The 115343-nt window shown below is 47.0% G+C and carries 107 protein-coding genes; 56 read left to right on the top strand and 51 right to left on the bottom strand.

What is annotated here, in order from left to right:
- The first annotated feature begins 8 nt into the window (after window positions 1-8).
- Complete coding sequence (locus U2F10_RS09545) at window positions 9-641, top strand: hypothetical protein (RefSeq protein ID WP_163696158.1); 633 nt, start codon at window positions 9-11, stop codon at window positions 639-641.
- A gap of 28 nt (window positions 642-669) precedes the next feature.
- Here U2F10_RS09545 and U2F10_RS09540 read toward each other — a convergent pair whose 3' ends face one another.
- Entirely contained in the window at window positions 670-1293 is a 624-nt protein-coding gene (locus U2F10_RS09540) for a dioxygenase family protein (RefSeq protein WP_499871851.1), read from the bottom strand.
- Between the two features lie 174 nt (window positions 1294-1467).
- Window positions 1468-2097, bottom strand: coding sequence for a hypothetical protein (locus U2F10_RS09535; protein WP_163669461.1), 630 nt, complete (start codon window positions 2095-2097; stop codon window positions 1468-1470).
- 678 nt (window positions 2098-2775) lie between these two features.
- Here U2F10_RS09535 and U2F10_RS09530 point away from each other — a divergent pair.
- Window positions 2776-4626, top strand: coding sequence for a metallophosphoesterase family protein (locus tag U2F10_RS09530; RefSeq protein WP_499871850.1), 1851 nt, complete (start codon window positions 2776-2778; stop codon window positions 4624-4626).
- A gap of 271 nt (window positions 4627-4897) precedes the next feature.
- Here U2F10_RS09530 and U2F10_RS09525 read toward each other — a convergent pair whose 3' ends face one another.
- The 3 genes from U2F10_RS09525 to U2F10_RS09515 are packed head-to-tail and all read right to left on the bottom strand — an operon-like array spanning window position 4898 to window position 5584.
- The gene (locus tag U2F10_RS09525; RefSeq protein WP_499871848.1) at window positions 4898-5161 is read right to left on the bottom strand and encodes a HepT-like ribonuclease domain-containing protein; all 264 of its coding nucleotides are present in this window, start codon (window positions 5159-5161) and stop codon (window positions 4898-4900) included.
- Window positions 5155-5286 (bottom strand): hypothetical protein, encoded by a 132-nt coding sequence (locus U2F10_RS09520; RefSeq protein ID WP_499871847.1) that lies wholly within the window; start codon window positions 5284-5286, stop codon window positions 5155-5157. Before U2F10_RS09520 ends, U2F10_RS09525 begins: the two co-directional genes overlap by 7 nt.
- Window positions 5279-5584 carry a nucleotidyltransferase family protein gene (locus U2F10_RS09515; RefSeq protein ID WP_163669468.1) on the bottom strand — a complete coding sequence of 102 codons (306 nt, stop codon included), beginning with the start codon at window positions 5582-5584 and terminating at the stop codon, window positions 5279-5281. The genes U2F10_RS09520 and U2F10_RS09515 overlap by 8 nt, the downstream gene beginning before the upstream one ends.
- Before the next feature lie 206 nt (window positions 5585-5790).
- On the opposite strand from U2F10_RS09515, the gene U2F10_RS09510 reads away from it, so the two are divergent.
- From U2F10_RS09510 to U2F10_RS09500, 3 genes are all read left to right on the top strand, one after another.
- The gene (locus tag U2F10_RS09510) at window positions 5791-5940 is read left to right on the top strand and encodes a hypothetical protein (protein ID WP_163669470.1); all 150 of its coding nucleotides are present in this window, start codon (window positions 5791-5793) and stop codon (window positions 5938-5940) included.
- The gene (locus U2F10_RS09505) at window positions 5937-6437 is read left to right on the top strand and encodes a helix-turn-helix domain-containing protein (RefSeq protein ID WP_163669472.1); all 501 of its coding nucleotides are present in this window, start codon (window positions 5937-5939) and stop codon (window positions 6435-6437) included. The genes U2F10_RS09510 and U2F10_RS09505 overlap by 4 nt, the downstream gene beginning before the upstream one ends.
- Window positions 6438-6537: 100 nt before the next feature.
- The gene (locus U2F10_RS09500) at window positions 6538-6783 is read left to right on the top strand and encodes a hypothetical protein (RefSeq protein WP_163669474.1); all 246 of its coding nucleotides are present in this window, start codon (window positions 6538-6540) and stop codon (window positions 6781-6783) included.
- A gap of 105 nt (window positions 6784-6888) precedes the next feature.
- Here U2F10_RS09500 and U2F10_RS09495 read toward each other — a convergent pair whose 3' ends face one another.
- A complete protein-coding gene (locus U2F10_RS09495) occupies window positions 6889-8916 on the bottom strand; it encodes a S41 family peptidase (protein WP_163669476.1) in 2028 nt (675 codons plus the stop codon).
- A gap of 443 nt (window positions 8917-9359) precedes the next feature.
- Window positions 9360-9506 carry a hypothetical protein gene (locus U2F10_RS09490; RefSeq protein ID WP_163669478.1) on the bottom strand — a complete coding sequence of 49 codons (147 nt, stop codon included), beginning with the start codon at window positions 9504-9506 and terminating at the stop codon, window positions 9360-9362.
- A 92-nt stretch (window positions 9507-9598) separates the two neighbouring features.
- Between U2F10_RS09490 and U2F10_RS09485 the strand changes: the two genes are divergently transcribed.
- The gene (locus U2F10_RS09485; protein ID WP_163669480.1) at window positions 9599-11311 is read left to right on the top strand and encodes a TAXI family TRAP transporter solute-binding subunit; all 1713 of its coding nucleotides are present in this window, start codon (window positions 9599-9601) and stop codon (window positions 11309-11311) included.
- Between the two features lie 47 nt (window positions 11312-11358).
- On the opposite strand, the gene U2F10_RS09480 is transcribed toward U2F10_RS09485, so the two are convergent.
- The 6 genes from U2F10_RS09480 to U2F10_RS09455 all read right to left on the bottom strand — a co-directional run bounded on the left by U2F10_RS09480 (window position 11359) and on the right by U2F10_RS09455 (window position 16942).
- Complete coding sequence (locus U2F10_RS09480; RefSeq protein ID WP_163669482.1) at window positions 11359-12264, bottom strand: hypothetical protein; 906 nt, start codon at window positions 12262-12264, stop codon at window positions 11359-11361.
- Between the two features lie 260 nt (window positions 12265-12524).
- Complete coding sequence (gene phnE, locus U2F10_RS09475) at window positions 12525-13349, bottom strand: phosphonate ABC transporter, permease protein PhnE (RefSeq protein WP_163696177.1); 825 nt, start codon at window positions 13347-13349, stop codon at window positions 12525-12527.
- Window positions 13350-13460: 111 nt separating this feature from the next.
- Window positions 13461-14354, bottom strand: coding sequence for a phosphate/phosphite/phosphonate ABC transporter substrate-binding protein (phnD, locus tag U2F10_RS09470; protein ID WP_163669486.1), 894 nt, complete (start codon window positions 14352-14354; stop codon window positions 13461-13463).
- A gap of 78 nt (window positions 14355-14432) precedes the next feature.
- Window positions 14433-15197, bottom strand: a complete 765-nt coding sequence (gene phnC, locus U2F10_RS09465; RefSeq protein ID WP_499871843.1) for a phosphonate ABC transporter ATP-binding protein — start codon at window positions 15195-15197, stop codon at window positions 14433-14435.
- 254 nt (window positions 15198-15451) lie between these two features.
- Window positions 15452-16300 carry a YwiC-like family protein gene (locus U2F10_RS09460; RefSeq protein WP_490793069.1) on the bottom strand — a complete coding sequence of 283 codons (849 nt, stop codon included), beginning with the start codon at window positions 16298-16300 and terminating at the stop codon, window positions 15452-15454.
- A gap of 132 nt (window positions 16301-16432) precedes the next feature.
- Window positions 16433-16942 carry a globin family protein gene (locus U2F10_RS09455; RefSeq protein ID WP_499866461.1) on the bottom strand — a complete coding sequence of 170 codons (510 nt, stop codon included), beginning with the start codon at window positions 16940-16942 and terminating at the stop codon, window positions 16433-16435.
- 142 nt (window positions 16943-17084) lie between these two features.
- Here U2F10_RS09455 and U2F10_RS09450 point away from each other — a divergent pair, with 142 nt between their 5' ends.
- Entirely contained in the window at window positions 17085-19580 is a 2496-nt protein-coding gene (locus tag U2F10_RS09450) for a VIT domain-containing protein (RefSeq protein WP_499871842.1), read from the top strand.
- 54 nt (window positions 19581-19634) lie between these two features.
- Here the strand turns inward: U2F10_RS09450 and U2F10_RS09445 are convergent, their stop codons facing one another.
- On the bottom strand, window positions 19635-20528 hold the full coding sequence (locus tag U2F10_RS09445) for a cytochrome b N-terminal domain-containing protein (RefSeq protein WP_490796175.1): 894 nt from the start codon (window positions 20526-20528) through the stop codon (window positions 19635-19637).
- A 1-nt stretch (window position 20529) separates the two neighbouring features.
- Window positions 20530-20859: a PadR family transcriptional regulator gene (locus U2F10_RS09440; RefSeq protein ID WP_163669492.1), complete on the bottom strand. Its 330-nt coding sequence runs from the start codon at window positions 20857-20859 to the stop codon at window positions 20530-20532.
- A 680-nt stretch (window positions 20860-21539) separates the two neighbouring features.
- On the opposite strand from U2F10_RS09440, the gene U2F10_RS09435 reads away from it, so the two are divergent.
- Complete coding sequence (locus U2F10_RS09435) at window positions 21540-23495, top strand: S9 family peptidase (protein ID WP_499871840.1); 1956 nt, start codon at window positions 21540-21542, stop codon at window positions 23493-23495.
- A 104-nt stretch (window positions 23496-23599) separates the two neighbouring features.
- The gene (locus U2F10_RS09430; protein WP_499866457.1) at window positions 23600-24190 is read left to right on the top strand and encodes a glutathione S-transferase family protein; all 591 of its coding nucleotides are present in this window, start codon (window positions 23600-23602) and stop codon (window positions 24188-24190) included.
- Between the two features lie 43 nt (window positions 24191-24233).
- Here U2F10_RS09430 and U2F10_RS09425 read toward each other — a convergent pair whose 3' ends face one another.
- Entirely contained in the window at window positions 24234-25418 is a 1185-nt protein-coding gene (locus U2F10_RS09425) for a WD40 repeat domain-containing protein (protein WP_499871838.1), read from the bottom strand.
- Between the two features lie 672 nt (window positions 25419-26090).
- On the opposite strand from U2F10_RS09425, the gene U2F10_RS09420 reads away from it, so the two are divergent.
- Both U2F10_RS09420 and U2F10_RS09415 read left to right on the top strand, forming a co-directional pair.
- The gene (locus U2F10_RS09420; RefSeq protein WP_499871836.1) at window positions 26091-28835 is read left to right on the top strand and encodes a cation-transporting P-type ATPase; all 2745 of its coding nucleotides are present in this window, start codon (window positions 26091-26093) and stop codon (window positions 28833-28835) included.
- A gap of 224 nt (window positions 28836-29059) precedes the next feature.
- Complete coding sequence (locus U2F10_RS09415; protein ID WP_499871834.1) at window positions 29060-29896, top strand: hypothetical protein; 837 nt, start codon at window positions 29060-29062, stop codon at window positions 29894-29896.
- 129 nt (window positions 29897-30025) lie between these two features.
- Here the strand turns inward: U2F10_RS09415 and U2F10_RS09410 are convergent, their stop codons facing one another.
- The 3 genes from U2F10_RS09410 to U2F10_RS09400 all read right to left on the bottom strand — a co-directional run bounded on the left by U2F10_RS09410 (window position 30026) and on the right by U2F10_RS09400 (window position 33342).
- Window positions 30026-31186, bottom strand: coding sequence for a methyltransferase domain-containing protein (locus U2F10_RS09410; RefSeq protein WP_499871832.1), 1161 nt, complete (start codon window positions 31184-31186; stop codon window positions 30026-30028).
- A gap of 134 nt (window positions 31187-31320) precedes the next feature.
- Complete coding sequence (comJ, locus tag U2F10_RS09405) at window positions 31321-31923, bottom strand: competence protein ComJ (RefSeq protein WP_499871831.1); 603 nt, start codon at window positions 31921-31923, stop codon at window positions 31321-31323.
- A gap of 285 nt (window positions 31924-32208) precedes the next feature.
- A complete protein-coding gene (locus U2F10_RS09400) occupies window positions 32209-33342 on the bottom strand; it encodes a saccharopine dehydrogenase NADP-binding domain-containing protein (RefSeq protein WP_499871829.1) in 1134 nt (377 codons plus the stop codon).
- 375 nt (window positions 33343-33717) lie between these two features.
- Between U2F10_RS09400 and U2F10_RS09395 the strand changes: the two genes are divergently transcribed.
- Window positions 33718-35139: an NAD(P)/FAD-dependent oxidoreductase gene (locus U2F10_RS09395; RefSeq protein WP_499871827.1), complete on the top strand. Its 1422-nt coding sequence runs from the start codon at window positions 33718-33720 to the stop codon at window positions 35137-35139.
- Window positions 35140-35540: 401 nt separating this feature from the next.
- On the opposite strand, the gene U2F10_RS09390 is transcribed toward U2F10_RS09395, so the two are convergent.
- Window positions 35541-35897: an urease accessory protein UreE gene (locus U2F10_RS09390; RefSeq protein WP_250564923.1), complete on the bottom strand. Its 357-nt coding sequence runs from the start codon at window positions 35895-35897 to the stop codon at window positions 35541-35543.
- A 239-nt stretch (window positions 35898-36136) separates the two neighbouring features.
- On the opposite strand from U2F10_RS09390, the gene U2F10_RS09385 reads away from it, so the two are divergent.
- Window positions 36137-36550 carry an ArsR/SmtB family transcription factor gene (locus U2F10_RS09385; protein ID WP_250564922.1) on the top strand — a complete coding sequence of 138 codons (414 nt, stop codon included), beginning with the start codon at window positions 36137-36139 and terminating at the stop codon, window positions 36548-36550.
- 101 nt (window positions 36551-36651) lie between these two features.
- On the opposite strand, the gene abc-f is transcribed toward U2F10_RS09385, so the two are convergent.
- Window positions 36652-38259 carry a ribosomal protection-like ABC-F family protein gene (gene abc-f / locus U2F10_RS09380; RefSeq protein ID WP_499871826.1) on the bottom strand — a complete coding sequence of 536 codons (1608 nt, stop codon included), beginning with the start codon at window positions 38257-38259 and terminating at the stop codon, window positions 36652-36654.
- 289 nt (window positions 38260-38548) lie between these two features.
- Window positions 38549-40891, bottom strand: coding sequence for an ATP-binding protein (locus U2F10_RS09375; RefSeq protein ID WP_499866449.1), 2343 nt, complete (start codon window positions 40889-40891; stop codon window positions 38549-38551).
- A gap of 249 nt (window positions 40892-41140) precedes the next feature.
- Between U2F10_RS09375 and U2F10_RS09370 the strand changes: the two genes are divergently transcribed.
- Window positions 41141-41599, top strand: a complete 459-nt coding sequence (locus tag U2F10_RS09370; RefSeq protein WP_499871824.1) for a carboxymuconolactone decarboxylase family protein — start codon at window positions 41141-41143, stop codon at window positions 41597-41599.
- Between the two features lie 12 nt (window positions 41600-41611).
- Window positions 41612-42553, top strand: coding sequence for an RNA polymerase sigma-70 factor (locus tag U2F10_RS09365; protein WP_163698541.1), 942 nt, complete (start codon window positions 41612-41614; stop codon window positions 42551-42553).
- Between the two features lie 120 nt (window positions 42554-42673).
- Here the strand turns inward: U2F10_RS09365 and U2F10_RS09360 are convergent, their stop codons facing one another.
- A complete protein-coding gene (locus U2F10_RS09360) occupies window positions 42674-43462 on the bottom strand; it encodes an inositol monophosphatase family protein (RefSeq protein ID WP_163698544.1) in 789 nt (262 codons plus the stop codon).
- 532 nt (window positions 43463-43994) lie between these two features.
- Here U2F10_RS09360 and sir point away from each other — a divergent pair.
- Window positions 43995-45746, top strand: a complete 1752-nt coding sequence (gene sir, locus U2F10_RS09355) for a sulfite reductase, ferredoxin dependent (RefSeq protein ID WP_499058459.1) — start codon at window positions 43995-43997, stop codon at window positions 45744-45746.
- 25 nt (window positions 45747-45771) lie between these two features.
- Here sir and U2F10_RS09350 read toward each other — a convergent pair whose 3' ends face one another.
- The gene (locus U2F10_RS09350; protein ID WP_163664183.1) at window positions 45772-47190 is read right to left on the bottom strand and encodes a LuxR C-terminal-related transcriptional regulator; all 1419 of its coding nucleotides are present in this window, start codon (window positions 47188-47190) and stop codon (window positions 45772-45774) included.
- A gap of 149 nt (window positions 47191-47339) precedes the next feature.
- Here U2F10_RS09350 and U2F10_RS09345 point away from each other — a divergent pair, with 149 nt between their 5' ends.
- Both U2F10_RS09345 and U2F10_RS09340 read left to right on the top strand, forming a co-directional pair.
- Window positions 47340-48290: a bifunctional helix-turn-helix transcriptional regulator/GNAT family N-acetyltransferase gene (locus U2F10_RS09345; RefSeq protein WP_163664181.1), complete on the top strand. Its 951-nt coding sequence runs from the start codon at window positions 47340-47342 to the stop codon at window positions 48288-48290.
- Between the two features lie 433 nt (window positions 48291-48723).
- Entirely contained in the window at window positions 48724-48969 is a 246-nt protein-coding gene (locus tag U2F10_RS09340; RefSeq protein ID WP_163664179.1) for a hypothetical protein, read from the top strand.
- Between the two features lie 379 nt (window positions 48970-49348).
- Here the strand turns inward: U2F10_RS09340 and U2F10_RS09335 are convergent, their stop codons facing one another.
- From U2F10_RS09335 to U2F10_RS09325, 3 genes are all read right to left on the bottom strand, one after another.
- The gene (locus U2F10_RS09335) at window positions 49349-51031 is read right to left on the bottom strand and encodes an ATP-binding protein (RefSeq protein WP_499871822.1); all 1683 of its coding nucleotides are present in this window, start codon (window positions 51029-51031) and stop codon (window positions 49349-49351) included.
- A gap of 178 nt (window positions 51032-51209) precedes the next feature.
- On the bottom strand, window positions 51210-51425 hold the full coding sequence (locus U2F10_RS09330; protein WP_499871820.1) for a hypothetical protein: 216 nt from the start codon (window positions 51423-51425) through the stop codon (window positions 51210-51212).
- Window positions 51426-51863: 438 nt separating this feature from the next.
- Window positions 51864-52343 (bottom strand): host attachment protein, encoded by a 480-nt coding sequence (locus U2F10_RS09325; RefSeq protein WP_163664175.1) that lies wholly within the window; start codon window positions 52341-52343, stop codon window positions 51864-51866.
- A 300-nt stretch (window positions 52344-52643) separates the two neighbouring features.
- On the opposite strand from U2F10_RS09325, the gene U2F10_RS09320 reads away from it, so the two are divergent.
- The 7 genes from U2F10_RS09320 (at window position 52644) to U2F10_RS09290 (ending at window position 59016) form a co-directional block, all read left to right on the top strand.
- Complete coding sequence (locus tag U2F10_RS09320) at window positions 52644-52880, top strand: SH3 domain-containing protein (RefSeq protein ID WP_163664173.1); 237 nt, start codon at window positions 52644-52646, stop codon at window positions 52878-52880.
- Window positions 52881-52985: 105 nt separating this feature from the next.
- On the top strand, window positions 52986-53378 hold the full coding sequence (locus U2F10_RS09315; protein WP_163664171.1) for a hypothetical protein: 393 nt from the start codon (window positions 52986-52988) through the stop codon (window positions 53376-53378).
- Between the two features lie 238 nt (window positions 53379-53616).
- Window positions 53617-54297: a hypothetical protein gene (locus U2F10_RS09310; RefSeq protein ID WP_006514074.1), complete on the top strand. Its 681-nt coding sequence runs from the start codon at window positions 53617-53619 to the stop codon at window positions 54295-54297.
- A 40-nt stretch (window positions 54298-54337) separates the two neighbouring features.
- Window positions 54338-55036 carry a hypothetical protein gene (locus tag U2F10_RS09305; protein ID WP_163698556.1) on the top strand — a complete coding sequence of 233 codons (699 nt, stop codon included), beginning with the start codon at window positions 54338-54340 and terminating at the stop codon, window positions 55034-55036.
- Window positions 55037-55276: 240 nt separating this feature from the next.
- A complete protein-coding gene (locus U2F10_RS09300; RefSeq protein WP_163664166.1) occupies window positions 55277-56602 on the top strand; it encodes a PhoH family protein in 1326 nt (441 codons plus the stop codon).
- A gap of 98 nt (window positions 56603-56700) precedes the next feature.
- On the top strand, window positions 56701-57366 hold the full coding sequence (locus tag U2F10_RS09295) for a hypothetical protein (RefSeq protein WP_163664164.1): 666 nt from the start codon (window positions 56701-56703) through the stop codon (window positions 57364-57366).
- An 84-nt stretch (window positions 57367-57450) separates the two neighbouring features.
- On the top strand, window positions 57451-59016 hold the full coding sequence (locus U2F10_RS09290) for an ArnT family glycosyltransferase (RefSeq protein WP_499871819.1): 1566 nt from the start codon (window positions 57451-57453) through the stop codon (window positions 59014-59016).
- Between the two features lie 88 nt (window positions 59017-59104).
- On the opposite strand, the gene U2F10_RS09285 is transcribed toward U2F10_RS09290, so the two are convergent.
- Window positions 59105-59770 (bottom strand): YdcF family protein, encoded by a 666-nt coding sequence (locus U2F10_RS09285; RefSeq protein WP_163664162.1) that lies wholly within the window; start codon window positions 59768-59770, stop codon window positions 59105-59107.
- A 447-nt stretch (window positions 59771-60217) separates the two neighbouring features.
- On the opposite strand from U2F10_RS09285, the gene U2F10_RS09280 reads away from it, so the two are divergent.
- The gene (locus U2F10_RS09280; RefSeq protein WP_163664161.1) at window positions 60218-61543 is read left to right on the top strand and encodes a S41 family peptidase; all 1326 of its coding nucleotides are present in this window, start codon (window positions 60218-60220) and stop codon (window positions 61541-61543) included.
- Between the two features lie 93 nt (window positions 61544-61636).
- Here U2F10_RS09280 and ribBA read toward each other — a convergent pair whose 3' ends face one another.
- The 3 genes from ribBA to psaM all read right to left on the bottom strand — a co-directional run bounded on the left by ribBA (window position 61637) and on the right by psaM (window position 64213).
- Window positions 61637-63385 (bottom strand): bifunctional 3,4-dihydroxy-2-butanone-4-phosphate synthase/GTP cyclohydrolase II, encoded by a 1749-nt coding sequence (gene ribBA, locus U2F10_RS09275; protein ID WP_431732021.1) that lies wholly within the window; start codon window positions 63383-63385, stop codon window positions 61637-61639.
- A 76-nt stretch (window positions 63386-63461) separates the two neighbouring features.
- On the bottom strand, window positions 63462-63812 hold the full coding sequence (locus tag U2F10_RS09270) for a slr1601 family putative cell division protein (RefSeq protein ID WP_163664158.1): 351 nt from the start codon (window positions 63810-63812) through the stop codon (window positions 63462-63464).
- 305 nt (window positions 63813-64117) lie between these two features.
- Complete coding sequence (gene psaM, locus U2F10_RS09265; RefSeq protein ID WP_006514064.1) at window positions 64118-64213, bottom strand: photosystem I reaction center subunit XII; 96 nt, start codon at window positions 64211-64213, stop codon at window positions 64118-64120.
- 469 nt (window positions 64214-64682) lie between these two features.
- Here psaM and phoU point away from each other — a divergent pair, with 469 nt between their 5' ends.
- From phoU to U2F10_RS09240, 5 genes are all read left to right on the top strand, one after another.
- Window positions 64683-65405, top strand: a complete 723-nt coding sequence (phoU, locus tag U2F10_RS09260) for a phosphate signaling complex protein PhoU (RefSeq protein ID WP_163664156.1) — start codon at window positions 64683-64685, stop codon at window positions 65403-65405.
- 583 nt (window positions 65406-65988) lie between these two features.
- Window positions 65989-68388, top strand: coding sequence for a ribonuclease R family protein (locus U2F10_RS09255; RefSeq protein WP_163664154.1), 2400 nt, complete (start codon window positions 65989-65991; stop codon window positions 68386-68388).
- Window positions 68389-68395: 7 nt separating this feature from the next.
- A complete protein-coding gene (locus tag U2F10_RS09250; protein ID WP_163664152.1) occupies window positions 68396-69064 on the top strand; it encodes a flavin prenyltransferase UbiX in 669 nt (222 codons plus the stop codon).
- Window positions 69065-69135: 71 nt separating this feature from the next.
- Window positions 69136-69942 (top strand): hypothetical protein, encoded by an 807-nt coding sequence (locus tag U2F10_RS09245; RefSeq protein WP_499871817.1) that lies wholly within the window; start codon window positions 69136-69138, stop codon window positions 69940-69942.
- Between the two features lie 125 nt (window positions 69943-70067).
- A complete protein-coding gene (locus U2F10_RS09240; protein WP_499871816.1) occupies window positions 70068-71336 on the top strand; it encodes a DUF4335 domain-containing protein in 1269 nt (422 codons plus the stop codon).
- Window positions 71337-71357: 21 nt separating this feature from the next.
- Here U2F10_RS09240 and U2F10_RS09235 read toward each other — a convergent pair whose 3' ends face one another.
- From U2F10_RS09235 to U2F10_RS09225, 3 genes are all read right to left on the bottom strand, one after another.
- Entirely contained in the window at window positions 71358-71810 is a 453-nt protein-coding gene (locus U2F10_RS09235; protein ID WP_499871814.1) for a ferredoxin, read from the bottom strand.
- A 101-nt stretch (window positions 71811-71911) separates the two neighbouring features.
- On the bottom strand, window positions 71912-72307 hold the full coding sequence (locus U2F10_RS09230; RefSeq protein ID WP_163664144.1) for a DUF1257 domain-containing protein: 396 nt from the start codon (window positions 72305-72307) through the stop codon (window positions 71912-71914).
- 73 nt (window positions 72308-72380) lie between these two features.
- A complete protein-coding gene (locus U2F10_RS09225) occupies window positions 72381-72593 on the bottom strand; it encodes a DUF2997 domain-containing protein (protein WP_006514055.1) in 213 nt (70 codons plus the stop codon).
- A 363-nt stretch (window positions 72594-72956) separates the two neighbouring features.
- Between U2F10_RS09225 and U2F10_RS09220 the strand changes: the two genes are divergently transcribed.
- From U2F10_RS09220 to U2F10_RS09210, 3 genes are all read left to right on the top strand, one after another.
- Window positions 72957-73412: a nitrate reductase associated protein gene (locus U2F10_RS09220; protein WP_499871813.1), complete on the top strand. Its 456-nt coding sequence runs from the start codon at window positions 72957-72959 to the stop codon at window positions 73410-73412.
- A gap of 143 nt (window positions 73413-73555) precedes the next feature.
- Window positions 73556-74113: a hypothetical protein gene (locus U2F10_RS09215; protein WP_163664140.1), complete on the top strand. Its 558-nt coding sequence runs from the start codon at window positions 73556-73558 to the stop codon at window positions 74111-74113.
- 12 nt (window positions 74114-74125) lie between these two features.
- Window positions 74126-75694, top strand: a complete 1569-nt coding sequence (locus U2F10_RS09210) for an Hsp70 family protein (RefSeq protein ID WP_163697312.1) — start codon at window positions 74126-74128, stop codon at window positions 75692-75694.
- A 24-nt stretch (window positions 75695-75718) separates the two neighbouring features.
- Here the strand turns inward: U2F10_RS09210 and U2F10_RS09205 are convergent, their stop codons facing one another.
- On the bottom strand, window positions 75719-76318 hold the full coding sequence (locus U2F10_RS09205; RefSeq protein WP_163664136.1) for a hypothetical protein: 600 nt from the start codon (window positions 76316-76318) through the stop codon (window positions 75719-75721).
- Between the two features lie 191 nt (window positions 76319-76509).
- Here U2F10_RS09205 and speA point away from each other — a divergent pair, with 191 nt between their 5' ends.
- Window positions 76510-78489 (top strand): biosynthetic arginine decarboxylase, encoded by a 1980-nt coding sequence (gene speA / locus U2F10_RS09200; RefSeq protein ID WP_163664134.1) that lies wholly within the window; start codon window positions 76510-76512, stop codon window positions 78487-78489.
- A gap of 71 nt (window positions 78490-78560) precedes the next feature.
- Here the strand turns inward: speA and U2F10_RS09195 are convergent, their stop codons facing one another.
- Entirely contained in the window at window positions 78561-80462 is a 1902-nt protein-coding gene (locus U2F10_RS09195; protein ID WP_163664132.1) for a serine/threonine phosphatase, read from the bottom strand.
- 354 nt (window positions 80463-80816) lie between these two features.
- A complete protein-coding gene (locus U2F10_RS09190) occupies window positions 80817-81464 on the bottom strand; it encodes a pseudouridine synthase (protein ID WP_163664130.1) in 648 nt (215 codons plus the stop codon).
- 108 nt (window positions 81465-81572) lie between these two features.
- On the opposite strand from U2F10_RS09190, the gene U2F10_RS09185 reads away from it, so the two are divergent.
- A complete protein-coding gene (locus tag U2F10_RS09185) occupies window positions 81573-81887 on the top strand; it encodes a hypothetical protein (RefSeq protein ID WP_163703425.1) in 315 nt (104 codons plus the stop codon).
- A gap of 21 nt (window positions 81888-81908) precedes the next feature.
- Here U2F10_RS09185 and U2F10_RS09180 read toward each other — a convergent pair whose 3' ends face one another.
- Complete coding sequence (locus tag U2F10_RS09180; protein ID WP_499871812.1) at window positions 81909-82868, bottom strand: tetratricopeptide repeat protein; 960 nt, start codon at window positions 82866-82868, stop codon at window positions 81909-81911.
- Window positions 82869-83429: 561 nt separating this feature from the next.
- On the opposite strand from U2F10_RS09180, the gene patR reads away from it, so the two are divergent.
- The gene (gene patR / locus U2F10_RS09175) at window positions 83430-84533 is read left to right on the top strand and encodes a heterocyst master regulator PatR (RefSeq protein WP_499871811.1); all 1104 of its coding nucleotides are present in this window, start codon (window positions 83430-83432) and stop codon (window positions 84531-84533) included.
- Between the two features lie 59 nt (window positions 84534-84592).
- On the opposite strand, the gene U2F10_RS09170 is transcribed toward patR, so the two are convergent.
- The 5 genes from U2F10_RS09170 to hemW all read right to left on the bottom strand — a co-directional run bounded on the left by U2F10_RS09170 (window position 84593) and on the right by hemW (window position 89920).
- Window positions 84593-85771: a homocysteine biosynthesis protein gene (locus U2F10_RS09170; protein ID WP_163703424.1), complete on the bottom strand. Its 1179-nt coding sequence runs from the start codon at window positions 85769-85771 to the stop codon at window positions 84593-84595.
- A gap of 17 nt (window positions 85772-85788) precedes the next feature.
- Window positions 85789-85959, bottom strand: a complete 171-nt coding sequence (locus tag U2F10_RS09165; RefSeq protein ID WP_163664124.1) for a hypothetical protein — start codon at window positions 85957-85959, stop codon at window positions 85789-85791.
- Between the two features lie 17 nt (window positions 85960-85976).
- Window positions 85977-86861 (bottom strand): 50S ribosomal protein L11 methyltransferase, encoded by an 885-nt coding sequence (gene prmA, locus U2F10_RS09160; RefSeq protein ID WP_163697301.1) that lies wholly within the window; start codon window positions 86859-86861, stop codon window positions 85977-85979.
- A gap of 82 nt (window positions 86862-86943) precedes the next feature.
- Window positions 86944-88524, bottom strand: coding sequence for a phosphoglycerate dehydrogenase (gene serA, locus U2F10_RS09155; RefSeq protein WP_163697299.1), 1581 nt, complete (start codon window positions 88522-88524; stop codon window positions 86944-86946).
- Window positions 88525-88726: 202 nt separating this feature from the next.
- Window positions 88727-89920 carry a radical SAM family heme chaperone HemW gene (gene hemW / locus U2F10_RS09150; protein ID WP_163664118.1) on the bottom strand — a complete coding sequence of 398 codons (1194 nt, stop codon included), beginning with the start codon at window positions 89918-89920 and terminating at the stop codon, window positions 88727-88729.
- A 152-nt stretch (window positions 89921-90072) separates the two neighbouring features.
- On the opposite strand from hemW, the gene U2F10_RS09145 reads away from it, so the two are divergent.
- Window positions 90073-91152, top strand: a complete 1080-nt coding sequence (locus tag U2F10_RS09145; protein WP_163664116.1) for a PIN/TRAM domain-containing protein — start codon at window positions 90073-90075, stop codon at window positions 91150-91152.
- 69 nt (window positions 91153-91221) lie between these two features.
- On the opposite strand, the gene guaA is transcribed toward U2F10_RS09145, so the two are convergent.
- Window positions 91222-92769: a glutamine-hydrolyzing GMP synthase gene (gene guaA / locus U2F10_RS09140; RefSeq protein ID WP_499872346.1), complete on the bottom strand. Its 1548-nt coding sequence runs from the start codon at window positions 92767-92769 to the stop codon at window positions 91222-91224.
- Between the two features lie 410 nt (window positions 92770-93179).
- On the opposite strand from guaA, the gene moaA reads away from it, so the two are divergent.
- The 6 genes from moaA to U2F10_RS09110 all read left to right on the top strand — a co-directional run bounded on the left by moaA (window position 93180) and on the right by U2F10_RS09110 (window position 101250).
- Window positions 93180-94199, top strand: coding sequence for a GTP 3',8-cyclase MoaA (gene moaA / locus U2F10_RS09135; RefSeq protein ID WP_163697297.1), 1020 nt, complete (start codon window positions 93180-93182; stop codon window positions 94197-94199).
- A 449-nt stretch (window positions 94200-94648) separates the two neighbouring features.
- Window positions 94649-95296: a PTPA-CTERM sorting domain-containing protein gene (locus U2F10_RS09130; protein ID WP_499871809.1), complete on the top strand. Its 648-nt coding sequence runs from the start codon at window positions 94649-94651 to the stop codon at window positions 95294-95296.
- Between the two features lie 429 nt (window positions 95297-95725).
- Window positions 95726-96610: a PhnD/SsuA/transferrin family substrate-binding protein gene (locus U2F10_RS09125; protein ID WP_499871808.1), complete on the top strand. Its 885-nt coding sequence runs from the start codon at window positions 95726-95728 to the stop codon at window positions 96608-96610.
- 20 nt (window positions 96611-96630) lie between these two features.
- Complete coding sequence (locus U2F10_RS09120) at window positions 96631-98475, top strand: sensor histidine kinase (RefSeq protein ID WP_499871807.1); 1845 nt, start codon at window positions 96631-96633, stop codon at window positions 98473-98475.
- A 177-nt stretch (window positions 98476-98652) separates the two neighbouring features.
- Window positions 98653-99930 (top strand): rhodanese-like domain-containing protein, encoded by a 1278-nt coding sequence (locus U2F10_RS09115; RefSeq protein WP_499871805.1) that lies wholly within the window; start codon window positions 98653-98655, stop codon window positions 99928-99930.
- A gap of 24 nt (window positions 99931-99954) precedes the next feature.
- Window positions 99955-101250, top strand: a complete 1296-nt coding sequence (locus U2F10_RS09110) for a methylglyoxal synthase (protein WP_499871804.1) — start codon at window positions 99955-99957, stop codon at window positions 101248-101250.
- On the opposite strand, the gene U2F10_RS09105 is transcribed toward U2F10_RS09110, so the two are convergent.
- From U2F10_RS09105 to U2F10_RS09090, 4 genes are all read right to left on the bottom strand, one after another.
- Window positions 101215-101661, bottom strand: a complete 447-nt coding sequence (locus U2F10_RS09105) for a hypothetical protein (protein ID WP_163664103.1) — start codon at window positions 101659-101661, stop codon at window positions 101215-101217. The genes U2F10_RS09110 and U2F10_RS09105 overlap by 36 nt on opposite strands.
- 36 nt (window positions 101662-101697) lie before the next feature.
- Window positions 101698-102933, bottom strand: a complete 1236-nt coding sequence (locus tag U2F10_RS09100) for a Hint domain-containing protein (protein WP_499871802.1) — start codon at window positions 102931-102933, stop codon at window positions 101698-101700.
- Between the two features lie 506 nt (window positions 102934-103439).
- Window positions 103440-103847 (bottom strand): DUF1499 domain-containing protein, encoded by a 408-nt coding sequence (locus U2F10_RS09095; RefSeq protein ID WP_499866430.1) that lies wholly within the window; start codon window positions 103845-103847, stop codon window positions 103440-103442.
- A 75-nt stretch (window positions 103848-103922) separates the two neighbouring features.
- On the bottom strand, window positions 103923-104222 hold the full coding sequence (locus U2F10_RS09090; RefSeq protein ID WP_006514030.1) for a hypothetical protein: 300 nt from the start codon (window positions 104220-104222) through the stop codon (window positions 103923-103925).
- 435 nt (window positions 104223-104657) lie between these two features.
- Between U2F10_RS09090 and U2F10_RS09085 the strand changes: the two genes are divergently transcribed.
- Together U2F10_RS09085 and U2F10_RS09080 are read left to right on the top strand one after the other, a co-directional pair.
- A complete protein-coding gene (locus U2F10_RS09085) occupies window positions 104658-104915 on the top strand; it encodes a DUF4160 domain-containing protein (RefSeq protein WP_163703371.1) in 258 nt (85 codons plus the stop codon).
- Entirely contained in the window at window positions 104875-105201 is a 327-nt protein-coding gene (locus U2F10_RS09080; RefSeq protein WP_499058505.1) for a DUF2442 domain-containing protein, read from the top strand. Before U2F10_RS09085 ends, U2F10_RS09080 begins: the two co-directional genes overlap by 41 nt.
- Window positions 105202-105230: 29 nt before the next feature.
- On the opposite strand, the gene U2F10_RS09075 is transcribed toward U2F10_RS09080, so the two are convergent.
- Window positions 105231-105632: a hypothetical protein gene (locus tag U2F10_RS09075; protein ID WP_499871800.1), complete on the bottom strand. Its 402-nt coding sequence runs from the start codon at window positions 105630-105632 to the stop codon at window positions 105231-105233.
- A gap of 82 nt (window positions 105633-105714) precedes the next feature.
- Here U2F10_RS09075 and U2F10_RS09070 point away from each other — a divergent pair, with 82 nt between their 5' ends.
- The 8 genes from U2F10_RS09070 (at window position 105715) to U2F10_RS09035 (ending at window position 112540) form a co-directional block, all read left to right on the top strand.
- Window positions 105715-105987, top strand: a complete 273-nt coding sequence (locus U2F10_RS09070; RefSeq protein ID WP_499871798.1) for a helix-turn-helix domain-containing protein — start codon at window positions 105715-105717, stop codon at window positions 105985-105987.
- A complete protein-coding gene (locus tag U2F10_RS09065) occupies window positions 105956-106120 on the top strand; it encodes a helix-turn-helix domain-containing protein (protein ID WP_499871797.1) in 165 nt (54 codons plus the stop codon). Before U2F10_RS09070 ends, U2F10_RS09065 begins: the two co-directional genes overlap by 32 nt.
- A gap of 44 nt (window positions 106121-106164) precedes the next feature.
- Window positions 106165-108990 (top strand): tetratricopeptide repeat protein, encoded by a 2826-nt coding sequence (locus U2F10_RS09060; RefSeq protein ID WP_499871795.1) that lies wholly within the window; start codon window positions 106165-106167, stop codon window positions 108988-108990.
- 522 nt (window positions 108991-109512) lie between these two features.
- On the top strand, window positions 109513-109647 hold the full coding sequence (locus U2F10_RS09055) for a hypothetical protein (RefSeq protein ID WP_284681982.1): 135 nt from the start codon (window positions 109513-109515) through the stop codon (window positions 109645-109647).
- Window positions 109648-109970: 323 nt separating this feature from the next.
- Complete coding sequence (locus U2F10_RS09050) at window positions 109971-110375, top strand: DUF8631 domain-containing protein (protein ID WP_163664092.1); 405 nt, start codon at window positions 109971-109973, stop codon at window positions 110373-110375.
- A gap of 333 nt (window positions 110376-110708) precedes the next feature.
- Window positions 110709-110894: a TLTLP motif-containing protein gene (locus U2F10_RS09045; RefSeq protein ID WP_006514021.1), complete on the top strand. Its 186-nt coding sequence runs from the start codon at window positions 110709-110711 to the stop codon at window positions 110892-110894.
- A 104-nt stretch (window positions 110895-110998) separates the two neighbouring features.
- Complete coding sequence (locus U2F10_RS09040) at window positions 110999-111508, top strand: inorganic diphosphatase (RefSeq protein ID WP_163664090.1); 510 nt, start codon at window positions 110999-111001, stop codon at window positions 111506-111508.
- Between the two features lie 156 nt (window positions 111509-111664).
- Window positions 111665-112540 (top strand): MBL fold metallo-hydrolase, encoded by an 876-nt coding sequence (locus U2F10_RS09035; protein ID WP_348917943.1) that lies wholly within the window; start codon window positions 111665-111667, stop codon window positions 112538-112540.
- 3 nt (window positions 112541-112543) lie between these two features.
- Here the strand turns inward: U2F10_RS09035 and rbp are convergent, their stop codons facing one another.
- Window positions 112544-112840 carry an RNA-binding regulator gene (rbp, locus tag U2F10_RS09030; protein WP_006514018.1) on the bottom strand — a complete coding sequence of 99 codons (297 nt, stop codon included), beginning with the start codon at window positions 112838-112840 and terminating at the stop codon, window positions 112544-112546.
- Window positions 112841-113143: 303 nt separating this feature from the next.
- On the opposite strand from rbp, the gene U2F10_RS09025 reads away from it, so the two are divergent.
- Complete coding sequence (locus U2F10_RS09025; protein ID WP_006514017.1) at window positions 113144-113341, top strand: hypothetical protein; 198 nt, start codon at window positions 113144-113146, stop codon at window positions 113339-113341.
- A gap of 239 nt (window positions 113342-113580) precedes the next feature.
- The gene (gene cas6 / locus U2F10_RS09020; protein ID WP_499871794.1) at window positions 113581-114447 is read left to right on the top strand and encodes a CRISPR-associated endoribonuclease Cas6; all 867 of its coding nucleotides are present in this window, start codon (window positions 113581-113583) and stop codon (window positions 114445-114447) included.
- On the opposite strand, the gene U2F10_RS09015 is transcribed toward cas6, so the two are convergent.
- On the bottom strand, window positions 114431-115114 hold the full coding sequence (locus U2F10_RS09015; protein WP_499058546.1) for a hypothetical protein: 684 nt from the start codon (window positions 115112-115114) through the stop codon (window positions 114431-114433). The two genes, cas6 and U2F10_RS09015, sit on opposite strands and share 17 nt — an antisense overlap.
- Between the last annotated feature and the right edge of the window lie 229 nt (window positions 115115-115343).

Raw genomic sequence — 115343 nt, 5'->3', positions numbered from 1 at the left:
ATAGGCGTATGGCGCACTTCCCAAGGTTTAAGTACGGTGTGTTTTTACTCGGTGCAATAACATTCTTGGGCAGCTGCGCAGCCGCCTCTGGGCCAGCTGATCGTCAAGACAGTGTTGATCGTGTCGCTGATGACGTACAAGTGCAAGATGAATTGGTTCAAGAGGATATAGCTGCTGAGGGTGCGATCGCACTAAACCCCGACTCTAATCCTGACAAACTCAATCCAGTAACAAAAGCCCCCTCAGTTGCTAGCCAACCCGTTTCTACCGATAGTGGCCAGGTCTTATTTTCCTGTCATACCGCTGAGGATAAGCTGATTGCCCTATATGACCGGGATACCGTCATCAAGTATGTGTTTGGCCCGGAAGAGCAGCCCGAACTTGTACTCGACGTGCCTCGCGAGGAAGCATCCACATTTCAGTGGCAGGGGATTGGCCGGTATGAAAATTATTCCATCAGCATTCCTAATAAAGACACGGTTTATATAGTGTCTTGGGCACGGGATCGTTTAGACATTAATCAACCGGCTGAGGCTGGCGTAAGTGTCGAAATTGATGGCGAATATATCACCACCGTAGACTGCGTTTCGGATATTATTCACAACATGATCGGCGTGGATTTATCGCCGACACAGCTTTAATCAAACCAGCTAAACTTAATTACAGTATCTAAATTGTTTCCAGGACAAAGTTAAAGGCAGCTTTTTTACGACCATCGCTATCATCTACAGCCATTAAAAGAGCTGGGTTAAAGAGAAAATCTCCCTGATTGGCAGGCTCCCCTGGAAAGTAAAGCTGAGTGGTAAGAATAGGTTGATTGGGAGCTTGTACCTTGATATGGAAATGACGGGTGCGCCCAGGGTAAATACCGGGCACGATGGTTTCAATGCGGTAGCGTCCATCTGTGTCTGTAAACTGATGACCGCGAAAGGTGTAGCCACGATTGTCGTATTCACCTTGGTTATTGGTGTGCCAGCAGTCTACTAAAGCACCAGCAACGGGCAAACACTGCGACGAGAGCACCTGACCTGTAATTAACACGGGCGTGCCCGGCAACCCTGGCTCTAATAAAGATTGGCGTTCTGGGGAATCAGGGGTATAAAAAGGACCTGCGGTTTGGGATGGTGTGGTTGCATCATGACCGCAGGCGGGGGTGGGTGACAGAGCCTGGGCCGTCTGATGTGTAGTGTTTTTGGTCAATAGTGAGCGGCTACAGGTGGCTGATAGAAATGAAACGAGGGTGGCAGGGCCGATTTTCAGAAGCGTGCGACGATTTAACCGTGTATTAGGCATGAGGGACCACCATGGTTTCGGTATTTGATTTTATGGTAAACCTGGATTTTCCAAATCGACTGCCTGTAGCCATAGTTAATCCTTCTAACCATTAAAAGCATTGGTTAGAGGGACATGGGTAGGTGCGATCGCACCTTATATTCGATCAACTGTCACTTTTCGCGAGCAGTGTCTCTACGATGCTGGCTGTTCTCCTAACTCTTCAGCATCTCCAGCCGCTTCTGTGGAACTTTCCGTTAGATTGGTGCCTTCATTGGTATCCAATAGCATCTCAGCTGTTGGAACTCCTGTTTTTTCCTTTTGGAACAAGGCTTCTACGCCATCTTTCCAGTTTTGATATAGGTTACTGATCCGGGTTCTCCATTTCTCACGATTCTGTTCTGCTTTTTGTGGAAACCAGGAGAAGATTAGCAGGTCAAGTACAAGCTCTATACTTCTGACTACGGTCAATATAAAACCTGTTAGGAGTTTGTAATGGATTAAATAGTAAGGTGTAAAAAGAACTGCGGAGAACCAGAGAAGATTATCAAAGACTTCTTTATCTAGATTAAAAGAGATGCTGACGTGAACACGTAAAAGGGTGTACCACAAGGAAATAACAACCAGAGTGCTGACGGTAAACCCTATAAATCCTTCGGTTTTCTGCCATAGGAACTGAACTAAACTCTTTGCTGTTGTCCAAACGACACCTGCCAGTGCCAAGGCTAATACACCGTAGGTAGCAATATTTGTCCAGTCAAATTCACTAAGGTCACCGAACATTGAGATGTCGATCTGCTGCAGCCAATCAATTAGAGATTCCATAATTTTTCGTTCCTTGGCAAGGATGCTTCACGTTGCAAGATAAGGAATTTTCAGCGTTGCCTTTCATCGATAGCGTAACGTCTACATATCGTTCTGTAACGTACGGTTTTCACCATCTATCTGGCCTTTACCTACAGCATCATCTGAGTAGATTCCTGCTTGATTTATGATGTTTCTGACTAAGACTTGTTTGAACGTTTGCCAATCAGTGGAGTGTGTTTCATTCCGATGTCCACCTCCATCATGCAGAAAAATTTTCTAAATGGTTCCCTTCGACTCCGCTCAGGGAACGGCGACTGACTCTCCTCAGGGAGTAGAAATCTACTTGGAACTAACTATTCGCTCCCCTCGACTCCGCTCGGGGAGCACCACCAAACTTTTTGTGAAGGCAAGCCAACAGACAGGCTAACCGCGTAAAGTTTCCTTGAAGATAAGCTTCTCTTAAAAGAGAAAGACCAAGTTAATCAACTTCAGTTAATCTTTTATTAAAGTTCTTCTCATTTGATCTTCATTACTGGCGTATTTTTCGCCCGCTGAGAAGCCTCCTTCCAGCCTTTACCGCTGCTGGGATGAACCGATCTGGAAGATGCGCTATTTAGCCATGTCTTTCAGCTGAAATCATAGTTCGGATCAGCAATGCCCCTGATTTAAAGAACATCACATCTATCGCTTGAGCTTATGCCCTCAAATCGTTTTAAGCTGTTTAGCCATGCTCTGTTAGCAACGCTAAGCACGAGCCTAATGGCTGTCTTGCCCGCCCAGGCAGCCACCTTTCGTGTAAACCCCTATTTGCAACAGCCGTCTTCCGACGGCATGTACTTCACCTGGTTCACTGAAGCAGACATTGCGGGTACCCTCACGATTACTGGGGCTGATCTCACTACACCCCTCACATTCACTAGCAATCCTTCCTTAGAACCCGTTTTGGCTTACACCAATGCCGAAAAGGGTCAGGAAATTGGTGATCTGGGGCAAGGTTCCTGGTTACTGGGTGATAATAACTACAAGCACACGATTGATGTACGTGGCTTAGCACCCAACGCCACTTACGATTACACCGTTGCTCTGGGTGACAATATATTCAACTCTACCTTCAAAACAGCCCCCACTGCAGATGATTGGGATAGCATTCGCTTTATTACCTTTGCCGATAGTGAAACTCAACCGGCAGGTCGTCTCATTGGTCGTGATTGGCAGCAGGGGGCTTTAGCACCAGGGTCAGCAGCTCGTCCCGATCCAGAGAGCAGCCTGTGGGCTGAGACCTTTGGCACAACCGGTACTCGCCTCCGCTATGCCCTGACTGAAACAGAAGGGTATGCGGCTAACCTCGCTATTGTCAACAGTCGTCAGCCCGACTTCTTGATGATGCCTGGAGACCTGATGCAGGGTGGCGGCTATCAGCCTGGCTGGGATGAGTTCTTCCGTCACAATGCGGGTGAGGTTGATAGTGGTTTATCTGAGTATCCATTGCTGCCTGCCCTAGGCAATTGGGAGAACTTTGGTGCTCTCAATGGTGGCTATGGTATTGATGCCGATGGTCGCTTTGGGCCTAAGTTTGGCCGTGATAAGTTCCACACGTACTTTGATGCGCCTGACAATGGCACACCTGAGCATCAAGACAACTACTACCGCATTGACTACGGCCCGATTACTATTCTCACTTTAGATAGTTCTAACGGTGAGCCTGACGATACCCGCGATAACTATGGTGGCGAAGGCCAGCCCCCGAAAATCAGCGGTCTGGAATTTACTGGCCCCGGTACTGATACTCAGCAAAATTATACTCGTGAACAGTATGAAGCGGCGGGTGGCACCGACTTGGCTGACTTTAATCCTGGTAGCCCCCAGTGGAATTGGGTGATTGAGCAGCTTGAAGATGCCCGTGCCCAGGGTCAAATCATCTTTGCACAGTTCCACCATGCCCCTTACTCTAGCGGTACCCATGGTTTTGCGATGAATCATGAGCTTTCCAGTGGCCAGGGGGGAACGCCCTTGCGTCAGTACCATCCCCTATTTGAAGAGTATGGTGTTGTTGCTGTTTTCTCAGGCCATAGCGAGATGTTTGAGCGCAGCTTTGTTGATGAAGATGGCGATGGCGTTGGCGTGCAATACTACGATGTGGGTGTTGCAGGCGACGGTCTGCGTGGCGAAGTTCGCACAGAGGATGGCCAACCCTTAGGGTATAACGCTTTTAGCCAATGGACGGCTGACCAGGATGAACCCGAGCTATGGCAAGAGGTTGATGGTGTTTTACAGATCATTGAAGGGGGTAAGCACTACGGCCATCTCGAAGTTAATCTTGAGCGTCAAGGAGAGAATACGACAGTCACCTTTACTCCGGTGTATAGCTTTCCGCTGCTTGACAGTGACTACAGTTTGCTAGGCACTGAGCGGCGTGTGTACAGTGATGAGATTTCACTGTTGATTACCTCAGAAGGGACTATTGCTCCGGTGCCTGAGCCGGGTATAGTGTCTGCGCTGGCACTATTTGGTCTGTCTGCCCTAGGCATTAGGAAGCGTCTTCACTAGGGCTTAGCATCAGCAAATAAATCATAGTAAAAACCAAGCAATGGTATGGCTGAAAGCCTTCTTTTGCTTGGTTTTGTGTTAGTTTTACCAACCATCATTGTCAAATCACATCTGGACCATCGCAGGGAGTTTTCACAAAATCGTGTCGAATAGGCCTGCAACCCCTGATTTCTCATTGAAAATCAGTGATTTACACAAAAATCCAAAGACTCTCGGATTTACCCAGGGAACCATTTTAATGTACGTCCTAGATACCAATCAAATTAGACATTTAGCCTGAGGAACCTGCGTCTTTATACTCTTCAATCATCTCCTTGATCACCAAAGCAAGGTTAGGAATATCATTCTGACAGATATCAAAAATCTCGTCTGCATCTAGATCAAAATAATGGTGTGACAAAATATCTCGCACACCCTTAGCACCTCTCCAATTTACAGAGTCATAACGCTCTAAAAAAGCACCTTGTGTTTTGGCATCGATATTCTTCAGATTTTCTCCAATCGCAATTAACATCATGCTAATGCCATCTAGCATATCCAAACCATGATCGCTATCAAAAAATCAGCGGCAGAGCCAATACCTGAAAATCTTCGCCTAATGCGCCCCAGAGCCATATCAATCTGGAGTAGCTTTTCATAAATCAATACTCGATCAGACATAAATTACATCCTGATCGATTCTACGTTTGAGATAAGGATTCATTCGTTCCCGATAACGCACCACATCTACGGGCCTATCCAAAAACTTTTCTAGTTCTTCCTTGATGTTGACCCTTATAAAAAGGTTAGGACGCTTCATTTCCAGGACAATATCCACATCACTACTCTCAGTCGCCTCACCTCTGGCAACCGAGCCAAAAATACCCAGCTTCGTCACACCGTATTTTTCCTTCAAAGTCGGCTGTATACGGCGTAGAAGGTCTAAAACCTGACTACGTTCAATTACCTCTGTCTTCATTCCATCACCTCCATAACTTTTATTGTATCGTTCTCGGCATCCCCTATCCCTTACTGCCCATGCATTACAACGCTAATAGCTTTTTAGCTTGATCGCTTACTTGATTACCTACTTAATCGACACCTTACTATGAGCCGTCCCAAGCCTCTAACTATGCACTGCCAAAGCATCGCTTATCATAGAGGCTAAGCTGCTTATCCTTCTCTATGGTTCAATCCGACATCAGAAGCAAGCTCCATCCCCTAGAAAATGGCGATCATCTCAATCGCTACGAATGTGAGCATCACTACAATGCCACCCTACACCTCCAGAAAGCAGAACTGATCGAAGGCCAACTCCATGGGCAGCTCAAATGACTGTCAAGCCTGGTAGCAAATACTATCCGCTGTTTGAGCATTTGCAAAAATGCAACGAGGATGCAATTACGCTTACATTTGCCAAAATCGAAGCGGTGTTGGATAACACCTTGCCCACTTCAGCATTTAACAAAAAAAATTGGTGGAGCAATCGTGATAGTTCCAGCGCCCTTCAGGCCAAAGCCTGGGTTCATGCTGGCTATCACATCGAAACTGTTGATCTAGCGCAACAAACAGTTACCTTTCGTAAATTTCAGGCAGAATACAACATTCAGAAAAAGGATGGGGCTGTTGTTTGGCAACAGGATGCCATTAAGGCCCTGCGTAAGCACATGAGCCTGACCCAAGCCCAATTTGCCCAAGAGTTAGGTGTGCGTCGACAAACGGTTAGCGAATGGGAAAACGGCGTCTATGATCCCGATCGCTCAAAAACAAAATTTCTAGAACTGATTGCTAAACAATCCAATTTCCAGAAAATGTTGTCAGAACAACAATAATTGTTTGACTTGTGTCCGGTTAGCGGTCAAAATGAGTTATGCGATCAGGTGTACTCCTGGCGCAAGTTTTTGATCATTACTATTTCGGAGATTACAGCTGATGCTGACCGATCCAACCAAAGGGGCAACTGCGCCCACAGTTCCGCCTGCTCCAGAACCGCTAGCTGAACATCAGTTTGAGATTGTTCGCCATATGCTCTTTGGTAGCCTTACCAGTGTGCACCGGACTATCCAAGAGCTGCATAGTAAGCATTATGCTGAACCCAATGATTGGAGTAAGCCTATGTCTACTGGACGGCCTAATGAGGTGATGGCGATTTTGACGAAGAAGGTGAGAGTGGCTTAAAAGAGCAGCTTTTGGTATAGCTCGATGGGGAGCTATCTACAAAGGAGTATGCTACTGACAATAGAGCATACTCCTCTGGCTTATACAGTCTCTAAACAACAGAGACTAAAGGTCTAACATCCTGGATGCCACGTATTCATTCGCGTTGAAACCTGCCAACTCTAATAGCATTGCTCCAGCTGGCAGAGAGACTTCAATGGACTGAATACCGTCTGTAACTTCGAAACTCTCAATCGGACGACCATCAACATAGATGTCAACACGGGTAAGCCCCAGGGTTTCTACTTGAAGGGTAAGCGTGTTTTGATTCAACGTAGTTGTCACATTCAACCTACGCACAGACATCCTTGAGAGAATCTCTCCAGCCTTGTTAAGGAGATCGATATTGCCTAATAGCAAATCATTCTTTGTCATGTGGTAGCGGGAATCTGGTGTGATCCCTAAATCTTCCACCGGGGTACCTGCTTGTTTGCCAACCCGGAGGGTACGGCGGATAGCAACCCGCATATTAGCCCCGCCGGGTAAGTCCTCATAGGGTGTTCCATCATCCGGTGGACTAGGAAAGCGTAATAATGCTTGCAACAGACCATGGGTCCAAACATTGGCACCGCCCGCTCCCGTATTATCATCGATGCCAAGTACATGGCCAATGTCATGATCTTGGAAGCCTGCTGCAAAAATATCGGTTGCACTGTAACAACGGGCATCGGTGATCAGTACTACGGGGCCGTGATATCTCTGGCCGATTTGATTGGCAAAATCAATGGGCGTAATGGGAAAACCACCTGAGTAGACAGCACCCGTTTTTACTGAACGACGAATTGAAGGTACCCAAGCTCCAAGGTCAATTTGACCAGTGGGATTGGTTTCATGTCGCTGACAAATACGTAGGTTGAGAGACGTATTAACAAACTGAGTAGGCTGTGGTGCTATATCGACAGGCGTTAGCACCTGTAGCAGGCCTTCACTGGCCCAAATGTGCCCCCCCCCATTGCCCCGAACATCCAGAATTAAACCATTCTGCGGTAGTAATTCAACTAACCGAATAAACTCGTGAATAAATGCCCCTGGATCATTCACACTAAACGTAAAGATCCGAATGTGTCCAAACTCTCCAAAGGTTGTGTTCACACTTTTTGCGTGGAAAACACTACCCATGGTGGTTGGCACTGTCTGCCCGGCAACCGCTTTTTGGGTGGATAGTTTGGTTTCTTTCGTTTCTGCTGCCAGTACTTCTGGCGCAAACAGCATTTTCTTGGTTTCTTGAGTGATATGAGCTTCTAAATCAATCCCCTGAGAAGCTGCGCTTGTACTCAATGAATCTGCATTAGCCTCAACAAACGTTGGTGGGGAGGACGTCACAATCCAATCTTGCTTAATTTCGCGATCAACACCGTCAAGATCGGTGTAACCAATCACAACCCACAACGCGTCTGGTGGTAATGAACGTACTAAAGGACGAATAGTGAGTCCATCAATTCCACGAACATGGCGGGCTGCTAAATTACTGCCTGCATGTAAATCTCCAGATAATGCAATGGCGCGACCAATCGGCACCCCATTCCAAAGCTTGATTTCTACACCCGTCTTAAAGTGTGGATGCGAGAATCCCTGAACAAAGTGAGTGGCAATATAATGTGGCTCACCGTTTTCAAAATATTCTTCAATCTGGAAGGGTAAGAAAGCAATCTTGCCTGCAAATGGAAAAGGTAAAAGATAGTTTGTATGTAGATCCCGAACAGAGTTGAAAATATCCAATATTTCACTGTGAAATGTCAGTTCACTCTCTAATTCGGCATCCGTTTCTTGTTCAAGGCGATGTTTGATTAGACGCAGTTTTTGAATAGGATTGACCCCATGCATCGATTCCTTTAAAGGCAAATGAACAAAATTATCCTCAAAAAGAATGAGAGCTTGTTCAACGATTTGTTTACGTTTGTCGAGACTTAAGACACCAGCAGCCGTCTCAAGAAAAGTTTTTAGGTCAGTTGCATCAGCTAACTGTTGTTTAATAGCAGGATGAACGCTATTTAAAAAAGTAAGACCAATCTTTTCCTTATCATGACCATTCAACTTGGAGCTTCTTGTCGCTGACGTGATTCTTTTTGCTCGTTTTGTATCTAGTCGCACCATGGTTTTTCTCCCACGACATTATATATTACGGTTGACAGACATCTTTTGGCAGAGTGTCTGCGCAGAGTGTCTGCGTAGAGTGTCTGCAGAGTGTCTACAATTCGCGCAATCGTTGACTATTCGGCTTCTGAAAAACACTTTCTATTGGCTTATTTGCTTGTCTAAACCCCTTAGCATAAGCTTGAAAACTTACTAGAAATTGGGCTAGCTAGTTAGCTCTTAGAGAAAAAGATCATCTATGTTCCCAGCATGATACCCTAGGCGGAAAAACCTCTGCCTAAGCTCCAAAATCGTGACGATTAGGTCGTAAAGTTGACAATTCAATCTAAGAACTTAAGTATAGTCACCATTTTTAAGTTCGCTTTGATCTATTTAAAGTTTATTCATCATTCCGTCTTAAATTTTGATGCTTTAGTGTTGGTTGCGATCGCTAATAATGGCCTTTAATCCATGCGTACTACAGCCTTTGAATCGATTACTAACATTCCCGGACAGGGAATACTCTTTTTGCCATTCCGTATATAGGCCATCGTTTCTTCACTACACACGACAGCATCAAATTGCTCTGCTTCAAATGTTTTTGGGGCCATAAGATTTTCTACTGTATACCTTACCTTAGGCCAGACTCGCCGATTGCTGGCCAAATAGCCATAATAGACCCAATGTACAGCAGGTATTCTTGATGTCTCAGCCTGAAACACCTGAAAAGCAAAACTGGATTGATCGCCAGCTAGATCAGTTGCTCAAGCTGTTAAACGATCGCCTGTTTAAGCCCCTGGATCAACTGACGATTTTGCTGCGGCTATTTCTGGTGATGGCTCTGACAGTATGGTTTGGTTTTACGGCTGTCGACCTGTGGCATTCGGTCAGTTTTAATGTCACCCATCGGCCAATTTATCATGTCAATTTTGCTGTGGGTGGCTCTGGGGGAGAAAGCTATATCCTGGGTAAGGCCATCAAACAGGTGGTTGAAAATTATCATCCCAATATTCGTCTGGATTTATTAGAAACCGTAGGCTCTGTCGATAATATCAACCGGTTAGACGCCGGAGAAGCTGAGCTGATTACGGTACAATCTGACATTACCCCTGGTCCCAAAGCCCAAGCTGTTGCCACGCTTTATCGGGATTTATTCCAGCTACTGGTACAGGATAAAAGCAGTATCGACGAGTTTACAGACCTCAGAGGGCAACGTATTGGTGTACAGCGAGAGAGTGGGCAGTTTCTATCATTTTTAGAAGTTGCCAACCATTTTGATCTGACGGCTGAAGACTTTGATTTTGTTGGGGTGGATGATGACGAAGCGGCCTTTGCCTTTGAGACGGATCGGGTGGATGCAATTTTTCGGGTGCGGGCTCCTGGTAACTGGATTATTCAGGATATGGTGCAATATCACCGGGGACGCTTATTGCCCATTGAACAAGTCTCAGCCATGAAGATTAAGCACCCGGCATTTAAGGCGGCGACCATCCCTAAGGGGACCTATCACGGTAGTTTCCCCATCGTACCCCCCAAGGATATTCCCACCGTGGGTGTGTATAAGATGTTGTATGCCAGTAAGCAGACGAATAAGCGGGTGGTGCAAGCGATCGCAACCATTCTGAAGGATCATCATCAAGAGATTTCGAACGCTATTTCACGGGATACGGTTGAGGTGAAACCATTGGTGGCGAACATTGGTCGGCCTAGCAGCAGTTTTGGCATTCCTATTCACCCTGGAGCCGTTGCAGCCTATAAGCAAACCAAAACAAATCCGTCTTTTGTTGCAAGGAACTTTGATTTTTTGGCATTGTTGTTATCTATTGTTGTACCCATTGCATCCTGGATTTGGGAGTTGCGATCGCGAGCTGAAAAACGTGGTAAAAGCCTCTGTGAAGGCTACATCAACGATGTGATCAAAGTTATGGATGACGATGACGACGCTGCTCCTGAGCAAACCCTGGAAGAACGGCAGAGGATGCTGTATCAAATTTTTGACCGGGCTGCAAAACGGTTAGTGGATGAAGATATCTCCCAAGAAGCATTTCGTACATTTAACGAAGCCTATAAAACAGCCTGTGAGAAAATTGAACGGGATATAGAAGCCAAAGCACAGCACCATCAGTCTATCCAGCAACATCTAACGGCCCAGTATATTCAGGACCTGGTGGTGATTCATCAGGCCGATACCCTATCTCACCAAGACAGTTCGCAGCAAATGGAACGGGTACTGCAGCGTGTGCTGGATGATTTGGCATGCGATCGCATCTCCCAAGAATCTTTTCGTACGTTTATAGAAGTCTATAACACGACAAAAGAGTCTCTTCAGCAGAATGGTAGAGAAGGCTTAGAGGAGTTAGACGCAACAGGAGAAATCAAAAATATTTCCCTACAATCAACAAAGATAATCTCGTAGGGGCTGCGCCTCGTGCCAGCCCTGCAAAGCCTACCCAGGCTAACCCATTATCTTGTCCAGACGCTGCCACCAAATCCCCCAGTTTTACGAGTGGCGCTCAATCGTCCAGCTGAGTCAATCTGCAATTCCATGTCACCGGACTGGTTAATGCGGCCCTTGGGCACATCCGACCATTCTCCAACCACCCGATTTCCCTGAATTGTACCGTGGAAGACATTGGTCCAGGTTGAGCCACCATCACCACTTTCGCCGTACCACCAAAGAGTGTTACCGATCTGGTTGAGGTAATAGGTACCCCCATCATTTCCTCGCCACTGCCCAGATAGGTTTTGGGTTGTCTGAGGTGAGTCTACCTGGGGTGAGTCTGTTAACCCTTGACTAAAGCGAAAATCATCTACATTGATGTGCCCCCAACCACTAGACGATTCATCCACAATGCGAATCACGCCAGCTCTGCCAGCATAGGGGGTTAAATCCCAGGTGACGCGCTGCATAGTCTCACTATTCTGGCCAGAGGCCATTAACTGGGGCTGACCGTTGACCACCAGTTCAACACGGGTTTGAGGGCTGCTGCCACCTCCGACCAAAAAGCTTAAGGTCCCCGAGGGAATCCTAAATCTGGCTGAGGTCAATGTGCCTTGAGGCCTATCTCCCTGCACTGCTCCCGGACGTTGCCCTGGTCGTCCTTGATAGTTTTCATAACCGCCAATCCAATATTGCCCCTGGTGTTGAGAAGCTTGGCCCCGATTGCGAGCAGTCGGATTGTCGCCCAGGGTGGGCTGGTTAGCAAAGGCTGTTCCCGTTTGCTGCCAGCCCTGTAGGTTGCCCTCCTCAAAGTTGAGGGTAAATGGCAAACTTGGATTCGCCTGAACCCGCCCTTGCATAAGCAAAGAGGCGCTAGCGGTTGCAATCATCAAGCCAATGCCAAATTTACGACGCCATTGAGCGGTCATAGGTATAATCTCCTCGATTACGGTTAGGTGTGTTACGTCATTCGTCTCTAATGCTGCCTTTCCTTGAAGCTGCAATATCACTACATAAAGCAGCATCAGAAAACGTGCGTTATCCGTAACTCAGGGGAGAATGAGCCAAATTATGCAAAAGGGTAGAAATTTATAGCAGTGTTCGATTGGGATGGGTGTATTTCGATGGTGTTAGGGAGCGGGGAATAGAGAATTGGGGGTGTTTTGGGGCGTTTGCAGAACTATAGCGCTTACTCAATAAAGCCTTTGCGTAGATAATTGCTGAAGCCATCCACCAGGGTGACCATCGCTAACACCACGATCAGTAATGCTGAGACCTGTTGATACTTGAGAATACGTAAAGCGCTGATAATTTCTAACCCAATTCCACCTGCGCCAACGGCTCCTAAAACCATGGATGCTCGGAAGTTATATTCCCAGCGATAAAAGGTGACATCGGTCATCTGGGGAAAGACCTGGGGCAAAATGCTATGGACAATGACCTGGGGGGCAGTTGCACCTACGGCGCGGGCGGCTTCGACTGGGGCCTGGTCGCTAAGTTCAATGGCTTCAGCAAAGAATTTACCCACCATACCAACCGAATGTAAGCCTAAAGCCAAGGTGCCTGGGAGCTTACCAAAGCCGACTGCTGCCACTAAAATCATGCCTAAAATCAGCTCTGGGATGGCACGGGTAATATTCAAAATGGTGCGAGCACTGTGCAAGGCAATGGGATGGGGGGTAGTATTTCTGGCGGCGAGTAACCCCAGGGGTAAGGAGAGGCCAAGGGCAAGGGCAGTGCCAGCAATGCTCATGGCCAATGTGTCAAAGATCGGCTCAATCCACTGGGGAAAACGGCTAAAGTCAGGTGGCAACATCTCCCCCATCAGCTTGAAGATAGCTGGAATGCCGTCAGCCATGCGTTCGATGTTGAACAGTTCGACACTGATAAAGCTGATGATGATGAGACCGAGGAGGAGTAAGACTCGTATAGTGTGTCGGAGCCATCTGCGTTGGTGTTGTCGCAGGATGCTATTGAGTGGAGAAGAGTCAGGGGGTTGACTGTTGGTGGTCATAGGGGAGAACTTCCTGTGATGGAATTGTGTTTAGAACTGTCCTCCCCTTTAGGGGAGGTGCTGCAAGCAGAGGGATTCTAACCGCTAATGCCAACACCTAACGTTAAAGACTCACTGCACAAACTCTCCTAAATCCAAGTTCAAAATATCGCCTGCCTTGCGAATGCCGTTGTAATCTTTGTCTTCCATCGCCGCAAATCCATCGGCCTTAAATGGTCCCAATACGGATTCATCATTCAGCTCCAAAAATGCTGTGCGAATGTTTTCCTTCAGGGCTGGATCTAAATCAGAGCGCATGGTCCAGGGATACTGAGGTATGGGTTCCGACTCGGCAATAATGGTTACTTTCTCAGGGTCAATAGTGCCCTCCTCTACTAAAGACTCAAAAATGGGACGGCTCAGGCCCCCTGCTTGGGCATTGCCATTCTGTACAGCCAGGGCAACGGCATCGTGGGCACCTAAGAAAACGGCCTCATAATTCTCTCCTGACTTGAGACCCGCTTCAGCTAAGGTCAACTCAGGAAATAAGCGGCTGGAGGTGGAAGCTGGATCGCCTAAAGCAACGGTTTGGCCCTCAATATCAGTAAACTCATCTACTCCAGCCGCTACATTGCCAATAATGATGGATGTATACATTGTTGAGCCACCTTTTAGGCGGGCGGCAAAGGGCTCTAGATCACTCTTGGTTTTGGCTAAAACATAGGATAGGGGACCAAAATAGGCCAGGTCTAACCGCCCATTACTGGCGGCTTCGATCATGGATGAATAGTCTGTGGTAACAACTAGCTCAATCTCTTTGTCTAGGGCTGCTTCTAAATGCTGGACCAGACCCTGGTTGTCTTGGATGATCGTAGCGGCGTCTTCGTCTGGCAATAAGGCAACAACTAATTGAGATGGATTCGCTTTCTCGGCGGTTGATGAGTTTGAACCAGTGCATCCAGCTAAGGTAATCACTCCTATTAAGCCAATACTGGTCATTCCTTGTTTCAACTTGATGCTAACCATGATGTTTTTCTCCAACAGATAACAACTTATAAATGTTTGCGATTACATGCTTGCGATCGCACCCCTCGCCAATCGCCCCTACGATACAACCGCCATTGTCTGGTCAGTATAGATTTCGTCCAACGTGTGGTGCTCTAGCACAGACGGCGGGCCATCAAATATAACGCGACCATGGGCTAAGCCAATAATGCGATCGCCATACTGTTTGGCAAAATCCACCTGATGCAGGCTCAGTAACGTGGCAATCCCATCGGTTTTACAAATGGTGCGCAGTAAAGACAGCACCTTATGGGCACTCGTTGGATCTAAGCTGGCAATCGGCTCGTCTGCCAACATGAGCTGGGGCCGTTGTGCCAAAGCACGGGCGATACCAACACGCTGTTTTTGACCGCCACTCAGAGCCTTGACCGGTGTAAGCGCCTTATTCATTAACCCCACTCGCTTCAAACAATCTACGGCAAGTCGTTGATCTGTCTGGGGTAGAGGAAATAAGCTACGCCAAAATGAATGGTAAGCCAATCGCCCCATTAGGACATTCTGTAGAGCAGAATGCCGCTCAATCAGCTGATGCTGTTGAAAAATCATACCGGTACGCTGACGATGCAACCGTAATGCTTGGGGCGTGGACAGTTCTCCAATCCCATCAACCATTACCCGTCCTTGGGTTGGGGGCGTTAAATGGTTAAGCGTTCGCAAGAGTGTTGATTTTCCAGCGCCGGACAAGCCCAGTACCACTACAAACTCACCACGATTGAGCTGTAATGATACAGATTTCAGCGCAGTGACACCGTTCCCATAGGTAACACCCACATTCTCAAGACCAACAATTGCAGCTCCTTGCATTGACACGCCCCTTCTGGCTATAAGCCCATTGCTGAATTAGCGATGGACCATTGCTGAATTAGCGATGGACCATTGCTGAATTAGCGATGGACCATTGCTGAATTAGCGATGGACTGACGCCCATGTGGGTGAACCAATAGCATATAACTACAGAGGTAGGGTTGATTATTTTGCAGAGAAAAATCCCATCAGCCAGTTTTTGTAGAGGCGATTAAAGGGACGCTAGGTCCCCCTTTTCTCTTACTGAATAGATTTCACATTGATGCAGGAAGATGGGCTGGTAGGAGAGAGATCGCCGTAATCGCGAGAAAAAGAATAGATGAGAGAGTTTCCAGGCCCGCTACATACTGAATTTGAGCTGCTTTATACCAGTCTTGCCAGCCGATAACCAAACAAAATCTGAGTAACGCTATGCTAAATGCTGACGCTGTAACGGGAGCCAGCCAATTGCAATAACAAAGTGTTGCAAGCGATAGAATAGCGATCGCATGGTACACAATGCCTGGCATTAATGCTGCTGTCCGGGTTTTACGCAGTTTGACCGTGAAGATAGCACTGCCAAAAAAGCAGGTGTTTAACAGCCATAGGCCAACAATGGCAGCGGTGACAGTACCCGTTGTGGCGATATAGGCAAACGGTGCCGTCAGGCACACAGCAGCAAAGGTGAGGAGTTCATTGGCAATGGACCGGTGTTGCCGCTGGAAAACTGCGATCGCATCTAAAATTAACGTTGCGATCGCAGCCCCATATAGCCACCAAAGCATGGGGGATTTCAGCGCCAGATAAATCGCAATACCCAAGGCAAGGCTGCCATATAGCCCACCCCAAACCAGAAAACGAGGCTTCCAACTACGCCGTTGCCGGATTTGTAACACCAGTGGATGTTCTGCCTGAAAGCCAGCAAAGGCACTGATCAGCACCAGGGTTGTCGTCCAAGTCCACTGCTGTGCTGCCGCTGCTCCCGTCAGAAATGACACCAAAAGCACGACATACACCCCATGCTCTGGCGAAAGAATTGGATGGTGCCAGGCTGGAACGTGGGAGCCAGCCTTAGGAGCTTGGGACGTATCAATAGTGGGGTTACTGGAATCAGAAAACGTCATAGCCTTATCCCCTGAAATGGTTCACTTAAAACGGCTCACTGCCCTTAAGACGAGGATAGTCTCGTAAACATCAACGTAGCTGAAGCCCACGGCAGGTGCAAGCTCACTGCCCTGCCAGGGACACGATCTAAATTAAACCGAGACTGTGTTTTTAGGATTGAGAATTTCCGCAGGATAATCCGCACCTTCTAACATAATTTCAGTAATCGCTGCATAGGCTTCCGCCCAGGCAGCTGAAATCTCGGGTGTCCAATTATCTTGCAAGATAGTCTCCATGGACTTCAGTAATGTACCACCGACCATCGGGTAGTGCTCCGGCAGTACTCCATACTTAATATGACGAGTGCCCAAGCCTTGCAGTGCTGCTGTTAATACATCAGGTTTAACAAGATTCTCCACCACCAATACCAGAGAAGCAAACAACTTTTTAGGTTGCTCCTCCATATTCGTATGGGCAAACAGAGGCTTTACCTGGGGATAGTCCGAAAAGAGTGTGCTGTAGAAAAGGTCGCTAAACGCAGATTGATCTTCCTTTAGGAGAGTAAAGCTAGTCTTTAGCAAATCAGGGTTTAAGGCCATTGCAGAAACAATCTCTACTGTTGTTACCTCAACAGTCTGCCAAGATACCCTGCGCATAACCATGAGCTACCTCATATAGGGAATAGGGAAGCGATACACTGAGTCACTGAGTCAATTTACTGAATCAATTTACTGAGTCCAAAACTGAGCATATTTTGCCTGTGAGCTTGCCTAATCTGGAGTCAGTTCAACTCCTGGAGGTCTTATGGTACAAACGTTACCCCAAAAAACTGCTGGCTTATACGTGCAGGACCAACCCCTGGCATTTCCGCTGAAGCATACCGATGTGAAGGCTCAAATCAGTGGCAATCTTTCCCGTGTGGAGGTGACCCACAGCTTTGAAAACCCGTTTACGATAGCCCTGGAAGCCACCTACGTTTTTCCACTACCGGATGAAGCTGCTGTGGATACGATGACGATTCGGTTGGGCGATCGCACTATCCAGGGCCGCATCGAAAAGCGCGAAGACGCCCAGGCCATCTATGAACGGGCTAAGCAAAAGGGGCAAACCGCCGGACTGCTAGAGCAGGAGCGAGCCAATATCTTTACCCAGTCCCTGGCCAATATTCTGCCAGGGGAGCCGATCGAGGTGGTGATCACCTACAGCGACCAGCTGCCCTACAAACAGGGGGCCTATGAATTTGTCTTTCCCATGGTGGTGGGGCCACGCTACATCCCTGGTAATCCCATCGCTGAGGCAGACACCACCCATGGCTCTGCAGCCGCACCGATGGCCCTGAATCAAGATACGGATTTAGTCCCTGATGCCAGTCGCTTAAATGGACCGATTATTCCGTCAGATATGCGGTCGGGCCACGATATTAAAGTCACCGTTCAGATTGAAACTGAAACAGGGCAATGCCCATGCGATCGCACCAAGTTGCAATCCCCGTCCCACCAAATCGTGGTAGATACAACAGAAAACCTGACCCGGATTACCCTCGCCCCTGGCGATACTATCCCCAATAAGGATCTGATTTTGCGCTACCAGGTGGCTACGGAGACAACTCAAACATCTCTCCTGACTCAGTTCGATGAGCGCGGTGGCCACTTTGCGGTGTATCTAATTCCGGCCCTGGCCTACGACACCGATGCCTATATTCCTAAGGATATGGTGTTTTTAATTGACACATCCGGCTCTCAGTCAGGGGCTCCCCTGGCCCAGTGTCAGGCACTGATGCGTCGGTTTATTGAAGGACTGCATCCCCAAGATACGTTCAATATTGTTAACTTTGCCAACACGACTCAGCAGCTGTCTCAGGTGCCCCTGGGCAATACGTCCCGTAACCGTCAGCAGGCGCTGAACTATGTTGATCGCCTACGGGCCGGTGGTGGGACCGAGATGTTACGGGGGCTAAAAACTGTACTCAATTTGCCTCAGCCCAATTCGGAGCGGATTCGCAATATTGTGCTGCTGACCGATGGCTATATTGGCAACGAAACCCAAATCTTTGCTGAAGTGCAGCAATCTTTGGGCCTAGCGACTCGCCTCCATAGCTTTGGGGCCGGTAGCTCAGTCAATCGCTTTCTGCTCAACCGTGTAGCAGAAATGGGCCGTGGCATTTCCCGGGTGGTCCGCCATGATGAAGGCATTGACCGCATTGTGGACAAATTCTTTGGCCAAATCAACAATCCGGTATTGGGCAATCTCTCCGCTCATTGGGAAGGCGCTGGCGAGGCACCTAGTCTTTATCCCATGGCCGTTCCTGATGTGTTTGCAGAACAACCCCTGATTCTGTTTGGTCGTAAGACAGATAAACAGCCAGGTACTCTCCACCTCTCTGGGATAGCCGCCGGGGGAAAACCATTTAAGCAATCTCTGGCTGTTGCCTTTGACTCAGCCGGGAATCCAGCCATTGCCCAACTGTGGGGACGCTCGCGCATCAAAGAGCTGATGAATCAAATGGTCAGTGGTGAGACCACCCATGGCGTACAGGCGGTCACCGAAACAGCTCTGGCCTATCAGCTGTTGTCGCAGTACACCGCGTTTGTGGCCGTGAGTGAAGAGAGCCGGGTTGCCCACCCCAATAATTCAGTTTCGGTGAATGTGCCAGTGACTATGCCAGAAGCCGTTAGCTATGCAGGGGTATTTGGGACAGTGGCTGCAGCACAACCCATGAGAAAACGTGCCGCACCCCCTAGAAGTGCTGCGCCTAAAGGTCGTCACGTTACCCTATTTAGTAAGCAGGCAGCTCCCCCACCGATGCCTGCTCCAAGCATAGACGCAGAAAGCAGCGCTGATTTAAAGGCTGATTCTATGTATGAGGCGCGTTATATGTCTCCTTATATTGCTGACGATCAGGATAGTAGCGATGGGGTTGCAGAGACCGTTGATAGTGCTCCAGTCAGTGCGTCAGCGGATGAAATTGTTCTTCCTGGAGCTGCTCCAGCAGAGGTCGGTGCAGGCTCCGATTCACCCCAACAGATGCAAGTTGTTAAGGCAGAAGGGCTGAATGATGCTGCCCTAAAACAGCTTAAACACCATCTTCAGCAGCTCCAGTTGGCCAATCCCCCAGCTGGTACCCTCATCTTTGAGCTGGTGATTCAACGGGGACGGGTCAAACGGGTGATGTTAGATATGGAGGCGTCAGAACTCAAAGATCCGTTTGTGGTCTCTCAGCTGCGACGGATGCTGATGGCGTGGCAGTGTCCCCAAATTGTGGCTAAACCTTTACGTTTAGAGCTACGGGTGCAGCCTTAGACAGTGTTCTGCCTAACTTATGCAATAGATCTAAACCGTGCAGTTCAGCTAACCTTAGCTGGACTGCGTTTCTTTAGGTTGGCACTGTTGTTCTTGCAGAATTAGGGTTGCTAAGTGCGTAATGGAGAGGAAAATAGCTGCGATCGCAAGTACATAGCTGTGCAACATGTACATATGCTGCAGGGTAAAGCTACTGATGCCGCTACCGCCAGATAGCACATCTCGCAGTGTGGGACCCACTAGCGGCAATGACCCTAAAATATTGAGTTCAATCTTAAACCGCCAGAATCCCGTTTGCTCCCATGCCAATACAATGGCGGTCCAACTTAATGCCATAGCCGTCAGGGCCAGCAAAATACCACTAATCCAGGCTGTCAACCAGGGCAGTAGAAACTCTCGCCCCAAAAACATAACAACAATTTGAATCAGAGAAAACACAATCAGACCATTGCCCGCAACATCGTGCAAACTAAGGATTAGAGTGCCATTAGCCACGTTGTTCGCAATCATACTGAGCGAGGTGTGTGCACCTAAAGCTGTCGGCTGGTAATAAAATGCCAGCATCACACCGGTTAAGGCAGCCATGCCACAGAGTGTCAGCTCTACAATTGCTAAGAGGGTGGCAACGCGCTGAAGCCTATAGCGATAGGGTTTATGTTGCCCAACAACAACGCCCCTCTCAGGCGTTTGCCAGGTTCTCGATGGGAAATAATCTTTTATTCGATTCAGCAGCCACCTGAAAAAGATGCCGCTAGCTACATAACTGACAAAGTAAAACAGACGCCAGCGAAAGATTAACGTCGCTTGCCAGGCTGGATACTGCTCCAGTAGCCCTGGCCGAGACGACATAATTGCCCTGAGCCAGTCTTGATATTCTTGCCAATCATCAGGAAAACGGTTGATAAAATTTGCAATTTTGCCAGCTAATGCCACATCCTTATCAGCCATGTCATACCCCCTTGGGCTCCGGAATCCAATGAGCTACATTCTCTAACTGCTGGCGTTTTGCATCCAGCGCTTGCACCCCTGTGCCCGTAATTCGGTAATACTTCCGCCGAGCCCCCGTGTGCTCCTCAGGCAGTTCATCACCCCATTCAGATTTGACAAAGCCTTTCTGCTCAAGCTTTTTCAAATTGGGGTAGAGGGAGTTAAACCCAATTTGCTTACCGCCACTGTTTTCAATCGCCTCTATGATTTCTAACCCATAGCGTCGGCGCAAACGCAGCGCTGACAAAATAATTTCCTGGTTAGGAGTCAGGCTCAAATTTTGATCACCCATGGCCACCATGCTGGAATATATTATCTAATTGTAATTGTATTATCTAATTAATGGATATATATATATTTAAAGTGACCATTGAAGATGCAATGGATGCCATCAATACGTTTAGCTATTCTCCGTAAGATAGCTAGGCCTAATTTTTTTAGAGGTATATAAAGATTTTCAGTAGGAGCACTCAGCTCGAATTATCTCTTAGCCTCAGAAAATGCACGGAGTCATGCGAAAGTAAAGGATGTCTATCACAGTTGGTTGAAGCTTATCTCTTTCCAGGTATTTTTCCTGCATTCTATGAATATGGTTATGGAAGTTATGTCCGAAAACTGAATTTAGGCCATTGTATAACCATAGAGAGCAGACATACTGCTTCTTCATTCTATAGCCAGCTCACTATAACGAAACAGCCCCCGGTGCCTGTGGCATTGGGGGTTATTAAATGTAAGCTTGCGCCCATGGTTGATAACAACTCTGATGACAAACGTCATTTTTCACCATGACTTTCCGATATGGAAACGCGTTGATGCAGTCTGCTAAATTTCAAACGCTGTTCCACTTTTGTGGTAAATCCCATGAACCGACTGCACCTCAGCATCAGCCTGATGATAATCTCCGCTAGCCTGGTGGGAAATAGTGTTAGCAGGTCATGGGGAGCACCGATGCATTCAGGGGTAAGCATCAGGATGGCGCATTCAGCAGTCAGCGCTCAGAAAACGTTACCTCCCCTGATGGATCGTGAGTTGTTTTTAGCTGATCCTGAGATCATTGGCGCTCAACTCTCTCCTGATGGCAACTTTATGGCGTTTCAAAAACAGCTAAACGGTGTCATGAACGTTTGGGTGAAAGGCATTGACGAGCCGTTTTCTGCTGCGTATCCGGTCACATCTGATACAGAGAGCCCAATATTCTTTTACTTTTGGAGTGCCGATGGTCGCTATATTCTCTACATTCAAGATAAGGGGGGGAATGAGAATTTCCATCTCCATGGGGCAGAACTCGGCACAGCCCTGGGTGAGACGCCTGTTACTAGAAATTTAACGCCGGTGGATAATGCCACGGTACAGCTCTATGGCATTCCCCAGCAGACGCCCAATGAAATTGTTATTGGGCTTAACGACCGCGATCCAAAGTTTTACGATGTTTATCGTCTCAACTTGACGACAGGAGAGCGTTCGTTAATTATCCACAATGACGAGACTATTGCTGATTGGACTGTTGACCAGGGGGGGACTGTGCGGTTGGCCTATCGTCAATCTTTAGCAGGGGGTAACGAACTTCTCAAGGTTGAGAATGGCAATTTTCAACCCATTTATAGGTGTGCATTGGAGGAAACCTGTGCTCCAGTGCAATTTCATCCTAACGGTCAGCAGATATATCTGAAAACCAATCGAGATACAGATTTGACTCAATTAGAACTGCTTGATTTGGAGACGGGGCAAAGTCGATTGGTGGAGACGGATCCGGAAAATCAGGTGGATTTTGAGGGGGCGTTATTTTCCAATGTGACCCATGAGTTGATTGCCACCTACTATGTGGGCGATCGCCGTCGCATTTATGCAAAAGATGAGACCTGGGCGACTGATTTTGCTTTTCTTCAACAGCAGCTCCCCGGTGTGACGCTCTCTCTTGATTCTGTGACGCGAGACGACCAACTGGCCCTCGTTGGGGTGCAAAGTGATGTTAATCCTGGTGCGATGTATCTCTATGATCGCCGCACCCAAACCCTTGAAAAACTCTATGATGCTTGGCCAGAGCTACCGAGTGAATATCTGGCGACTGTAGACCCTATTCGCTACCTTGCCCGCGATGGCGTCGAGATTCCCGCCTATCTGACGCTCCCCCAAGGGATCACCCCAGAAAATCTGCCTGTGATTGTTTTCCCCCATGGTGGCCCCTGGGGCAGGGATACCTGGGGGTATAGTCCCTTGGGGCAGTTTTTTGCTAACCGTGGCTATGCTGTACTACAGCCTAATTTTCGAGGGTCAGCTGGCTATGGCAAGGCGTTTCTCAATGCGGGTAATCAGGCCTGGGGCAAAGGGGTGATGCAGCACGATGTCACCGATGGAGTACAGTACCTGATTGACCAAGGTATTGCTGATCCAGAACGTATCGGCATTACAGGGTTCTCCTATGGGGGGTATGCGACCCTGGCCGGACTAGCCTTTACACCTGAGCTTTATGCGGCTGGGGCTTCTCTGTCAGGTCCCTCAAACTTGATTACCTTGATGCAGGAAATACCACCCTACTGGGTGCCGATTCGGGATAGCTTAAGCTTACGGGTTGGCAATCCGGATGATCCTCGCGATCGCAACCGTCTCATGGCCCAATCCCCGTTATTTGCAGCCGATCAAATTCAGGCACCGCTATTGGTTGTGCAAGGTGCTAACGATCCACGGGTTCCCAAAGCTGAGTCGGATCAAATTGTTGCTGCGTTGCGAGAGCGTAACCGCCCGGTGGAATATTTGGTGGCCCTGGATGAAGGCCATGGCTTTCGTCAAGAAGATAATATATTTGCCACGACCGCTGCCCTGGAGCGCTTTTTTGCCAACCATCTTGGTGGACGCTATCAGGCAGAACTTTCTCCAGAATTACAAGCTCAGCTGGAGATTTTGACGGTGGATATTGAAATAGTGCAGTGATGTGAGTTCTTGGTTTTTGGTTTTTGGTTCTTGGTTCTTGGTTCTTGGTTCTTGGTGGCCGAGCTTTTGTGTACAGACATTCTTGAATAGATGATGGGAGCAGTATGATCAAGCTTTATCACAATCCGATGACGCGCTCTTTGCGGGTGCTGTGGCTGTTGGAAGAACTTGGGTTGAGCTATGTGTTGGAACCGGTGGAGCTGAAGCTACCCGAGGACGGTAAGATTTTTGCCCAGGACACCCCAACTGGACGATTTCCCACCCTAGAAGATGGTGCCATTACCATGGGTGAGTCAGGGGCGATTATTGAGTATTTACTTGAATGCTACGGTGGCGGTCATCTCGCTCCTACCAAAGGGGCTCCTCTACGGGCTAACTTTTTGCAGTGGATGCATTTTCCAGAAGGTACCCTGAATCCCTATATCAATGCTATTCGTCGGTTTGAAAAGACTGCACCAACTGTTGTAGCTGCCATGAAAGAGGAATTGGATATTGCGATCGCATGTGTTGATCATGAGCTAGTTAACCAGTCCTATATTGTTGGTGATTCATTTACAGGGGCCGATATTATGGTGTCCGTCAGTTTACTGGCCATCAACATGCTCGGTCTGTTATCCGACCAACACAGCAATATTGCGGCCTATTTAGAACGATTAAAACCAAGACCGGCTCTCATCAGAGCGATGCAGCGTTAAGCCTCGTAGGGGCTATGTCTTTTATTAGCCCAATGCATGTCGCTTAATTGTCTACACGGGCTTCATATAAATCAGTACGAGAGACGTTATTAGGAGAAACCGTAATGGTGTCTCCATGCGGTGATATCCCCCCAAAACTACCAGGCAATACAGCAAGCTCTTCGCCGTTAAGACTATATATATGGGTATAGATTGTTGGGTAAGGAGATGAATCGGTGAGTTGAGAAGTGGATGTGATAACACTGTTGTACTCAGGCCAAAACTGTCTAAATTCGCCAGTATAAGTCGCGATTTCAGTTCCATCTAATGTGTACAGAGTTGTTGTTTGCACGTCATGGTTAGTTATGACCACCCCTGCTCCATTCGGTGTAAACTCTCTGAATAGGCCGGGTAGAACCGCTACCTCAGCATTGTTGAGAGTGTATATTCGAGTTTCGGCACTCTCAAATGATCGCGTTATGATTCGCTGATTATTAGGAGTCAATGTAGGAAAGGTACCTACATATGATGCTATTTCTTTGCCATCAAGACCAAGCAAACGAGAGGTGTTTACTTCTGTAGAAGAAATGAAAATTCCCTGACCGTCAGGTAGAGCCCCAGTACCATGCCCTGAATATGTTGCTAATTCCACTCCGTCATAGCGAAACAGGCGTGTTTGTCCATTTCCGAAAACAAGGACTTGTTGTCCACCTGGCATTGCTTGCCAGCCTTCAATGTCACCTGGGAAAGAAGCGATTTCTTGTCCATCCATGTCGTATAGATAATATCGACCTTCAGTTTTGGAATAGGTGACTAAATCTTGCTGTGTTAGAGATTCGCCGAAGTAGCGCCCTCTCAATGTGGCAATTTCATGGCCTTCAAAGTTGACCAAACGGGAAATGTCGTTGGGGATATCATGGATTACGAGCAGTTGCTCATTAGGGACAAACGTGGTGGTGGCCCCTTGAAGCTGAGCAATCTCTACTCCATTCAGAGTCATTAATCGAATGGTGTAGTCTACATCTGAAGATGCCCTCAAACTTCCTGGTGACATCAATGCCATGATTTGTCCCTCAGGAGCAAACCCGATACTGGTGTCTGTAAAGGCCATCCGCTCTGTGCCATCTAGGTTGAATATGCGAGTCTGGTTGCTATCAAAGTCATAGGTGACTAGACCTTGGCCATCGGGAGTAAATCTCTCAAATCTACCGAGGAACCTCGCCCCTTCTTCAACAACTAGGGACGTCATCTGAGTGTTTTGCTTTCCTCTATTTGCTAGGGGGGAGGGAAGCAAAGGATCATTTGTGAGTGCCACCACCGACCTGTTTATGCATCCTTGCAAAACAAATACCAGTGTAAATATCGCTAATTTTCGAAAGCCTAAAACCTGCATTGCAAAAAATCACACCGTCAGAATTAAGATAGCAAAGCAATAAGTATGAGGACGATGCCTGTCCAAGTGTTAATGCGTATCGTGCGTCGGGGTGATTGGAAACTATTATGAGATATCGAGACAGTTGTTTATACCCGTCATCCGTCAGTTTATTCTAAAGTACACAACAGAAACCACATTTGTTCAGCGCTAGTGATGAACTTTTGTCAATGCATAACTCCTATATTTAAATTAATCTTAATAGACTTGAGTGTATCAAAGACTAAAGACTATAGATTTTTATCTATAACAACATGTTGTTGTCATTAAAAAACTCTAATGCAGATGCTAATCAATCACACATCCATTAGCAAGCTATTAAGCCTAAAAATCCCTATTATTACGATGTACATCTTCTATGTGTGATCGTAAACATCAAGATTCTGTTTTGCTAGCATCAACCATGCGGGTGTAGGCAGATGAGAGTATCCTTATTTTGCCTTGTTAGCATCAGCTCATAGAGAATCTTCGGGTAAATCTTTAAACGTTATGGTGCAATCTCAGCTGAAATCTCGTTCCAGTCATGAACTTTCTGTTCATGAGGCCATCAAGCGATTGGATAGTGACCTGACTCAGGGGTTGACAGCAGAAGAGGTTGCCAGGCGCTACGAGATTTATGGTTGGAATGAGCTGCCTGTTAAACCAGGAAAACCGGCCTGGTTGAGATTTCTCCTACAGTTTCATCAACCACTCCTCTATATTCTGTTGATTGCAGGCGCAGTTAAAGCATCTTTAGGGTCTTGGACTAACGCCGCCGTTATTTGGGGCGTAACCGTCCTTAATGCCATCATTGGCTATATTCAAGAAGCTAAAGCAGAAGGGGCAATTGCCTCCTTGGCAAAGGCTGTGACCACAGAAGCAACGGTTATCCGAGAGGGGCAAATGTTGCAAGTGCCATCTCAGGATTTGGTGCCCGGAGACATCGTTTTGCTGACATCAGGAGATAAAGTTCCGGCAGACTTAAGATTGCTCAAGACGCGTAATCTACAGGTGGATGAGTCAGCTCTCACAGGGGAGTCTGTCCCCGTGAGCAAAGCTATTCAGCCGTTAGGGGATAATACACTGTTGGCAGAACGGATAAATATGGCCTACGCTGGCAGTTTTGTTACCTTTGGTCAGGGTACAGGCATTGTTGTTGCCACAGCAGATGCGACCGAGGTTGGCAAAATTTCCCAATCCATGGAGCAGCGGGTCAACCTGAGTACGCCCCTAACGCGAAAATTTGCAAAATTTAGTCGTCTGTTGCTCTATGGCATTTTGACCCTGGCAACCCTGACGTTTGCCATTGGTCTGGGGCAAGGAGAGTCCTGGGAATATATGTTTGAAGCGGCGGTGGCCCTAGCGGTGAGTGCGATTCCGGAGGGCTTGCCCGCAGTAGTAACCATTACCCTGGCCATTGGTGTAAACCGCATGGCTCGCCGTCATGCCATTATCCGTAAGCTGCCCGCTGTTGAAGCCCTGGGTGGAGCAACGGTGATTTGTTCTGATAAGACCGGCACGCTGACAGAAAATCAGATGACGGTCCAGTCAATTTATGCTGGTAAGTTTTATCAGGTGACTGGCACAGGCTACAGTCCCAAGGGGGACATTACCATAGAGACTGATCACGGTACGGTCAGCCCATTTGAGACTGGCGTGCCAGTTGCCTTAGAAAGCTGTCTCACGGCTGGTGTGCTTTGTAATGATGCACGTTTACAGCAAATGAAAGATGACACCTGGTCAGTGGTGGGGGATCCCACTGAGGGGGCATTGGTCACAGCTGCAGCTAAAGCCGAATTGAGTCAATCTGGGTTAGCGGCCATAAAACCTCGGTTAGATTCAATTCCGTTTGAGTCTCAGTATCAGTACATGGCAACGCTACACGATGCCCATCCCCGAGTCATTTATGTCAAAGGCTCAGTCGAGGCTATTCTTGCTCGCTGTTCCTACATGATGGATGCCTATGGCAACAGGATTCAGCTGTCATTATCCGAAATTGAGCAAGCGGTAGATTCCATGGCAGAACATGGATTACGGGTGTTGGCATTTGCTCAAAAAGAGGTGGGTGAACATCACCATGCCATCGATCATGACGACATCGATACAGGGTTAGTTTTTCTAGGGTTACAGGGCATGATTGATCCGCCCCGACCAGAGGCGATTGCAGCTATTCATGCCTGCCGCTCCGCTGGCATTCAGGTCAAGATGATCACTGGCGATCATATTGCCACGGCCCGTGTGATTGCTCAACGCATGGGTATTCAGAAATCTAAGCAGGTGATTGCCTATGAGGGGCAACAACTGGCTGCCATGGACGATGGCCAGCTGACCCAAGCGGTTGATGACGGTGATGTTTTTGCGAGGGTTGCGCCCACTCAAAAATTGCGGCTGGTGGAAGCGCTACAGCGTAAGGGGGAAATCATCGCTATGACGGGTGATGGTGTCAATGATGCCCCAGCGTTAAAGCAAGCGGATATTGGCACTGCCATGGGCAAGGGAGGTACAGAAGTGGCCCGAGAAGCCGCTGATATGTTGCTGACTGACGACAATTTTGCCTCAATTGAAGCGGCTGTGGAAGAAGGTCGCACGGTTTATCAAAACCTGAGAAAAGCGATCGCATTTCTCCTACCCGTCAATGGCGGTGAATCCATGACTATTTTGATTAGTGCCTTACTGGCCAGGGATTTACCTATTCTTTCGCTTCAGGTGCTGTGGCTGAATATGATCAATTCCCTCACCATGACCGTGCCCCTGGCCTTTGAGCCAAAGTCTAACGGGTTGATGCAGCAACCGCCTCGCAATCCCAAGGAACCGTTGCTAACCAAAAAATTATTACGACGAATTTTAACTGTTTCGTTGTTTAATTGGATTTTAATTTTTGGTATTTTTGAGTGGGCAAAAGCAACGACGGGTGATATCGCGGTGGCCCGAACAATGGCGATTCAATCTTTAGTTGCCGCTCGGATTATCTATCTATTGAGCATTAGCCAACTGGGGGTGAGTCTGTTCAACTACATTAGTCGTCGCTCTAATTCGGTAACCAGTGCACCGATCTTGCTCGTAGGCATTATTGGAGCTGTTGCACTACAGCTTGTCTTTAGCCAGGTGCCCCTAATGAATATACTCTTCGAAACAGCACCGTTAACCTGGAACCAGTGGCTCATTTGTTTGTTACCCATGATTCCTATGATTCCTGTTGCTATCTTGAGCAACGTCATTGACCCACACCATAGCAAAGCTATCAATCATCGATGACTCCTCCGCACCCATAGCTAAGGCACTTGCGCTTAAATAGTCACCCCATTACCCCATCACTCATCCACCCATCGACAGCCCCAACCTGGGTCTTTATTTTTGTTCAGCCCCTTAAGGACTATTAATGGCGTTAATGGCCTCACAGGTTTCTCAGATTATTTAATTAAGTTGAGCATTAGGCAGCATCTGGTAGCTGTCTATGCTCATATCTGAGAGGGATTGCCATGGGTAAGCATACACATAAGATTACGTTACCTATCAGGTATCCCCTCAAGCTTGCCTACATCCTCTCCCTGATCATTGCGCTGGTGGTGGCAATAACCTCCATCACGGGCGTACTCTACGGTACGGTTGTCTATCCAACCGATGACCTGTTTCAGGCATTTATGCCCAATGATGTGGTTAATCTTTGTCTCGGTATACCGATATTACTGGGCTCAATGTGGCTTACCCGACAGGGCCAGTTGGTCGGTCTATTATTTTGGCCAGGTGCGATTTTCTTCGTACTTTACAACTATATTGCGTATATTTTTGCGCTTCCTTTCAAGATCATATTCCTGCCCTGTTTGATATTGGTTGTGTTGAGCGCTGGTACGCTGGGCTACCTGGTTGCAAGTATTGATGGACCAACTGTTAAACAACAGCTGGTCGGCGTTGTGCCGGAAAGGGTCAGTGGCTCTACCTTAGTGGGTTTTGGGTTGTTGTTTTTCCTGCGAGTGATTGGGGTTATGGTAAATGCTCTCGTTAGCCAAACTCCAATTGCTACAGCAGAATTTTCAGTGTTAATCGCTGATTTTATTATTACTCCAGCTTGGATTATCGGTGGTATTTCGCTGTGGCGGCGTCAAACGCTGGGCTATATGACAGGACTGGGACTGCTCTTCCAGGCAAGTCTGCTATTCATTGCCTTGCTTATGGTGATGTGCTTGCAGCCTCTCTTAACAACAGCTTCTTTGAATGTGGCTGATATTGTCGTTGTCGCCACCATGGGTACAGTTTGCTTTATTCCCTTTATTCTTTTTACCCGTGGTATTATCTCACGTCATTACTCACAGATTTAGACCCTTTGTTTACAAGTACAGCAATAATAACGCACACAAGTATGCCCTTCCTTCCTTCCTTATGCCTGCTGTTGTTCTTTTTCTCTGGAAAGTATGTCCTTTAGCCAGTGCAATCGATAATTCCCCCCTTTACCGTATACTGATTACCTGATCGAAAAAAGATCGTCTTATCAAAGAAACGTAATTATTATTTCTGTTTTTCTGAGATATTGGGACAAAAGAAATATTATAGTCACCCATGGAAGGCATTTTCATGCTCTTCCATTCCCTATAAATGCTTTTCAATGCATTGTATAAACCCATGTCCCCAGACAAGAAAGTGCATTTATTGCTTGGACTGATAAAAACAATTCCGCTGGAATTATCGTATAGACCGTATCCAGGTGGTTTACATTTAAAAAATGCGCGCAAGTCTTTTATTGATAAAAAATAGTAAAAATCTTTGGGGAAAGAAGCCCATACCAACGATTTTGATGAGTGGAGCTCTTCTAGGTCATCAAACAGAGGGAGCCTTTCCATCTGCGTAAGTACCGGTTGTATGTCTGGGCGACAAGGCCAAATCTTTACTTTACTATCAACGGTATCAATAGGCATAAAGCCTGAAATACCCACTATTGATCCGGTTATCAGGTTTTCTTCACTCTTGTTGACTTTAAGCAAAGGTGTCCACCCTGCATGGTGAAGCGGGAATAGGATTAGCCCTACTGTATCAAGCTGATCTATCCAGTAGGGGGATAAATCCATGCAACCAACAGTTGCTATAATCCTATCGTACGGGGCTTTTGGTGAGAATCCCTTCAAACCGTCGCCGCACACTACTCCTATCTCTGAATATCCAGCTTTTTTCAATAGCCGATGGGTTTGCTCAACTACATCAGCCTGGATATCCAGAGAGGTTACAAGACTTTGAGCACCTACTATCTCAGCCAATAAAGCAGCGTTGTATCCTGTTCCTAAACCAATTTCTAAGATATTTAACCCTGGTCGTAGCTCAAGCTCCTCTAGCATTCGGGCCATCAGTGATGGTTCAGATGATGAGCTTGATGCGGCAGTTTGCTTAAAACGAGTAACAAGAGAGCTATCAGAGTAAATAGTTCTCCATATCTCCTGCTCCATTTTGTCGCTTACAATGACTAGTTCTTGCTTGTTAGCCCTAGAAAGTTGAAAGCTCTCTAGCAATAAATGCCTTTGAACAGATCGAAATGCGGCTTCGATAGCTATAGTTTTTATAGCACCTTTAGTAATCAAGTCTTCGATTAGACCTTCGACGTAACTTGAGATTGAAGTCATTTCTATCCAAGTATTGGGTGGGTTTGAACTGATTTAACATACTTGATGAATGTTGCCTCGGTTTAATGCCGAATAAATACAACCGTTGGTAGTGAGGTGAGATTATCTCAGTCAACTACCTAATAAAGTTTGTCCTATAGTAAATTATCAAACATAATTAAGGTTTCAGGAACCAAAGACTCAAGAGAAATCAATCCCTTTTCAACTTGTTTGCGAAATTCCCTAGGAATATGCCAGGGTGTAAATCGCAAGAGTTTTGGCTCTACTCTTTCAGCAGTTGGGGTAAATGTCAGTGTGCACAGCTCAGGTGGTTCTAAAAAGTCTTTATCTGCTTGCTGCGGTCTAAAGTTGGAATACTTCTCAGTTGTAAAGATTTCATCTTTGGTTAATAGCCTGAGTTCAAATAAGAGTTGGTATTGTCCAGTGGGTATATCTAGTCTAGTGACATCGAAATTTCCAGTTATTTCAATATAGCCATCCCCAGGTACGGTAAAAGGAACAAGAATAGCCCGAGTGGTCTCAGGCTGTATCTCTAACTTCTGGGAATGGTAAACCGTCAGCCAGCTGTCACCATTGGCAAGGTCAAAGGTCACACAATTTGGGTACCAGGCAAACCCTTGAACATCCCGTGCATGATAGCCTTCGTTTGGCATATCACCATAAGGACCTGATGGATGAACCACCATAACATGTCTGGTATGTGCTGCATAAAAAAACTTATCCTCAATTAGTTGCATGATGCAGTGACTCTATATGTAGGTCCTATCATTGCCAATGCCATTAATGACAATGATACTACTCATTACTCTGAGAAGTGAGCAGTAATTGTCTTGCTACAGGTTCGGGTGACAAAGCACCAACTCAATTAATTGTTCTTTAAGTTTATAAAACAGAATCGCTATCACACTACAGGTTGTTGGTGACCTGCCACCTCAACAAATGAAGTGGCCGCTTAATCAAGTAAACAACATAGACATAAAGCGCTGAGCAACGTTTACCTGGTCGTCAATAGCAAGAATATATTAATTGCTCAAGTCAGTATCTCTATAGCTGATGCATATTTGCAGCCTGGTGTTCATCTTTTCCATATCATTCAATAATCTACCAGGGTCCACAAGGTGTCCCATCATCCAGAGGCCTGTTTTACGGATCGAACCGTCAAGATATTGATGCAAACAGGCAATTACTGGAATTACCGTAAACTCATAGGCACTGTCATGTTCAGAAATAATATCAATTTGTTGAAGGTGTCCGTCCTTTTTGCCTTCAGCTTTTAGCAAAAAAACAACGCCCTCTGTGGGATGGGAAAATGTATTAATTCCAAAGGCTAGTATCTTTGCCCAAACCCCCCGAAGAAACCCTTTCTTGATCTGTTGTGAAAGCATGATCAGTGGAAAGATCAGGTAGTCTGTAAACCAATTAAATCCTGTTGTATAAATCCCCGTTTCCTGTAACCCTAGACTTTCTGGCAAAGATTTGATTTCCACCATATCGATGGGCATGCTACTGCGCACACCAAACTCAGGCCCATAATCAATATTGATAGCGTCTTGATAGGTGCCAATTTTCCATTGACCATTTTGATAAATTTCAGGTCGATAATCGGCTACCATATCTACTAACTCATAGAGAGACTCAGAATTGTCAAGCCGAGTATTCATCACAAAAGCGACGATCGCTTTGTCATACTGATCAAAATAGTCAGCCCCATGGCGAATAACGGTGGCTGGTAGTCCAGGATGAAAGCCCGCCTGGGTAATAAAGCAGCATCCAGCCGTCGTTATCTGGTGTTGCAGAGTTTCTAATATGGGATATACAGTTTGTTGAAAGTAGATATCTAAATAGTCAGTATGGGTTGCAATGGCTGCTTCTGCGATCTGCTTTGCCCATGGTGTGGTAGTAGCAGCCACCAACAGAAGATCAATATCATGGAGAGCGCTATGCAGACTCGCTACATCAGATGCATCGACATAGCGAGCCGCAATTCGTTGGGGTGAAAATTCTTTTTTTAATTGATTGACAAATTCTGTGGCTTTTTTGAGCCTCCTACCTGCAACGATAATGTTGACGTGGGTTTCTTGGAGGAGATGGCGACAAAACAGTTTTCCTGTTCTTCCATATCCTCCCAGAATTAATATGGTTAGATTATTTTTCATGATCGGCCTCAGTCCCAAGCCCAGGACCTATGCTAACCATCCTACTTTGGCTACTTGCATACGGCACAGTCAAACCGTATCTAGCAGCTTTTTATTTATCTCAAGTATTTCAATAGATGGGCTGAATTCGGCTAACAACAAAGCTTATATGTATCACAAAAGCTAGCTATTTATTGCATCAAGCTATGTTTTCAATAAGTGCAAGCTTTTTTTTAACTTTTCTATTATTATGAGCATATAACTAATCAGTAATTAAGGTCAGAACTTCTTTACCCTGTAGTATCTCGTCCCTTGCTCAGTGAATTCGTGCGGTGGTTGAGGGCAAGCTGTGCAGTTAGTTGAGCCAACTTTGAAGATAGAGGATTGAATTTAGCTATGGCAAATGTTGTTGTCATTGGGGCAGGTCTAGCTGGACTGCCTGCAGCCTATGAGTTACGTCACTTACTTCCCCACAAACATACAGTGACGTTAATCTCTAATGAGCCTAAGTTTACGTTTATCCCAGGCCTGATTCCGGTCGCCCTAAACTTGAAGCCGCTAGAGCATGTTCAGCTTGATCTTGCTCGTTTAGCAAAACGTCATCGCTTAAATTGGGTGCCTGGTAAGGTGACAGATCTTAATCCGCAAACGCAGACTGTTACCGTCGAAGACAACCTTGTTGTTCCGTATGACTACCTTGCGATCGCAACCGGGTCGTCCCTGGCCTTTGATCAAATTCCTGGGCTAGGTCCCCATGATGGCTATACCCAGTCTGTGTGTACTCCAGATCATGCTATGGGCGCACGTCAGGCCTGGCTTGATTTTCTCAAAGATCCTGGCCCCCTGGTGGTTGGAGCCGCACCTGGTGCAGGCTGTTTTGGCCCAGCCTATGAGTTTGCCCTCATGGCTGACCATGAATTGCGTCGTCATGGATTACGGGAACAAGTCTCCATCACCTATGTCACGCCAGAGCCATACGTCGGACATTTAGGGGTCTCTAATGTGAAACATGCCAGAGAGTTGACAGCAGACCTGATGCAAAAACGTGGCATTGACTGTCTTGAGAATACTGCCATCACAGCCGTAGATAACAGGCACATAACCGTGGCCAGCGGTCGTCAGCTACCTTTCAAATACGCCATGGTTTTACCGGCTTTTTACGGGTCTAATTTCATTAAAACGGTGCCGGGTCTGGGCGATGAAAAAGGCTTTATTCCCATCTTGCCAACCCAGCGCCATCCTGACTTTCCCTCGATCTATGCGGCGGGGGTCAGTGTTAAATTACGGCAGCCCGATCAAACCCAAATACCCATTGGATTACCCAAAAGTGGTCAAATGGCAGAAGCTATGGCGACAGCCGTAGCCCACAATATTGCCGTTGACCTTGGCGCTATTCAATCTTCCCACCAGGTTCCTACCTTAGAAGCTCTCTGCTTTGCTGAATTTGGCGATACTGGCATTGCCTATATTGCTGCCCCCGTCCTACCTGATCCTAAGACTGGTAAACGAAAATATTCCTATGCTGTACGTGGCCCCTGGATCGTCTGGGTCAAGGCTGCATTCGAAGCCTATTTTATGGCCAAAATCCGTACTGGAACGGGTATGCCCTGGTTTGAGAGGCTAGGCCTACGCGGACTATTTGGGCTCAAAATGCTTAAGCCTCTTCCAATCGCTTCTACACCTGATTTAGGAGAAGAGATTCATGCTCGTCGCAGTTTCCAGCATCATACTCCTCAACAACATACTGACTCAGATGTTGTTGAGGAGTGTAGTGATAATCTGCATCATCACGTGTCATCCAACAATCGTCTCGGTTGAGACACCTCCGTTGGCCAAAAAGGTTGTGATGATCAAACAGCACATCTATCAATGATAGAAATATAAGCGATCGCTCCTGCGATCGCTTATATTCACCTAGGGGTTGTTAAAAATTAAGCTCGTGGTTTTAGCTAGGGAAATAGCTTGAGCGACTGGTTGGGTGTGAAAGATGTTGCTTGGGGTCCATCCGAGTTCCCTTTCCGGAAGTAATCCAGTTATCTCAACTAGGCCAACTGGGCTTCCCCATGGTTAGGGCCGAAACGCCCCCCTAAAAACCAACGTATCGATTTCTGCGGAAGATTTAGAGTGTGAAACTCAAATCATGAGGTTATTGCTTAACGGATCCTTATTATTGAGTTAAGTCTTGAATAATTATTGAGTTAAGCCTTGAATAGCTTAGGTTACTGTAAATCAGCGATCAATTTAGACAGACGTGTCATGATTGCCGAGATATCATCAGGTGTTGCATTCTCCATTCCCATTGCGATCAGAAAAATGCCTAGTTGAACAGCATCCTCTAGTTCAAGGATCATTCCTAGTTCTTTAGTCTCTTCTAAAACTGCAGCCAGGCGGCTGGGCTGATTTACATCAAAGTCCACATGTACCGTTGAGGGGCTTTCCTGCTCATGCCCTGGAATTTTTTCGAGTCGAGAGATTTTATTTGCATTAACGGTCACACTGGTGACATTGCTAATGACTGTGATATCACCAGTCTTAAGGGGCTGAACAAGTAGTTGTTTGGCATTCATTTGAGTCATGACCTTGGATTACTACTGTTTAGAGAAGGCTTTATTGATTAGCTGATTATATCACTGTCTAGTTATATTTTAGACAAAGGGTACACTTCGTTATCAAAGTCATGAGTTCATTAGTTCGTACGCTTCTTCAAAAGTAAAGTTTTGTGTTTAAAGTGCACTATTAAAAGTGAGTTGAATCAATTGTTAACTACTATCTGGCAATATAATGGAATAACCTGTCTAGATTCACCCCTCCTTCGATGCCAAAAAAAGCAGCTCTTTCTAAGAAAAACTTGTCTAATGTCGCTCAATTAGCCGATTGTGGAGTGGCTAAACTGTCGCCTGCAGCACTGGGTTTAATGGCGGATTTCTTTAAGATGTTATCTGAATCTAGTCGACTACAAATCGTGTGTGCTTTAAAGGCCGAGCCTAAGAATGTTACCGAGATTATTGCAATTACCGGTTTAGGGCAAGCCAATGTCTCTAAGCACCTGAAAATGTTGGCTCAGGCTGGGATTGTTTCCCGTCAGGCTCGGGGAGTTTGTGCCTACTATCAAATTTCAAATCCATTTATCTTTGAACTTTGTGAACTGGTTTGTGATGCGCTTTCAATTCAAATTGATCATCAAAACGAACAGTTCGAAGCACTGGGTGTAATGTTGCAAGATGTTTGAACCCGATGGGGTTTGAGCCTGTGGCTGATGGTTATTTAAGGAACTGGCAAAGCTGGAAACCTCTTCTACTCAAAAAAACAAGCCTTGACAGGCTACCGGTTTTATGCAGTTAAGCTACTGCGGTAATGGGCTTTTTCCTTGGGAAGATATGCGGTTTGTTGTAAGGTCCTGGCTTTGAGTTGAAAAGAGCGGTTGATACGAATGCGGCTTAAAAAGTCTAAATCATGGGAGATCACCCAAAGGGCACTGTGGTAATTATTGAGGGCCGTTACCATCTGATCGACGGTAGTTATGTCTAAGTTGTTAGTGGGTTCATCTAGAATCAGCAGGTCAAGTTCTGAAATTGTCAGCATTGCGATCGCAAGCCTCGCCAATTCCCCGCCACTTAGCACTGAGGCCATCTTATGGGCATCATCATTAAAAAATAGAAAATGCCCCAGCTGTTGTCGCAGCAGCTGATAGGTCAGTGTGGGATTGGCCCGTTGCATATTTTGCAAAACGGTTTGAGTGCGATCAACTAGATCGTAGGTTTGGTCTAAATAGACTGTGCGCATATTGGCTAAATGAATATTGCCGCCTTGCAAATGGGCTGGGGTGTCTCTGACATCTAGGATGGCTTTGATGAGGCTGGATTTCCCTGAACCGTTGGGGCCAGCAATGGCAATGCGATCGCAACTGCTGACCTGTAGCTCAATCGCTTGGAGTAATAATTGCTCTCCGACCCAAAGATCAGCTTTCTGGATATCAATTAGATTCCTATGTTTATGGCCATTTTCCTCTAGCTGAATACTCGTTGTCTTATGGGTTTTAATTTTGGTGGTGGCTACTTTTTGAGTCGCTGCAGTGACTGCCTTGTCATGTTTCTCTTTCAGTTTGCCTGCAGCCACTTCAGCCTTACGCTTTAAGTTGCCAGCAACAATGCGAGGCATGTTGCCATTGAGGGCTTGTCGCCGCCCATTGCGATGAGACTGACTAGCCCGTTTTTGCTCCCTGATGGCAGTGGCCTTAGCCCGTTTTAGTTCCTTCCGTGCCGTCTCATGGCTCCTGATCTTGGCTGTTTCTTCCAGCTGTTTTTGTTCTCGATAGTACGAAAAGTTCCCTCCGTAAACGTGCAGACCTGTCGCCGTTAGCTCCCATGTGGTTTTAGCTACTTGGTCTAGAAATGATGGTTTGTGGGAGACAACGACAAGTGCCCCTTGATACTGGTCAAGGACCCGAACCAGCTCTTCTAAGGCCAGGTAATCGAGATGATTAGTGGGTTCATCTAGCAAGAGTAGATCGGGCGATTGGGCCAGACCCATGGCTAAAAATAGCTTGGTGAGTTCTCCGCCGCTCAGACTTTGCATAGATAGAGATAAATCCAGATTTGTGCTGAAAGCAGTTGCCAGCAGCTGTTCAATTTCCCACCATTCATCAGAAATGGTATTGAGAAAGTCAAAAACAGACTCTGATCGCAGTGACGCTCTAATTGTGTTGAGCTGTGGCAGATAGTAGATGGCACCATGGGTACTCACGGTGCCTTGAGTAGGCCGAAGTTGACCCCCTAAAATCCTCAGCAGGGTTGATTTTCCGATACCGTTAGGACCGACTAGAGCAATGCGATCGCCCAGCGTGATACTCAGAGAAATCCCTTGAAACAATGTTCGTGTGGATTCTATTGCGTAGCCTAAGCTCTCCGCAATGACATAGGGCCTTTGAGGGTTAGACATCCCTTAGCTCCTTGCTAATGCATTACTGAATCTTTGTAAAAGACTGAATCTTTGTAAAAGACTTAATTTTGAAAAGACTGATATCGAGGCAAAACCGATACTGAACTTGCCTCAGCCAGTGATGTAGCCAGACGTATATCGATTGCTGCCGGTGAAGAGAACCGGCATGGCACGCTTACAAAGCTAATGTCTTGGCTTGTTTCACTTAAGAATACTACTTCATTAATCTAGAGCTAGAGCCTAACGGAGTTTTGACTAGGATAGCGCACCCGTAACGAAAATGTCCAAGTTATGAATTTCTATTGCTTAGAAGTTGTTGTATAAGCTGGTCCAGCTGTTTGAGTTTAACCGGCTTACTGAGATACTCATTGGCCCCAGCCTCAAGGCAGCGATCGCGATCGCCCTCCATGGCCAATGCCGTTAGGGCAATGATGGGAATATGGGCAAGGGCCGGATCACGGCGAATATGGCGTATTGCCTCTAGACCATCCATCTGTGGCATTTGAATATCCATGATGATGACGTCAGGCTGTTGGGATTTACTCAGGCTAATGGCCTCTTCACCGTTCCTGGCAATGATTAAATGGTAGCCTTTGGCCTGGAGATAATTGGAGAGTGTTATAACATTGGCCTCATTATCCTCTGTCAGTAAAACAATGGGACCACGCTCGTTTACCTGAGTAGGTTGTTCGATGCCGGTATATATACTGGCATCAGTCGTGTTTGCGATTTGAGTTTCGTTAGCACAAGGCAGGGTGATGCTAAAGCAGCTGCCATTGTCGACTTGGCTCGTGACCTTGACTTCGCCACCGTGCAGCTTAACAATCCGCTTGACTAAGGAAAGCCCTAAGCCGGTGCCATTGTATTGGCGATTGAGGGCACTGTCGATTTGAATAAATGGTTGAAATAGTTTTGGAATATTTTCAGGAATAATGCCAATACCGGTGTCAATAACGGAAATTTTTAAGCTGTTGGCCACTTTATAGCTGTCTTGTGTCGATATAGGTAAGGGTGGACCTGACTTAACCATTAATGTGATACACCCACCATCAGGAGTAAACTTAACTGCGTTATCGAGCAAGTTAATCAAAACCTGGCGAATCCGTCGTTCGTCAATAAACAACAGGGGAGACTTATGCGGTAGTTCGGTTTTGAGATGTATCTGTTTTCTCAAAGCTCGCTCTTTAATAAAAGCAAGGCTAGAGTTGCAGAGAGGGGCAATGGCAGTGGGATGACAATCTAGAGCGACATGGCCAGATTCAATTTTGGATAGGTCAAGAATGTCGTTAATCAGTTCTAGGAGATGTTTACCACTGCTCTCGATAGTGCCCAGGGCCTTATGTTGTTTCTCATTGATAGAGCCAAACACTTGCTCCTGCAACCCATCTGCCATACCTAAGATGGCATTAAGAGGTGTGCGTAACTCATGGCTCATGTTAGCTAAAAATTCAGTCTTGGTGCGGTTAGCCTGGTGGGCCGCGTCCTCAGCTTCTTTGTAGTGGGTAATATCTTGGAAAATGCCAATGACCCCCATGACTTCCCCGTCTAAATTCTGAAGGGGGATTTTATTGGTTTCTAACCAGCCCTGTTTACCCTTGCCGTTAGACATCGGTTCGATAATGCCAAACTCAGGTTCCTTAGACTCTCTGATTCTGCGATCGCACTCAATATAGAAACTGGCTTCTTCCTTGGCCCACGGCATATCATAGTCAGTCTTTCCGATGATTTCCCCAGGCTCTAGACCAGCTACCTCAGCAAAACTTTGATTGCACCCTAGAAATGTATTTTCTCGATCTTTCCAAAAAATTGATTGGGGTAGGTTATTGATCACCAGATAGAGCAAATTTTGAGACTCAGAGAGTTCTTTAGTGCGCTCTTTTACTGTGTGCTCTAGATTTTGAGAGTAATTTTGTAATTCCTTAAAGGCTGCCTGTAGTTGGAGAATTCCGTGGTTGGAATGTAAGTTGGGCTGAACCACTAATGACCGCGCTAACCACCCCAGTAAAGGTAGGGCAATCAACCACATAACGCCCAAAATGCCCCCTGCAATGATAAAAACACGCACCGTGTTTTGACCGACAGACGTTGCATCCATTTCAATTACCAGGATGCTATCAGAACGCCTTAGCTGACTTTGAATTGGGGCATATCCATGTAAAACGGCTATGCCTTCTCGATTGGTACGGATAGTTGTTTCAGTAATCGGTGCTTGAATCTTAGTCTGCTGTTGTAAAAGATGGGGTAAGTCAGAACACACATCTCCGACCCTAGTCGGAGACTGGGGAAGACGATTTCCCCCAGGACGATAGTCTGAGGTAACGCTGTAGTGGCCATTGCGAAGTTGCACGATGTAAAGACGAACAATCCTGGGCTCCGAGGCTTGAATATCTTGCAATATTTTCTGATTAACAATAGGGTCAGAGTCAGTATCTTTAGGCTGATCATTGACAGATTGATAAGCACTATCAATCTGTAGGGCAGCTAAGCTAACGGTTCCCAGTAACCGATCTTGTAATTCTGCCCGTTGAGATCGCTGTAGCTGCCAATAAATTCCTACAGATAGAGCACCTGCCATCAAAGCAAGCAGACCGGAATAAGCAACGACAAGCTTGGTACTGAGATTCCAACGCATTCTCTTCCCCTACTCCTTTGCCTAAGGATCTAGCCCAAGCTAGTTTGAATAACCTCAGCCTAGCCAATTTTCACAGTAAAGGGGGCATAATTCACACTATTAACGGCAAATGGATAAGTAAAGTTACCACAGGCCTAAAATTTGTCGGTGTTCCCATCCAAAACTTCCCAGCAGATTATAGAGTACCTGTCACATTTCTAGTTCCCATCTCGTCTTCTCTAATGGAGACCTTTGATCGGAATATCCCCCATGACGACACGATTTGAATTTCAAAAAGTGGCCCCCGCTGCCTTCCGAGCCATGATGGAAGTAGAAAACTATGTTCGTAAAAGTGGCCTGGACAACTCCCTGGTGGAATTGGTGAAAACCCGAGCATCCCAAATTAACGGCTGTGCTTTCTGCATTGATATGCACACTAAAGATGCCAGACATGGGGGTGAGACAGAGCAGCGACTCTATGCCCTCAGTGCATGGCAAGAAACGCCCTTTTTTACACCTCAAGAACGCGCGGCCTTGGCCCTTACCGAAGCCGTCACCTTGATTGGAGAAAATGGTGTGACTGATGCAGTATATGAAGAGGTAAACCGCCACTTTACACCTGAGCAAATCGCCAACCTGCTGATGGCGATTGTTGCAATCAATGCTTGGAATCGCCTTAGCATTACAACCCAGATTTTACCCGGCAGCTATCAAGTTCAAGCAGTATAGGATAAGGTGACCATGATTACCGTAGCCAAAAACGACCCCATCGATCGACTTGACGTGTTTAATCAATATCGTTCGCTTTTGTTTGCGATCGCATATCGCATGCTTGGCAGTGTCACGGATGCCGAAGACATGGTGCAAGACACCTTTCTCCGATGGCAACAGGCATCTGAGAAATCCATCAAATCGACCCAAGCCTATCTGACTACAATCATTACTCGCTTGTGTATTGACCGGCTACGCTCTGCCCGTGTCCAGCGAGAACATTATATCGGGTCGTGGCTGCCTGAACCGATCGTCACTGAATCCACTACCAACTCAGCTACTGACCCCATGACAGTGGCTGAGTTGGCAGACTCTCTAACCATGGCCTTTTTGGTTTTACTAGAGCGACTATCACCATTGGAGCGGGCTGTTTTTTTGCTACGGGAAGCCTTTGGCTATGATTACAACGAGATTGGCCAGATTGTCGAGAAAAAAGCAGCCACTTGTCGTCAAATTTTTCGACGGGCACGTCAGCACCTGGCTGATCAGCGGCCACGCTTCCAGACCTCGCTTCAGCAGCAAGAACAGCTCACCTATAAATTTATGCAGGCCTCTCAGCAGGGTGACGTCCAGGGACTACTCGACCTACTGGCTAAAGACATTACGCTTTGGTCCGATGGTGGTGGTCAGGTTGTGGCTTGTCTGAAGCCGCTGCACGGTGCAGCTAAGGTGGCCGGATTCCTACGGGCAATCTACCGTCGGGCTCAAAAACTTGGCTGGGAATATGAGGTTGAGCTGGCTCAGATCAATGGCCAACCTGGCCTGGTTTACACCCGTGACAACACTATCGAAACTGTTGTGGCCATTGAGATTGTTGATAATCGCATTCAGTCTCTTTATTTTATGAGAAACCCGGACAAGCTAAAACAGAGTTTTTCAAAAGCCATTGCTGAGATGGTGAGCCTGCGGTAAAAACACGATTAAGTGGAGAACACCCTACTATTCAACCCTCATGTGAGAACTGATGAGAAATGAGAACACCAATAGTCTGGAGGCGTAATAGGGCGTATCTTTCTGCATGGGACTGTCCTTTTAGGTCTTTAAATAACGCTGATATATCTCCTGGGCAACATGTTTGTTAGCACTGGCGACATATCGAAAGTTGTAGGTGCGAAGTTTTTGCAGTCCCCCCAATGTCTGAAATACATCTGAGCACTCGGTAAAGTCTTGCCCGGTGGCATCAATCAGGGCTCCACCTTTCTGTTTAAGAAATGCGATCGCACCACAGACATCCCAAAAAGAGCCCTTACCCATCAAGGCAAAGTCTAACCGTGGGCGTTGACGATGGCGAGAATCACAGCACCACATCAACGTAGGCACAGCCGCACCTAACTGTCGACGTTTGAGCGTTAATCCATGCAAGGGTTGATTTTCAAACGTGCTGTCGATACCGTAGAACTCAGCTGAAGCTAAGGTCTTTAACGGTTTCATAATCGGCACACTGTCCTGGCTAAAAAAGAGTTCCCTTGTAAATGGCAATGAGATAATTCCACTGCTGATGGCACCATCTTTCACAAAGCCAATGGAAATGGCCCATAGAGGAATGCCTGCCTTAAAGTTGGCGGTACCATCTAGGGGATCTACCAAAAACCAGGTGCCATCTTGGGATGGTTTATCCTGTCCGATTTCTTCAGCCACGATACCAGAGGCGGGAAAGTCTTTTTCAATGGCTGCTAAGAGGATGCGTTGCGATCTCATATCCACGTCAGAAACAATGTCAAACTTGTCTGTTTTAGTCTTAAAGACAATGTTTTCATCCATAAACATCTGTTTCTGATACTGGGCCACCTCTGAAACGGTTGGTATCAGGCTTTCAATCATAAATCAGGCTAATGCTCTATGGTTAATGTTTACTGTCGGTGCCTCTGTCTAAGCCTCCTCTATCTAAGCCTCCTCTATCTAAGCCTCCTCTATCCAAACATCCTCTATCTAAGCCTCCTTCTATGGAGGTGCTGTCAAGATGATTGTACGGCACCTATGGGTATTTGACGATCATAGTCATTAAAGTCAACCTGGGTCACCTGGCACTAACAACAAATATTTGCCCTGGCGAAATCCATAGGTATAAACCGTCACTGGCTGAAAATTACCCATAATTCAGGGGTGAAACCCTGGCAAAATCAATAGTAACCCTGTTGTATATGGCCGCTGTTTGCTTAAGCTCGATTACTTGACATCCTGGTCTGCATAGACTGTGGACAATATTGAAATTCACAATCAGTCTCGCTTTAAAACTGCTCTCAATACTCCTAAAATATAGGGTTACGGTGCCTACTTCAGTACGCTTAAGCTGTAACAGAATTCGGTTTGGATATGACCATATCTGAACTATTGTTTCTCGGTCTAGAAGAAGATGGGCGCTCAAAAATCCTCTAAAGGAACCTCTCAGAGAAAACTCTCGAAAATAGAAAAGATAAAGGCAAATAGTAATTTTTTGCGCGAACCCTTAGCAACAGAATTATTACAAGATACGAACCATTTTAGTGAAGCTGCCCAGCAAATTCTCAAGTTTCATGGTTCTTATCAACAGGATAACCGTGATAACCGAGTCAAAGGGCAAGGGAAAGACTATCAACTGATGCTGCGCACACGAACGCCCGGTGGAATTGTGCCCCCGCAGCTCTATTTAACATTAGATCATTTATCAGAGAGTTACGGTAATCAAACCCTGAGAGCAACAAGCCGTCAAGCCTTTCAAATGCATGGGGTACTCAAGCAAGACTTGAAAACTGTCATTGCTGATATTATCAACAATATGGGCTCAACCCTGGGGGCATGTGGTGATCTGAATCGCAATGTGATGGCCCCTCCCGCTCCGTTTACACAGCGCTCAGACTATCAATATGCTTGGGAATATGCCAATAATGTGGCTAATTTATTCACGCCACAAACAGGGGCATACTATGAGATTTGGCTAGATGGCGACAAGGCAATCAGCGCTGAAGAAGATCTCAACCCAAATGCAGCTCGACAACAAGTTTTAAATAATAACGGCAGCTCCAACATCACTGAGCCTTTCTACGGTCCTCACTATTTACCCAGAAAGTTTAAGTGCTGCGTGACCGTACCAGGGGATAACTCTGTTGATGTGTATACCCACGATATTAGTCTAGTTGTCATAACTGATCAAAATGGTGAGCTGGAGGGATTTAATGTCCTAACCGGTGGAGGCATGGGGCGTACCCATAATAAAGAAGAAACGTTTGCTCGTCTGTCTGATCCCCTGGGCTATGTCCATAAGGATGACATTTACTCCTTACTTAGAGCCATTGGTGCACTACAACGAGACTATGGCGATCGCACGAATCGGCTCCATGCCAGAATGAAATACCTGATCCACGATTGGGGCATCGATACGTTTAAGACCAAGGTCGAAGGCTATTTTGGCAAACCTTTACAACCATTTAAGGACCTTCCTCCCTGGCAATACCAAGACTTTCTTGGCTGGCACGAGCAAGGAAATGGCAATCTATTTCTCGGCCTCTTAGTTGAGAATGGACGGATTCAAGATCAGGGTAGCCTGAGGTTAAAAACGGCTTTGCGGGAAATTGTAGGACAGTTTAACGTCCCCTTGCGGTTGACCCCTCACCATAATGTTCTCCTCTGCGATATTCAGCGATCTCAGCGCCATGTCATTGAAACAATTTTAGAAAAACACGGTTTGACTAGTCATCCAGATCAACTCAATGGCCTGATTCGCTATGGTATGGCGTGTCCAGCATTCCCCACCTGTGGTTTAGCCATCACTGAATCAGAACGAGTATTTCCAGCGATTTTGCAGCGAATTAATCAATTACTAGAAACGCTAGATCTGGCAGATGAACCCCTGATCATTCGTATGACAGGCTGTCCCAATGGCTGTGTCCGTCCCTATTTAGCGGAATTAGGTCTAGTGGGCAAGGGACCTGGCAGCTATCAGGTTTGGCTAGGCGGAACTCCTGATGGAACAGCATTAGCCCAACCCTATGGCCCAAGCCTACAGATTGAAAACTTAGAAACTTTTTTAGAACCGATATTTCGTTATTTTCAAGCCAATCGCAAACCCGGTGAACGCTTTGGGCCCTTTTGCAATCGTATTGGGCTGGATAGGTTGCAGGCTGTTTAAGGAGAAAAGAGATGACTGACGGCTCTCACAAATTAAGTCCATGGGTATTTATTAACTGATACAGTGCCTGCAATCGGGTTTTGGCTTTGACTTTAGCTAAGATATTGTTGATATGAAACTTGACGGTACTGTCGCTAATGTGGAGCTGCTCTGCAATGTCGCGATCTCGAAATCCCTGGGTCAGTAATCCAATCACCTCTTGTTCTCGATTGGAAAGCCGCAGTTGTGGTTGACTACCCTTGTTGCCAAGACCCCATTCCTCTCCTTTTATGACTGCTTCTACAGCAACTCGTAGTTGGTTGGCTGTGGTGGAAAGTGTGACTTGGGCATTGACCCCATCCGGTCTGATGTTGGCATTGTGATGAAGCCAAATGATGCGATCGCAACTACCGACTAAATCAACCTGATCCGTTAACAAAGGAATATGACGTTCCTGAGTCATCTGTACTGTGATCCCGGCCAAATGTGCTAGTTGGGTAAAGCCAGTTTGCAAGAGTGGTAAGCGACATTGAATGTTCAGCGATACTTCTGGAAGACTCACTACCGCTGGAAATGCCAGGGATATGTGCAGAGCATTAATGCTAGTTTCGGCATTAATCTTCAGGGAGCCACCAAAATAGGTAGCAATTGAGGTTAAATTCCCAAATACTAAAGCTTCCCAAGCTTGTTGTTCCTGGTACATCAAAGATGTGGTTGTCACTATTGCCTCTAAGGCTACCGACTTGATGTCATAGGCTAAACGACAGTAGGTACAATCGAGGGTTTTAAGAATTTCAGCAACCTTTAGGAATAGTTGAGTCTGGGATAAATCGAGGGCGCGCTCTGTTCCTAAAACTGTCAACTTTATCGACCCCAGTATCTGTGCGAGGCTGTCAGAGAGTGAAAACTCAGTAAGGGTGTTTGCGGGAATAGTTACGGGTGAAGGGTGAGTTTCTTTTTGATGCAGCGAGGCCATCTCTAATGCCACCGTTAATGTGGTACAAAACCCCAACAAAACTTCTAAAAATTCTGCCCCCATGGGATGATGGCCAAAGACGGCCAATACGCCAATCACCTTGTCAGCATTGGCTAAAGGATAGCCAGCAAAGCTAGTAATATCATTAGCGATCGCCCATTCAGGATATCGAATCCAGGATTCCTCGGCTAAGTGGTTGCTCAAAAGAGCAACACGATTTTGCGCAATTTTGCCAATTTTTAATTCCCCCATGGGGATACGGCTAAACGAACCGTCTGTGCGCGTATACAGCCCCGAGGATGCCACCAGTCGCAACAGTTTACGATCGGGCTCAATCAACCAAATTCGTGCAAAGGCACAGTTAAACTGCTCTATTAAACCCTCTGTGGCTATGCGGGCAATGTCCTCTTGATCAAGGGAACTAGAAAATCCCTGAGCAATTTGAGTGGCCCGTTGTAAGTCCCAGACTAACCGTGCATCGTCCAGCATATCAGCATTTTCCTTGATGCTACATCCCGGTGAATAGCCATTTTCCCATAAGCAATAGATTACAAAACCTTAACTGGAAATTTGTAAGTCGATATCAGAAAATGGCTCTACATTATTATGTAATCAATTACGTAATTACCTTCAAGGTTATGAATTTTTATCAGCAGGTGGGCAAAATGGCCTTGGGAAGTCGTCTCCGCCGCTTAGGGGAAAAGCTGCTGGAGGATGCTACCGAAGTCTATGCTCTATACGATGTGGATCTTGATCCCAAATGGTTTCCTGTTTTTTATGTGCTTTCCCATCAGCCAGGTGCTTCCATTACGGAGATCGCTCAAACCATTGGTCATTCCCACCCATCAGTGAGCCAGATTGTCAAAGAAATGAAGAAAAAAGAGTTAGTGATTACCGATAAAAGCCAAAAAGACGCCAGGGTAACTATTGTTCGCTTATCTGAAACAGGCAGGCAGTTAATCCCCAAGATAGATAAGCAATATAGTGATGTTGCTCAGGCCGTTGAATCTTTACTTTCAGAAACCCAATTCAATCTCTGGAAAGCCTTGGAAGAGGTTGAATTTTTGCTAGATGAAAAGAACTTTCTTGTGCGTGTGCGAGATGCCCGTAAGCTACGTGAGCAGCAGCAAATTGAGATTATTGACTACAGGCCAGAGTTTCACGACGACTTTAAGCAGCTAAACTACACCTGGATTGAGCATTACTTTACCGTCGAAGAGTCAGATCGCCAGTATCTAGAACATCCTGATCAAAAAATATTGGCACCAGGGGGGCACATTTACATGGCTCGATATGAGAACAAAATTGTCGGTACCTGCTCTCTGGTAAAAATAGATGATACTCGCTACGAGCTGTCTAAAATGGCTGTTGCAGCAGATATGCAAGGTAGAGGTATTGGTTGGTCATTAGGTCAAGCGGCCATCCGTAAAGGTCATGAATTAGGTGCGAAAACGCTTTATATAGAAAGCAATACCACATTAAAACCAGCCATTAGCCTTTATCAGAAACTGGGATTTCAAAAGATTGTTGGTCCAGCGTCTCCCTATGAGCGTTGCAATATTCAACTAGAGCTGTCGTTAGAGCCCTAACCATTGATAGCGTGGCGCATAGTGACAAGTATCATACAGCTTAAAGAAATAAGTCATTGTGCAATCTAATGTTTGCGGCTATTCCGTTTGACAATTTGGTAGCAGGCTCTTTGATACAGAACTAATTTGTGCTGTCTGCGACACTGGTTGGTGTTCTAAGTAGTGAAATGCTAAACGGCGTGTTAAGAGCCACGTTTTGTTAATATTTATCCTTTGCAAATAAAGCTCAAAGTCAATCCACAAGCTTTTTACGCTGTCATTGATAAAAATTAATCTGAATAAACTGTTGATGAAAACTGAATAAACATGAACTTTTCCGGATTGTTTATGTCAAGGATGACTGCAACAGTGAATTTGTTGCACTGTGCAGATAGATTAAACCATCATGAGTTCTAAGTTTTTTCCAAAGTTTACGATAGCTACTGCTTATCCTATGATGTTTTCCTCGGGTGATCTAAAGCACATTGAGTCTGAAATGCTCCAGGTTATTTTTTCTGAGTCAAACTCTGCTTCTAGGAATTTATCTGAGCCGTCGAGTAATTATTTCTTTGACACCATTGAGACTCCAACTGAATTATATCGTTGGGTCCAAAATACTGAGTCTCAACGGTTGCATCAATTAAGGCAGCTAGAGCGGCTTTGGCAAATTGAGCCAGAAGATTTCTCTAAAAGAGGATAAAACAATCCAGGGAAGACTTAGTTGGTAGTATTTGTTTCAATGTTTCGTAGCTCACAAGTTTGCTACAGTTTGCTACATATAGTTCCTGGCTTAGCTTATTTATATAAATGTGTCTAAATCGTCCAACTAATGGATTCCTATTGGTTAGAACGAGGTTATTAAAGACAGTGCAGTTCTGAGTTAGTTTGATGATGGTTAAAGGGTGCGATCGCACAACCGTCTGATCAGTGTCTGTCTACACTGGGCCCAAACATCATCATTATCAGAGTAGAGAGTAGCTTCGCTTTGTAGTAGATTCGGCTAGATTGAGCATTTTATCAGTAGCGATGGGCGATAACTATGCTTGTAACCTGTAGCTTTAAAGGACCCTTATCAAGAGTTAATTAGTTTCAGCCATCCTAAACACCACCGATATCACCGTCCCTGTTGCCGCCGTCGACTCAATCGTAAAATACCCCCCATGGGCCTCCACAATCCGTTTTACAATCGCTAAACCCAATCCTGTACCTGTAGATTTTGTCGTAAAAAATGGCTTGGTCAACTTGGGCAACACATCTGGCGGAATTAGCTCGCCGCCATTGTGAATACGTAAACACACCTGACCGGGCTCTGTCTCCAAATAGCAAGTCACCGCACTGCCTGGCTCAATTGCTTCACAAGCATTACTCACCAAGTTGATCAACACCTGTTTCAACTTGTCTGCATCCCCCTGGATGATTACCTGTTTGTCAGTGGTTTTTAACACCATCGATCGACCTGTTGCAAGGGGTTGAACCCTGAGGGTGTCTAACACCTCAGTCGTTAACTCAGTTAGATTAACGTGGGTAGTTTGCAATTTTTGTGGTTTGGCATAGAGTAAAATCTCGTTTAACAGGGACTCTAAACGCTCAGCTTCCGCAGCGGCCAAGTTCAGACGCATCGCATTTCTCTCGGAGAGATCAGCGTTACGCAGGGCACCTAACCCCATCTTGACCGTGGTGAGGGGATTACGCACCTCATGAACAATCATAGAGGCCAATTCCCCCACTTCTGCCAACGCCGCCAGGGCCTGTTCGGCACGTTTGCGATCGCGAATATCCCTGACAATCGCCACCACACATATCCGCTCGGCATACTCTATCGTCGAGGCAGAAATTTCTGCGGGTACGGTGATACCAGATTTGGTCAGACAAGTGAGCTGATCCGTCCAGCCTTGACCTGTTTGCAACACCGATTCGGCAAAGGCCAAAAATTGTGGCATCTCTTGGGGATGAATACTGGAAATGTGAACACTCTCCAGTAGTTCTTGGTGGCTGTAACCCAGTAGTTGCGTGGCTTGAGGGTTCGCTTCCAAAACGCGATCGCTAGTGGGATCAATGACAAAAATAGCGTCGTTTGAAGCATCGAAAATTCGGCGTAAGTGCTCTTCACTGTCTTTAAGCTGAGCATTCAGCTCTGTCAGTTCCGCCGTACGCTGGAGCACCCGTTGCTCTAATTCAGCATTGATTGTCATCAGTTTAGACTGGGCTGCACGCAGCTCCTGGGTCCGTTTGATCACTTCTGCTTCTAGCGCTTCGTTAAATTTCTGTTGTTGTTGCCATAGTTGATGATTATCAATGGCCGTTGCCGCTCGCTCAGCAAAAAGCTCTGCCATACTGATGAGCTCGTTAGAAAACGGTCGTGGTTGTTGGCTAAAGCTACAAATTGTACCAATGGTCTTACCCGTCACCGTCCGCAGTGGGACGCCCAAATAGGCAGAATATCCCTCCGGTCCTTCACCATGGCTGCGATCGACAATAAAGTTTTCCACCGTCAGCGGACATCCCGTTTTCACCACTTTGTCCGTTAGGGTGCCATGCAACTCATACACGGCTTCTGGATCGTCGTTTAAGTCAAGGGTACTGGCCAGAATTCGTTCTGAATTATCCCAACAAAGGGTGACCACAGCCCAGTCTGTCCCTAAAATACTCTGAACTCCCTGGGCTAATTGATTTAGATAGTGGGTAAGATTGCGATCGCGGTAGCTTAAATTTGTGAGTACATCAAGAGTTTGCTGAGCTAGAACATACTCGGATTGAGACATAGCAAATCAGTTACAGCCAGGGAGTTCAGGCAACTACGCCACTTATTTCAGAATACAACATCCTTTAAATGCCTAAAACAAAGCTGTGATCTTACTTAAAGCATCGATCACAGCTTTTGGTTTCAGATTTTAAATCACGGTTTTACAGAAAAATCAAACCTGCAATGTTTACGGGTAGCTACGATACTGTTGCTGTTTCAACATCCAAACTATCCAGTAAACCAGCCTCTAGTTTGTCCAGTAGACTACCAGCAGACTCAGATGTTTTATCAGTGACGGATGGGAGTTCTTCAGGAATTTCAAATCGACAGCTGCCACAGCGTAAAAAAGGGCCAGATTTACTAGCATGACGTAGTAATTGAACGCCACAGCAGGGACAGGATTCCATCAGCATAAAAAACCTCATTAACAACAGCTTTAAATCAACAATTTTCTGTCAGTAGCCTATATTACTGACAGAAAATTGAGGGGTATGCGTTGCGTGAATAGCTAGCTGATCGATGCCCAATAGCAACAACCAGCATTAGACGCTGTAGCAGACTGTATTTTTGGACAGCCTTAAAGGCGTCTATCATTCCTTCCATACCAAACAACGGGCGACATTCGTGACATGCTAAATACTCTAAGCATGGTTAAGCCCTGTAAAGGGATTTTGCACACATTGTCTTTACAATAACAAGTGTAACTATTTATTGCCATGTCGCTGGCAATAAAATGTGTCGCCTGTAACTGTCAAACCCTCATGGACAGTAGATCTTAAAAAGGATCATCCACAGGGAAAATAATGATTCAAATTGATCGAATACTTTAAAGACTTGGCATGGAGCTGTTTTTATTGACTAGCCATGCGTTTGGGACCAGGCAACATCTGTTTGCTGGTCAGATATTTGTGGAGTTCATGGGCATTTAAACGGCAGAGATCTTTGGATAACTCGTTAATGGTCATTGTTCCTGGCACATAGTTTTGAACAGACTCACGTAACGTTCCTAAAATATGAGGCTCTGCTACCAATACGAGGTCATAGCCAGAGAAGCTTTGGGCCATGCTGCCAATGTGCTGTAAAACCTTACTGGCAAAGCGGCGATTGGTTTCTGTAAACTGTGTTGTTTTTTCGTGGCGATTGCCGTGGTGTTTCCGCCCAATTAGATTGTTGCTAGGCCCTTTGGTGGTTATGGGCTTTTCGGCATTATTCAGGCTACTGTGCTCGGTTAAATGGGGGCCTGATTGTCCCTGATCAGAAAACTCAGTTCCGTTAAGGGTAAAAAAACGAGCTTGGGCACCATCTACAACCGCGACAAGATATGAGCGCATACGTAGTCCTAATTGTTTGTATTTGGAATCACATTGATTCTAACAGCGTAATCTTCTTGGCTTAACAGCCCTGCTCACACCTTTAACAGCGTGACTTATTTATTAATACTTTAGAAAAATATGTATCATTCGCTTAATTGTTGAAGCATAAATTTTTCTGGTTAGAATTAAATATAAAGAGCTGCTATGGAAACCTCGTGAAGGCTTTATTAGCAAATGACTACTAAATTAGGGACTCAACTCTCTCCAAGGTCTATTTCTCTGAAAAGACTGCGATGGAGCGGATTAATGCTGATACCAATGGCTTCTTTGATACTAGGAAGCCCTGGGCAAGCGCAGCAAGTACGGGTGATCCAAGCTCCAGCTCCTTACAATGCCTGTAATTTGCGCAGTCAAGGGGGCATTCAATACCGTGTGATTGGAACCTACAGAAATGGCAGGCAGGTGACATTGCTGGGGGAAGCAGGGCGCGGTTGGTACCGAGTTCAGATTGGAGAGCAGATTGGTTGGATGGCTCGGCAATGTCTTGGCCTCTAGGTCCAACAGCGGGGTATTGAGCTATGTATCTGACCAGAGTAAGTCTGTTCAATGGTGTTTATAATGTATGCTCGCGGTGATTAGGCGTTTAGATCGACTTGAGTCATGAATTTTGATACTTTTACTGAGTTTATTCAAAAAAGTTTTCGGGTTTCTCTAGGGGCAGCAGCGTCTGCAGTCGAGGCTATTCAAGATCCTCAGGCGTCTGCTAACAAATTTTCTGATATTGGTACAGATTTTAATCGGCTCACCGATGAGTTAGAAGTAAAAGGCGCGGTCACCGAGAAAGAAGCGCGTGAGTTTGTTGATAGCGTTAGTAGTAACTTTAACGATCAGTTCCCTAATCCCTTTGCCCCGTCTTCTGCTAGCAATGCCACTGTCAATACAGTGGCTAAGCCTGTGACAGACAGCGGTATTCAGGCTGAAATTAAGGCGTTGACTGAGCAATTATCGGCCATTCGTCAAGAAATTGAACAGCTCAAGGCTCAAGGGTCATAGGTGATAGCTCCAGTACGGAGTGCGGGCAATCACCGTGATTGGAGAGTAGGCCATTGAGATTGTTCAACGGATGGCATTCTCCCTGCTAAAGCCCGTTAATAAATTTGTTTGACAAAGCGTCGGCATTGCTAACAATGCTGACGCTTTATTTTTAAACACCGGACCCGTTCGAAATTTTTAGTGAGTGCTGTGTAGCTTTGGCTGGGAGTATTTCTGACGTTATTCCGGTGAGCATCATATGAAGCATTTTGCTGTCTTGATTCAGTTATTGCGCGATCGCAATCAGTTTCTTGAGGATATTCGGCGTGATGTCAAACTGGAGCGTAAAATCTTTTCGTTGCTGGTCGTCAGCTGTATATTCTTTGGGGTGTATGGAGCCATCATTGGTTCATCCAGCAGCTGGCTACAGATGATGGCATCGGCGGTTAAACTACCCGCTTTGTACCTGATTACCTTAGCCATTTGTCTTCCCACACTTTATTTCTTTGATATTCTCTTTGGCTCTAAGTTAAATTTTCGCCAATATAGTGCCATGCTAATGACCACAGTGGCTGTGATTAGCGTGCTGCTGTTCAGCTTTGCCCCCGTGGTCTTATTCTTTTTGATTTCAATTCAAGGGTATAACTTCTTTTTGCTACTCAATGTGGCAGTGATGGGCCTAACCGGTGTGATTGGCGTGCGTCTGTTTTATCAGGGGATGCGCCAGGTGGTGGGCGAAGATGCAGCAGGTAGTCAGCTGCGCAACCGTTTATTGTTAGGTTGGCTAGGTTTGTATGCGTTGGTCGGTTCACAATTAGGATGGACGCTGCGTCCCTTTTTCGGTGCCCCTAATGAACCGTTTCAGATATTTCGACCCGAAATTGAGGGGAACTTCTACGCTCAGATTTTGACAAGTCTGGGGTCCCTATTAGGTCTGTAGAAACGTTCCACAGAACGTTTCTACAGGATCGGAGACAGACATGAGCGACGTGAATCTGGATAGTTTGCGGATTACAAATCGTGATTTGGACGAGCTGACGGGGCTGGATATTAGCGATTTATCCATGGGGTGGGGGACCCGCTTGTCAGTCTTTCGGCGGCCACGGTTACGCTGGGCCTGGTTGATAAATCAAGGGCTGGTGCTGGCTGTGGCGCTGGTGCTCTGGTTGCCGGTGTGTTTAGTGCTGGGCCGCAATGTGGCCCAGCAGGCGGTGGTTGTGTTTATGGGTATTGGTGTGGTGGGTGCGATCGCCACTACCCTTGCCCATGGCAGTTATGGCATTTACAAAGGCCGGCAACTTAAGGTGCTCAGCCACCTACTGGATGAGGTGGATCGCTTTAACGAAATGATTAAGGCCGTTGAAATTTTAGAAGAATTACGTCAGGCCGATCGCACATCTAGACGTTTGGCATTAGATAATCCCGATGCTGTCAAAGAAGCATTACACCTTACCCGCGAGAGTTTAGTGTGCGGACTTACGAGCGATAAGATTATGCGCAAACACCAGCGGTTTATAGCGCGTCGCCATGAACTATTTGCCAGCATTGAGACTAATCTCTCCAGCCTACAGTCCCTCCAGGCCTCAGAGATGGCTGGAGACTATGCTCAACTTCTCAACGAAGCCCTGCAGGTAGGAACCAGTGTCCATCAGGAACTCAGAAGGATAACGCCTGATTAACGGCTAAATTCAGGTGTTGCTGATCGTCGCTATAGCCGTTAGAGCATTCCCTTATTGGGGACACTAGTCTAAGTCAAGGACTAAATGTGAGGGAAATATTAAAGTCATTTTTACGGTAGTTTGCTACTCAAACCGATGCAGTTTAATAGATAATAGTACATATATTTCTGATGTCATTTAGTTGTAACGAAGTTCCTGTCCAATCTGGATTTTAAGGAACTTCAAGGGTGATTCTTATTTATGAAAAAGACGTTTGTCCTCGATACTAATGTGCTGTTGCACGATCCTAAAGCCATCTATCGTTTCGAGGAAAACGACGTCATCTTACCCATTGCCATCGTTGAAGAACTCGATCGGTTTAAAAAGTCCCTGGATGAAACTGGCCGTAATGCTCGTCAAGTGTCTCGTACCTTAGACAAACTGCGCGGGCAGGGTAGCCTTACTGAAGGGATCTTTTTGGAAGGGGACGGTACTCTCAAGGTCTCTTTGTGTCATCAAGAAACTCTCTCTTCATTGCCCCTAGAACTTGAAGGCGATAAGGCCGACAATGAGATCTTAGCCGTTGCCCTAGAGCACAAACAAACCTGTCAATGCCCTGTGGTTTTGGTCAGTAAAGATGCCAACCTTCGCATTAAAGCCGATACCTTAGGTCTGGCTGCCGAAGATTATGAAACCGACAAAATTGATATTGACGATCTGTATTCTGGGACAGGGGAGCTACTGGTTGATGCAGAACAACTGAGCCAACTGTTTCGTGGTGGAACGTTGGAATTAGATGGCAAGTTCTATCCTAACCAGTCTCTCACCCTTGTGGATGTTAACAATCCAGCCCACACTGCACTGGCCATGGTGGAAGGGGAATCAGGACGTATTGTTCCCTTGCCAAAAGTGCCCTATGCCGGAATCTCTCAAGTACATCCCCGTAACCGAGAACAAAAGTTTGCATTAAACTTGTTACTAAATGACACTATCCCTCTGGTGACTTTAGTAGGTAAAGCCGGTACGGGTAAAACTCTGTTGGCCATTGCGGCAGGTGTTCAAAAAGTATCGGAGGAGAGATCTTACAGTCGGTTGTTAATATCTCGCCCAGTGGTACCCATGGGACGAGATATTGGTTATTTGCCTGGGGATATTAACGAGAAACTGACGCCTTGGATGCAGCCGTTGTACGACAACTTTGATCTAATTTTTGGCACTCAAGATCCGGTTGGTCAACCCGCCCATTGGCGCAGGGGACATGAAGAACTCATGGAAATGGGCCTATTGCAAATCGAAGCGTTGACCTACATTCGCGGACGAACGTTACCGAAACAGTTTTTGATTGTTGATGAGGCTCAAAATCTGACTCCCCACGAAGTTAAGACTATTTTGACCCGTGCAGGAGAGGGCACCAAAATTGTTTTGACGGGTGACACAGCACAAATCGACAATCCCTATGTGGATGCCGCTAGTAATGGTTTAGCTTATGTGGTAGAGCGGTTCAAGCATGAGCCTTTAGCAGGTCATATTTTGCTAACCCGGGGTGAGCGCTCAGCGTTAGCAGAGAGATCTACGGAATTATTGTAGGGGTGTCCCATGGGACACCTCTACAATAATTCCCGACAATGGTGGGTAGTCAGTTGGGAAAGCTAGAATGGATTTGTTTGATCAGCGTTCAATCAACCATGGCTATTCAGCAGGGCGACTATGAAAATCTGCTTGCAAGGTGCAGCAACTACCGAGGGGCATTAGCCATGCTCAAGCAGTATCGCCCCTATCTAGAAATGTTGCCCAGCATGCGCCGCCCCCAGGAAAGCATTGTCACGATTCCCTTACCTAATATTAGTATTCGACGCGCTATTGAGAGTCCCGTCGGCCCCTTGAATAAACGCCGAGAGGTGGTCACGTTACCCTGCGATTTGGCCATCCTCATGTGTGACCCTGAATGGAAAATCAAAACTGGTGTGGATGTGCTTCTTTTTATTCACCGTCCAGATGAAGATTTTTCGGAACTGTTATCTCGGTGGCGACAAACCCAGATATTGCTGTCGGAAAACTATGAATGGCTCATGCCAGCACGGCATGAACATCTGATGAATGAGGGCTCAGAGCAGCCCTATCCGCTGTTTGTTACCTTTCCCAAAACCCCAGAGCGCATCATCCGTGGATTAAAGGGTGCAGAATTACCTGTAATTATTTATACCCCAACCCTGTGGAGCGATCCAGAAGAACGTTCAGAGCTGGTAATTTCACCCCAGTTCGAGTCTGAGGAGCTGATTGACGACGGAGACGAAGCCCTGCGGGATTGGGGCATTGATATTGAAGCGGCGGATGATGGGGTGGAACCCTAGGAACGACCCGTAAAATCGAGTGTGAGACCATAGCAAAGAAGAGTAAGGGAGGACAGGTGCCCTAGAATATTCTGGTGCGCACATTTGAGTAAGCGCTTCAGTGGCTTCCCGGAGGGTATTTTGAGTTTTAAATTAAAAGGCTCACTGCAGGCCCATCCTATTTTGAAGGCACCCTGGCTTTTGAAAGCCCCCTGGCTTTTGAAAGCCCCCTGGCTGTGGCTAATGTTACTAGCCCATATTGTTTATTGGCTGACGGCGTTTCCCAATCCTGATGAGGCTTACTACTGGCTGTGGGGTCAGCGTTTAGATTGGTCCTACTACGACCATCCACCGTTCCATGCCTGGGTGCAGGGGCTTTTTTCTTATTTAGGACATTCCCAATTTGTGTTGCGGCTACCCACAGTGCTAAGTAATGGGTTATTTTTCTGGGCTTATTATCAAATTACTCGTTATATCTATGGCAGACGCTTCTATACCCCATGGGTTGTTACCATCCTGTGCTGTTGGAGTAGTCCACTTTATTTTTTATTTTTAACATTGGCCTGGCACGATCAGTGGCTAATTGCATTCTCTCTACTATCGGCCTACTGGTTTGTACGATTTTTAGATGGGGTGTGGTTAACGGGGCAGGGCAACAGCAGATATCTCTATGGAGGAGCTGCTGCCTTAGGGTTGGCCGGTTTGTGTAAATATACGGCTGTATTTGTGGGCATAACGGTTCTGGGTACGATTGTCAGTCAGCCCAAACTCCGCTGGCTTTTGCGGGATGGGCGACTGTACGGGGCAGTTGCGATCGCATCTCTTTTCAGCCTACCGATTTTAATTTGGAATTTTCAAAACGACTGGCTGTCGTTTCAGTATTACCTCACCCGCAGCGTTGACAGTGGCGGTGGTCCCACGTTGCGGCCCGATGCCGTTTTGTTTTTTTGGCTAACAGCGGCGCTGATTTTATCACCCCCTTTAGTTTGGGCCATGGTACGGTCTGTGATGCGCAAACGTCCCTTAAATTCTCCTACCTATCGCATCATAGCCTTAGGATTATTCCTCACATCAACAGGAACGCTTTCCTTAGTGGGGCTGTTTTCCACTGCGCTCTACTACTGGAATATTTTGGCCTACCTGCTATTGATACCGCTAGTCCCCACCTTTTTCCTTGATAAGAATCTTGAAACCCCGCGTCATCGAGACTGGCTCAATGGCATGCAAATTTTAGGAGTAGTTGTCGCCTGGCTACTGGTGATTAACTATTGTCTGTTACCAGTAACTGCTCTATTTGGCCCAGACGGCGATCCCGATGGGCGTATGTCGTTTGGATGGCACCAGGTAGCAGCGGTTGTCGAAGACTATGCCCCCCAGCACAATTTATTGTTGACGACCGACTACCGCTCTGCCTCTGCCCTGGCCTATGCGCTTAATGACGATCGTGTTTTAGCCATATCTGATCGCATCGATCAGTTTGATGTTTGGGCTAGCAAACGAGCTTTGATTGGCCAATCGGCCCTGGTTGTAGCCGACGACTGGCATCCCTTTGGTGCAGGACCGCTGACGCTAAAGTCTGGCTGGGAGCAAGTGACGACAATTCCAGTACAGCGGTTTGGGGTGAAGATTAAGGACTATTACTTATATTCAGGTGTGGTGGAGAGTTATTAGGTCTTAGGTCTTAGGCTTTTACTAGTGCGTACCCCTTAAAAAGCAACTCACTAATAACCAATAACCAATAAAAAAACTCAAAATTCCTTCAACTTCCCTCAATCCCCGCCTGATGCTCACACTTAAACCCCTTTTGCCGCCACTGCTCTAAGTTCACTGCGGTCAGAGGGGTTAACCGATGGCAGGTAGGCCTATGGACTTGAGCGACGAATGCCCACAGCAAACTGCGGCTGATATCAAGGGTACTTTTCAGCGTCGTTTCTTGATTGCCGGGGATGCCAATTTCATCCACAATCAGGGGCTCGACCCAAATTCCCTGGGCTCCAAACAAAATACGGGCCAGGGTGACAGCTCGAAATGTGTGGCTGCCAGAGGTAACTAGAGTGACATGACGAGCTCCCCAGCGCTCTAGAATAGGGACAGAATAAACAAAATTACCAAAGGTAGACTCAGCACAGTTCTCTAGCCAAACCTGATTTAGAGACGCCGTTGCTTGCTCAAATAGCAAACGAATGCAGGGGTCAGCAGAACCGGCAGATACCAAAATGGGTATCTCGGTTGAAAAGGTACTAGCTAGCTGAGCCATGTACATTTCTCGGCGAATGCTACCGCCTAAAACCAGGTAAGCATCTGTGGGGCGCTGGCTGGCTGGCCATAGACTACTGAAGGCAATCAATGTAGCAATCGTAACTGCCACTAGTAATCCCAGTCCGACGTGCCTTAAACGTCGTTTTAACGTCTTGGCCTTTGACATAGTAGATAGCTCTCGCTGCAGGCTTCAGTAAATATACTCCTGTAATTCCCCGGTCCAAAGCATACTCTGTAGATGGACTATGAGTCTTTGAGGACGTAGTATTTAGATAATTTGATTGGTCTAGTTAAAATCTTTAGCAAAACCTTTCAGATATCACTGTTTCTGCCCATAACAAAAGTAAGGTTTGAATAAAGATACTGCAGTTTTACGTAATTGACCTGTTTCGTGCGCTAGATTTAAGTCCAGTATTTATGCTGAAAAACTCAGTACGTAAGGGGCTGATTCTAAACGGTTGGTTACTTTACGTTAATATTGCAAATTTGTAGCTGCATAATTTGAAAATTTATTTTTGTTAGCGTTCATTTTGATCCTGGGCTAATCTACTCCTCCGTTTAGATTCTTACATTGCTTGCAAACATCTCATTACCCCCTGCCGCAACTGTTTCAATGAAAACCACATTAGAGTTACTTCGGTCGACTGGCGCGATCGCAACAGTTATTCTAGCACCCGCATTTTTTACCTCATTTCCAGCTGAGGCGGCATTTACGGATGGACCTAAGACGATTCTTGACGAAGCGTGGCAGATTGTATATCGCGAGTACGTTGACGATTCCTTTAATCGCACCGATTGGGTTGAGGTTCGTCAGGAGCTGCTAGGACAAAACTACACGTCACGCCAAGCCGCTTACACAGAGTTACGTCGGGCCCTACGCCGCCTGGATGATCCCTACACGCGTTTCCTAAGCCCTAATCAATATGCTGAGCTCACTGAGCAAACTTCTGGTGAGGTCTCTGGCATTGGTATCCGCTTGAATCGTGATAACGAGGCTGGGGCCATCGTGGTTACTGATGTTGTGGCAGGTTCCCCAGCTGAGCAAGCAGGGCTGAAGGTTGGGGATCACATTTTAGTGATAGATGGACGGGCCACCGACCTGCTGAGTGCAGAGCGGACGTCCCAACTGCTGCGAGGAGATGCAGACACCCAGGTTACGCTAACCATCGAACGCAATAGCGAATCTCAGACATTGGTACTTTCTCGGGCTCGAGTAGAAATCCAAACGGTTAATGCCAAGCTGGAAAATCAGAACAATATCAATGTGGGCTACATTCGTCTGGATGAGTTCAATGCCCATGCTGCAGAACAGATGCAAGCGGCTATTGCTGAGCTGAGTGAGCAGGGAGCCGAGGCGTTTGTGTTAGACCTGCGGGATAATCCCGGTGGCCTGCTACAGGCGAGTATTGATATTTCTCGTATGTGGTTGCGGCGTGGCCCCATTGTGCGCACCGTGGATCGCAGCGGCGACAGTGAAGCTATTTCGGCAAACCGAACTCATCTGACTGAGTTACCTTTGGCGGTTTTAGTCAATGGAGAATCGGCCAGCTCCAGTGAAATTGTTACCGGAGCACTGGGGGATAATGATCGTGCCATTGTGGTAGGCAGTCCCACATTTGGTAAAGCCCTGGTTCAATCTTTGCACGGTCTTTCTGATGGGTCTGGAGTTGCTGTCACTGTGGCCCATTACTTTACACCCAATGGTACCGATATCAGTAGTCGAGGCATTACCCCTGATATTCAAGTAGACCTGTCCTCCGATGAACGTAGTACCTTAACCAGAAACCCTGATTTGATGGGTACCGCAAGGGATCCACAATTTGCTGAGGCGGTATCTGCCCTGGTGCCTGAAGTGGCTGCTGCCAAACGTCGCCAGCAGCTTTCTACGGTGTCTTCCCCGGTACCACGGGTGCCCCAATTAGGGCGACGCATGCCTTAGTGACGCATGCCTTAGCGACGCACGCCACATCACTAAAGTAGTTGAGACGATCAACAAAAATGTAGAGGCGTTCCATGGAACGCCTCTACATTTTTAATCATTAACGCTGTGGCGAGAAAAGCTGTAGATCCTTTGCGTGCTGAGCTGTTCACCGATGACATTGGGGGACTGCCAACTAAATATCTGTCGATCTAACCCGACCTGCAGTGTGGTAAATGGGTCACTGCCATTGGCAATAAGCAGGTCTAGCTCTTCTAGATCAGACCACTGAATGAGCTGTTCCAGTAGGGTTGCGATCGCACCACGATATTGATGATCAGGCTGTTGATACCAGTTGCTAACCACCGGTTCCGCCAGTCCCAGGTTAACAATCAGGGCTTGGGGACTAAACAGTGAAACCGCAATGGAACGAGCCTCTTCCTGCAACAGCAGACCTGAATTATGGGCTAGCTGCCGCAGCGAGTTCACCTTTTCATAGCGCTCGGCCGATGGCAACGGTTGTGCCCAGTGGAGGGCCAACGTCCCTAAATACGACCGTAGAAGCAAATGCCCTAGTTTGTGAGCCTTCGTAGAAAGATAGTCTGAGTTGTACGTATTGGCCTCGATCAGCAATGGCATCCGGTCCACCATCTCTAGGCCATAGCCCTTAAGACCGGCAATCTTACGGGGATTGTTAGTAATCAACTTAAACTGATGGACCCCAAGATCGTTCAAGATTTGAGCACCAATGCCGTAATTCCGCTGATCCGCAGGGAGTCCCAATTTTTCATTGGCCTCAACGGTGTCAAAGCCCATATCCTGCAAAGAATAGGCCTTGAGCTTATTGACTAAACCAATACCCCGCCCTTCTTGACGCAGATAGACCACAACACCGGTCTCTGCATTCTCAATCATTTTCAACGCTGTCTGTAGCTGTAGCTGACAGTCACACCGCAACGAACCCAGAGCATCCCCCGTCAAGCATTCTGAATGGACCCGCACCATGACAGGTTGAGTCCCAAAGGTGTCTGGGTTGCCCTTAACAATGGCCACATGCTCGGAATTATCCAGCAAATTACGATAGGCATAGATTTGAAACTTCCCAAACTGGGTGGGTAAATCAGCCACCGCTTCTCGCTTAACCAACCGTTCGTGACGCAGGCGATAGCTAATTAAATCGGCAATGCTAATCAGTTTCAGGCTATGGTTTTTAGCATAATCAATTAGCTCTGGCAGTCGTGCCATGGACCCGTCAGCGTTCTGAATCTCACAGATAACGCTTGCAGGGTAAAGTCTTGCCAGTTTGGATAAATCCACCCCAGCTTCTGTGTGGCCTGCCCGCTTGAGGACGCCGCCTTCTTTGGCTCGCAGGGGAAAAATATGTCCCGGTCGGCGTAAATCTTGAGGCTTGGCTTCTGGATTGATGGCAACTTGAATGGTACGCGCCCGATCTTCTGCCGAAATACCTGTGGTTACGCCCCAGCTCAAACTAGCGTCAATGCTGATGGTAAAAGCCGTTTGCTCATTTTCATCTTCAAACCCATTGCCACTGACCATCAATGGCAGATCGAGCTCATCCAGGCGATCGCCCGTCATGGCAAGGCAAATCAAACCTCGAGCTTCAACAGCCATAAAATTGATCATATCGGGGGTGGCAAACTGAGCTGCACAAACCACATCCCCCTCGTTTTCGCGATTCTCATCATCGACGACAACAATCGCTTTACCTGCAGCCAAATCTGCCAGAGCTGCATCAACGCTGTCAAACTGAAATTCCGCCAGTTTCTGGTCTATGGTCTGACTGGCTGCTTGACTGGCGTCCGAATTGGATGGAAAAGAAAATGGATTAACGTTGGCAACCACGGATTCCGCCTATTGACTGTCAATTGACTGCCCATAGATTGTAGTGCGTTATTTCCTAGATTGCTGAAGATAGCCGTTAGGGAGATGATGGCTGAGAATTTTGGAGAGGATCGATCAGAACAATTGAGTGTCGGCTAGGATCCTCTTGGCCGCTTTGTTCGCGCATGATGCGGCTCGATTGTTCCGGATCAAAATTATGGCTAAAGTCCTGCCATATACCCGCATGTTCTCTCTCTAAAGAGAGAATAGAGTGGTTGAGTTGCTCTAGCTCAACTTTTTGCTGACGATAGTAGGGAAACAACTTAGCAATGGTAGATGTGGCAACCACTGCCAGCAGAATATTGACGGTGAGCTTTACCGTAGACTCCAAAACCAGCGATTGGCGAGCTTTGCCCCTGATAACCATTGGTTTTGCCCGTCGAGTCATTGATATATATCCCCAGCACGTTGTTCAGCTTGACCATATTATGGGGCTATTGTTTCATTTGCACCACAAATTCATCTTTTTGCGATAATTTTCCTTTGATTGTCAGGGAACGCCCTAAAAAATAGCCCCAGGCATAGTCTGCCCGAGGCTACTATAAACATTGCTCTAAAGGATTGGTTATTACGCCCACAAGGCTCAGAAGGAAACTGGTGCTTCAATCTATGGCCCAAAGCAAAACACTAAGGCCCAAAGCAAATGGCTTGCAGGGCCGCTTGAAATCAGTCAGACGTACTTCTGACGTGCTTCTACTTATAGAGTTCGGTGCCAAGACGAAGGGCCAAAACACCGGGAATTAAAGCAATCAGCAAAGCGATGATGATTTGAGTGTCAGATAAAGCCATAGAGTGCCAAGTTCCTTACTAAATATTAACTACTATGCTCTTAGAGAATTGTTGACTAAAATTGGCGCAATCAGACGCTTCGCAGTTAATCTGTTACAGTCTTTAACAACTGATTATCAAACGTATTCTGTGCTAAGCCTTGACTAACAAGAGATTTGTAACTGTCAAGGGAGCTATCTGTATGAAGATAAGCACTTTATAAAGCTTCATAGCTGTTTATATATCGATGTTTAGATACGGTGAGCGGGCGGGTGTTACACCCTATCGGGTGGTGCTAGAAATTAGTCATACATTGACAGGCTTCATAAACTTCTCAAACTATCTTAAAAATAGTGATTTGCCTGAATTAGAATGTAGCTTTAACAACACCCCTATCAATAACGAATGCGCTATCACTACTAGACATCACCATTGAATAAAATCAACCGTTTAAGAACTGCCTTCAGTGCAGTTACTTTTGTATTAAGCGATGAATACAGCCTCCTCTGACGTCGAAAGCATTAATCCGACTGTATCAAACAATATCGAGCAACCCCTGAATGTGTCTCCAACATTTCGTTCAGCTTTAGATCTTAAGTTGACCAGGCTTCAGAGGGATGTGCTGCGTATGGGGGCTTTAGTGGAAAGTTCTTGCTTGTTGGCCAGGGAAGCACTATGCGATCGCAACATTGATGCCGCAAAAAACCTGAAGAAGCACGATAAACAAGTTGACTATCTCTACCGACAAATTGAAGTAGATTGTATCAACCTGATCACTCTAGAATCCCCTGTTACCAGGGATGTGCGTCTGGTCAGTGCGTTGATGCAAATGATTCGAGATTTAGAACGCATCGGTGACTATGCCAAGGATATTGGTGAGGTATCCCTAAAACTATTTCCCTATCCTCCCCACGACGCTATAGAGCAGATTCAGGTGATGTTGGATCGGTGTCGCTCAATGGTTGCCTTGAGTTTATTATCGCTGTCAGAGCTTGATGTAGACGCTGGCCGAGAAATTAAAGAAAAGGATGACGTTGTCGATGATGACTACGAACGTCTCTTTGATCTTTTAGTTCAATCTCCTACCGCTGCTAGTAATGTTGAGCCCACAGTCCTGTTAGTCTTGGTTATTCGTTATCTAGAACGCATTGCCGACCACGCAACAAATATTGGTCGGCGAGTCGTGTTTGTGGTCACTGGAGAACGACATTAGGAGTAAGCCATAAATACTTCCAAAAATAAATGGTGAAGAGACGGTCCATGGAATGTCTGTACATCCAAAAATTGGAAGTTAATTTATTTTGATGCCTGAGTGCATGAGAATAGGGGTTGGGAAGTAGAGTTTCCTGAATGGCGAAGAGGTCAGGAGCATTCCCCCTATTGCCTACTCCCCCACCCCCTATCGCTAAGTCTCTTGCCAAAATAAATAAATTATTTGAAACATATTTGACATAATGGTCACTTTAAGGAAAACTTATACCGTTCATATGCTAATTTTCTTGAGCGTGCTCGAATAGGTACGATTTAGATGGCATACCATACTGTATAGCGGTAGTTCGGAGTGATTTTTCAGGGATGCGTCTTGGGGGAGTGCCCTCGTACCTTGTAAATTTGCTGGTTGCTAGATGGTCTGGTCGTCATACTAACGTTCTTCAGGGCAACGTTTGTCATTGGCGTTTGGGTGTTGTGAAGGATGCAGCTTTTGGAGGTTTCTTAGGAAGCAACGCGTTCTATGCCCAGTCTCTGGCCAAGAAACCAGTGGCATGTCTCAACTAATGCGTAGGATTCATCGCTACATGAATTTTTCAATTGCTTCCCTGCTGGCTAATTTCTCAAACGATAAGCTCGTTACGACTAAGACCCTCGAAAAAAAGCTCAATTGTGCTGACGACGACCAGGTTAAGGATCTGGGCATTGCCCTAGACGCATTGGAACGCATTGGTGTACTGGAAAAGGAGCGTGGCAAATACCGCCGTATTCATCAAGATGGGGTGATTGAAGGTAAGCTGCGCTGTTCTAGTAAGGGGTTTTGTTTCGCTATTCAAGATGAGGAAGAAGCCGACGATATCTATGTAAGAGAAGCCCATCTTCACCATGCTTGGAATGGGGATCGAGTCTTGGTGAAGGTGACCAAGGAAGGCAATCGACGTCGGAGTCCTGAAGGCGAAGTGCAATTGATTTTGGAGCGAGCAAATTCTTCCGTGCTGGCGCGAATTAAAGAGCCTGAAGAGGGTGATCGTCTACAAGCGGTGCCTCTAGACGATCGATTGCTATTTCAGCTCGATCTCAAAAATCAAGATAACGACGAATTAAATCAATCAGATTTGCAGTCAGCCATAGACCACCTGGTTCATGTAGAGATTTTGCGTTATCCCATTGGGCAATATTTACCCCAAGGTAAAGTGGCTCAAATTTTGGGTAGCGATGCCGAAGCGGCAGCTGATATCGATATTGTTTACTGTAAACACGATCTGCCCCGAGCGTTTCCTGAGGAAGTCATGATGGCGGCTAAAGCGCTGCCCAATCGGGTGCGCAAAGCTGATATCAAAAAACGCATTGACCTGCGTGACCAGCCCACCGTCAGTATTGATGCGGATGGTGCCCAGGTGATTGATGATGCCCTCACCCTGGAGCCGCTAGATGATGGTAATTGGCTATTAGGAATTCACGTAGCAGACGTTTCATACTACGTACCATCCAACAGTCCCATTGACCAAGAAGCCTATCGCCGTGGGACTTCCGTATATTTGGCGGATTCACCGGTGCCGTTGCTGCCACCCCCGTTATCCACATCGTTGTGTGCACTGCTGGCAGATAAGGAGCGCCTGACTATTTCGGTTATGGTCATTCTCTCGTCCGAAGGTGAGGTTTTGGCCTATGAGGTACAACCCTCCGTCATTTGTAACGATCATCAGCTGAATTATTATCAGGCCCAGGCCATACTGGCACGGGACGACAAGGATGCGATGGAAGCCCTGTCGTTTAAAAAACGTGATTTGACTAAGTTCAAAGAGAGCTTTGAACTCATTGATCAGCTGTTTGAAGTGAGTAAACTTCTACAGGAACAACGTAATCAGCGTGGCTCCTTTGACTTAAATTTACCTGACCATGTCTTTCCTGAAGAAGCAGGAGAAGAACTTTCCCATTATCTCTCTCCTAAATTTCAACATGATGATGAGGGTGGTCTCGGAGTCATGGTGGTTTCGGATTTGTTGCCTGCGCGACGTATTGTTACTGAATGTATGTTGCTAGCAAATCAGCTAGTGGCCAAGCATCTAAAAGAGTTAGGTGTGCCAGCTATTTATCGTCTCCATGGCACCCCTGACCCTGGCGATGTGCAAGAGCTGATTAAGCTAGCCAATAACATGGGACTCAATCTACAGCTGGAAGATGAGGAGTCTGTTTCACCCAAGGATTATTTAGGATTTGTTCAACAGTTTAGCCAGTCTAAGGCTGAAAAAGTACTCACCTATTTGCTGTTGTCGACTTTAAAGCCAGCTTCCTACAATAGCCATTCCGATGGTCATTTTGGTCTGGCGTTAGAAGATGGGTACACCCACTTTGCTTCTCCTGTTAGACGTTATCCCGATTTATTGGTACATCGGTTGCTCCATGCGGTGTTTGATGAGGGTCGAGATCGCAAGACCACCCGTTCCAGAGACCGGGTGGATTTACGCAGCAGCAGCAGCCATGGCAATGTGAGCTGGAGCGTACTGCCACCCGATATTCACAACGAGTTTGAAGAACTCTTCACCCATACAACCACCCATCTGACGGAGCGAGAGCGTCTGGCTCAGGAAGCTGAGTCTGATTTAGAAGGCCTTAAAAAAGCTGCCTTTATGCAAGCCCATACGGGTGAGGTTTTCCATGGCTTAATTACAGGTGTTCAATCCTATGGTTTCTTCGTGGAATTAGAGGAACTTCTGGTAGAAGGGCTGGTGCATGTTAGCTCTCTTAAGGATGATTGGTATGAATATCGTTCTCGTCAACAAAAGCTCATGGGTCGTAAAAATCGCCAGCAATATCGTTTAGGCGATCGGGTGGAAGTTCAGGTGAAGAGCGTAGACTACTACCGTCAGCAGATTGATTTAGTGGCTGTAGGTGGTGGTAGTGAAGCCATTGATGACGATGACGATGATATCAAAGATGTCGAGTCCATGAATGGTGATGACATCTTTGATGACGGAGAAGAGTAGCTTAGTGATGCCACAAGATGCACAGGCCGCATCCGCTTTTCCGTCATCTCGTCCCCTGGTTTTAGGCATAACCGGAGCCTCTGGTTTAATCTACGCCGTACGAGCTATCAAACATTTACTCACAGCAGGCTACCCCATAGATTTAGTAGCCTCCAAAGCTGTTTATATGGTTTGGCAGGCTGAGGAACAGGTGCGTTTACCCGGGGATTTAGATCAACAGGCCCTGTTTTGGCGAGAGCGGGCCGGGGTGCCAACGGCGGGTACTCTACGGTGCCATACCTGGAGCAATGTGGGAGCGAGCATTGCCAGCGGGTCGTTTAAGACTCTGGGTATGGTGATTATGCCCTGTAGCATGAGCACCGTCGGAAAATTGGCGGCAGGCTTAAGTTCTGATTTGCTAGAGCGAGCTGCCGATGTGCAACTCAAGGAAGGTAAGCCGTTAGTGTTGGTGCCCCGTGAAACCCCCCTAAGCTTAATTCATCTACGTAATTTAACGACCTTGGCTGAAGCGGGCGCTAAAATTGTCCCAGCGATTCCAGCCTGGTACCATCAGCCCCAGACCATTGATGATCTGGTGGATTTTGTTGTTGCTCGGGCTCTGGACCAGTTGGATATTGACTGTGTGCAATTAAATCGCTGGAAAGGGCACGGTCAAGAGACTCAGGTGAATGGCTAAGGATTAGTTTTGAGTGATAGGGGTAACTTTTAATTCAAAACTCAGGGCTCAAAACCTTTGAGGAGGACGTGATGGTTCAGCTGATGGCGTTGCTACTGATAGTGGCAGTTCTGGTGATATTGGTTGTACAAAATCTCAGTCCTGTATTGGGGCTAGTGATTTTAGGGACATCAGTGGGGGCTTTGCCATTCTCGGTTTGGTTGCTGGGTGCGATCGCAACGGGAACGGCCTGCACATTATTGATCTATCAGCTAGTTCCTCAAAAACGGGCTTATCGACCCATCGGTCAACGATTGAGCGATCCACCCCCTGACCATGACCCCCCACGCTTTGCAGATGAGCCCCCCAATGAACGTTATCGCAGCGGATCAGCCAGCCGCTTTCAGTCCTCACCTCGAAAACCTGAGCGCCAAAATCCCTATGATAATGATTGGGAAAATTTTAGAGCTCCAGAACAGTGGGACGATTGGGGACAACAGCAAGCCTCTGGTGCGGCTCCCCAATCGAGAACCTCTGTAGGGGATACTATGGGTCGGGATACTATGGGTCGGGATACGGTTGGCGATACCGTCCGAGATATTGAATCCGGCTGGGGTGACGATGATTACGAGGCATCGTCACGATACGTATCCAGGCAGAAATCAGACCCAGACATTGGCTGGGATGATGATGGCGGTAGCTACTACAGTTCAGATGGAGCCGATCGACCATCGCCACGGACCTATGAAGAAGGCTGGCTATATGGTGATGATTCCCCTGCCGAATCTTCGGGGACACCTGAACCTGGTGAACCACAATCAGATGAGGATGAGGATGTGTATGATGCCAACTATCGGGTGATCATTCCTCCTTACGAAGCTAAAGATAAAGACGATTAAATACCGGCTCCCTTGGATATGGTTCACACAAACTCCAGGGGGGTGGATCCGTTTCTCTAACGGTAACCATCCTGGTCGCTATGGGGTTAGGCTAGTAAGCTAGAACGGTAGCGCTCAGTCTGTTCATGTCCTCGGTTTTACCCATTGATACCCAGCGCTATCAGTCTGGCAACTACACGTTGGAGGTGATGGCCCATGCTTCATCACTATCCCAATGGAGCGATCGGCCAGTGGTGCGTCAGCTACGCTTTAGTCTATGGTCAGAACAGCCAGAGCGACAGCAATTGGCCGTGGGCAACCAACTGCAGCTGATGACCCTCAGTAATGCGGTTGAAACCTATGTACAAACTCACCTGAGTCAGCAAGCTTGGCCCCAACAAACCCACAGCATCAAGCTGCTGGATAAGGATTTAGCATTCAGCACACTACAGCTGTTTGATTTAGCAGAAGTGCTCAATGCCTGTGGACAACGTCAGGTTATTTTGCCCGTAGCGGTTGCCCAACGTCGCCAACCACGTCGTCGTCGCCAGTGGTGGACAGGGTCAGCAGCGGCTTCTCTCTTGGTAGCTGTTGGTGTCACAACGGCCTATCTTCACTACAGACCGGCTGCCTTTAACGAAGTGGCCACTACCCAGGCCCCTGAAGCTGTGTTTGACGATGCGGTGGAAGAGAGCACATCTGGGGCAAATGCCATACCTGAAGGTAGCCCTCCACCCTTAACAGCACCCGCACAAGAAGAACGTGCCGCCGCTGATAGTGTAGAAAGCTCCGAAGACATTAACGCGCAGGAAAGCCAGGAGCTGGTGCAGCAACCACTCAACTCAGAAGAGCTGGAACCTGTCAGGGTGACTCGACTCCCGGCAGAATCCCCAGAACCAAGCGCTGATGTGAGTGAAGCCGCCCCCCCGACTGGCGTTACTCAAGCACCCGGGCCAGCCTCCCCTGAGTTTGACACCATTCCTGAGGCGATCATCAAAGATGCTCCGGCTCCGCCATCACAGCCTGCGCCAGCGGAAACAAGTCCTGCTACTGAGACGCCTCTAACAGTTGAAGAGCAAGAAAGTTTAGGTAGTGCTGATTTCAGTGCTGCCAGCAGGATAGAACGACGATCTCAACCCTCTACCGACCATGCTGCTAACGTAGTCGATGGCGAGGAAATATTGAGAGAGATCGCAACCCAACTAGCCCCCTATGAGCCAGCAGATGCCACCTACCCACTGACGTATCACATCCAAATTGCTGCCGATGGTACCATCCTTAACCTAGAACCCATCAGCCCAAACGCGCCAATCCTCAACATTCCTACAGATGTCATTCACCTAACGCCTGGACGCTTACTACAGTTGGAGCTGATCTACACAGGCGCGGACCAACCGATCGTTCAAGAACGTTAGCAGACGCTATAGAAACTACCCTCAATCTGACGAAGACTTTGGTGGTTTAGTTTTCTTCGCTACGCGGTTCTTGCGTTGAATTAAACCTTGATTAACCGGAAAGCCCGTCACAGGAATTACTTGATGGTGTCGTTCTTCTTCCAGCTTTTGTAGCTTTGTATAGTCAACCCAATGAATACAGTCCACGGGACAGGTATCGATGGCCTCCTGAATCAGCTCTTCGCTATCTCCATCCTGCCGCACTGCCCGTGCCCGACCATGCAAAGGCTCCAGGTAAAAGGTGTTGCGGGCCACGTGCACACAGTTGGTACACCCAATGCATGTCGTCTCATCGACGTAGACACCCTTCTGACGAAAACTTCCCCCTAATTCAGGCTCTAGGCCACTGCGATTGCCTGTATCCCTAAGTAATCCACCGAGTTCAGGCTCTAACCCCGAACGTTCATCATTAGGAGGTTCGTTTTGCAAAGTCATGATGATTACTCCAATTGCATGGGATATGCCCTAAAGCAACAAGGACGACGTTGGAACTCTCAACGTCGTCCTCCTAATCTGGTCAGCGATTACCGTAGAGACTAGTTTTGAGCCCAGCGCTGTAGAACTAGACGGATGGCTCCATCCTTAGTAGTCTGTTGCTCAGCTACCTGGAAACCTTGACGGGACGTTTCACCCAGCACGGTGTGATACGCATAGCGCTGGGTAACTTTATTCAAAAAGCCATCTACAGATAGAGACTGTTGCCAATACTGCATATCAGCTACCAGCTCATAATCTCCAGTATCAGCATTGTGCTTAAAACCAAGGTCATAGCCATTTTCCTGCTCAATGACTACTTCAGCAGTTTCAGTCTTTCCCTGATAGCCACGTACTTTTTGCGGACCCGCTTTCCAGTCGGTGCCTATATCGGTTAAAGCAGCTTGCAAAGCAGGTAGATTACGGATTTTGGTTTTAATCTGGCTAAAGTGCGACATCGTAAACCTTGCGTTTTTAAGAAGTTGACAATAGGGCCATTGGGCCGATTCAGCAGCAATAAAGCTAATGTCCTTACCAGCTGCTGTAGTTCGCCTGGGAATCAGTCTGTTCAGACGTTAATTGATTGTCCTGGGCATAGAACTCAGACGTGTTCTCCTGGGATAAAACCTGGCCTAACTGAGCCTCGACAGCAGCAGTCACTTCAGCGCAAGAGCGACCGATAATACCGGTCACAAGCTCTTTAACTCGGCCATCAGGATAGATAACAAATTCCAGTGTTTCCAAAGGGATTTACCTCTTAGGTCGATCGCCACACTAAAAAAAGGGCGAACGTAGACAAACAATAACTAAAAAGTAGTTAAAACTCCATACAAAAAGTTAATACAGAGTATTGAAATAGGGAGTGCCTGCGCCAGTTATATGGATTAGTGTCGCGCAACTTTCTAGAGCCGTCAAGGAAAGCCTCGGACGGGATCTACCGTCACGATTGATTGTTACAAAAAGCAATACTTTGAAATGATTTTTGGCTTGATTGCATGGTGCATTTCAATTTAGGTGATGATGCCTTCTATTAACTGCGTGACTGATTGGCAACAGATTAGATTATTCAAAACCGTTAATAGTGAGCAAATTAAGTGAGGTAACTATATGGGATCTAAAGGTTTTCAGTTTGAGCAGGAATTTATTGATTCCCTGCGATGTATTCCAATGATTGTGCGGTTGAAATTAGATACCTGCGGTGTGAAGCTTAAACTCAATCATTGGCACCAATTTACTCAGGCTGAACGCCAAATCTTGGTAACCATGCCCTGTGATACGCCAGCAAATATTCTGACTTATCGGCAGCATTTGCAAGGGCTGGTAACTGACTACACCGGTCAACCAGCCAAGGAAATAGACGTGGCGATCAATCCACCCTGGCTAGGGTTAACGGTGCCTGAGCAGGTGCAGACCAAGGCTGCGACCCATAATTTAAAGATTTCCAATGATGATTGGGGGACGTTAACGCCGGCCCAGCGATTTGCTTTGATTAAGCTCAGTCGCCCCAGCCATGAGAATCGAAATTTTATCCCAGCGATGCAGGAGTTTGGCCTGATGGATTGAGCTGACAGGCGGTGGACGGCATTTAGCGGGTTGTGCCGAACATAGCTGTTAGCATATGGGGCTTTCAGCGATCACCAAAGTTGTGAACTATGTGCACCTCGCTATAGTATCAATACCAGCGCGGCATATCGTTTTTGGTTTCAATGAGTAAACAACCGCTAAATAATCAGAATTTTCCGTTTAAGAGGCCTAGGCGCAGGGGCAGAGTTCAACCTTCTACGACTCCCCCTTGGCCGTCAATTGCTTTAGTTACAGCCCTGCATACGGTGGTGGGGATCTTTTTATCGGTCTTTTCACCCCCCTTCTGGGTGTGGCCATTGGCCTTTGGAGGAACATTCATACAGACATTAGCTCTAGCTGGGCCAGAAGCGCTATCGTCCCTAAAGGGATTTCGTATCATAGTATGCCGCTCTTTAACCTGCTTGGGAACTGCCCTATCGGTGGTGGCCCTGGCGGTGGCAGTCGGATTTGGTGGCACCAACAATATTGACGATATTCGCTTCGGGCCCATGGGGATGACGCTGTTCTTTGTGAATTTAGGGGTTTTGGTGCTAACCGCTGTGTGTAGTTTGCTAATTGCCCATGTGGGCGATCGACTACTAGCGGGAATGGGGCGGATCCGCTGTAGCCTGGCGCTCCTGAGCGTTTGTTTGTTGGGATTATTTATTGGTGGGGCGTTTGGACTTGCGATCGCAAGCTAGAAATGGAATCTGATGGTATTAGCAATTGACTTTGGCACCAGCAACACGGTGCTATGCCGGTGGAATGCCGCGACTCTCTCCTCCGAAGTTCTCACCTTAGATGCCATTGCTCAGCGTGCATCGGGTCCAGCGTTAGTGCCTAGTTTGCTCTACGTTGAGGATGCACAGCTGGATCAGGTGCTGATTGGTCAACCTATTCGCGATCGCGGTCTAGAACGCTCGGAACGCTGTTTTAAAAACTTTAAGCGGGGTATCGGCACCTCCATTCAAGGCTTTATGCCAGACTTGGATGGTCGTAATCTCTCATTTGAACAAGTGGGAGACTGGTTTTTAACCCAGGTAATTGACCAGCTCAAGCAGCAGGAAGAGAGCCTTGATGAGGTGGTTCTAACAGTTCCTGTAGACAGTTTTGAGACCTACCGCAATTGGTTAGGCACCCTGTGTCAAAGCTGGGATATCAATCGCGTCCGCATGATTGATGAACCCACGGCGGCGGCTTTAGGCTATGGTCTGACCGACAATGAAATCGTATTGGTGCTCGATTTTGGTGGCGGCACCTTAGATTTGGCCATTGTGCAGCTAAGCGGCGGTCGTTCCCAAGCGTTGGGATATATTCTCAAATGGGGTCAAAAGGCCATGGGCAAGTCTGCCCAGCAGGTGTCAACCGCTAAAGTATTAGCTAAAGCAGGGGAAAATCTGGGGGGAGCCGATATTGATCAGTGGGTGGCCCAGCATTTGTCCGAGCAGTATGGAATTCCCCTTTCACCCCTGACCCTACGCCTGGCAGAACAACTCAAGATTCAGCTATCTAATGCCCTCAAGGCCAACGAAAGCTATTTTGATGATGAAACATTTGAGAGCTATGATCTCACCCTAGAACGGGAGCAGCTTGAACAGGTGCTGCAGAAGCGGGATTTTTTTGAGCGTCTTAATGCCCGAGTTGATCAGGTATTGCAGCAGGGGCGTCGACAGGGCATAGGACTAGACGACATTAACGCGGTGTTGCTGGTGGGGGGCACCACTCAAATTCCAGCGATTCAAACCTGGGCAAAAAATCGATTTAATGGCACCAAGGTGTGCGGTGACAAGCCGTTTACCGCTGTTTCTGCCGGCGCACTCCAGCTACAGCAGGTAAAGCTGACGGACTTTCTTTATCACGGTTATGGTATTCGCTTTTGGGATCGGCGCAATAACTGCCATGGTTGGCACCCGATTATTCCTCAAGGTCAGCCTTATCCCATGGCCCAACCAGTGGAATTGGTGTTGGGGGCTGCCAATGAAAAACAGCCAAGTATTGAACTGATTATTGGTGAACTCGGGCGCGAACAGGGGAGCACCGAAGTCTATTTTGAGGGCAACCGTCTGATTACGCGCCAGACAAAGGCGGGGCAAACCGTAGCCCAACCGTTAAACGATAAAGCCCCCAATATTGCTAACCTTAATCCTCCTGGGAGGCCAGGGGAAGATCGGGTACGCCTGAGTTTCACTGTGGATCAGGACCGACTGCTGCGAGTCACTGTCGAGGACATGCTAACCGAAGAAGTTCTGGCTAACAATCAGGCAGTTGTGGAGCTATCTTAGAACGCCTTAGATGCGCCAGGCTACTTACTGATCGTCAGCTGTAGGTTCATCTCCACCTAAACGCTGTCTCAGCTCTTGACCAGCCTGCTCAGCTTCAGCCTGGGTCTTAGTAATGATAAAGGTTTGGGTAGCCAGCAAAACAATGACAAAAAGAATCCCTGATAGTGTGAAACTCAGTTTGGTGGATGGAATGCTTTGGCCCAGGGCATAAATTGCGATCGCAAATACAGCTGCCAAATAAACCTTAGACATAACCGGCATTGCCGACGCTGACCAGCAGAGGGCCACTAAAATCGCATTAAAATATAAAGCCAATAGACTCAGGTGAATGCGGCGGGCATAAATCTGCTGTGCCCGTTTACGGCTACCCGCAAACGGTAGCTTTAATCGATTACCCGCTGCATTGATGCCATCCATTGCCATAAAAAAGACAGGAATGCTCAAGCTGGATAGCACCACCAAAAATCTAGGAGGAGCCTGTAGCGTTTGATTGATAGATTCCGATGACAACGCTAAATGGACGGCTTGACTAAAGATAAATGCAGCAATAGCTGCCACCAGTAAAATTATCGAGTCAACGCCCAGAACAGGGCCAACCGGTATCGGGGCTGTGCGTGTCTTCATAAACCGAATATATTCCTTTGTACAAATATGCCTAATTCCAGTGGATCAACCGAGTATATCTACGTAGAACTATCTCGTCGCAATGTCTAAATTATGCAGACTTCTAAATTATGCAGACTGTCTAATTGCGAACAGATAGGGTAGGGATAAATTTAAACTATCATTACATCTTTGTTAAAGGAAACACTTTGATGAGTTCAGCTCCAGTTTCAATCAATCAACAGCCAACAAATGTGTCTGCTGATCCTTGTGTCTCATCTGAAACAAAACTCTCTTCAGGGGGCGTGCCATGGACCATCGAAGACAGTGAAGAACTTTATCGTATTAATGGCTGGGGAGAGCCCTACTTTTCCATTAATTCTGCAGGTCATGTGATCGTCTCTCCCCAGGGGGAGCGAGGTGGTTCTCTTGATCTACACAGTCTGATTGAAGCCCTACAGGCTCGCAATTTATCACTGCCGATTCTTGTTCGTTTCTCTGACATTCTTGAAGATCGTATCGAACGACTCAATTCTTGTTTTGCCAAAGCTATTACTAAGTATGGCTACGATGGTTGTTATCGAGGTGTTTTTCCGGTCAAGTGTAATCAACAGCGCCATTTAGTTGAAGATTTGGTGAAGTTTGGTGAGCCCTATCAATTTGGTCTAGAGGCTGGATCTAAACCTGAACTAATGATTGCCCTGGCCACCCTCAAAACACCAGGAGCTTTGCTAGTTTGCAACGGATATAAAGATCGCGCCTATCTTGAGACAGCCATGTTGGGTCAAAAGCTAGGGCAAACTCCTATAATCGTTCTAGAACAACTCAATGAGCTGCCCTTGGTGATCGAGGTGAGTCAGCAGCTATCCATTCGACCTCGGTTGGGGGTGCGGGCCAAGCTCTGTACAAAGGGTATGGGACGCTGGGGCGGTTCAGCGGGAGATCGTGCCAAGTTTGGTCTGACTATTCCCGAGATTTTGACCGTGGTTGAGCAACTGCGGACAGCGGATATGCTGCCATGTTTACAGCTCCTCCATTTTCACATTGGGTCCCAAACCTCATCCATTAGCATTATCAAAGACGCTCTTCGAGAAGCTTGCCAAATCTATGTAGAATTGGCTAATCTTGGGGCCAATATGCAGTATTTGGATGTCGGTGGTGGTCTCGGTGTCGACTATAACGGATCTAAAACCAATGTCCCAGCCTCTAAAAACTACAGCATTCAAAACTATGCTAACGATGTTGTTGCTGAAGTTAAAGAAGCCTGCTCTTCCAAGAATCTGCCTGTTCCCATCTTGATCAGTGAAAGTGGTCGAGCCATTGCCTCCCACCAATCGGTGTTGGTATTTGATGTGCTGGGCAGCAGTGAAGTACGTCCCCAGGAGCCATTCCAGCCAACATCTGAGGATCATGCCATTCTCAAAGAGTTCTATGAGGCCTACCAAAGTATCAACTCAAAAAACTATCAAGAGGTTTTTCATGATGCTGAACAGTTTAAAGGAGAAGCTGTCAGTCTCTTTAACTTTGGCTACCTGAGCTTAACTGAGCGGGCAAGGGTGGAGAATCTCTTTTGGGCCTGTTGTCAAAAAATCATTCAGGTACTTCGTCAGGAAAGCTACATTCCCGATGATTTAGCGGATCTAGAAAAGATGATGGCCTCCATCTACTACATCAATTTATCTGTCTTTCAATCAGCACCGGATACCTGGGCAATCGACCAGCTTTTCCCCATCATGCCCATCCATCGTCTGGATGAAGAGCCTACCTGTCGGGCGACTCTGGCGGATTTGACCTGCGACAGTGATGGCAAGATTGATCGGTTTATTGATTTACATGATGTCAAATCGGTTTTAGAACTCCACGATCTCCAAGCAGGGAACCCCTATTACTTGGGGATGTTTCTCACTGGCGCGTACCAAGAGATCATGGGCAATCTCCATAACCTCTTTGGGGATACCAATATGGTTCATATCGATCTAACCCCCCAGGGCTACACCATCGAACACGTGGTCAAAGGAGATACCATGAAGGAGGTCTTAAGCTATGTACAGTACGACTCTGAAGATCTGGTGGAACAAATTCGACTCCGTTCGGAAATCTCTCTGAGGGAAAAACAAATCACCCTACCAGAGGCCCAATTATTATTACAAAACTACGAAGAGAGCTTGAGCCGATACACCTATTTGTCATAGGTTTTGTGAGATGCATTTTTTTGTAGAGGTGTTCCATGGAACGCCTCTATGAAGGTAATCCATAAAAATCCCTAAACTGATTGGAGTTTGGAGAGATCGGGTTTCACCTTAAGTTTCACCACCAAGGCTGTGATATTGTCATGGCCATTTTGCTCATTGGCGAGTTCAATCAAATCCGCCACACCTTCTTCAATTCCTTTATGGCCCCTCAGAATTGGCTCAATATGTGTGGAGCAGTGGGTCTCTAATAGTCTGTCGTCACTTAGACCATCGGAACACAGCAACAGCAACGTGTCTTCAGTTAGATTCAGATAGTTAAAACTGGGATCTAGCACATCTTCACCACAGGGACCTAGGGCCTGGGTCAGCTGATACGCATCCGGTCTAGCATAGGCAATGGCCGGTTCTACACCGCGCTTGATTTCGCGCTGTCCCACTTCGTGGTCAACAGTAATTTGTTGTAACCCAAGACGTTTGGTATAGCGATAGAGGCGACTATCGCCCACATGGGCAGCCACGGCCTGGGTGCCTTTGACCAGTAACATGACCAGGGTAGTCCCCATGCGAGCACTTCCTGTACGTTCCTCAGATTGATTTTTCTCGTAAATCACCTGGTTGGTCTGGCCAATGGCATTGCGCAATTCTGCTTCATTGGGTAAATCAGACTGCCAATGGCCATCAAGATACTCACGCAGGTTATCAACCGCTAGCTGGCTGGCCACTTCACCGCCGGAGTGTCCCCCCATGCCATCACAAAGAATGTAGGCGCATTTGGCATCCAACGTCTGGCTAGACAGGGTTTCCTGACGGCTGAGGGCAGACTGAATAAAATAGTTGTCCTCGTTGTGATCTCGCTGTTGACCCACATGGGACTGTCCAGCATCCTCTAGCCCAGTCAGCTTCATTGGCAGCACCATTGTCGGTGAATCGATGCTGTCCATACTGGCATCTTCGTTAATATCTAGACCTTCTAGGCCAGGAATATCCAAATCTGCTAAGACGTTTGTCTCTGACGGAGTTTCAGAAATAGCGGTTGAGATATCTGTACCTAATTGATATTTATCTGCGATCGCAATCAGCGCTTCTTTGAGTCCTTCAATGTCATCAAACTGCCCTTCGATGACCTGGGCCGCAAGGTTAATCAAATCAGGTAACGACTGACCATTGGATTGGAGCAGCGACTGCCAAAGCAGCCCCATATCCGCCAGTCGATAGTCATTACGATAGGGGCCAGGCTCAATGTAGCGCAAACACACAATCTGGTCTTCATCCATACATAGATTGCTGATATTCAGCAAACTGCCCTGACCTTTAAAGACCGACATTGCCTCCCACAGTTCAACCATGACGTAGAAGCTGTGGACCTGCTGTAACGGATCCAAGGTTTCCTGCTTCCAAATAGTCAGTAAATCTGGCAAATGTCGACGATCTTCAACAATTAAAACGCTATGGTCACTTTCAACCCAAGCCTCCTGTAGTTCGGGAATTGATGGGAAAAAGCGACTGTGCAGGGCTAAATAGGGATAGGCACTCAAGGGAAATAGCTTTTTCTCACTGGTATGTCTCAACTCAGTCAGTGAAAACTGATGCCGTTGCTCTACCAGGGAAGACGCAACATCATTGGGCTTTGTATCGGTTACCTGAACTTCTAACGGTTTTTCGCTGTCAACATTTAGCTGTAGTGCCTCAATTAACTGATAGCGCTGCTGAGGCCCTAACCAGTCATTGGCGTCGCGAGTGCCCAAGGTCACTGGATCAATGGGCGTTAATGTATTAGCGGTTACCTGTTCCCAGATATCGGTGTCTTCACCGGGCTGAATACCCTCAGGAGCCTGGATTTCACTAACAGCTAGAGCGATGGAAGACTTGCCTGGAAAGATAAAGGCCCTCCATTGCTGCAATGGCGATCCACATGACTGGCAAAACTTGTGCTCGGTAGGGTTATTAAATTGGCAGTATGGGCAAATGATCATCAGTGGATAGAAAACGTCCGTTGACAGTTACCGCAGATTATTAAAATGAAAGCGTTCCTGATTTTAGGGATGAATCGAGCCGTAGGCTGCTGGTAGATAACCCTTGTCCATATCCAGAACTTTAGGGTTTTCCCAGGAAAAATACAACATTCTTAGTTGGACGTGGTCAAGCAAATCTGACACATAAGTTGAGATTTACCCTCAGCAACGCAGTTAAACGTCACTGTAATTTACTATTCCCAAAGTTAAAAATAGTCTTAGCGCTTAAAATCATTAGTATGGGAAGTCTTATCAGTTAAATACAGTTCAGCATAGCCGATAAGCATGGCAGATGTTGGTATAAACGCAACCAAATCAGCGGCGACGGCGGCGACGGTGCGAACGGGAACGCCTGATCTGCATGGAATCAGGCTGGTCACAACCTTTTGTTAACTTCCCTAATTGTCGCTGTTCATGGGGTGTGAGGTGACGCCATTGTCCGGGGTGTAGCTGACCCAGATGCAGCTCGCCAATGCTCACACGTATCAGTCGTAACGTCGGAAAACCAATGGCAGCTGTCATCCGTCGTACCTGACGATTTTTACCTTCATACAGGGTGAGCTGTAGCCAGGCGGTTGGAATATGCTGACGGAATCGAATCGGGGGTGTGCGTGGAGGCAGTGCGGGTTGCGTTGTCAACAAGGTCACTGCCGCTGGTCGAGTTTTATAGTCGCGAATGGTCACTCCCTGGCGCAACTGCTGCAAACTATCATGATCAGGAATCCGTTCTACCTGGGCCAAATAGGTCCGGGGATGGTGGAAACGGGGATGACACAGACGATGCTGTAGCTTGCCATCATCGGTGAGCAATAGGAGGCCTTCACTATCCCGGTCAAGCCGACCTACAGGGTAGACATCCGGTACTGAAATAAAGGATTTGAGTGTAGTGTGGCGGCTATCGGTATTTGTGAACTGACTCAGGACATCGTAGGGCTTATAAAAAATCAGATAACGATAGTCCATTAGCGATGGGCAGATGCGGGTAATTCTTGAAGCTGTATTGAGAAATAGTGAAGTTAGTTAACTCGCCAGATATCCTGAATAGATTCGATGAGTATGAGTATTGGCAATATGAACAACGCCTCTAAGTACCGGTTTGTTTGCACGTTGACCTTTGGTGATATCTATGGGCAGATCATTGTCTGGCTCATTGTGCTGTTTTTGAGTTTGGCAACTGCCCTGGCTCTCATGGGGTCTAGTCGTCCTATTTATGCTCTGGTTTGTGTTGGGTTGATCCTGGTCCTATCATTGCCATTTTTGCTATTTGCCTTTGTCACCACTCTGATCAACCATATCGAATTCAGTGAAATGGATGCGATCGCATCAGAGGGCAACCAAAACCGTGCTTTTAGTAACCAGCCCATGTCCAGTCAAACGGCGTCCTAATTAGCGGCTTAACAAAAAGCACTAATTGGCGTCTGATTCAACCGCTTCAGGGGCTTCAGCCGGTTCAGGTGTAACAGTTTCAGGAGAGGCTTCAGCGGGTTGGTTAGCTGGGGCCTCATTTAGGCTAGGAACATCTTCGCTAGGGGTATTTTCGGTGGCCTCACTAACAGGGGGTTGATTAATCAGCTGCTGGATCCGGTCTTTAAACTGAACCGGGGCTAGGGACAGCGCCGATTCAAATAGAGGCTGGGCTTCATCTTCGTTGCCCATCTCCCTGAGAATAAGACCTTTGGCAAGTATGGGGCGAAAGTCTGGTGTGTCGCTGACTGTTTGAGCATCCTGGATAGCCGTATCGTAGGTTGCGATCGCATCTTCAAACCGGGACTGGTCAGCATAAATCTGACCTAGAAGCAATTTGACCGCAATCACATCAATGGTGCCGGGCTGAATCTGATTAGACTGCTCAGCTGTTTTCAGAGTGTCCTGCAGCAAACCAATCGCTGCCTGGGGGCGCTCCTGCTGCACCAGTAAAGCAACCAGACCCTGTAGTGCCTCCATATTGCCAGGTGTGGAGGTCAATACACTGCGGTAGGTTTGGGCAGCCCCTTCTAAATCATTGAGCTGTTGCTTAGTCTGGGCTAACAAGACGGAATATCGCGGCTCTTGGGGATTCAATTCTGCCAGGCGAGCTAATGGCTCAGCCGCACCCGCCAAATCCCCCAGAGTAATGCGGGCTTCCACCAGTCCCTCAAGGGCCGCCTGGTTATCCGGTTCACGTTCCAAAACTAATTCATAACCGTTGGCCCGACCTTCTAACTCGGCCCGACGATCGGTCTCCGTGGCCGTGGGTACACTGTTGTCATAGCCAGGATTCTGATTAAATGCCGCCTGAATTAAGGGTCCAAGTGAGACCGCTAACAGTGCAGCAACAGCTAGGAATAAAATACCGCCAATCAGCCAGCGATTGCGTTTGACAGCCACAGGGCTCCCCTCCTTCAAAGCAACTTGCCCATATTAAACCCAAATGAGTCAGGACCGCTTGGCCCCTGATACACCCCATGGGTAGTGTTCGTACAACTGACTATCCGCTTTAAACTGTTCCAACTGATCATGAACAAAAAATAGTAAATATTTCCTTAGGAATTGCCCCAACTATCTTTAAAGTGCGTCACATCATGGGGAACAAGGTTCAAAATATTTGATCAGACAGAATATCCTTAAATTGAGCTGACATCTGTCAAAATCTGTGAATGGTAACGTAAAAGCGACCATGAACTTAATTGTTTAAGTCACGATTCCAACTATTTTTTTCTAGATAGACTTGGTTTATTTATCTAAAAACTGTTAGGTTCAACCAAACGGCAATTCAATGTCAATTTTATTTTTATGATTTCTAGATAGATACAGATACAAACCAGATATAAGTAATTAGTCAGATGTTAGTTAGATATCTAAATCTGTAGCGACTTATAGCTACCCCCTAAACTATTGTTCAAATTGTTAAGTAAGCCGATTTTCCTGATTGAGGAGGTTTCGAGATTAATGAGTTCTGCAGACAGTCGCCCCCCTGAAATGTCCAATACTTCATCCGATCACAATTCGGATGCTAGCGCAGCTGCTAACTCTAATAGTCCTGCTCTTAAGAAGCCACCTAGACGACCAGCTAAGCCTGTTGCCCCCGTTGAAGAGCCTCCTAAAAAACCCACGATTGAAGCAGTTGCCTTAAAGAAAGCAGATGCCCTTGAGCCAACGCCAATCGTGTCCGAGCCGGGCCCCAAGCCTACGGAGAGTGAGCCTACTGAGTCATCAGTAGCTGAGCCACCAGTAGACGATACGCCTACTGAGCCAGAAACGCCTCAACCCAGGTTGCAGCCGATTGCACCGCCTAGTGAGCCCATGCAGTACAGAGCGATTGGGCTGTTAAAAGGACGCTATGAGCCCTCAGAAGAAACGTTTAACCGGGGTAACATTGTTAACCACGATGGCACCACAACCTGTGCTGTGCTCTTAGGACGCACAACCAGCTTGGTTAAAAAGCATCTAGATTTAGAAAAAGATCACCTCTGGGTGGTTTATCCACGCACTATTTTCCAAGATGATATTGGTATTGCCGTACAAATCGTCGGTGTATGGGAGCCAGAGACCTTGGGCGATGAAGAGGATGACGTGCTCGAAACACCCGCTGATGCAGTGCAGCCCGATTACTTTTCTATTCGCGGTGAGGTCATCAAATTCGATGAGCGGAAAGAGGAGATCACCGTTAGTATCGTGCAAAAGATGCGCACTGGAAAACAGCCCAAACGTCCCTTTAAGCTAGTGATCAATGGCAACATTAGTGTTAAAACCATTGGCTACTTTTGGGATATGCATGTGCAGCGGCAGGGAAACCAGTTGATCTTAACTGATGGTAGCTATGTCGGCGCTGTCCCCCCGAAAAAGCGTTCTAAGAAAAAGCCAATGGGTGGCGGTGGCGGTAGTAAGCGGCGGCCTCCATCATCAAAGCGTGGAGGACGTCCTAGTCCTAAACCTAATCTGGTTAAGGATGATACTGCCAGGGTGGAAAAATCCAATGCAGATGCACCTAAGGTGGTCAAAGTGGGCAACAGCAATGAGGTGGCTGATGCCGCCGAGCGCTCAGAGGGTTAAAGCGGCTGCATCTTCCCAGCTGTATCCCCCAACTATGCCCTAGCGATGCAATGTTGGCCTCAGTTATTCTGGGGCAGAAAGGCTGTTTGTCTCGGTAGGGGAGCAACCGGCTCACTGAGTTGAAACTTACCTTGAATAATCCAGTCTTTTAGGGTGGTCGCAACCTTGCGCCCAAGATAAAGGCTGGATAGGGGAGCTGTTCTCACACGGCTCCCGTTGATGGTAAGACGACCTGATTTAAGTTGCTGATAGCTGACCAAGCCGAAACTGGGCCGGACCCGGCGGGGAATTGAAAAATCAATCACTGGGGCCAGGATATCTTTATCTTCAACGGCACATTTCTGTAAAACAGCTTCATCTAAAACGGGTATGGGGACACCTACACCCAGCATCAGGGACGGTCCATAGCCAGTAAAGTAGCAACCACGAACCCATTCAGGTTGCATTTGTTTCGCATCTCCGATCAGGGCAACGGTGGCAGAGGGGCCAACGGGCGTACCGTTAGGTAATCGTTTTTGTAGAGGGAAGTGTTGAGTCCCTTCCCAAGCTATGTAGCCGGGGGCTCCTCCCACAAATAACCGACTGCCAATGCCAATCGTCTGCATTTGAGGATCGTTCAGCATGGGTGAAAGTGCCCCGGCATTGGCATAGACAGCATTCCCGAGAAATGGCTGTAGTGGACCCAGGTAGGTGAGTAGAGGGCGGTCACTGCTGTTAACCCCGACAATAAAGTTTTGGTAAAGGTTACGGGGATTGAACAGATAAAATTGATTGATCGTATCTTGGGTAATGGAGATATCTAGGGTGGAGCGGGGATAACAGTCGCTGACTTGACCGATGGCTCGGAGATTGACCGATTTGCCGGCAATCAAGGTAGAAATGACGTGGCCTCCACCCCGTTCGCTCGTGATATCGTTATTTTCTGCTGTATCTCCCCAACGATTATTACTAACGGCTTGGCTAGCCCCAAGATAGAGATCAACTGCACCAAAACCGGCATAGGCCTGTACCCCATCCAGATAACATTCTCGGATGTTAATGGGGGGATCGGTATGGCCGAGATTAATAATCGCCCCGGAGGACTCCATGGGTTCAAAGGTGCCGGTGGTGACTACATCCACCGCTTTAGTGGCCGCCTCTAGGCCGAGTTCTGCCACGTTGACTTTAGTTTCTTCGACGGTCCATACGGTGACGCTGCCGTCGTTGATTTTTTGATTAATTTCAGGGATGGTGCGGATGGTGGCCATGGCAGACGTTATCGGCTCCAACGACTCAGAAGCCAGCCGCCTAGAATAGCTGTTGGAAGTAAGACAAGAATGAGTGCAATGGATTCGGGAGGCGCGATCATTGGCCCTATCCATTTAATTAAGACACTGAGTAGGGCGGATGCGATCGCAATTTTCAACACATACAACCCGCTATCCATAATCATTACTCCATTCTTTAAGGACGCCGAATATTCAAACAGCACCAATCTTCACGTCGCCAGAGCGTAGCTACCGTCCAATTATGCGCTTCGAGGGTATCGGCCACCCACTTCGATTGTTCCAACAAAACACCGCTCAAAATCCCCCAGGTGGACTCTTTGGCAATGGCATTAAAATGCGGAATCAGCTCAACGATGATCTCGGCCAAAATGTTGCACAAGATGCCGTCGACGGGTTCACTCACCTTGAGGCTGTCGATACTCCCTTGGGCAACCTGAATGCGACTCGCATCCATACTGTTGAGAGCCCGATTTTCACCCGTTGCCTTAACAGCGAGGGGATCTGTGTCAACAGCATAAACCTGTTGAGCACCAAGCAGAATTGCGCCAATGGATAGAATGCCAGACCCACAGCCAATATCTGCCAGGGTCACTGGTTGAGCGTCGCTCAAACGCATCTCCAGCGCTTCCAGGCACAGCTGGGTGGTTGGATGGGTACCAGTGCCAAAGGCGGTTCCTGGGTCCAGCTTGAGCACTAAACGCGACGAGTCAGTAGGGGGATCCATCCAAGCCGGATTAATCAATAGCCGATCACCAATCGGTTGAGGGTGCCAATATTTTTTCCAGCTTTTGGACCAATCCTCATCTTCAATCAGATGCCAGGTGACATCGGGTAGTTCGTTGATACCCAAACATAGAGCATCTTGCTGAAACCGCAAGGCTAGGGCGGCCAAATCAACATTACAAAACTGCTCTTGTGGAAAATAGGCTTTCACTCGGCTTTGTTGCCCCCAGCGCTCGCTGGCGGTGCCGCGCCCATGCCAATCTTCAAACCGCCAGAAGATCGTATCCTCAAGCAGTGGGGAGCAGGTAACTTGTATTTCCCACCAAGTGTTTGCCAAGGCTTTCGTAAGGGTTATAGAAATCAGCAATAACTGTGTTAAGCACTTGGAGTGTCCTTAACACAGTCATGGTTAACCCATTTTATAGGGCGACGGTATACGCATCGCGAATGCCAGGCACTTTTGTGATCTCTTCGAGAATCCCATCGGGTAGCGGATCGTCAATGCTCAACACCATAACGGCATCACCGCGCACAATCTGGCGTCCCACCTGCATGCTGGCAATATTGACGTTAAAACTCCCTAGTAAAGACCCGATTTTGCCAATAATGCCTGGCATATCGCGGTGCAGGGTGAATAACATGTACTTCGTGGGAGGCACGTTGATGGGAAACTGATTGATGTCAGTAATACGTACTTCACTGCCACCGAGAATAACGCCCGTTACTGAATGCTCACCCAGGGAGCCCTGGGCAGAGACATAAAGGGACCCCGTGAAGTCCTTGATACTCGCATCACGAGTCTCAATCACTTTAATGCCCCGTTCCTTAGCCTCAATGGAGGCATTAACATAGTTCACCCGTTCTCTCAAAGCATTTGTTAATAGGCCTTTGAGAGTGGCGATGACGATGGGCTTACTATCTTGATTTGCCAGCTCACCCTGGAGACGAATTTGCACTTGCTCTACACGTCCACCGGCTAACTGACCTACCAAGTTACCTAAGGTTTCAGCCAACTGTAGATAGGGGCGCAGTTTTTCTAGTACATCGGGGCGGAGGCCAGGGATGTTTACAGCCGACCGGGCAGGGAGTCCCAACAACACATCGCGAATCTGTTCAGCCACATCCACCGCCACATTAATTTGGGCTTCGGTGGTGGAAGCGCCCAAGTGGGGAGTGAGAACAACAGATTTGCCAAGCTCTCGCAGAGCGCTCTCTCCTAAGGGTTCCGCTTCGTAAACATCGAGAGCGGCACCGGCAATGACGCCATTTTTCAGGGCGTCATACAAAGCGGCCTCGTCAATGATGCCGCCGCGAGCACAGTTAATAATACGGGTAGTTGGTTTCATCTTGGCCAGCGCTTCAGCGTTGATCAAGTGGGCAGTTTCCTTAGTTTTGGGAATGTGTAGAGTAATGTAGTCGGCCTCTTGGAAAAGGAGGTCTAAATCCACTAAGCTACAGTTTAATTCAGCCGCCCGCTCCTTAGAAATGAAAGGATCGTAGGCCAGAATAGTCATTCCCATTGAACGGGCAACCGTAGCCACATGGGAGCCAATTTTACCGAGACCGACCACGCCGAGAATCTTTTTGTAAACTTCTACGCCGGTAAACTGTTTACGATTCCAAGCAGACTCTTTGACTGATTTATCGGCTTCAGGAATGTTGCGCGATAGCGACAGCATCATCGCTAGGGCATGTTCTGCTGCGGCAATGGTGTTGCCCTCGGGGGAATTGACCACCACAATGCCGCGACGGGTGGCGGCAGCTACATCGATATTATCGACACCCACACCAGCCCGACCGATAATTTTGAGCTGACTTGCCGCCTCAATCACCTCGCTGGTAACCTTAGTGCCCGAGCGAATCATCAAAGCATCGTAGTTGGAGATTATCTGAACAAGCTCCTCAGGCGGAAGCTTGGTTTTCACATCAACTTGGGCCACCTGGGCCAAAATATCGAGACCAGCTTGGTCAATCGGGTCGGAGACAAGTACCTTCGGCATAGCAGGGAGGATTTTTTTTCACAAGGACTCATCGTACTGCATCACTGCAAGGGGACAAATCCTTTCTTTGGCAAATTATGGATCGCAGATATGGTTGCCAATGTTACAAAACGTTTAAGTTTTTTGGAAGTAGGCAAGGCCTTTCTAGATAGCGATCCCTCTTGTGGAGACGTTCCATGGAACGTCTCCACAAGAGGGATCGCTACTTTTCGGTGAGTTGTTCAATCCCATGAAAGAGATCTGCTAGCACCGTATTCGATATGAGAAAGCCATCGGGATCGCTGAGGCGAAGGCGGTTGTTTTCAAATATGGCTTGACCTGACGTTACATAAGGATGCAAGCGACTATTCAACATGCCGATAAAGGCCGCACCAAATGCGTTGATAAAAGCGCTAATATCGATACCTTCTGCCAGGCGCAACCCTACCATCAAACTATCGGTCAGTTGTTCAGTGACCGGTAATGAGGGTTCATCTAGAATGCCACCGGCTTGTTGATAATTGTTAAGCCACTGTCGGTAAGTCTTTTGGGTGCGGGGGCGGGCAAAACGCTGTCCCTGGGTGTAGCTAGTGGCTCCCATACCAAAGCCATAGAAGGGGCGATTTTCCCAGTAGGTGCGATTATGGCGGCATTGATGCCCCGGTTTGGCATAGTTAGAAATTTCGTAGTGCCCATAGCCCCCGTTGGTCAGAATCTGCTGCCCTAGCCGGTACATGTCAACGGTGGCTGCTTCGGTCGGTAGCGGTTGCTCCCCTGCCTGATACTGCTTACCAAAGGGGGTTTGGGGTTCGATGGTGAGATCGTAGATGGAGATGTGATGGGGACGGATTGCGATCGCCCTCTCCACTGCCTCCTGCCACTGCTCCAAAGTTTGATAAGGCAATCCTGAAATTAGATCTAAGCTCCAACTTGGCACCTGACTTTGATGCATATCATCCACGGCTCGATGCACATCCACCAGGCGATGGAATCGCCCACATCGCTCCAACAAGCCATCGTCAAATGCCTGCACTCCGAGGCTAATGCGATTCACACCTCGGGCACAGTAGCCTTGTACATGGGACAAATCAAAGGTGCCCGGATCCATTTCCATGGACGTTTCTGCATCGGTCGCTATGCCAAATTGCTGATCAAGAGTCTGCAAAATCTGCTCAAGCTGAGCGACAGATAGCAACGATGGCGTCCCACCGCCAAAGAAAACCGTCTTCAGCGCAGGCCCCAAAACGGGTGTAGCCTTGATCTCCTGGCATAGCCAATCGACATAGGTGCTAATGGTGCTAGATGTTTCTCCGCGTTTTCGGTTACCAATGACCGAAATGGGAAAGTCACAGTAAAAGCAGCGACGCCGACAAAACGGAATATGAACGTAGGCCGATGTGGGGGCCGATAAGGGCATGGGGCCACTGGAGAACATAAAAGCATTCAGGGAGGAACCCAATCGTGGGGAACATCAGTGATTATAATGTCGTTGTTTGAGCCTTCCCAGGGATGGTGTATGCTTCACCATCATCACATCAATAGATATACCCTAAGGGCGACATCATTCGAATGCTAGACGCATTAATCATAATTTCATTCATTTTTGCAGGGGCAGGTGTTGGTTTTTACAGTGTTGACCTGCTACCGCCTCAGGTTTTAGGACAAGTTAACAACATTGAAGGTCTCGGTACCGTCATGGCCGGGTTTGGAGGCCTGATTGGTACTGGCCTAGGAATTGTTGCCCAGACCAGCTATCGGCGGTTCGAGAAACAAATCCGCACCCTGCCCCCCGACCGCATTTTTGCTCGGGCCATTGGCTTAATTTTGGGTCTACTCATTGCCAACTTGATTTTGGCCCCCGTGTTCTTGTTGCCGATCCCCAGCGAGTTTAACTTCATCAAACCCTTGGCAGCTGTCATGAACAGCATTATATTTTCAGTCTCGGGGATGAATCTGGCTGACACTCAAGGACGGGCATTGCTGCGTTTAGTCAATCCTTCCAGCGTAGAGAGCATGCTGATTGCAGAAGGCACGCTTAAACCAGCTACCTCAAAGATTTTGGATACTAGCTGCATCATTGATGGCCGCATTGAAGGGCTGCTAGAAACCAGCTTTTTAGAGGGCCGGATCGTTGTTCCTCAATTTGTTTTACAGGAACTACAGGCCGTTGCCGATGCTGCCAACGACCAAAAACGAGCCCGGGGTAGACGAGGGTTGGATATTCTGAATCGTCTGCGGGCGGCTTATCCCGACCGGGTTGTTGTTGATCCTGCCGATTATTCAGACATCACAACTGTAGACGCTAAGCTCGTTAAACTGGCCCAGGAAATGAATGCCATGCTCATTACCAATGACTACAACCTCAGCAAAGTAGCACGGGTGCAGCAGGTAGGCATTTTGAATATTAATGACCTGGCTAAGGCAATTCGCCCGGCGTATTTACCCGGAGACGATATCGAGATCAAAATTCTTAAGGAAGGAAAGGAAGATTTCCAAGGTGTGGGCTATTTGAATGATGGCACCATGGTGGTTGTGGAGTCAGGGAAAGGCTACATCGGCAATAATGTTTTGGTGGTGGTGACTGGCGCTCTACAAACGTCAGCGGGACGCATGATTTTTGCACGCCCTAAAGGGACGGCGACGGCTTAGCTGCAAAAACCCAAAACCCCGGTTGCTAGCAACCGGGGTTTTGAAAAGAGCCTGCGGCTCAAGCGCAGCTTATTCCCACTCGATGGTGCCAGGGGGCTTGGAGGTGATGTCGTAAACCACTCGGTTAACTCCGTCCACTTCATTGACGATGCGGTTGGAAATAACCTCTAGCAAATTGTAGGAAGGCCGAGACCAGTCAGCCGTCATGCCATCTTCACTGCTAACAAGACGCAACACAATAGGGTGTGCATAGGTGCGCTGATCGCCCATGACGCCAACGCTACGAACCGGTAGCAATACCGCAAACGCCTGCCAAAAGTCGTGATACAGTCCTCGATTACGGATTTCTTCCCGCACGATATAGTCAGCATCCCGCAGAATATTGAGCCGTTCCGCCGTCACTTCACCCAGGATACGAATGGCTAAACCTGGGCCGGGGAAGGGCTGACGACGTACAATTTCATTGGGAAGGCCAACGGAGCGACCCACATTACGCACCTCGTCTTTGAAGAGCTTGCGCAGGGGTTCGATTAGCTTAAATTGCAAATCCTTAGGTAGACCACCCACATTGTGGTGGCTCTTGATTTTGACCGCTACCCGTTCACCGGTTTTGGGATCAACGTTAGTGTCTGCAGACTCAATTACATCGGGATATAGTGTACCCTGGGCCAGATAATCAAAGGGTCCCAGGCGTTTTGATTCCTCTTCAAAAACACGAATAAATTCGTGGCCAATGCGTTTCCGCTTTTCCTCTGGGTCAGTAATGCCCTTGATTTTCTCTAGGAAGCGTGTGCGAGCTTGGACGTATTCAACTTTGATATGAAATTGCTGATCAAATAGCTCTACCAGACGTTCAGGCTCCCCCTTACGCATAAAGCCCTGATCAATAAACATGCAGGTTAACTGGTCGCCAATGGCCTGATGGAGTAAAAATGCCAGTGTGGATGAATCTACACCTCCGGACAGAGCCAGTAAAACCCGTTTAGTGCCTACCTTGGCACGTACTTCACGAATGGCCTCTTCCACAAATGCTTCCGTGGTCCATGTGGGCTCACAGCGGCAGATGTGATATACAAAATTACGAATTAAGGCCTGACCATCAACGGAGTGAACCACCTCTGGATGGAACTGCACACCATAAAAGCCTTGGTCATGATTTGCGATCGCAGCACTGGGTGTATTGTCCGTATGGGCTAGAACTTCAAACCCCTGGGGCAGCCTAGTGACCGAGTCACCGTGACTCATCCACATAGTGGAACCGTCACCCACATTGGTTAGCAAATCGGTTGGATCATCAATGTGCAAGGACGCTTTGCCATATTCACCCCGTTCGGCGGTCTCTACTTGCCCCCCCAGCTGTTGCACCATCAACTGCATGCCGTAGCACACACCTAGTATAGGAATCCCCAGATCCCAAATGGCAGGATCACACTTGGGAGCGTGGTCAGCATAAACGGAACTAGGCCCACCGGACAGAATAATGCCCTTAGGATTAAGCTGACGAATTTTCTCAGCTGAAGTGCGGTAGGAAAGCACTTCTGAATAAACTTGAGTTTCGCGAATGCGTCGAGCAATTAGCTCAGAATATTGGGAACCAAAGTCAAGAATAATTAGCATCTGACGGTTAAACTCAGATGGTTTGGTAGATACGTTATCGGTAATAGCGGGAGTTTGTGCAGTCACGGATAGGTCCTGAAGCTCTATTGGGTGGGAAAGCAGGTGTAATTTTCGTATTCTAATGAGCTGCTTATTAAACGCGAGTAGCTAAATCCTGGCATTTAATAACCATTGATTATGGGTAGAGGGTGTGCCGCTCCAGACGTATATGGAAAATTATTTTAACTAGAGTAGCAAACCACGGTATTAATGCTTCATTCTCTAAATTGCTTGTTCAGAATTTGATGTATGCAACTGCGTCAGGCAATACGACTCAATAAGATCGTAGCCGCTAAGATAGAGGCAACCTTTCCCCCACGTGTTCAGCTCCCAACCCCCTGATATATGGGGGCTTTGAGTTCAAAAACCACATGAATCCTATTGATTATCTCCGTATCAGCCTGATTGACCGTTGCAATTTTCAATGTGTGTACTGCATGCCGGAGGGAGCCGACCTTAATTATGTATTGCGAGAGCTTTGGCTAAGTCATGGGGAAATTTTGAGCTTGCTGAAGGGGGTATTTATTCCCTTAGGATTCACAAAATTTCGGCTTACGGGAGGAGAGCCACTGCTACGTCCAGGAATTGTCCAGCTGGTGGATGAGATCTCCCATTTGCCAGAGACAACAGATCTGGCCCTGACGACTAATGCTTTTAAGCTAGAGAAGTTGGCTAAACCTTTATATGATGCAGGGTTACGACGCATCAATATCAGTTTAGATTCATTGCAGCCAGAGACATTTGAGAAAATTGTGGGCCCACCGGCTACTCGTGATTTAACATCAGAGACCGCATCAAAATATATGCGTTGGCAACAGGTATGGCAAGGCATTCAAATGGCCCACCAGGTAGGATTTGACCCCCTTAAACTTAATGTTGTTGTGATTCCGGGTGTCAACGATCACGAGATTTTAGATCTTGCCGCATTAACCCTGGATAGGAATTGGCATGTGCGATTTATTGAGTTTATGCCTATTGGTAATGACGCGCTATTCACAACTAGGGGATGGATTGATTCTGAGACAATTCGCCAACAGATCCGAAATCGCTGGGGCTTAGAAGAATCAAGCATTCGTGGCAATGGCCCTGCAGATGTTTTTAAGATTCCAGGTGCTAAAGGGACGCTCGGATTTATTAGCCAAATGTCTGAATGTTTTTGCGATCGCTGCAATCGCATGAGACTCTCTGCGGATGGTTGGCTACGGCCTTGTCTGTTAAATGAAACGGGTCAACTTAATTTACGAGATGCCTTGCGCAGTGGAGAAGCCATTGAAACTATTCGTGATCGCGTCGGCGCTTTAGTGGCGGATAAACCAGAGATTAATTTCAAAATGCGAGAATCTGGCACTACTGGAGCCTATAGCCGCACAATGTCTCAGATTGGTGGATAAATACATGAGTTTGGCGTTTACATTGGGCTAAGCTAACCGTAGATATTATTAGGGGGACAGCAAGCTTTCTTTTCTGCCTAAAATTGTCTCCAATGGCAGCTATGTCCTTATGGCTGCTTGTATTTGCCCCCAGAGATAGTATTGTTTGAGACACATTTTCCCTCAATTATGTTTGAAGGAAAATGTGTCTACCTTGGTAGAACACCGGATAAATAAGGGGTTATGTCGTTCATCACTGATTTACCCTACGGGGATTACGGTGTATATATTGTCATAAAAAATCATTAGATCGACACAATCTTTTTAGTTGAGCAATTTTCATGAGGATAATGTAAATTTCCCTAAAGAAAAGGTATGACTTGGTCTTATTACACAAGTATTAGTTGATGGATTGAATGGAGTGCATCTGTCTCTAAATACTCAAATAATAGTGTTTTCTGGAGATTCAGATGGAAAGACTAACTAATTTTGGAATGTTTGCCGGTATTACGGCATTAGCCATTGGATTAGGCTCACTAGAGTCTGTTTCAGCAGCCCAATTGACTGAATCTGGTGATGCAGGCGAATTAATTCCAACCGCTCAGCTTTTGCCAGGTGGAATAGATTCTGTTGTTGGTGGAATAGCCTCAGATCGTGACCTTTATGGTTTTAATTGGGGTGGTGGCAACCTGGCCTTAGAAGTTATTTCAGCAAGTTTTGATAGCCAATTGTTTGTGTTTGATAGTTTGGGCGAGATTATTGGTGCAAATGATGACGGCGGTGTCGGCTTGCTTTCTTTGCTGAGCGGTAATCTAACAAGCGGTTTATATTATGTTGGCATTGGAGCCTTTAATAGTGATCCCTTGAATTCTTTTGGTCAAGACATTGAAGATCCCCTTGGTGGTGGTAGTTCAACAGCCTTCCAGCCAGGGCAATGTGGTCTGAGTTTAACGGATTGTACCTTATCCAGTTGGAGATCCAATCGCAGGTCAGGTGATTACACCGTGAGATTTTCTTCGCCTACCATTGCGGCTGACGTTCCTACTCCCGCTCTTTTACCTGGTCTAGTAGGTATGGGAGCAGCGTTGATTCGTAAACGAAAGCAAGAAGCTTCGTAAGCGCATACCTGACACATAAATTACGTGAACTAGCTATTCTAGGGAGGCTCAATTAGCTGAATCTCCCTAGAACATACTAATTAGCCTGAAATCTTGTATATGCTCACTTAACCCTATAAATTCCCTATAAATTACGGTTAATCAAGAGGGTTTCCCAACTGCTCTTAATCCTTAAAATAAGAATGCTTGGTTTTCTGTGAGTCCAAAATAAGAAATATAAACTTTTTTTAAGACAAAGGTTTGTTTTGTTGTTTATTTGGGTTTATCAAGTCTTTTAGGTTTATTTTTAGGGGTCAATCTCGTTTTAAGAAAAGTTTAGAGTGGTTCAGAATTAAGCGCGTAGTCCAAGGATAGTTTGGGCAATATGAAGGTCAAACGGTGCTGTATGCAGGTCAAGCAGTACTGTTAGCCTTCTTGCTTGTGGCTGCTATGGTAGGTCGTCGTTTTTTTCTGGGGTATAGTTTGTTGTTTTTAGGGGGCTGTGGTCTAGCTAAGACAAACTCAACAACCAATAGTCAGTTTGATTATCCTAATAAACTCCACTTCGCTGTGACCGACCTAAGTGGTTCTGATGCTTTAGAGCGAGACTTTGGTGCATTTCGACAAGTTTTAGAAGAGACCCTTCAGCTACCCGTTGTTTTTTTTGCAGTTGAAAACTATTCTGCGGCGGCACCAGCACTCCTTGCCAATGAATTGGATTTTGTGATGGCGGGACCTTCTGAGTATTTGCTACTGAGGGCGCGGGCAGGGGCTATCCCCATACTAGGCATAACTCGTCCCAAGTATGCGGCCATGGTGATGACCCGAGTAGATAGTGGCATTGATCAACTGAGTGATTTGAAAGGCAAGACCATTGCGATGCGAACTGAGGGGTCAACAGCAGGGCATATTATGCCGATGAAAATGTTGCTAGATGCGGGAGTGCCACCTGAAGATTATCAGGTGGTCATGCTTAATCGCCAAGGCTTTGAAGCGTTGCAATCTGGTCAGGTAGATGCCTGGAGTGATTCCCATGATCGTTATGTCGAGTATGTGAAAGCACCAGGTTTGGAGGGGATTGACATTCAAGTCATTGCTGCGAGTGATCATTTGCCCCCCGATGTATTTGTTGCCAATCCTAGTCTGGGGCCACGGTATTTAGAAGAACTGAGAAACCACATGCTTGACCATCAAGAGACATTGATAGCAGCGCTTTTAGCATCTGAAGCCAACCAGAAGTATAAAACATCAGAATTAGTGGCGGTAACTGATGCTGATTATCAAGTCCTACGAGATAGCTATTATGCTATTGGCCAGGGCTCAGCAATTGAATAAGTCTGAGAGGGCTAGGGTCGATGATTGCATTGTTATCCCATGTAGTCTCTAGCTTTAGTAAACGGCTGGGTATCCATCGCAGTATTTCTAAAAAGATTAGTTGTGGATATGCCCTGGCTTTGGGAACAGCTGTTTTGGGCACTACTGGTGGTCTGCTGGGAGGGCATTATGAAGCCTTCTCTGCTCGCAAACAAGCTGAGAATACACTGCGTAAAAAGCAGTTGCTCAATGAGCTGAATACTCATGTTTTGAGTATTCAGATGCATCCTCAGCGGTTACTTGCGATCTCCGGTGAAAGCCGGATCTGGGTGCAGTATGAAACCAATCAATTTAATACAGAACTCCGTCAGCTCCGTCACCAACTAGAGACAATTGAGCAACTTCCCCATACAGCATCTGAAACCCAGCTAACCCTGTTGATCAGTGGCTATCGGACTAATTTGCAGGAGTATGAGCGCTTTATTCAGTACCTTTGGTTTGATTTAGAGGGGGTTGATAATAAGCGAATTGCCTTAGAAGTAATTTCGATCGCCCTTAGTAGTCGAGATGCCAATCAACTGTCCACCACCTTTGAGCAACTGTCTGAAGACTTAACGCGATTGCAACAAACGGCTGATCGGCAGTACCACCAATCCATTGTGCAGCTACAAAAGTCTGAGCAATTACGACTGATCATCATTTTGGTCAGTATGGTCTGTTCCATCGGTTTAGCCATTATCCTGGCTGTGATCACTAGCCGAGCCATTGCCCGGCCCATTGAGCAGCTCACCCTGACTGCACGACGCATTACCCAAGCGAATGATTTTCAGCTACACGTTTCGATTCACACCCAGGACGAGGTCTTGCTGTTGGCAGAGGCATTAAATCAGTTGGTCAGCTGGGCTGGACAATACACCATGGAACTGGAAGACGCTCGCCAAACATTGGAGGTTCGCGTTGTGGAAAGAACCCAGGCATTGCAACAGTCTGAAGCTTCTCTACGGCAGCAGGCTGAGGATTTACAGCAGACATTGGTGGAACTGCGACAAACCCAATGGCAATTGATACAAAGCGAAAAAATGTCGAGTTTGGGACAATTAGTGGCTGGAATTGCCCATGAAATTAACAATCCCGTTAGTTTTATCTATGGCAATCTCAAACATGCGAGTGACTATGTCAACGATATTGTTATGCTGCTGGATCGCTATCAGCAGCATTATCCTGACCCGGCTACTGAAATCCAATCTGCTCTCGAAGAGATTGATCTGCCATTTGTGCGAAAAGATTTTCCAAACCTGATGCAATCCATGGCAGAAGGAGCAGTTCGGATTATCACGATTGTTCAGTCTTTACGATCATTTTCTCGTTTGGATGAGGCGGCTGTTAAATGGGTAGATATCCATAAAGGCATTGATAGCACGCTGACAATTCTCAATAGCCAAATTACGGCTACACCCGGTCAGCCAGGAATTGAGATCGCGCGTGACTATGGTCCATTGCCCTGCATTGAATGCTATGCCGGACAACTAAATCAGGTGTTTATGCATATTCTGAGTAACGCCATTGATGTGCTGCGCTGTTCGCCACCTCAGGGGATGGCTAAGATTGCGATCGCAACCCGCATATTGGAGCCTGATTGGATCTCGATTGAGATCAGTGACAACGGTCCTGGCATTCCTGAATCATCGCTCATACGGCTGTTCGACCCGTTTTATACCACCAAGGCCATCGGCACCGGCACCGGCATGGGCCTATCCATTAGCTATCAAATTATTACCAAAACCCATCAAGGCTCATTAGAATGCCACTCACAGCTAGGACAAGGGGCAAAATTCACGATTAAATTACCCATCAAACTAAATCAAGACGAGACACAAAGTCTCTAGTTAAGACCTATGTTGAGTCAAATCAGTCTTAAAGCAAGATAAGCCAATAAATAAGTAATGGGATAATAAAAGACGTGTGTTAAATCTTGGTCTCAATTCGAGATTAAGCACATCTTAAGTGGACTTAAGGTGAGTCTATTAATCTCGACATAAGATTGTATATTCTTTATCTATGGCATGACTATGGGGTCGATGTATCGTCAAGGGCGTAAACTTTTGTGGGCCGCATGTCTGTGTCTCCAGCTGGCAGCCTGTGGGGCTATGGCTGAAACCAGTGCTCCCGTTTCTCAGCAAGCGTTAGTTGCTCAAATCGAAGCTGGCACTGCACCGCTAATTTTGGATGTGCGTACGGCAGAGGAGTATGAGGCGGGTCACATTCCGGGAGCGATTAACATTCATTTTCGAGAGATTGGTAATCGGATTGACGAGATCGCCCACGGTGGTCCGGTCGTGGTGTATTGCGAGCGGGGTATACGGGTCAAAATTGCAGAAAGAACGCTACGGGACGCTGGCATCACCTCAATTTTCCATTTAGAGGGTGATATTTCTCAATGGAGAAAGAACAATTTACCGCTTGAGCGCAATACTCTCTTTTCTGAGACCATCAAGGCAACTGTGACAGCGCCAGAATTAGCAGCATCTTTAGAAAACCGGTGGATTATCAGCGCACCGGAGGCAAAACGGCTGATTGATCAAGGGGCTACCCTGCTGGATACTCGCAAACTGGCTTTCACCAGGCTACAGGGAGCCGTTTATGTCGACTGGCAACAATTTTCTCCGCAGCAGGTAACCACTCGCGGCAAATTGCTAGAGCAGGATGCCTTGCTAACCCAGCAGCTACAGCAAATGGGCATTTCAAAGGACAGGCCTGTGGTGGTTTTTGCTAACCCACCGGGGGGCTGGGGTGAAGATGGTCGAATTGTTTGGATGTTACGTACGCTGGGACATGCTCAAGTGGCCATGGTGGATGGTGGTTTTGATGCACTGGTGGATGCGGGGGTATCTGTACAACAGGGCACGAACAATGCACCGCCACCTGGAGATTTTGTTGTTGAGCGCAATGTTACATGGGAGATTCAGCAGGAGCAGCTAAAAGCTGAGCTAGGTAACGACAATCTTGTGGTGATTGATACCCGCGAAGCGCGGGAGTTTGCGGGTAAGACCCCCTATGGAGAACAACGAGGTGGCCATGTACCCGGAGCCATCAATCTCTACTTCAAAGAGTTTTTGGGGCAGGATGGCAAACTCCTTTCCCAGGATGATATCCATGCCAAATTGCTGGATGCGGGCATTACACCAGACAGCCAAATTGTTGTGTATTGCACGGGGGGAATTCGTTCTGGCTGGCTGGCATCGGTTTTAGTCACCCTGGACTATCAGGTTAAAAATTATGCTGGCTCCATGTGGGAGTGGTCAGCTTCCCCTGCGGATAGCTATCCTTTGGAAATGCTTTAGGACCATGCTTAGGGAGATAACACCATGCCCGACTGCCTTGCCTTGATTGCCCATGACACCAAGAAAAATGACCTGGTAATGCTGGCAACCAACTACAGGCATGTGTTGGCTCGATACCATTTGATTGCGACTGAAACCACAGGACAGTTAATTGAAACGGTTACTGGGCTACCTGTGGAGCGCATGGCTGCGGGAGCCCAGGGCGGAGAATTGCAGATTGCAGCTCGGGTAGTGTCTGGTGGAGTGGCAGGGGTCTTTTTTTTGCTAGATCCGGTCAGTGTCAATCCTAATGAGCCGGATATTCGGGCGTTGCTGCGGGTGTGTACCTTACACAACGTTGTGCTGGCCACCAATATGGCAACGGCTGAGCTGGCGATTCAAGCGGTTGCAAAGCGACGAGATGCCTATTTGATTTTTAACCCAGTGGCTGGACAGGGCAACCCAGATCGAGATTTGGCCTTAATTCGCCAGATTTTGGCACCCCAGGTTAATTTGCATACGATTTTTACGCAGCCGGATGTGGATCCCATTGACCAGGCAAAAGCTGCGATCGCAACCATCCAAGCCAACCAAACCGAGGATGATACCGGATTTATCATTGCCTCCGGGGGCGATGGGACAGTATCTGCGATCGCAGGTGTGACCATAGACACCGGTATTCCCCTGGGGGTGATTCCGCGAGGGACCGCCAATGCGTTTTCGGTAGCCATGGGGATTCCCACTGACATGAAGCAAGCGTGTGAAGCCATTGCAGCCGGGAATACACGGGTGGTAGATGCCGCCTACTGCAACGATATCCCAATGATTTTGCTGGCAGGTTTGGGATTTGAGGCGGAGATGGTAGACAATGCCAACCGAGAATTAAAAAATCAGCTAGGAACCCTGGCCTACGTTCTATCTGGTGCACAGCAGTTTTTTTCCCAAGAGCTATTTAAGGCAAAAATTGAAATTGATGGAGAGACCATTGAATTTGATACGGTGGCCGTGACAGTGGCCAATGCCGCCCCGGCCACCTCTGTGGCAGCCCAAGGGTTTGGCGAGGTGATTCCCGATGATGGGTTGCTGGAAGTGACGATTCCTCTGCCCCAAACGCGATTACAAGGGGTCAATGTAATGGCCACGTTGTTTACTTCTGCCCTGGTTAAATCCCAAGTTGAGCGGGAAGATGTGATTTGTCTGCGCACCAAGCGGCTTACGGTAACCACAAATCCACCGCAGAAGCTGGTTGTTGACGGGGAGTTATGGGAGGCAAATCCGATTGAGTTTACCTGTGTGCCAGGGGGGTTAACTATTTTTTCGCCGCTGTTGACGGTGGGGTAGCAAAAATAATAAACCCCAAGCCAACCACAGGGGTAGGGTGATGATGAACTCGTACAGTAAAACCCCGAACAGATTGCTATAGCGGCTTGTCATGCCTACCCAAATTGCGCTAATTGCGAAGTAAAGCGAAATCAGGCTAAATGCTCCAACTGCGAGTCGACCGTGATTAACCTTGATCCACCGAAACCGGGTGCAGAGACCAATGATTATGGCCTCTATCGCTGCCCCTAACTGCAGCGGGACAGTATATATGGCGAGTGCCAGGGACCAATCTTCAAGCGCTATCTCACCTGGGTTATAGGGGCCATTGATTCGATAATGTATCCAGGCTGCGAATCCTACCAAAATTAGCCCCCCAAAAAGGTTAATCAGTCCGAGGATAATAGTGCGTAACAGCCTGGAAAAATGCATAGCGTGTAATTGCAAGGGATTAACAGAGACTCAATTTTAATCATTCACTTGTGAGAAATCATAAAGCTTCTCAATATCCATCAAAGAGCATTGTTTAGCCGAGTCTATCTTAATCTTCCAATATTCAGTAAATGATCTGGAATAGGCTGCTCCACTTAGGACATAGCCTTGAGATGATAGGGCAAAATTGATCAGCTCAGCGTTGATTTGAAGCTTAAAAATATAGCTATCTTCTTGCTGGCTACGGCTTAAAGGCACCACCATTTGTAACGTTGGCTGATAGACAATATCGAAATTATTGCCAAATGCATCCTGAAAGATTGTCCTTTGCATGTCGTAGAATGGCTGGTCTACATAGTCAGCCATTTCATCAAACTTTTTCTTAGTCCAATTTTGTTGATACTGGACAAACACTTGAGAGACTAAATCTATCAGCTCAGCCTTATCAATAAAGTCTTGATATGTTGTCTCTGCTACCTCCTGAGAAGGACGTATTTTTATCCAAGGCTCATTATCTTCGGTATATCGAACAGAATAAACATTTTTGAATTTTTCATTGATGCTTTTCGTAAATTCAATCAGTTCAGCATCATCAGTGAACGTCTTATTTCTGAAGCGAATTGAATTATAAATCTCTCTCAGGAAGGCAAAAGGTATCAGACCGGCTATTAGGAGGAATAGAGATAGTATCAACCTCGGTAGGTTTTTGTCATCAAGACCGACTGCTCCGTTGGCTTTTCCATAAGCACCGCCACTGCCAGCAACACCGCCACCGCCACCTTTGTTGTGAACTAAAATACCGTCCGCATAGAAATTATGGGATGGCGTAATCTCCACCAGGTTGTAGATTTTGAGGGGAGCCTGAATATGTTGGATGCTAGAAATCTCAACTGAAGCATTGTTCTCTCCAATAAGATGGTCGCCAATTTTGAGATTGTGAACCTGGACAAGCTCTAAGCCTTGAGTTGTTTGCACATAAAAAGGATGGGAGCCGGTCACCTGAGTAGCATCATTAATCAGGTAATAATCAGACGTTTGTGCTATTTGGATATCGCCAATGGTTTCTATTTCAGTCTGACCATTAGACACATCTAGGCCCACAAGCTGGTCGGTGATAGCGAGTTGTTCTATGGGTTTATAGCCATCTGGAGTCAAGATCGGAGTGCCAGCACCAAAACAGCCCCCACGGGCATAAGCTGTGCCCGTGCAGCAGCAGAGCACCAATAATAACGAGACCAGTCCAATTTGTATGGCTTTAATTGCTCCGGTCATAAATTTAATCAATCGCCGCAGAATACCCTATTTACCGAAGTTACATCTTCAACACTTGGATCAGCAGGAATTTGTACAAGTTTGAACCCTACGTCTGAAGCCGGTACGTCGATGATAGTCAGCGAATAGACGGTTTGTGTTTCTTTAAGGGACTGAAAATGCAATTGCTACCTAATCAGTGCTGAGTTTTGAGGATTGCATTTTGAGTTATGGAAGTCGGCTGTGGCGAGTTGATCCATTTAGTCTTGTTTTGAGACTAAATGGATCAACGTAAGTCTCAAGTTGAGCATAATTCGTCTTGATGTGAGAAAGTTGGGTGCTGCCAAGTTTGGTCTCAAAGCACCTAGTTTAAGATGATCAATTTGCCCAGGGCTGGCACAAGACCAGCCCTGGGCAAAAGGTGGCAATCTGCAGATGTCTCATAAGACATCTGCAGATTGTTGCACCTAGGAGAATGAGAATTCCAGGATCTATACCTGTAGAGGCGTTCCATAGGTGCCTGGGAATTAATTATCCGTTTGAAATTTTTCTCGGATGGTTTCGGCTCGTTTGCGATTGACACCTAGATCTGACTTGCCTAATCGGGCGGCTGACCGAACATGGATCAGACCAGAATCGACATAAAATTCCATGTCATCGACAAAGCCCATGAGCTTACTGGCAAATTCAGCGTAGAGATAATTGTCAGTGGCTTCGTTGATTTGGGAGCGTTCCATCCCTTCGATGATGATTTTGAGTTTTGCGATCGCATCCCCAGGTGCTTTATCAGTGGCAATCGGTTCAATAAAGTGCTCCTGATCGCTAGCATCAGTTTGACTGCTGACGCAGTTAGGAGTGCCGGGGCAGGTCAAGAGCTTGCCCTGCTTAACACCTAGATTATCGGGACGTTTGCCTGAGAATGAAAAGAGAGGCATAGAAAACACCCTTGAGCGCAACTTTGGCTTAAAGTTTAGCTTCATTATGGCTAGCCGCAGCCAATATCTTCATGGCTACAGTGCTTCCACTTCAGTCAATAATCCTTCAACAAATTTTTCAACATTCTCCAGCAGATCCATTTCCCCTAGGGCCTGCCATTCGTCCGGGGTGTATTGTCCGTCATTGCCAATTACGTCTTGTACCCAATGGGCCAGGTTACCGGTATCGTGAAATAACTCCTGGGCTTTGCTATGGGCGTTGCCATCTATTTTGGCGGCCAAGCAAACTTTTAATAGCTGGCCTAGGCGGTTTTCTGGTGTGGTGGATAGGAGAACGGTAATGGCAGTGGTGACGGCTGCTTGATTGGGAGTCATGGTTGTTGGTCCAAAAATATGACAAGTTAGGCGGTCGAGCAAATTAATATATCCCACGCCAATTTATCTACGTTCAAGAGTTGCCGATATAAAGCAGGAAAATTGTGTGTTGGTGTTGAAGCATCCAGTCTGGAACGCTACCCGTCAGTGCCCTCTTAAGCGAAGCCGAAGGGGGCACTGACTTTTCTACAGGGTTTTGGTGTATGAAATCGATAACTTCACAGGCGGCTAGGAGATCGACAATTTTGGGTAGGTCTGAGTGTTGGATGGATTTGTGTTTGTAGTTTTGCAGCATGGTAGACCACCGCTGAAGTGCACGGGGGGTTCTACATTTCTAAGCCCTTGGTTTTCTAACAGGCCAGTGCCTGCTTGCAATGTACCTCTAGCAATGTGCGATATTTACTCAATGCTGATGTCTCGATCAAGTAAACGTAAATGGTCACCATTGCCCGGTTACGCGGAATGGATTTACTGATTTATTCAAATGATCACAACCCCGCTCATGCCCATGTTCGCAAAGGTGGTGAATGGACGCTCAAGATAGAACTGGGCAAAGAAGGGTGTGCATCTAAAATTAAGGAGGACGCTTATTCTGAACTCGTTGCTGCTAAGTGGCGCAAACTGGCTATTAAGCTCGTTGAGGATAATCTAGATGACTGTTGGGATACCTGGAAGCGATTTCATAACGATTGAGAAAAGTCGTTTGACTCCCCTTGAGTTGTGGGCATTTACTACTGATGAGCCGTTGGTGAAATCTATCGAGTTTGATGAGGAACACCGGGTTTACAAGGCTGTTTTACGGGACGGGCGTCATGTTGAGTTTTCCTTAGAGCTTTTTGCTGAGCTGAAGGATGCGACGGGTGAACAGCTTCATGATGTTGTTGCGGTAAATATGGGCTCTGTGTTGCAGTGGTCTGAGTTAGACGTGCATTATTCTGTCAGCGGATTGTTAATGGATATGCAGGTTGGTAAGGGTTAAATGAAATCCAAATAAGGGTGGTTTGGGTATCAAAAACTTGTGGTTTGGTTTATGAATTCTCGCTGGGTATATCGTAAGACGTCACCCGGATCAGGCCGGATGATAACGCCTGCTTCGGAGAGTTGAATGGGTTGACTCCAGATGATGCGTTCGAGGTAACCCAACAGATGTAGGCGATCAATGGCTTGCTGGGTATCGGTTGGTGAACCTACCAGATAGTAACGTAGGCGATGGCGATGGGGGGCATTTTCCATGGGGATATTGTCAGTGTCAAAGGTCATGAGGAATGGGCTTTGGGGGATGAGATATTGCAATGTGGCAAGGTATTGTTCGGCATCGGTGCGGCGTTGAAATCGAGCAACGGCAATGTGCTGAAAATTGGGCAGGCGACGATAGATCACCCACGGACGTGGTGAGTCGTAGAGTTGCATGATGGCGGTAGAATAAGGCACACGAGTAAAACAGCCCAGCTTAGGTTCGGCTGCTTACAAGCGTTTGATTGCATACGCCATTATGGCGTGCCATTTTGTCTTAATGAAAAAAGACAGGCGGCCCCAGGAAAGTCAATCTCCCATTGAGGTATTGCGCATTCAGCGTACGGAATTATCACAGGTTGAATTTGCTGTTAAGTGTGGTATTCCTCTACGTACGTATCAGCGCTGGGTGTCTGGACAGACTGAGGCGAAATTGACTCCACCACAATGGAAGGCGCTAATGATGCTTTTGGATGTTCAATCTATAGAAGATATCCCTGATGATTTTGCTGAGGCCGATGAATCAGCTTAGGTATGTACAGGTTTCAGGCGAATCGCCGCTTAAAAAACTTCGAGAAGAGTTGAATATGTCCCGGGAGGGGTTTGCACGGCAGATTGGTACGTCTGGCCGAACCATTAGTCGTTGGGAAAGAGGCCTTCTTTAATTGGAATTGGGCCATAATCTGGGAAAGTGCAGCAGTTAAGGCCAATGGTAGAGGATATTTTCTTAGCGCGAACCGAGGAGCAGCAGCAGTTTCGTCGGATGCTACAGGCGATGTTACCGAAGGGACTGCAGAAGCATTTTCCAACGTTTTCGAAGCCGTTTGCAAAATTAAATCCTGCATCAGAGGATGATTCCCGCCCAGCGATCCTGCTGTTTTATGGGGCAGGGGGTATGGGAAAAACGTCGCTGGTGCGACGGTTGCGAAAACTAGTGACTGATGAGTTTAAGGGCCAGGTTAATACTCTATTTCTGGATTGGGAGAATGAGCAGAAACTGACCTTGGATTTGCAGGTGGGGCATGACTTTATTGAACCGAAGACGGTGCTGAATTTGCTACATCGTACTTTGGTAAAGGCGGGGTGGGGTAATGACCTGAAAGGCTATGGGAAAACTTTGCAGGCATTGCGAGATACAGAGTCGAAGGTGGAGGATGCGCTAAAGGCATCTCAGGCGACGAGTGACCTATCGGACAAGGTGAGTAAGCTAGGGGTCAAAGGATTGGCCTCTTTAATTCGGTTATGTACAGGATCTGGGGCTATTGATCAAGAGAAATTGGCAGCCACACTGGATACGACATTTCAGGTGGGGGCAGAGGGGCTGTATCAGGCGCGGCGATTTGTGCAAAAATCCCTGACTCCGAAGGAATATGAGATTTATGAACAGCCGAATGAGCGACTGGCGGAGGCGTTAGGAAAAGGCATAGCGATGCTGGCGGAGAAAAAGCCGCTGGTGTTATTGTTTGATACCTATGAGATTGTGGATCGGCCTGAGTGTGACTACATGTTGCGACGAGTGATCCATGAGAGTGGTGGGCGTACCCAGTGGGTGATTGCGGGGCGGTCGAATTTGGCGGACAGTGGCCAGCGGGGGAGTTTGTACTTTCGGGGGTATAAGCGAGACTTTGCGGAAACGCAGCTGTATGCGAAATCGCTGAGTGAGTTTGGCCTGGATTTGATTCAGGAATACTTTGCGGAGGTGGAGCCGAAGCGACCGCTGAGCGGACAGGATGCGGATGCGGTGACGCGGTTTAGTTTAGGTATTCCGTTTGTGATTCGGCAGGCGGCGGTGATGTATCGGGAAGGGAAACCCCTGGCAGAAATTATTGCTCCGGTGGAGAAAGCACCCTTGGGTAGTGATATTTCTGCTTATGATCGGGTGGTGACGGAAACCAGCGAGCGGTTTTTGATGCACTGTTTTAGTGCCAAGGAACGGGAAAAGGATTTACAGGCAATCTATGCGTTAGCGCTGATGCGACGTCCGGATGCGGGGCTGTTGCGGGCGATGTTAGACGAGACGGATCTGGAGCGGCGGTTGCAAACTTTGCGAGAGCGATATTCGTTTATTTTGGTGGAGCAACTGCGACTGGATGAAAAGCTAAATCGGTTTTTGCAAGGGTATTTGCTGAGCGATCTACGGTGCACTAGTGAGCGGTTACAGCGGTTGAATGAGAATGCTCTGACATGGTTAGAGTTGGCGTTAGAGGAAAAAACACAGGGCATTACCGACACGGCGGACAAGCTGGATGATGAAGCGATTGCGGAGTTGGTATTGGATTTGGCTCATCACAGCCTATGGAAAGGTGAGGACTATGGCTGGCGGTATTTGGTGCCGCGATTTGTGGAGGGGTGGCAATACAACCGTCCCTGGACCCGAAGTTTACTGGAGGTGGCAGAGTATTTTAAGGCAGTAACCGGAAAAGAGAATAAAAAACGATTAGGACAGTATGGAGCAGTGCTGGCAGGTGTACCAGATGAGGAGGCGTTGACCAGGGTTTTGGATGATTTGAAAACTTTGAAAAAGCGAGGCTGGTGGGATAGGGCAGAACTCAGCAGCATTTTGCTATTGAAGCAGGGGCAGCTTTTGCATAAGCAAGGAAAACACAAGGAAGCTTTGAGCGTGAGCAATCAAGCAGCAAGAACACTGCCTATAACAGTGGTGCAGCTGAAAAAAGACCTGGCTAAAATCTTAGAGAACATTGGCTATGCGTTTTGTTTGGTTAAACGCAGAATTGTACCCTCACAGGAGGGAAAAGATGCCTTATTAAAAGCAGTGCAATTAGCTCCTTACAACGGAGGATATCTGATTGCTTTGGGGTTTGCTCAACATGGGCTCAATCAGAATGAACAAGCTGTTGAAAATGTTTTGAAAGGAATAGATTTAGAGGGAGAGAAAAACTACTCACTAAATATTCTTGGCAATATTTATCTTAACCTGAAGCATTACGACGAAGCAATCTCAGCCTATGAGAAAATAATAAACATTAATCCAAGCTATGCTTCAGCTCACACTAACTTAGGTAACGTTTATAGTGACCTAGAGCGTTATGACGAAGCAATCTCGGCCTATGAGAAAGCGATAGAATTAGACCCTGACGGCACACATTCTCGCAACAACTTAGGCTTCGTATATCTGTTGTTGCGAGAATATACCAAAGCAATGGCAGTATATAAAAAAGCGATAGAACTAGACCATAATGATGCTTATCTCTACAGCGGGCTGGGATTAGCTCACGCCCTAAAAAATCAAATGGGTGAAGCTCATGCAGCCTGGAAGATGGCTCTGCCTTTATTTGAAAACATTGACTGGGATAATTTCCTGAAAGCACTTTACACCTTAGCTCTGGGAAATCGAGAGCTTGCATTTAAGCAGCTTGAGCAACTTTTTCAATCCAACACCCACCCTAAAGCCATCGACGACGTTCTTATAGATGCCAACATTCTGAGCCAATGTCCAATGCTTCCAGAGGGGCTACACGAGTTCATTAACCAAATCAGAGCTAAGAAATCAGAACTCGAAAACCAACCTGACTAGTTGCGTACACCGCAGCCAATCAAAAACTCAAAACCATCTAAATTCAATAACTTTAGAGGTACCTAAAAGGACTATGGACTAAAAATGGACTAAATTTCGAGAGCTATTTTTAGGTCAAAACATCCTTTAAAGTCTGCCGCACCCCTAGGATACCCCTATCCAATCTATAGCTGGGAATTGCAGTATTTGCGATCGCAATCGACACAAATAACCTGTAGTTTATGGCAACATTCCCAAAAAAGTGACCTAAGTTTACTGCGTCTCTATCACCTTCAAGAGATAGATTCACAATCATAGGCATCTTTCGTGTCTTAAAATAAGACTCACTGACTTAATGTGAGTCTTGAGATTGCGATCTTGATCTTGCCTTGAGACAAAGCGTTTCTTACAAATATGACCGCTGCAATAGCATTAAACTATCCAACCTAAAAATAGGCTGCCATCAATGCAAGTACAGTCGAGTCAGGCACCTATGACTATTTCACTGAGGCTATTGTTGGTGAGTCAGAGGTGGTGGGGTATGTGCCATTGCCCAACGAGGTTTACAACCTGGCTTTTGATCACTTTACTGATAAGCGCATCGGCACAGCTTTTGGTGGAGAAGCACCCACTAGTCTGACAATTGAGGCGTTAGTCAAAGTAGAACGAGAGTTTTAGGCAGCTTGAATCGGCAGTTAAATCACACACTCTGTTGACATCCTGACACAACTCCAATGGGGTAGCTGGGAGCAGGAGAGGTGCGATCGCAAATTAAATCTCAAAACAAGACTATATAACTTCAAAACAAGACCAATGTAAAGACTCTGAATCTCAAATTAAGACTTTCATGTAGCCCCACCATCACATGTTGCAAAAAGCTAGGCAGTCAAGCCCATGAACACTAAGAACCACTCATTGTCTTAAAAATAGACCCTAAGTATTGACATGAGGCTCAATATGCGTAGAGTGTGTCTAGCCATAAAACAAAGATTGGTTTCCCCATGTCCGACATAACCAATGCATTAGACAGTGTCACTACAGCCATTAATACCCTCGAGCCCCACGTTTCCGTCGAAGCTGACACCCATAACCTCATGAGTGTGGAATCAGTGCAAAAGGTGCTAAACCGTTCCCGAGCATCGGTTTATCGCTATGCCAACACCGATGCTCTAATTCTTAATCCCCCATTTGACCATAAGCGTCTTAACCCTGAATCAAGACATCATAAAGAAGAGCCGCTGATGTTCCATCCCAACGAAGTAGCCCGCTTTGCTCAAGATGTTTTAGGGATTAAACAGGTCACCATTGAAATTAGCCAACCAGCAGAAACCATTACCCATCAACTTCTACGCCAGGTACTGGCTGAACTGAAGGTGATTCGAGAGCTGATAGAACAAAGCCATTAGACTGCCCCATAGTGTTGGACAAGCCATGAACTTGGATACGGCTTATACTTTATATTTTAAGCTGCGTCTAGATCCACAAACCAGTGCTAACCTTGGATCAAGTGAGCATTGTCAAGATTTGCATTTTGACATATACCGGCAGGAATTTAGCATGGCCCCGTTGATGTTTACCCTAGTGGATGTCGGCAGTTAGCACCCATCACAAACTACTCCTTTATGAACAGACCACCATAGGGTCACTTAACATCTTTAAATTCATACCCTCCAAGGCCTATACGTCAATGAGAGCAACGTATACCTTAGTTTTTTATCATTTTTTGCATATCCTCCAGCATGGAATCTGCCAGTCAGTTAGAGTCTAATTCTGAACCCCCTCATAGTCCACTTGTAGAACTACTAGGTACTTTTATTGCCTTAGCAACCCTGACATTGCCCCTATTTACGGTAACTTATTTTTCATCAATACCCATCGATACCCTGAATGGTTTACCTTACTCGGCAATACAAACAAACGAATAAGATCTAACCACTCCGTGGGTGCTGTCTCCCTTTTCTCCTAAAATGCTATCGGGATAGACGGTTTACGTTTATCCCGACTGCTCATTACTAGTTGGAGAAGTATCGTGGATTTATCTCGTATTCCTGCTCAGCCTAAGCCAGGTCTGATCAACGTATTGATCGAGATTACAGGCGGCAGCAAGAATAAGTATGAGTTTGATAAGGATATCAATGCATTTGCCCTAGATCGCGTCCTTTTCTCGTCTGTTCAGTATCCCTATGACTACGGTTTTGTACCCAACACATTAGCTGATGATGGCGATCCCCTAGATGGCATGGTCATCATGGATGAACCCACATTCCCTGGATGTGTGATCGCAGCTAGACCTATCGGTATGCTCGAAATGATCGACGGTGGCGATCGTGACGAGAAAATTTTATGTGTTCCTGACAAAGATCCTCGTTATGCAGGTGTTAAAACTCTAGATGACATTGCATCTCATCGTTTAGATGAAATTGCAGAATTCTTTAAAACCTACAAAAACTTGGAGAAGAAAGTAACCGAAATCTTGGGTTGGAAAGGCCTGGATGAGGTGCAACCTCTTGTAGAAAAGTGTATTGCTGCTGCTAAGTAGTCCGGTATGGAGCTAGTAATCTCCGAATAGTGGATTAAGCATTATAGGGATACATCACCGTATAAAATGTGTCCCTATAATGCCTACTAGTATCCTTGAGGTTACAGGGGACAACCAACCTTACATGAGCATGCGTACAGTTTGGGGATACACACCGTGAGTGTATCTGCCTATATGTCAGGCACAGAAAGCACACTACAATTTCAATCGGGCCTCTTGATTAAATTTTGGGGGGTGCGTGGCAGCGTACCAACACCAGGTGCAGCCACAGCCTTCTACGGAGGCAATACATCCTGTATTGAGGTTTTGGCCGATCAACAGCGTTTTATTTTTGATGGTGGCACCGGTCTTAGGGTGCTAGGTGAAACCTTATATCAAACGTCAGTGCCTGTGGAAGGCCATCTGTTTTTTACCCACACCCAATGGGATCGCATTCAAGGATTTCCATTTTTTTTACCAGCCTTTGAAGCGGGCAATCACTTTCATATCTATGGTGGAATAGCTGCTAATGGGGCTTCCATCAAACAGTGTTTAACAACACAGATGCTTAAACCAGGGTTTTCGCTTCCCCTACACACCATGCGGGCTAATCTCACATTCCATGACATTACCCCTGGTGAAACCCTGCAAATTGGCAATGTTCAAATTGAGCCCATCGGCTTAAATGTTGACAATAATGCCCTTGGATACCGACTGAATTATCAGGACAAGTCGGTGGTATATGCCACAGATACTGATTATGAGCATCTTGACGAAAACCTACTATTTCTAGCCCATCACGCAGATTTACTCATCTACGATGGCCTATATATAGATATGTGCGATCAGATCCAAATTCCGTCTTCCCAGAAACCATGGCAAGCGGCCATTAACCTGGCCCAGGCAGCCCAGGTCAAACGACTTGCCATGGTTCATTATGGTCCTCGCCAAACTGATGCCATGTTAAAGGCCTTCGCACATCAGCTTAAAGATGTTGAGCCTCAAGTTTTGCTGGCCCATGAAGGGATGGTGATCAGTTTGGCGAAAAACTAAACATTAAAGAGGGTTACGGGAAAAGTTACTGTTGCGGCTGGGGCGGCGGCTGTCATCACCTTTGGGTTTAGCCTTATTCACCCGTAGCTCACGTCCAAGCCACTCGGCACCATCTAATTCGGCAATGGCCAAATCTTCTTCCTCATCTTTGACCATGTTGATAAAGGCAAAGCCACGACGTTTACCAGTTTCACGGTCAACAGGCAGTGTAATGCGGGCCACTTCACCGTACTCGACAAATACATCCCTAATATCATCTTCTGTGGCTTGGAATGACAGATTTCCAACGTAAATAGTCACGATTACTCTCCGATGCTTACGTGCTCAGCTGCTCTCAAATGCTTGGTAGTAAACAGCCTACTCGGGTGATATCATACCGCACAGCTTTTCGTTCAGAGTGCGCAAACGGTGTTTTTTCATCTTCAAATTATTAATTTCTCACGTTCTCATAGCTGGGCTCAGGCTTCATGTTTCTAAAACTAGTTGTGTCGAACTACCAAGATTCATCAATTATTTTCGGCTAACTCATCAGTGATCCTAGATTGACACAACATACTTGGGTATTCGCCGATATTGCTACCCGGCGGATAAGGAGAGCCCATCATGCACACATTTGAAGTGTTCGTCGATATTAAAGAATGTGCTGGGAAAAATCATGCCAGCAATCGTATTATGGCGACTCGCTATGAAATAGATGCCAGTGGTCGCACAGATGCCCACGACACTGCACTATTTAAAGCAGGGCAAGAATATCCTAAAGCAACTGAATATGACATTCGGATCACTCGTCTTCTTAAGTAAACGGTAAAACTCAAGGTTTCAGCCGGTGCTTAGGTCGATCATGCCCCAAGCATCTTTATCCATATATGGTCTATAGTCTGCTGTGTCCCAGTCTGGTCGTAGAACTAGACTGGGATTATTTGTTTTGGGGCTTGCCGAGCTATAGTGAACACCCTGACTTCCCCGACGATAACTGTCCTGGACATCACTATTACATCTAGAAGAAAGGGATATCTACCACGGCCAAGAGCCCCAACGGCATGCCAGAAAGTCTAGTGATTAATCTAGTTGCGGAATCAACTATCCCGTTCCAATATCTTCGAGGGTATCATCTACACCGATTGTTTTTAGCCCTCATTAGTGCCGTTGATGTAGACCTGAGTCAAACGCTACAAGCATATAGTTATCGAGCGTTTGCTTTGAGTCCGTTACAGATGGCGTCTCAACCTCAAACCACGTCAGCCCGCAACCTTAAATTTTTACTCCCGCGTCAGCAGTTAGAAACCACTACATTTCAATATGCGAATAGTTCAATGCCCGCCGGATCTCACTGCTGGTGGCGGATTGCTCTACTAGATGATGGGCTGTTTAAGCACATCAGCTCACGATTGGAACAGGTAGCTGCCCGTAAACCTTGGTATCTTGGACCTGCGCGGTTACACATCACAAATTTTGCACCGGCCAATATTCCAGAATGGACCAGCCATATTAGTTATCAACAACTGTATAAGCAAGCGTCTGACAGTAACCGTCACTTGACGTTTCAGCTCATTACACCTGCGGTTTTTCGCCAGGGAGAACAAGAGTCTCCACTACCCACACGCGATGCTGTTTTTCACGGTTTGCGCAAGTGCTGGAATCGCTACAGTGGACTGGTATTCGCCCCTGACACCATTACCCTCATTGTTGCAAAAACCTTTGATTTGCGTACGGTCACAGTGTCCATTGGTGGTAATAAAATAATTATTGGCTGCCTCGGTGATTTAACATTTCAAATTTCAGGTACAGCGGATCCGTTGATTATTAAGCGTATCAACGCGCTGACGAACTTTAGCCGTTACTGTGGTATTGGCAATAAAACATTTCTCGGTCTGGGTATGGTACGAGCGATCACGGCGACCAAATAAACTGCTCAATGGTGTGGGCTAACCGTCGCAGGTCAAACTTATCCAACCGTTCCATAGAGTTACGAGAAACAATCCTGCGACCAATTTCAGCAATGGGTAATCCGTGGGGAACATCAATGAAAGACCAATCAACGGCAGTGCGTCGACCCAGATGATAGCGAACGGTCTTAGATAGCAGCTGAATGGGGCGGGCACCCGTTTGAATCAGCACCTGATCTGACCAGCCATTGACATGGATAATTGTATTGGCTGGGGACGACACTCGGATGATCATCACGTAGTTCAAACGCCATAACCCCACTCGCTGACGATACACTTGCACTTGCTCAATGTGGCTGAGGTGATAGTGATTAACCCGTCGCTGACGTTTTCGACCCCGAGGAATTTCGTGGACAATGGTGAACCGATTAAACGCTTTGTTGAATATACAGGTGGCTACCTCAGGATAGAGTGTTGGCACAAAGGGCTCTACCAAGATCAATAAAATGCCTGCTGCCATCAACACCACCCACAGCAATGGCGCTTGACAATAACCTAGCCAGACCACACTAACTAAGCTAAGTGACCCCAGTCGTGCCAGATTCGTAACGCTTCCGGCAATGTGATGACGCCCTAAATTTGAGAAGCGCAATACTAACTCACGCTTATTGTGTCGAAGCTGTCTCACGTGATTTGGTTGACATCCTTAGAATGCCAAATTACACCAATACATTCAGCCGAGCTCTATGCGACACTTTGTTATACCCGTCATAATAATTCATTTGTACTGAAAGACAACATCCGTTATACTGCCCCTGGTCCATATTTGAATAAGGTATCAAACTCTTAGTCCAACACTTACGCTGATCTGCGCTGAATTTAAAGTCTTTATATTTTGCATGGGGCCAAGCCAAGCG

It is taken from the genome of Leptothoe sp. EHU-05/26/07-4 (genome assembly GCF_043421015.1).
Classification (GTDB): Bacteria; Cyanobacteriota; Cyanobacteriia; order Phormidesmidales; family Phormidesmidaceae; genus Leptothoe; species Leptothoe turfae.
This window is presented reverse-complemented; position numbering and strand designations above follow the sequence as displayed.

Bases quoted from the DNA above. Each gene is read 5' to 3' on its own strand.
- U2F10_RS09540 (WP_499871851.1), bottom strand. From the start codon at position 1,293: ATGCCTAATACACGGTTAAATCGTCGCACGCTTCTGAAAATCGGCCCT.
- speA (WP_163664134.1), top strand. From the start codon at position 76,510: ATGAGTTCAGCTCCAGTTTCAATCAATCAACAGCCAACAAATGTGTCT.
- U2F10_RS09235 (WP_499871814.1), bottom strand. From the start codon at position 71,810: ATGACTTTGCAAAACGAACCTCCTAATGATGAACGTTCGGGGTTAGAG.
- U2F10_RS09325 (WP_163664175.1), bottom strand. From the start codon at position 52,343: ATGCGCTCATATCTTGTCGCGGTTGTAGATGGTGCCCAAGCTCGTTTT.
- U2F10_RS09095 (WP_499866430.1), bottom strand. From the start codon at position 103,847: ATGCCTCTCTTTTCATTCTCAGGCAAACGTCCCGATAATCTAGGTGTT.
- U2F10_RS09500 (WP_163669474.1), top strand. From the start codon at position 6,538: ATGCTGACCGATCCAACCAAAGGGGCAACTGCGCCCACAGTTCCGCCT.
- U2F10_RS09480 (WP_163669482.1), bottom strand. From the start codon at position 12,264: ATGACCGCTCAATGGCGTCGTAAATTTGGCATTGGCTTGATGATTGCA.
- hemW (WP_163664118.1), bottom strand. From the start codon at position 89,920: ATGCCCTTATCGGCCCCCACATCGGCCTACGTTCATATTCCGTTTTGT.
- U2F10_RS09495 (WP_163669476.1), bottom strand. From the start codon at position 8,916: ATGGTGCGACTAGATACAAAACGAGCAAAAAGAATCACGTCAGCGACA.
- phnD (WP_163669486.1), bottom strand. From the start codon at position 14,354: ATGGTTAGCATCAAGTTGAAACAAGGAATGACCAGTATTGGCTTAATA.
- U2F10_RS09075 (WP_499871800.1), bottom strand. From the start codon at position 105,632: ATGCAACTCTACGACTCACCACGTCCGTGGGTGATCTATCGTCGCCTG.
- U2F10_RS09350 (WP_163664183.1), bottom strand. From the start codon at position 47,190: ATGCTGGACGATGCACGGTTAGTCTGGGACTTACAACGGGCCACTCAA.
- U2F10_RS09115 (WP_499871805.1), top strand. From the start codon at position 98,653: ATGACTATGGGGTCGATGTATCGTCAAGGGCGTAAACTTTTGTGGGCC.
- U2F10_RS09340 (WP_163664179.1), top strand. From the start codon at position 48,724: ATGATGTTTTCCTCGGGTGATCTAAAGCACATTGAGTCTGAAATGCTC.
- U2F10_RS09250 (WP_163664152.1), top strand. From the start codon at position 68,396: ATGCCACAAGATGCACAGGCCGCATCCGCTTTTCCGTCATCTCGTCCC.
- U2F10_RS09330 (WP_499871820.1), bottom strand. From the start codon at position 51,425: ATGCTGATGGAATCCTGTCCCTGCTGTGGCGTTCAATTACTACGTCAT.
- U2F10_RS09305 (WP_163698556.1), top strand. From the start codon at position 54,338: ATGAGCGACGTGAATCTGGATAGTTTGCGGATTACAAATCGTGATTTG.
- U2F10_RS09230 (WP_163664144.1), bottom strand. From the start codon at position 72,307: ATGTCGCACTTTAGCCAGATTAAAACCAAAATCCGTAATCTACCTGCT.
- U2F10_RS09185 (WP_163703425.1), top strand. From the start codon at position 81,573: ATGAACAACGCCTCTAAGTACCGGTTTGTTTGCACGTTGACCTTTGGT.
- phnC (WP_499871843.1), bottom strand. From the start codon at position 15,197: ATGCAAGGAGCTGCAATTGTTGGTCTTGAGAATGTGGGTGTTACCTAT.
- guaA (WP_499872346.1), bottom strand. From the start codon at position 92,769: ATGCTAATTATTCTTGACTTTGGTTCCCAATATTCTGAGCTAATTGCT.
- U2F10_RS09080 (WP_499058505.1), top strand. From the start codon at position 104,875: ATGACTGTTGGGATACCTGGAAGCGATTTCATAACGATTGAGAAAAGT.
- U2F10_RS09295 (WP_163664164.1), top strand. From the start codon at position 56,701: ATGGCTATTCAGCAGGGCGACTATGAAAATCTGCTTGCAAGGTGCAGC.
- U2F10_RS09490 (WP_163669478.1), bottom strand. From the start codon at position 9,506: ATGGCCCCAAAAACATTTGAAGCAGAGCAATTTGATGCTGTCGTGTGT.
- U2F10_RS09125 (WP_499871808.1), top strand. From the start codon at position 95,726: ATGGTAGGTCGTCGTTTTTTTCTGGGGTATAGTTTGTTGTTTTTAGGG.
- phoU (WP_163664156.1), top strand. From the start codon at position 64,683: ATGAATACAGCCTCCTCTGACGTCGAAAGCATTAATCCGACTGTATCA.
- U2F10_RS09130 (WP_499871809.1), top strand. From the start codon at position 94,649: ATGGAAAGACTAACTAATTTTGGAATGTTTGCCGGTATTACGGCATTA.
- U2F10_RS09430 (WP_499866457.1), top strand. From the start codon at position 23,600: ATGATCAAGCTTTATCACAATCCGATGACGCGCTCTTTGCGGGTGCTG.
- U2F10_RS09205 (WP_163664136.1), bottom strand. From the start codon at position 76,318: ATGAAGACACGCACAGCCCCGATACCGGTTGGCCCTGTTCTGGGCGTT.
- U2F10_RS09395 (WP_499871827.1), top strand. From the start codon at position 33,718: ATGGCAAATGTTGTTGTCATTGGGGCAGGTCTAGCTGGACTGCCTGCA.
- U2F10_RS09220 (WP_499871813.1), top strand. From the start codon at position 72,957: ATGGGATCTAAAGGTTTTCAGTTTGAGCAGGAATTTATTGATTCCCTG.
- U2F10_RS09515 (WP_163669468.1), bottom strand. From the start codon at position 5,584: ATGAAGACAGAGGTAATTGAACGTAGTCAGGTTTTAGACCTTCTACGC.
- U2F10_RS09090 (WP_006514030.1), bottom strand. From the start codon at position 104,222: ATGACTCCCAATCAAGCAGCCGTCACCACTGCCATTACCGTTCTCCTA.
- U2F10_RS09400 (WP_499871829.1), bottom strand. From the start codon at position 33,342: ATGAAAAATAATCTAACCATATTAATTCTGGGAGGATATGGAAGAACA.
- U2F10_RS09060 (WP_499871795.1), top strand. From the start codon at position 106,165: ATGGTAGAGGATATTTTCTTAGCGCGAACCGAGGAGCAGCAGCAGTTT.
- U2F10_RS09440 (WP_163669492.1), bottom strand. From the start codon at position 20,859: ATGGGTGATCAAAATTTGAGCCTGACTCCTAACCAGGAAATTATTTTG.
- U2F10_RS09345 (WP_163664181.1), top strand. From the start codon at position 47,340: ATGAATTTTTATCAGCAGGTGGGCAAAATGGCCTTGGGAAGTCGTCTC.
- U2F10_RS09450 (WP_499871842.1), top strand. From the start codon at position 17,085: ATGGTACAAACGTTACCCCAAAAAACTGCTGGCTTATACGTGCAGGAC.
- U2F10_RS09530 (WP_499871850.1), top strand. From the start codon at position 2,776: ATGCCCTCAAATCGTTTTAAGCTGTTTAGCCATGCTCTGTTAGCAACG.
- U2F10_RS09315 (WP_163664171.1), top strand. From the start codon at position 52,986: ATGAATTTTGATACTTTTACTGAGTTTATTCAAAAAAGTTTTCGGGTT.
- abc-f (WP_499871826.1), bottom strand. From the start codon at position 38,259: ATGTCTAACCCTCAAAGGCCCTATGTCATTGCGGAGAGCTTAGGCTAC.
- comJ (WP_499871831.1), bottom strand. From the start codon at position 31,923: ATGCAACTAATTGAGGATAAGTTTTTTTATGCAGCACATACCAGACAT.
- U2F10_RS09240 (WP_499871816.1), top strand. From the start codon at position 70,068: ATGTCCTCGGTTTTACCCATTGATACCCAGCGCTATCAGTCTGGCAAC.
- U2F10_RS09410 (WP_499871832.1), bottom strand. From the start codon at position 31,186: ATGACTTCAATCTCAAGTTACGTCGAAGGTCTAATCGAAGACTTGATT.
- U2F10_RS09520 (WP_499871847.1), bottom strand. From the start codon at position 5,286: ATGTCTGATCGAGTATTGATTTATGAAAAGCTACTCCAGATTGATATG.
- U2F10_RS09535 (WP_163669461.1), bottom strand. From the start codon at position 2,097: ATGGAATCTCTAATTGATTGGCTGCAGCAGATCGACATCTCAATGTTC.
- U2F10_RS09415 (WP_499871834.1), top strand. From the start codon at position 29,060: ATGGGTAAGCATACACATAAGATTACGTTACCTATCAGGTATCCCCTC.
- U2F10_RS09370 (WP_499871824.1), top strand. From the start codon at position 41,141: ATGACGACACGATTTGAATTTCAAAAAGTGGCCCCCGCTGCCTTCCGA.
- U2F10_RS09210 (WP_163697312.1), top strand. From the start codon at position 74,126: ATGGTATTAGCAATTGACTTTGGCACCAGCAACACGGTGCTATGCCGG.
- moaA (WP_163697297.1), top strand. From the start codon at position 93,180: ATGAATCCTATTGATTATCTCCGTATCAGCCTGATTGACCGTTGCAAT.
- U2F10_RS09285 (WP_163664162.1), bottom strand. From the start codon at position 59,770: ATGTCAAAGGCCAAGACGTTAAAACGACGTTTAAGGCACGTCGGACTG.
- psaM (WP_006514064.1), bottom strand. From the start codon at position 64,213: ATGGCTTTATCTGACACTCAAATCATCATCGCTTTGCTGATTGCTTTA.
- U2F10_RS09445 (WP_490796175.1), bottom strand. From the start codon at position 20,528: ATGGCTGATAAGGATGTGGCATTAGCTGGCAAAATTGCAAATTTTATC.
- U2F10_RS09385 (WP_250564922.1), top strand. From the start codon at position 36,137: ATGCCAAAAAAAGCAGCTCTTTCTAAGAAAAACTTGTCTAATGTCGCT.
- U2F10_RS09105 (WP_163664103.1), bottom strand. From the start codon at position 101,661: ATGCATTTTTCCAGGCTGTTACGCACTATTATCCTCGGACTGATTAAC.
- U2F10_RS09215 (WP_163664140.1), top strand. From the start codon at position 73,556: ATGAGTAAACAACCGCTAAATAATCAGAATTTTCCGTTTAAGAGGCCT.
- U2F10_RS09245 (WP_499871817.1), top strand. From the start codon at position 69,136: ATGGTTCAGCTGATGGCGTTGCTACTGATAGTGGCAGTTCTGGTGATA.
- U2F10_RS09045 (WP_006514021.1), top strand. From the start codon at position 110,709: ATGGAATCTGCCAGTCAGTTAGAGTCTAATTCTGAACCCCCTCATAGT.
- U2F10_RS09545 (WP_163696158.1), top strand. From the start codon at position 9: ATGGCGCACTTCCCAAGGTTTAAGTACGGTGTGTTTTTACTCGGTGCA.
- U2F10_RS09300 (WP_163664166.1), top strand. From the start codon at position 55,277: ATGAAAAAGACGTTTGTCCTCGATACTAATGTGCTGTTGCACGATCCT.
- U2F10_RS09320 (WP_163664173.1), top strand. From the start codon at position 52,644: ATGGCTTCTTTGATACTAGGAAGCCCTGGGCAAGCGCAGCAAGTACGG.
- U2F10_RS09420 (WP_499871836.1), top strand. From the start codon at position 26,091: ATGGTGCAATCTCAGCTGAAATCTCGTTCCAGTCATGAACTTTCTGTT.
- U2F10_RS09110 (WP_499871804.1), top strand. From the start codon at position 99,955: ATGCCCGACTGCCTTGCCTTGATTGCCCATGACACCAAGAAAAATGAC.
- U2F10_RS09025 (WP_006514017.1), top strand. From the start codon at position 113,144: ATGCACACATTTGAAGTGTTCGTCGATATTAAAGAATGTGCTGGGAAA.
- U2F10_RS09100 (WP_499871802.1), bottom strand. From the start codon at position 102,933: ATGACCGGAGCAATTAAAGCCATACAAATTGGACTGGTCTCGTTATTA.
- U2F10_RS09360 (WP_163698544.1), bottom strand. From the start codon at position 43,462: ATGATTGAAAGCCTGATACCAACCGTTTCAGAGGTGGCCCAGTATCAG.
- U2F10_RS09435 (WP_499871840.1), top strand. From the start codon at position 21,540: ATGGCGCATTCAGCAGTCAGCGCTCAGAAAACGTTACCTCCCCTGATG.
- U2F10_RS09070 (WP_499871798.1), top strand. From the start codon at position 105,715: ATGGCGTGCCATTTTGTCTTAATGAAAAAAGACAGGCGGCCCCAGGAA.
- U2F10_RS09065 (WP_499871797.1), top strand. From the start codon at position 105,956: ATGATTTTGCTGAGGCCGATGAATCAGCTTAGGTATGTACAGGTTTCA.
- serA (WP_163697299.1), bottom strand. From the start codon at position 88,524: ATGCCGAAGGTACTTGTCTCCGACCCGATTGACCAAGCTGGTCTCGAT.
- U2F10_RS09425 (WP_499871838.1), bottom strand. From the start codon at position 25,418: ATGACGTCCCTAGTTGTTGAAGAAGGGGCGAGGTTCCTCGGTAGATTT.
- U2F10_RS09165 (WP_163664124.1), bottom strand. From the start codon at position 85,959: ATGGATAGCGGGTTGTATGTGTTGAAAATTGCGATCGCATCCGCCCTA.
- U2F10_RS09460 (WP_490793069.1), bottom strand. From the start codon at position 16,300: ATGACGTTTTCTGATTCCAGTAACCCCACTATTGATACGTCCCAAGCT.
- U2F10_RS09390 (WP_250564923.1), bottom strand. From the start codon at position 35,897: ATGACTCAAATGAATGCCAAACAACTACTTGTTCAGCCCCTTAAGACT.
- U2F10_RS09525 (WP_499871848.1), bottom strand. From the start codon at position 5,161: ATGCTAGATGGCATTAGCATGATGTTAATTGCGATTGGAGAAAATCTG.
- U2F10_RS09310 (WP_006514074.1), top strand. From the start codon at position 53,617: ATGAAGCATTTTGCTGTCTTGATTCAGTTATTGCGCGATCGCAATCAG.
- patR (WP_499871811.1), top strand. From the start codon at position 83,430: ATGAGTTCTGCAGACAGTCGCCCCCCTGAAATGTCCAATACTTCATCC.
- U2F10_RS09270 (WP_163664158.1), bottom strand. From the start codon at position 63,812: ATGACTCGACGGGCAAAACCAATGGTTATCAGGGGCAAAGCTCGCCAA.
- U2F10_RS09120 (WP_499871807.1), top strand. From the start codon at position 96,631: ATGATTGCATTGTTATCCCATGTAGTCTCTAGCTTTAGTAAACGGCTG.
- U2F10_RS09485 (WP_163669480.1), top strand. From the start codon at position 9,599: ATGTCTCAGCCTGAAACACCTGAAAAGCAAAACTGGATTGATCGCCAG.
- U2F10_RS09085 (WP_163703371.1), top strand. From the start codon at position 104,658: ATGGTCACCATTGCCCGGTTACGCGGAATGGATTTACTGATTTATTCA.
- U2F10_RS09145 (WP_163664116.1), top strand. From the start codon at position 90,073: ATGCTAGACGCATTAATCATAATTTCATTCATTTTTGCAGGGGCAGGT.
- U2F10_RS09365 (WP_163698541.1), top strand. From the start codon at position 41,612: ATGATTACCGTAGCCAAAAACGACCCCATCGATCGACTTGACGTGTTT.
- U2F10_RS09255 (WP_163664154.1), top strand. From the start codon at position 65,989: ATGAATTTTTCAATTGCTTCCCTGCTGGCTAATTTCTCAAACGATAAG.
- cas6 (WP_499871794.1), top strand. From the start codon at position 113,581: ATGCCAGAAAGTCTAGTGATTAATCTAGTTGCGGAATCAACTATCCCG.
- U2F10_RS09195 (WP_163664132.1), bottom strand. From the start codon at position 80,462: ATGATCATTTGCCCATACTGCCAATTTAATAACCCTACCGAGCACAAG.
- U2F10_RS09510 (WP_163669470.1), top strand. From the start codon at position 5,791: ATGGTTCAATCCGACATCAGAAGCAAGCTCCATCCCCTAGAAAATGGC.
- sir (WP_499058459.1), top strand. From the start codon at position 43,995: ATGGGCGCTCAAAAATCCTCTAAAGGAACCTCTCAGAGAAAACTCTCG.
- phnE (WP_163696177.1), bottom strand. From the start codon at position 13,349: ATGACCACCAACAGTCAACCCCCTGACTCTTCTCCACTCAATAGCATC.
- U2F10_RS09455 (WP_499866461.1), bottom strand. From the start codon at position 16,942: ATGGTTATGCGCAGGGTATCTTGGCAGACTGTTGAGGTAACAACAGTA.
- U2F10_RS09335 (WP_499871822.1), bottom strand. From the start codon at position 51,031: ATGTCTCAATCCGAGTATGTTCTAGCTCAGCAAACTCTTGATGTACTC.
- U2F10_RS09375 (WP_499866449.1), bottom strand. From the start codon at position 40,891: ATGCGTTGGAATCTCAGTACCAAGCTTGTCGTTGCTTATTCCGGTCTG.
- U2F10_RS09050 (WP_163664092.1), top strand. From the start codon at position 109,971: ATGTCCGACATAACCAATGCATTAGACAGTGTCACTACAGCCATTAAT.
- U2F10_RS09280 (WP_163664161.1), top strand. From the start codon at position 60,218: ATGAAAACCACATTAGAGTTACTTCGGTCGACTGGCGCGATCGCAACA.
- U2F10_RS09505 (WP_163669472.1), top strand. From the start codon at position 5,937: ATGACTGTCAAGCCTGGTAGCAAATACTATCCGCTGTTTGAGCATTTG.
- U2F10_RS09190 (WP_163664130.1), bottom strand. From the start codon at position 81,464: ATGGACTATCGTTATCTGATTTTTTATAAGCCCTACGATGTCCTGAGT.